This window comes from Pseudomonas ulcerans, assembly GCF_036324125.1.
Taxonomy (GTDB): Bacteria; Pseudomonadota; Gammaproteobacteria; order Pseudomonadales; family Pseudomonadaceae; genus Aquipseudomonas; species Aquipseudomonas ulcerans.
In genome coordinates this window covers 1-114315 of the sequence record NZ_JAZDQN010000016.1, presented here as the reverse complement: position 1 = coordinate 114315, position 114315 = coordinate 1, and the positions used below count along the sequence as shown (strand labels likewise).

General features: G+C 64.4%; 102 protein-coding genes (1 of these 102 only partly in view). 51 read left to right on the top strand and 51 right to left on the bottom strand.

Annotated features, from left to right (window positions below; translation table 11 throughout):
* The 7 genes from V0R59_RS16455 to V0R59_RS16425 all read right to left on the bottom strand — a co-directional run.
* Positions 1-603: the 5' portion of a response regulator transcription factor gene (locus V0R59_RS16455; RefSeq protein WP_075804443.1), read on the bottom strand. 81 nt of this gene lie to the left of the window's left edge; only the first 603 of its 684 coding nucleotides appear in the window; the start codon lies at positions 601-603; its stop codon lies beyond the left edge, outside the window.
* Positions 604-720: 117 nt separating this feature from the next.
* On the bottom strand, positions 721-1785 hold the full coding sequence (locus tag V0R59_RS16450) for a hypothetical protein (protein WP_330076108.1): 1065 nt from the start codon (positions 1783-1785) through the stop codon (positions 721-723).
* Positions 1772-1924 (bottom strand): hypothetical protein, encoded by a 153-nt coding sequence (locus V0R59_RS16445; protein WP_330076109.1) that lies wholly within the window; start codon positions 1922-1924, stop codon positions 1772-1774. Before V0R59_RS16445 ends, V0R59_RS16450 begins: the two co-directional genes overlap by 14 nt.
* Before the next feature lie 63 nt (positions 1925-1987).
* The gene (locus V0R59_RS16440; protein ID WP_330076110.1) at positions 1988-2980 is read right to left on the bottom strand and encodes an SDR family oxidoreductase; all 993 of its coding nucleotides are present in this window, start codon (positions 2978-2980) and stop codon (positions 1988-1990) included.
* Entirely contained in the window at positions 2977-3405 is a 429-nt protein-coding gene (locus V0R59_RS16435) for a hypothetical protein (RefSeq protein ID WP_330076111.1), read from the bottom strand. Before V0R59_RS16435 ends, V0R59_RS16440 begins: the two co-directional genes overlap by 4 nt.
* Before the next feature lie 24 nt (positions 3406-3429).
* On the bottom strand, positions 3430-4359 hold the full coding sequence (locus tag V0R59_RS16430; protein WP_330076112.1) for a permease: 930 nt from the start codon (positions 4357-4359) through the stop codon (positions 3430-3432).
* A gap of 40 nt (positions 4360-4399) precedes the next feature.
* Positions 4400-5248, bottom strand: coding sequence for a ferritin-like fold-containing protein (locus V0R59_RS16425; RefSeq protein ID WP_157969679.1), 849 nt, complete (start codon positions 5246-5248; stop codon positions 4400-4402).
* Between the two features lie 181 nt (positions 5249-5429).
* On the opposite strand from V0R59_RS16425, the gene V0R59_RS16420 reads away from it, so the two are divergent.
* From V0R59_RS16420 to V0R59_RS16355, 14 genes are all read left to right on the top strand, one after another.
* A complete protein-coding gene (locus V0R59_RS16420) occupies positions 5430-6290 on the top strand; it encodes a phosphate ABC transporter substrate-binding protein (protein WP_330076113.1) in 861 nt (286 codons plus the stop codon).
* Positions 6291-6319: 29 nt separating this feature from the next.
* Positions 6320-7213 carry a phosphate ABC transporter permease subunit PstC gene (gene pstC, locus V0R59_RS16415; RefSeq protein ID WP_330076114.1) on the top strand — a complete coding sequence of 298 codons (894 nt, stop codon included), beginning with the start codon at positions 6320-6322 and terminating at the stop codon, positions 7211-7213.
* Positions 7210-8079 carry a phosphate ABC transporter permease PstA gene (pstA, locus tag V0R59_RS16410; RefSeq protein WP_330076115.1) on the top strand — a complete coding sequence of 290 codons (870 nt, stop codon included), beginning with the start codon at positions 7210-7212 and terminating at the stop codon, positions 8077-8079. The genes pstC and pstA overlap by 4 nt, the downstream gene beginning before the upstream one ends.
* A 2-nt stretch (positions 8080-8081) precedes the next feature.
* The gene (locus V0R59_RS16405) at positions 8082-8933 is read left to right on the top strand and encodes a phosphate ABC transporter ATP-binding protein (RefSeq protein ID WP_330076116.1); all 852 of its coding nucleotides are present in this window, start codon (positions 8082-8084) and stop codon (positions 8931-8933) included.
* Between the two features lie 125 nt (positions 8934-9058).
* Positions 9059-10576, top strand: coding sequence for an AMP-binding protein (locus V0R59_RS16400; protein ID WP_330076117.1), 1518 nt, complete (start codon positions 9059-9061; stop codon positions 10574-10576).
* A gap of 91 nt (positions 10577-10667) precedes the next feature.
* The gene (locus V0R59_RS16395) at positions 10668-13799 is read left to right on the top strand and encodes an outer membrane lipoprotein-sorting protein (RefSeq protein WP_330076118.1); all 3132 of its coding nucleotides are present in this window, start codon (positions 10668-10670) and stop codon (positions 13797-13799) included.
* A 9-nt stretch (positions 13800-13808) separates the two neighbouring features.
* Complete coding sequence (locus tag V0R59_RS16390) at positions 13809-15053, top strand: hypothetical protein (protein ID WP_330076119.1); 1245 nt, start codon at positions 13809-13811, stop codon at positions 15051-15053.
* A gap of 108 nt (positions 15054-15161) precedes the next feature.
* Positions 15162-15518, top strand: coding sequence for a metalloregulator ArsR/SmtB family transcription factor (locus V0R59_RS16385; protein ID WP_330076120.1), 357 nt, complete (start codon positions 15162-15164; stop codon positions 15516-15518).
* 29 nt (positions 15519-15547) lie between these two features.
* Positions 15548-16831 (top strand): arsenic transporter, encoded by a 1284-nt coding sequence (locus V0R59_RS16380; RefSeq protein ID WP_175652040.1) that lies wholly within the window; start codon positions 15548-15550, stop codon positions 16829-16831.
* A 14-nt stretch (positions 16832-16845) separates the two neighbouring features.
* Positions 16846-17316, top strand: a complete 471-nt coding sequence (locus tag V0R59_RS16375; protein ID WP_330076121.1) for an arsenate reductase ArsC — start codon at positions 16846-16848, stop codon at positions 17314-17316.
* 23 nt (positions 17317-17339) lie between these two features.
* Positions 17340-18053 (top strand): arsenical resistance protein ArsH, encoded by a 714-nt coding sequence (gene arsH, locus V0R59_RS16370; RefSeq protein ID WP_330076122.1) that lies wholly within the window; start codon positions 17340-17342, stop codon positions 18051-18053.
* 4 nt (positions 18054-18057) lie between these two features.
* On the top strand, positions 18058-18561 hold the full coding sequence (locus V0R59_RS16365) for a cyclin-dependent kinase inhibitor 3 family protein (protein WP_330076123.1): 504 nt from the start codon (positions 18058-18060) through the stop codon (positions 18559-18561).
* A gap of 25 nt (positions 18562-18586) precedes the next feature.
* The gene (locus tag V0R59_RS16360) at positions 18587-19669 is read left to right on the top strand and encodes an ArsO family NAD(P)H-dependent flavin-containing monooxygenase (RefSeq protein WP_330076124.1); all 1083 of its coding nucleotides are present in this window, start codon (positions 18587-18589) and stop codon (positions 19667-19669) included.
* Complete coding sequence (locus V0R59_RS16355) at positions 19662-20210, top strand: arsinothricin resistance N-acetyltransferase ArsN1 family B (RefSeq protein WP_330076125.1); 549 nt, start codon at positions 19662-19664, stop codon at positions 20208-20210. Before V0R59_RS16360 ends, V0R59_RS16355 begins: the two co-directional genes overlap by 8 nt.
* A 30-nt stretch (positions 20211-20240) precedes the next feature.
* On the opposite strand, the gene V0R59_RS16350 is transcribed toward V0R59_RS16355, so the two are convergent.
* On the bottom strand, positions 20241-20564 hold the full coding sequence (locus V0R59_RS16350) for a hypothetical protein (protein ID WP_330076126.1): 324 nt from the start codon (positions 20562-20564) through the stop codon (positions 20241-20243).
* A gap of 196 nt (positions 20565-20760) precedes the next feature.
* Complete coding sequence (locus V0R59_RS16345) at positions 20761-21006, bottom strand: helix-turn-helix domain-containing protein (protein WP_009402735.1); 246 nt, start codon at positions 21004-21006, stop codon at positions 20761-20763.
* A 136-nt stretch (positions 21007-21142) separates the two neighbouring features.
* Between V0R59_RS16345 and V0R59_RS16340 the strand changes: the two genes are divergently transcribed.
* The gene (locus tag V0R59_RS16340; protein ID WP_330076127.1) at positions 21143-21430 is read left to right on the top strand and encodes a hypothetical protein; all 288 of its coding nucleotides are present in this window, start codon (positions 21143-21145) and stop codon (positions 21428-21430) included.
* Positions 21431-21536: 106 nt separating this feature from the next.
* Here V0R59_RS16340 and V0R59_RS16335 read toward each other — a convergent pair whose 3' ends face one another.
* The 7 genes from V0R59_RS16335 to V0R59_RS16305 all read right to left on the bottom strand — a co-directional run bounded on the left by V0R59_RS16335 (position 21537) and on the right by V0R59_RS16305 (position 27522).
* A complete protein-coding gene (locus tag V0R59_RS16335) occupies positions 21537-22343 on the bottom strand; it encodes a hypothetical protein (protein ID WP_330076128.1) in 807 nt (268 codons plus the stop codon).
* Between the two features lie 117 nt (positions 22344-22460).
* Entirely contained in the window at positions 22461-22733 is a 273-nt protein-coding gene (locus tag V0R59_RS16330; RefSeq protein WP_075806312.1) for a helix-turn-helix domain-containing protein, read from the bottom strand.
* Between the two features lie 99 nt (positions 22734-22832).
* A complete protein-coding gene (locus V0R59_RS16325) occupies positions 22833-23423 on the bottom strand; it encodes a hypothetical protein (RefSeq protein ID WP_330076129.1) in 591 nt (196 codons plus the stop codon).
* 11 nt (positions 23424-23434) lie between these two features.
* Entirely contained in the window at positions 23435-24787 is a 1353-nt protein-coding gene (locus V0R59_RS16320) for a tyrosine-type recombinase/integrase (protein ID WP_330076130.1), read from the bottom strand.
* A gap of 480 nt (positions 24788-25267) precedes the next feature.
* Complete coding sequence (locus tag V0R59_RS16315; protein WP_330076131.1) at positions 25268-26089, bottom strand: hypothetical protein; 822 nt, start codon at positions 26087-26089, stop codon at positions 25268-25270.
* 71 nt (positions 26090-26160) lie between these two features.
* The gene (locus tag V0R59_RS16310; protein ID WP_330076132.1) at positions 26161-27105 is read right to left on the bottom strand and encodes a bifunctional helix-turn-helix transcriptional regulator/GNAT family N-acetyltransferase; all 945 of its coding nucleotides are present in this window, start codon (positions 27103-27105) and stop codon (positions 26161-26163) included.
* 177 nt (positions 27106-27282) lie between these two features.
* Positions 27283-27522, bottom strand: a complete 240-nt coding sequence (locus tag V0R59_RS16305) for a helix-turn-helix domain-containing protein (RefSeq protein ID WP_330076133.1) — start codon at positions 27520-27522, stop codon at positions 27283-27285.
* A gap of 122 nt (positions 27523-27644) precedes the next feature.
* Here V0R59_RS16305 and V0R59_RS16300 point away from each other — a divergent pair, with 122 nt between their 5' ends.
* A complete protein-coding gene (locus tag V0R59_RS16300; protein WP_330076176.1) occupies positions 27645-27926 on the top strand; it encodes a DUF3077 domain-containing protein in 282 nt (93 codons plus the stop codon).
* 4 nt (positions 27927-27930) lie between these two features.
* On the opposite strand, the gene V0R59_RS16295 is transcribed toward V0R59_RS16300, so the two are convergent.
* The 4 genes from V0R59_RS16295 to V0R59_RS16280 all read right to left on the bottom strand — a co-directional run bounded on the left by V0R59_RS16295 (position 27931) and on the right by V0R59_RS16280 (position 29980).
* A complete protein-coding gene (locus tag V0R59_RS16295; RefSeq protein WP_330076134.1) occupies positions 27931-28248 on the bottom strand; it encodes a chorismate mutase in 318 nt (105 codons plus the stop codon).
* 124 nt (positions 28249-28372) lie between these two features.
* A complete protein-coding gene (locus tag V0R59_RS16290; protein ID WP_330076135.1) occupies positions 28373-28798 on the bottom strand; it encodes a DMT family transporter in 426 nt (141 codons plus the stop codon).
* Between the two features lie 4 nt (positions 28799-28802).
* Positions 28803-29315, bottom strand: a complete 513-nt coding sequence (locus V0R59_RS16285) for a GNAT family N-acetyltransferase (protein WP_330076136.1) — start codon at positions 29313-29315, stop codon at positions 28803-28805.
* A gap of 98 nt (positions 29316-29413) precedes the next feature.
* Positions 29414-29980 carry a helix-turn-helix domain-containing protein gene (locus tag V0R59_RS16280; RefSeq protein ID WP_330076137.1) on the bottom strand — a complete coding sequence of 189 codons (567 nt, stop codon included), beginning with the start codon at positions 29978-29980 and terminating at the stop codon, positions 29414-29416.
* Positions 29981-30414: 434 nt separating this feature from the next.
* On the opposite strand from V0R59_RS16280, the gene V0R59_RS16275 reads away from it, so the two are divergent.
* From V0R59_RS16275 to V0R59_RS16260, 4 genes are all read left to right on the top strand, one after another.
* A complete protein-coding gene (locus V0R59_RS16275) occupies positions 30415-35403 on the top strand; it encodes a beta strand repeat-containing protein (RefSeq protein ID WP_330076138.1) in 4989 nt (1662 codons plus the stop codon).
* Positions 35364-46751, top strand: a complete 11388-nt coding sequence (locus V0R59_RS16270) for an autotransporter-associated beta strand repeat-containing protein (RefSeq protein ID WP_330076139.1) — start codon at positions 35364-35366, stop codon at positions 46749-46751. The genes V0R59_RS16275 and V0R59_RS16270 overlap by 40 nt, the downstream gene beginning before the upstream one ends.
* Positions 46752-46856: 105 nt before the next feature.
* Positions 46857-47420, top strand: a complete 564-nt coding sequence (locus V0R59_RS16265) for a hypothetical protein (RefSeq protein WP_330076140.1) — start codon at positions 46857-46859, stop codon at positions 47418-47420.
* On the top strand, positions 47420-47980 hold the full coding sequence (locus V0R59_RS16260; protein ID WP_330076141.1) for a nucleotidyltransferase family protein: 561 nt from the start codon (positions 47420-47422) through the stop codon (positions 47978-47980). The genes V0R59_RS16265 and V0R59_RS16260 overlap by 1 nt, the downstream gene beginning before the upstream one ends.
* A gap of 135 nt (positions 47981-48115) precedes the next feature.
* Here the strand turns inward: V0R59_RS16260 and V0R59_RS16255 are convergent, their stop codons facing one another.
* The 4 genes from V0R59_RS16255 to V0R59_RS16240 form a co-directional block, all read right to left on the bottom strand.
* Entirely contained in the window at positions 48116-48457 is a 342-nt protein-coding gene (locus V0R59_RS16255) for a HopJ type III effector protein (protein WP_330076142.1), read from the bottom strand.
* On the bottom strand, positions 48450-48746 hold the full coding sequence (locus V0R59_RS16250) for a DUF1244 domain-containing protein (protein WP_330076143.1): 297 nt from the start codon (positions 48744-48746) through the stop codon (positions 48450-48452). The genes V0R59_RS16255 and V0R59_RS16250 overlap by 8 nt, the downstream gene beginning before the upstream one ends.
* A 13-nt stretch (positions 48747-48759) precedes the next feature.
* Positions 48760-49449 (bottom strand): dihydromonapterin reductase, encoded by a 690-nt coding sequence (folM, locus tag V0R59_RS16245; RefSeq protein ID WP_330076144.1) that lies wholly within the window; start codon positions 49447-49449, stop codon positions 48760-48762.
* 82 nt (positions 49450-49531) lie between these two features.
* Positions 49532-50113: an antibiotic biosynthesis monooxygenase gene (locus V0R59_RS16240; RefSeq protein WP_330076145.1), complete on the bottom strand. Its 582-nt coding sequence runs from the start codon at positions 50111-50113 to the stop codon at positions 49532-49534.
* 216 nt (positions 50114-50329) lie between these two features.
* Here V0R59_RS16240 and V0R59_RS16235 point away from each other — a divergent pair, with 216 nt between their 5' ends.
* The gene (locus V0R59_RS16235; protein WP_330076146.1) at positions 50330-51280 is read left to right on the top strand and encodes a MerR family transcriptional regulator; all 951 of its coding nucleotides are present in this window, start codon (positions 50330-50332) and stop codon (positions 51278-51280) included.
* Here the strand turns inward: V0R59_RS16235 and V0R59_RS16230 are convergent.
* Both V0R59_RS16230 and V0R59_RS16225 read right to left on the bottom strand, forming a co-directional pair.
* On the bottom strand, positions 51277-51885 hold the full coding sequence (locus V0R59_RS16230) for a hypothetical protein (RefSeq protein WP_330076147.1): 609 nt from the start codon (positions 51883-51885) through the stop codon (positions 51277-51279). The two genes, V0R59_RS16235 and V0R59_RS16230, sit on opposite strands and share 4 nt — an antisense overlap.
* A 56-nt stretch (positions 51886-51941) precedes the next feature.
* Complete coding sequence (locus V0R59_RS16225) at positions 51942-52403, bottom strand: PAS domain S-box protein (RefSeq protein ID WP_330076148.1); 462 nt, start codon at positions 52401-52403, stop codon at positions 51942-51944.
* 124 nt (positions 52404-52527) lie between these two features.
* Here V0R59_RS16225 and V0R59_RS16220 point away from each other — a divergent pair, with 124 nt between their 5' ends.
* The 4 genes from V0R59_RS16220 (at position 52528) to V0R59_RS16205 (ending at position 55495) form a co-directional block, all read left to right on the top strand.
* Positions 52528-52983, top strand: a complete 456-nt coding sequence (locus tag V0R59_RS16220; protein ID WP_330076149.1) for a flavodoxin — start codon at positions 52528-52530, stop codon at positions 52981-52983.
* A 168-nt stretch (positions 52984-53151) separates the two neighbouring features.
* Positions 53152-54057 (top strand): alpha/beta fold hydrolase, encoded by a 906-nt coding sequence (locus tag V0R59_RS16215; RefSeq protein WP_330076150.1) that lies wholly within the window; start codon positions 53152-53154, stop codon positions 54055-54057.
* Positions 54058-54166: 109 nt separating this feature from the next.
* The gene (locus tag V0R59_RS16210) at positions 54167-55081 is read left to right on the top strand and encodes an SDR family oxidoreductase (RefSeq protein ID WP_330076151.1); all 915 of its coding nucleotides are present in this window, start codon (positions 54167-54169) and stop codon (positions 55079-55081) included.
* 75 nt (positions 55082-55156) lie between these two features.
* Positions 55157-55495 carry a hypothetical protein gene (locus tag V0R59_RS16205; RefSeq protein WP_330076152.1) on the top strand — a complete coding sequence of 113 codons (339 nt, stop codon included), beginning with the start codon at positions 55157-55159 and terminating at the stop codon, positions 55493-55495.
* A gap of 290 nt (positions 55496-55785) precedes the next feature.
* On the opposite strand, the gene V0R59_RS16200 is transcribed toward V0R59_RS16205, so the two are convergent.
* Complete coding sequence (locus V0R59_RS16200) at positions 55786-56568, bottom strand: IclR family transcriptional regulator (RefSeq protein WP_330076153.1); 783 nt, start codon at positions 56566-56568, stop codon at positions 55786-55788.
* A gap of 126 nt (positions 56569-56694) precedes the next feature.
* Here V0R59_RS16200 and hmgA point away from each other — a divergent pair, with 126 nt between their 5' ends.
* From hmgA to maiA, 3 genes are read left to right on the top strand one after another with little or no spacing between them, the layout of a single operon-like run.
* A complete protein-coding gene (hmgA, locus tag V0R59_RS16195) occupies positions 56695-58002 on the top strand; it encodes a homogentisate 1,2-dioxygenase (protein WP_330076154.1) in 1308 nt (435 codons plus the stop codon).
* Positions 57999-59291: a fumarylacetoacetase gene (gene fahA / locus V0R59_RS16190; RefSeq protein ID WP_330076155.1), complete on the top strand. Its 1293-nt coding sequence runs from the start codon at positions 57999-58001 to the stop codon at positions 59289-59291. The genes hmgA and fahA overlap by 4 nt, the downstream gene beginning before the upstream one ends.
* 12 nt (positions 59292-59303) lie before the next feature.
* On the top strand, positions 59304-59939 hold the full coding sequence (gene maiA, locus V0R59_RS16185; protein ID WP_330076156.1) for a maleylacetoacetate isomerase: 636 nt from the start codon (positions 59304-59306) through the stop codon (positions 59937-59939).
* A gap of 383 nt (positions 59940-60322) precedes the next feature.
* Here the strand turns inward: maiA and V0R59_RS16180 are convergent, their stop codons facing one another.
* Positions 60323-61129 carry a SirB1 family protein gene (locus V0R59_RS16180; protein WP_330076157.1) on the bottom strand — a complete coding sequence of 269 codons (807 nt, stop codon included), beginning with the start codon at positions 61127-61129 and terminating at the stop codon, positions 60323-60325.
* 116 nt (positions 61130-61245) lie between these two features.
* Here V0R59_RS16180 and V0R59_RS16175 point away from each other — a divergent pair, with 116 nt between their 5' ends.
* Positions 61246-62268, top strand: coding sequence for a Leu/Phe/Val dehydrogenase (locus tag V0R59_RS16175; protein ID WP_330076158.1), 1023 nt, complete (start codon positions 61246-61248; stop codon positions 62266-62268).
* Between the two features lie 3 nt (positions 62269-62271).
* Here V0R59_RS16175 and V0R59_RS16170 read toward each other — a convergent pair whose 3' ends face one another.
* A complete protein-coding gene (locus tag V0R59_RS16170; RefSeq protein ID WP_330076159.1) occupies positions 62272-62538 on the bottom strand; it encodes a YebG family protein in 267 nt (88 codons plus the stop codon).
* Between the two features lie 243 nt (positions 62539-62781).
* On the opposite strand from V0R59_RS16170, the gene V0R59_RS16165 reads away from it, so the two are divergent.
* The 9 genes from V0R59_RS16165 (at position 62782) to V0R59_RS16125 (ending at position 73027) form a co-directional block, all read left to right on the top strand.
* Positions 62782-63252 (top strand): phosphate-starvation-inducible protein PsiE, encoded by a 471-nt coding sequence (locus V0R59_RS16165; RefSeq protein WP_330076160.1) that lies wholly within the window; start codon positions 62782-62784, stop codon positions 63250-63252.
* An 86-nt stretch (positions 63253-63338) separates the two neighbouring features.
* Positions 63339-64280 carry a fatty acid desaturase gene (locus V0R59_RS16160; RefSeq protein ID WP_330076161.1) on the top strand — a complete coding sequence of 314 codons (942 nt, stop codon included), beginning with the start codon at positions 63339-63341 and terminating at the stop codon, positions 64278-64280.
* Between the two features lie 13 nt (positions 64281-64293).
* Positions 64294-65073, top strand: coding sequence for a phosphate/phosphite/phosphonate ABC transporter substrate-binding protein (locus V0R59_RS16155; protein WP_330076162.1), 780 nt, complete (start codon positions 64294-64296; stop codon positions 65071-65073).
* A 108-nt stretch (positions 65074-65181) separates the two neighbouring features.
* Positions 65182-65688 (top strand): sigma-70 family RNA polymerase sigma factor, encoded by a 507-nt coding sequence (locus V0R59_RS16150; RefSeq protein ID WP_330076163.1) that lies wholly within the window; start codon positions 65182-65184, stop codon positions 65686-65688.
* Between the two features lies 1 nt (position 65689).
* Positions 65690-66631: a DUF4880 domain-containing protein gene (locus tag V0R59_RS16145; RefSeq protein WP_330076164.1), complete on the top strand. Its 942-nt coding sequence runs from the start codon at positions 65690-65692 to the stop codon at positions 66629-66631.
* A gap of 115 nt (positions 66632-66746) precedes the next feature.
* The gene (locus V0R59_RS16140; RefSeq protein WP_330076165.1) at positions 66747-69404 is read left to right on the top strand and encodes a TonB-dependent receptor; all 2658 of its coding nucleotides are present in this window, start codon (positions 66747-66749) and stop codon (positions 69402-69404) included.
* A 105-nt stretch (positions 69405-69509) separates the two neighbouring features.
* Positions 69510-70517 carry an ABC transporter substrate-binding protein gene (locus V0R59_RS16135; RefSeq protein WP_330076166.1) on the top strand — a complete coding sequence of 336 codons (1008 nt, stop codon included), beginning with the start codon at positions 69510-69512 and terminating at the stop codon, positions 70515-70517.
* A gap of 54 nt (positions 70518-70571) precedes the next feature.
* Positions 70572-71576, top strand: coding sequence for an ornithine cyclodeaminase family protein (locus V0R59_RS16130; RefSeq protein ID WP_330076167.1), 1005 nt, complete (start codon positions 70572-70574; stop codon positions 71574-71576).
* On the top strand, positions 71573-73027 hold the full coding sequence (locus V0R59_RS16125) for an HAL/PAL/TAL family ammonia-lyase (RefSeq protein ID WP_330076168.1): 1455 nt from the start codon (positions 71573-71575) through the stop codon (positions 73025-73027). The genes V0R59_RS16130 and V0R59_RS16125 overlap by 4 nt, the downstream gene beginning before the upstream one ends.
* A gap of 127 nt (positions 73028-73154) precedes the next feature.
* Here V0R59_RS16125 and V0R59_RS16120 read toward each other — a convergent pair whose 3' ends face one another.
* Together V0R59_RS16120 and V0R59_RS16115 are read right to left on the bottom strand one after the other, a co-directional pair.
* The gene (locus V0R59_RS16120) at positions 73155-73454 is read right to left on the bottom strand and encodes a DUF3509 domain-containing protein (protein ID WP_330076169.1); all 300 of its coding nucleotides are present in this window, start codon (positions 73452-73454) and stop codon (positions 73155-73157) included.
* A gap of 107 nt (positions 73455-73561) precedes the next feature.
* Positions 73562-74011 (bottom strand): universal stress protein, encoded by a 450-nt coding sequence (locus V0R59_RS16115; RefSeq protein ID WP_330076170.1) that lies wholly within the window; start codon positions 74009-74011, stop codon positions 73562-73564.
* A 153-nt stretch (positions 74012-74164) separates the two neighbouring features.
* On the opposite strand from V0R59_RS16115, the gene V0R59_RS16110 reads away from it, so the two are divergent.
* From V0R59_RS16110 to V0R59_RS16090, 5 genes are all read left to right on the top strand, one after another.
* Complete coding sequence (locus tag V0R59_RS16110; RefSeq protein WP_330076171.1) at positions 74165-75073, top strand: LysR family transcriptional regulator; 909 nt, start codon at positions 74165-74167, stop codon at positions 75071-75073.
* Between the two features lie 106 nt (positions 75074-75179).
* The gene (locus V0R59_RS16105) at positions 75180-76721 is read left to right on the top strand and encodes an MFS transporter (RefSeq protein ID WP_330076172.1); all 1542 of its coding nucleotides are present in this window, start codon (positions 75180-75182) and stop codon (positions 76719-76721) included.
* A 27-nt stretch (positions 76722-76748) separates the two neighbouring features.
* The gene (locus V0R59_RS16100) at positions 76749-77810 is read left to right on the top strand and encodes an HlyD family secretion protein (protein WP_330076173.1); all 1062 of its coding nucleotides are present in this window, start codon (positions 76749-76751) and stop codon (positions 77808-77810) included.
* Positions 77807-79270, top strand: coding sequence for an efflux transporter outer membrane subunit (locus tag V0R59_RS16095; RefSeq protein WP_330076174.1), 1464 nt, complete (start codon positions 77807-77809; stop codon positions 79268-79270). The genes V0R59_RS16100 and V0R59_RS16095 overlap by 4 nt, the downstream gene beginning before the upstream one ends.
* Before the next feature lie 58 nt (positions 79271-79328).
* On the top strand, positions 79329-80123 hold the full coding sequence (locus V0R59_RS16090) for an SDR family NAD(P)-dependent oxidoreductase (protein ID WP_330076175.1): 795 nt from the start codon (positions 79329-79331) through the stop codon (positions 80121-80123).
* A 159-nt stretch (positions 80124-80282) separates the two neighbouring features.
* Here V0R59_RS16090 and V0R59_RS16085 read toward each other — a convergent pair whose 3' ends face one another.
* Together V0R59_RS16085 and V0R59_RS16080 are read right to left on the bottom strand one after the other, a co-directional pair.
* Entirely contained in the window at positions 80283-81107 is an 825-nt protein-coding gene (locus V0R59_RS16085; RefSeq protein ID WP_330076597.1) for an SDR family oxidoreductase, read from the bottom strand.
* 54 nt (positions 81108-81161) lie between these two features.
* Positions 81162-81626, bottom strand: a complete 465-nt coding sequence (locus tag V0R59_RS16080; protein ID WP_330076598.1) for a multidrug transporter — start codon at positions 81624-81626, stop codon at positions 81162-81164.
* 132 nt (positions 81627-81758) lie between these two features.
* On the opposite strand from V0R59_RS16080, the gene V0R59_RS16075 reads away from it, so the two are divergent.
* A complete protein-coding gene (locus V0R59_RS16075; protein WP_330076599.1) occupies positions 81759-84494 on the top strand; it encodes an RHS repeat domain-containing protein in 2736 nt (911 codons plus the stop codon).
* A gap of 71 nt (positions 84495-84565) precedes the next feature.
* Here V0R59_RS16075 and V0R59_RS16070 read toward each other — a convergent pair whose 3' ends face one another.
* The 13 genes from V0R59_RS16070 to yaaA form a co-directional block, all read right to left on the bottom strand.
* Positions 84566-86017 carry a mannose-1-phosphate guanylyltransferase/mannose-6-phosphate isomerase gene (locus tag V0R59_RS16070; RefSeq protein WP_330076600.1) on the bottom strand — a complete coding sequence of 484 codons (1452 nt, stop codon included), beginning with the start codon at positions 86015-86017 and terminating at the stop codon, positions 84566-84568.
* A 33-nt stretch (positions 86018-86050) separates the two neighbouring features.
* Positions 86051-86707 (bottom strand): alginate O-acetyltransferase AlgF, encoded by a 657-nt coding sequence (locus tag V0R59_RS16065; protein ID WP_330076601.1) that lies wholly within the window; start codon positions 86705-86707, stop codon positions 86051-86053.
* A 13-nt stretch (positions 86708-86720) separates the two neighbouring features.
* Positions 86721-87878, bottom strand: coding sequence for an alginate O-acetyltransferase (locus V0R59_RS16060; protein WP_330076602.1), 1158 nt, complete (start codon positions 87876-87878; stop codon positions 86721-86723).
* 11 nt (positions 87879-87889) lie between these two features.
* Positions 87890-89347 carry an MBOAT family O-acyltransferase gene (locus V0R59_RS16055; protein ID WP_330076603.1) on the bottom strand — a complete coding sequence of 486 codons (1458 nt, stop codon included), beginning with the start codon at positions 89345-89347 and terminating at the stop codon, positions 87890-87892.
* 205 nt (positions 89348-89552) lie between these two features.
* Entirely contained in the window at positions 89553-90644 is a 1092-nt protein-coding gene (locus tag V0R59_RS16050; RefSeq protein WP_330076604.1) for a mannuronate-specific alginate lyase, read from the bottom strand.
* A gap of 7 nt (positions 90645-90651) precedes the next feature.
* Entirely contained in the window at positions 90652-92079 is a 1428-nt protein-coding gene (locus tag V0R59_RS16045; protein ID WP_330076605.1) for an alginate O-acetyltransferase, read from the bottom strand.
* A gap of 13 nt (positions 92080-92092) precedes the next feature.
* Complete coding sequence (gene algG / locus V0R59_RS16040; protein WP_330076606.1) at positions 92093-93655, bottom strand: mannuronan 5-epimerase AlgG; 1563 nt, start codon at positions 93653-93655, stop codon at positions 92093-92095.
* Between the two features lie 18 nt (positions 93656-93673).
* Positions 93674-95161, bottom strand: a complete 1488-nt coding sequence (locus V0R59_RS16035; protein WP_330076607.1) for an alginate export family protein — start codon at positions 95159-95161, stop codon at positions 93674-93676.
* Positions 95158-96546: an alginate biosynthesis TPR repeat lipoprotein AlgK gene (gene algK, locus V0R59_RS16030; protein WP_330076608.1), complete on the bottom strand. Its 1389-nt coding sequence runs from the start codon at positions 96544-96546 to the stop codon at positions 95158-95160. The genes V0R59_RS16035 and algK overlap by 4 nt, the downstream gene beginning before the upstream one ends.
* A 127-nt stretch (positions 96547-96673) precedes the next feature.
* Positions 96674-97840, bottom strand: a complete 1167-nt coding sequence (locus tag V0R59_RS16025; RefSeq protein WP_330076609.1) for an alginate biosynthesis protein Alg44 — start codon at positions 97838-97840, stop codon at positions 96674-96676.
* Positions 97841-97878: 38 nt separating this feature from the next.
* Positions 97879-99360 (bottom strand): mannuronan synthase, encoded by a 1482-nt coding sequence (gene alg8 / locus V0R59_RS16020; RefSeq protein ID WP_330076610.1) that lies wholly within the window; start codon positions 99358-99360, stop codon positions 97879-97881.
* A gap of 70 nt (positions 99361-99430) precedes the next feature.
* A complete protein-coding gene (locus V0R59_RS16015; RefSeq protein WP_330076611.1) occupies positions 99431-100747 on the bottom strand; it encodes a nucleotide sugar dehydrogenase in 1317 nt (438 codons plus the stop codon).
* Between the two features lie 888 nt (positions 100748-101635).
* Positions 101636-102415 carry a peroxide stress protein YaaA gene (gene yaaA / locus V0R59_RS16010; protein WP_330076612.1) on the bottom strand — a complete coding sequence of 260 codons (780 nt, stop codon included), beginning with the start codon at positions 102413-102415 and terminating at the stop codon, positions 101636-101638.
* Between the two features lie 121 nt (positions 102416-102536).
* Between yaaA and V0R59_RS16005 the strand changes: the two genes are divergently transcribed.
* The 6 genes from V0R59_RS16005 (at position 102537) to V0R59_RS15980 (ending at position 107619) form a co-directional block, all read left to right on the top strand.
* The gene (locus V0R59_RS16005; RefSeq protein ID WP_330076613.1) at positions 102537-103664 is read left to right on the top strand and encodes a polysaccharide deacetylase family protein; all 1128 of its coding nucleotides are present in this window, start codon (positions 102537-102539) and stop codon (positions 103662-103664) included.
* Positions 103665-103971: 307 nt separating this feature from the next.
* Positions 103972-105366 (top strand): PhoH family protein, encoded by a 1395-nt coding sequence (locus tag V0R59_RS16000; RefSeq protein ID WP_330076614.1) that lies wholly within the window; start codon positions 103972-103974, stop codon positions 105364-105366.
* A gap of 100 nt (positions 105367-105466) precedes the next feature.
* Positions 105467-105940: a cyclic pyranopterin monophosphate synthase MoaC gene (gene moaC / locus V0R59_RS15995; RefSeq protein ID WP_330076615.1), complete on the top strand. Its 474-nt coding sequence runs from the start codon at positions 105467-105469 to the stop codon at positions 105938-105940.
* Positions 105937-106182 (top strand): MoaD/ThiS family protein, encoded by a 246-nt coding sequence (locus V0R59_RS15990; protein WP_330076616.1) that lies wholly within the window; start codon positions 105937-105939, stop codon positions 106180-106182. Before moaC ends, V0R59_RS15990 begins: the two co-directional genes overlap by 4 nt.
* 1 nt (position 106183) lies before the next feature.
* Positions 106184-106630, top strand: a complete 447-nt coding sequence (gene moaE, locus V0R59_RS15985; protein ID WP_330076617.1) for a molybdopterin synthase catalytic subunit MoaE — start codon at positions 106184-106186, stop codon at positions 106628-106630.
* Between the two features lie 209 nt (positions 106631-106839).
* Entirely contained in the window at positions 106840-107619 is a 780-nt protein-coding gene (locus V0R59_RS15980; RefSeq protein WP_330076618.1) for an ABC transporter substrate-binding protein, read from the top strand.
* 96 nt (positions 107620-107715) lie between these two features.
* Here V0R59_RS15980 and V0R59_RS15975 read toward each other — a convergent pair whose 3' ends face one another.
* The 5 genes from V0R59_RS15975 to V0R59_RS15955 all read right to left on the bottom strand — a co-directional run bounded on the left by V0R59_RS15975 (position 107716) and on the right by V0R59_RS15955 (position 112856).
* On the bottom strand, positions 107716-108336 hold the full coding sequence (locus V0R59_RS15975; protein ID WP_330076619.1) for a helix-turn-helix transcriptional regulator: 621 nt from the start codon (positions 108334-108336) through the stop codon (positions 107716-107718).
* Positions 108337-108412: 76 nt separating this feature from the next.
* A complete protein-coding gene (locus V0R59_RS15970) occupies positions 108413-109543 on the bottom strand; it encodes an NAD(P)/FAD-dependent oxidoreductase (RefSeq protein ID WP_330076620.1) in 1131 nt (376 codons plus the stop codon).
* A gap of 15 nt (positions 109544-109558) precedes the next feature.
* On the bottom strand, positions 109559-110509 hold the full coding sequence (locus tag V0R59_RS15965) for an ornithine cyclodeaminase family protein (protein WP_330076621.1): 951 nt from the start codon (positions 110507-110509) through the stop codon (positions 109559-109561).
* A 157-nt stretch (positions 110510-110666) separates the two neighbouring features.
* Positions 110667-112097 (bottom strand): ATP-dependent RNA helicase RhlB, encoded by a 1431-nt coding sequence (gene rhlB / locus V0R59_RS15960; protein ID WP_330076622.1) that lies wholly within the window; start codon positions 112095-112097, stop codon positions 110667-110669.
* Between the two features lie 102 nt (positions 112098-112199).
* Positions 112200-112856: an alpha/beta hydrolase gene (locus tag V0R59_RS15955; RefSeq protein ID WP_330076623.1), complete on the bottom strand. Its 657-nt coding sequence runs from the start codon at positions 112854-112856 to the stop codon at positions 112200-112202.
* Positions 112857-113191: 335 nt separating this feature from the next.
* Between V0R59_RS15955 and V0R59_RS15950 the strand changes: the two genes are divergently transcribed.
* On the top strand, positions 113192-114220 hold the full coding sequence (locus V0R59_RS15950; RefSeq protein ID WP_330076624.1) for an amino acid ABC transporter substrate-binding protein: 1029 nt from the start codon (positions 113192-113194) through the stop codon (positions 114218-114220).
* Positions 114221-114315: the final 95 nt, after the last annotated feature.

Sequence of the window (114315 nt, the reverse complement as noted above, 5' to 3'; positions counted from 1 at the left end):
CCGCACAGTGTTAGGGCTTGAGCCCAGTTCGCGGGCGATCTGCTTGTTACTGTTCCCAGCGGCAACCAGCTTCAGGATGTCTACTTCGCGACTTGTGAACTGATACCAGTTCAGACCGGTGTCCTGCTGGGCCTCGGTCTCTTCGGCTCTCAAGTCGTTCTTGTCACTGACATGATCGGCAAGCGCCACCAGCTCCGTTATCAGGCATTTGACCGTCTCGACATCCTTCCAGCGCTTGGTCGAGCTAATGACTGCAAATAGCAGGGTACTGTCGTTTATCTCGGTAGCGTGAATGGCGAAGCGCCTGCCCAGGGTCGGCTCCTGGAGGAGCAGGCGGCGGCCGATGCAGGAGCACTGACCGAGGTCGATGAGGGAGGGGGCTTTGACCGCAGCCCAGAGTGCAACAAGCGAAGCGCAGTGGCTTTGCAGGGTTTCAGGGTCTTCGTGAATCTCTCCTTCGAGGAAGAGGATTTCCTTGAAGTGGACCGTGGGCCCTTTGACGGAGGCGATACCTACGGCCGTACAGTCGATGTCCAGATCCCGAGCCGGGGCTGTCTGGAGAAAGTCCTCAAGCCCCTGCCAGGTGTTTTCGACATGTTCCATAGTCCGCACTCCCTGCTGATTGTGACCCCGTCAGCGCTTGGTGGGTGCGTATGAGGGGGCCGGTTGGGGATTATATGGCCCATACGGCCCCTCACGACAATGGCTACTGACAGGGCGTCAGCAGCATCCAGTTGAACCCGAGCAGCAAGCTGCCGCTTGAGCCCCTTCAAACGGTGCCAGCCCCTTGGTCACCTTCGGGTCTCTCAATGCCGGCGTATTGCAGTCGAACAGCACCGCTTCGGCCAGTGGCGGCTCGTTCACGCTGCGCAGCCCGAGGAACGAACCTTCATAGGGTGCCCGCATCATGAGGTCGTAGGTCTTGGCACACACAGCAACCCGCTCCCCGCGCCGATACACGTGGCCATCGTCGTCACGGACTTCGCTCCACGGCCCCCGGTACATGACGGCCTGGCCCAGTTCCCAGCAAGGCCCTTGCTTGCCCTTGTAGGCCTGGACCGTGCACATCCGGACTTCCGCATCACCGATCCTGTCGATGGCTTCATGGGCCGTCGCCGACCAGTGCAGGGTTATCCCGTGAAAGCCTGCGCGTTCGAAGGCAGCAATGACGGCGGTCTCGGCTGGAATCCTGAGCGGTGCACCGGCCGGCGCGGAGCGGACGTTGTGCAGGGACGCCAATGGCTCGTCGCTCACCAGTACCCCGCAGACAACGGAGCCGGTCAGGCTGAGTGCGCGGAAGGCCTCGGCCAGTAGTTGCTGCTCGGCTTCGGCGCTGACCCGGTTCAGGGTGAAGTCCATGACGATCCGGCTGGCCCTGCCTGTCGCTACGGCAGGAGAACGCTCGATCCCGAAGCGCAGCTTTTCCTCCAGGGCGAGGTAGCCGTCGATGTCGCGCAGCACCGCGCCTTGGAGCAGCGTCTCGATCACGCCGGCATCGCGGGACAGGTCCGGCAGCGCCATGAGTCGAACGGCCCGGGCCTTGCTGACCAGCGCCGTGCTTTTACGCAGGGAGCGCGGTTCGTGGTCTGCGATAAGCAGTTCGCCACGGAAGGCATCGGCGCACATGGCGAGCAGGTCGGAGTACGCGCCGCCCCACCAGAGCGTGCGCGGTGAGTCGGCGCCATTTGCCTCACGGTCGAGATCGTCGCCTACCACGGAGGCAATGTGCATCAGCTCCCGCTGCCAGGGTTCCAGCCTTGTGGCTGCGGTATCAAGCATGTTCATTGGCAGCGAGGTCCAGGGTGTCCAGATGGTGGCGGAACTCGGTACGTGCCGGCAGATCCGCAGCAAAGCGTTCGAGGTAGCGCTGAATGGGTTGGGAGGAGCGAACGAACCGGTCCTGGCACACCTTCAGCGTTTCCATCGTGGTTTCGGTGAAGTGCAGTCCATGCTCACGCAAGGTTCGCAGCCATTGGCGATCGAATGCTCATGGGTAGGCACCGATCTCCAGGTTGGTCTGGGCGAAGGTCAGGTAGCCGCGCTGGCGGATGTTGATGGCCTTGAGGTCCACGTCCTGCAGGCTGTCGTAGAAGATCACCGTGTTAGGGCGGGTGACTTCGCAGAAGACTCGCCACAGGTCGCGCATGGACGGGCTGGTCTGGTCGTCCACCACCAGGTTCACGTATTCCCCTGCAGGCACCCTGCGGAAGATGCTGGCGATACTGGCCTGGAACACGTCCTGATGCAGCAGGTTGAGCGCCTGGTCAGTGGCAACGGTGTGCAGTTCGGCGTGGTGCCGGTCCGACAGCAGCCGTTCGATGCCCATCCATTGCTGATATAGGCCGTAGCGCTTGCCGCTGTAGCGTCCGTCTACCGAGCTGCCGATGACGATCGACGGGCGCACGACGAGGAAGGGAATGCCGCATTCGGCCACGACCCGCTCGGCAGCGCGCTTGGTCAGGGTGTAGTTGGTCGGGTCTTTCGGCGGCTCGCTCAGAGCGGTTTCGGGCACTGGTGCACCGGAGTAACCCGCCGAGTACGCGGTGGATACAAAAATGAAGAAGCTCACACCGGCCCGCTTGGCTGCGATGGTCAGTCTTTCGGTGAAATCGACGTTCATTGCCTGCAGGGCGTCGTTGTCGAAGTAGTCCAGGCACCCGGCGCAGTGCACGATGGTGTCCACCTTGCCCGCGCGCAAGGTGTTTTCCAGCAGCTCGACCGTGGCGGTTTCGGCGCCTTGCCAGTGAACCGTGGTGATCTGTCCGGCAACGTCGTCCGGGTTTTTGCCCAGGGCGAATAGCTCGCGCTGGACCTCCTCGGGAATGTTGCCGGTTTCGACTTCACGGCGGGATGGCAGGACCAGATGATCCGCCCATCCATCGCTGAGCATCTGGGCGGCCATCAAGGCCCCCAGGAAACCGGTACCGCCAGTGAGGAAGACACGCCCTCCATGGCGTGCGGTCAGGAGAGGCGTGTTCATCGAGCTCCTCCGCTTGCCACGTTGGGCGCCGTGGAAGCGGGCAACGCGCCCTGAATCATCGCCTGGTCAGGCACGCCGCCGTAGGACAGCAGTTTCTGATCGACGATGACGATCGGGAATGCGCTCAGGCCGTGGGCCATGAACAGCTCGGACACCTGCTGGGCCAGTGCGCCTTCGGCTGCATTCAGCTCGGAGGTGATCTTCGGCAGGATGGTTTGTGCCGTTGTCACGGTGACGGTCAGCACCGGCCATTCGAGCTTGGCCGCAGCCAGAGCCGCCTGCGCCGCTTTCTCGATCTGTTCATCGACTTCGTTGGTACCGGGCATGCAGCAACTGGCGGAGAGCACTACTACGGCATCGTTGCCCAGCGCGCGTTTGACCTGGGCGATATCTGCGTCCGAGGCCTTGTTGAAGAAACCGAACATGTCTTGTCCCTCTTGATTGAGTGGTTACAGCACGAGAGCGACGGCCAGGCCCAGCGCCAGGGCGCAGAGGACGACGGTCAGGGTGTGGGCTATCACCAACGGGAGTCTGAAAAGCCTGAACAGCAGCATCACCTCGGGCGGGCTGGTGCCGATCGCGGCCACGAGGAAGGTCACCAGCGGTCCGACCGGGAAGCCCTTCTCGATCAACGCGAAGCCGATGGGCAGTGCTGCGATGGGCGAGATATAGAGCGGCACGCCGACCAGTGCACAGGCGAGATAGAGCCAGGCGGCCGGCAGGCGATCGACGAGGCCCATGAGCATGTCCTTGGGCACGGCGCCGTAGATCAGCCCGCCGATCAGCAGGCCGACCAGCAGGTACGGTGCGACGGTGCGCAGTTCCTGTTTGGCGGCCAGCCAGGCGAAGCGGCTTGCCGGTTGCCAGCCCGGCCAGGCGGCGACTTTCTGCCCCAGGAAGGTTGCGCTGCTCTGTGGCGCCGGGGTGATGGTGACGTGCCTAGCCATGCCCAGGCGGCCTGCGATCACGCCGGCAGCCGAGGTCAGGGCAAGGCCAGCGATGATGAACACCGCCCCAGGGATGAAACCGACGGTCAGGAACAGCAGGATGAAGACGCCTTCGTTGACCACCGGGGACGCCACCAGAAAGGCGAAGCTCGGGACGAAGCCCACCCCCGCCCTGAGCATGCCGCTCAGCACGGGAATGGTTGAGCACGAGCAGAACGGGGTAATCACGCCGCCCACGCTGGCAGCAAAGGCCGAACGCCAGCCAGATGAGCCAAGCAGCGAGCCTTGGGTCGCCTGAAAGGGCATCTTCTGCTGCAGCATCACCACGGACCAGGTGACCAGCAGGAAAAGCCCAATGAGCAGGGCACCATCCATGAGCAGGAACTCGAAGAAGGCGCGAACACCCTGCGCTAAGGTCGTGTTATCGGACATACAAGCTCCGCCGTTACTGATGGGCGGGCTGGAACAACGCTCAGGCGTTGGCCAGCCCTGCGTTCAAGGACGGGGTACCGCCGTAGGTCTGCATCGACTCGATCAGGGCGGCAGTTACCACCGGGTCGAAGTCGGCCTTGTCGAGGGTCTCGACATAGGTATCCAGCGCCTCGATGCGGATTTCGTCGATGTCGGTCTTCAGGTCGCCCAGCGACAGGGAAGCGCAATCGATGTTCAGGCGGTCGCAAAGGAAGTGGCAGCCGGTGCTGACCATGCTGAACAGCTCAGGCATGACGCGGTGGTGAGCCCATTTCAGGCTCTCGTGGACGCCTTCCGGATCCTGGGCGATCAGGCTGCGGATACGCGCCAGGCCGATTTCCAGGTGCTCCAGCTCGTCGTCGAGGATCTTGTTGGCCAGTGCTGCGGTGTCCGGGTCGCCCTGACGCACCAGGGTGCGGTACAGCACGATGGCCATGGTTTCGGTCATCAGGTCCTGGATCACCAGGCAGGCGGCCAGATCCTTGTTCTGCACGGCGGTGCTGAAGTGGCGGCGGATGTTGAACCACTGCGGTTCGACGATCTCGCGCATGACGTTGTAGTCGTGGCGCTTGCCGAGGCTAGCCAGCATCTGGATGTGCTTGGACTCTTCGTGGGCCTGCTTGACGGTCTCGATCTTGCTCTCGGTGTCCGGCATCAGCGGGACCATTTCCGAGTAGTTTTCCACCGCCATGATCTCGCCTGCGATCGCATTCGAGGCGATGTAGGCCAGCAGGTTGAAGTAGCCGTCGCTCTTGTTGTGCTCGGTGCCGAGCACTTCGCGGCGGCTGACGGAGCGCAGGTCGATCGGGGCGTGTGACGTTGGCTGAGTGCCGACAGATGCTTCTTGCATTTCTTGTCCTCCCATTAGGCTTCAAGGGCATTCCCTTGCCGCGACAATTGTCGGGAGGCTGCTGGCGACGGGCCATAGTACATAGCTTCTATTCAAAGCCCAGGCCGCTACCCCCTACCATGAGTCAGATCACGACGCATCGGTCATTCGGTGCGTTTCATGGAAGAAGCTGGGGAACACGATGAAAACAAGAACCTGGGCCGCCCGGCACGTTGGTGTGCCTGCGCTGTGGATGCTGGGGGCGTTGCTCTGCCTGTCTGGCTGTAACCGCGAAGCAGAACCGAAGGCGGACACCAAGTCGATGCGCGTCAGCGTCGTCGGTGCCAGCACTATCGCGCCACTGATCAGCGAGCTGGCCAAGGCCTATGAGCAGGAGCATCCGGGGGTTCGCATCGAGGTGCAGGCGGGCGGAAGTGCACGCGGCATCATGGATGTGCGCAGTGGTACCGCCGTGCTTGGCATGGTGTCTCGCGACCTCAAGCCCGACGAGCAGGATCTTGAGCATGCACTGATCGCCAAGGACGGCATCGGCATGATCGTCAACAAAAGCAACCCGGTTACCGGGCTGAGCAAGGAGCAGGTCATCGGTATCTACACCGGCCAGATCACCAACTGGAAGGAAGTAGGCGGCGACGATGCGCAGATCACCGTGGTGAGCAAGGCCGAAGGCCGCTCCACGTTGGAGATCTTCAGCAGCTTCTTCGGCATCCCCTACAAGGACATCAAGGCCCACGTCATCATCGGCGACAACCAGCAGGGGATTCAGACCGTTGCCGGATCGCCTGCCGCTGTGGGCTACGTTTCCATCGGCTCGGCGGAATACGAAGCCGGGCAAGGCGCGGCGATTCGCCTGATCCCCATGGGCGACCAGGTGCCTTCGACCGCTTCCGTGGCCTCGGGGCAGTATGCGATCAGCCGTGACCTGAACCTGGTCTACAAGACGCCGCTGAATGAGCAGGTCCAGGACTTCGTGGCCTATGCGCAATCGAAGCAGGCCGAGGACTTCGTCACGCGGATGTACTTCATCCCGGTCGTGAAATAACGGCCGGCGTTGCTGGTCAGGGCCGCGTCATGACACTACCTATCGTTGAGTCGATCTCACCGCCGCCGTCGGCGCTGCGCGGATGGGCCTTCTGGTCGGCAATGACCATGCTGGCCTTGCTCGGGGCGGCGATCGTGTTCCTGATCGTCGCGTTTCTCCTGGGTGAGGCACTCCCGCTGATCAGCAAGGGAGGCTTCACCCGGTTCTTCACCGACGAAGGCTGGTGGCCGAGGGATGCCAGTTTCAATATGACGCCGATGGTCGTGGCCAGCCTCTACCTGACGGTCGGGGCGCTGCTGGTGGCGACGGCGTTGAGCCTGGCGATAGCGCTGGTCACCACGTTCAAGGCACCCACCGGACTGGCGCGGTTGATGCGCAATCTGGTGGAGCTCAGTGCGGCTGTGCCGACGGTGGTCTACGGCCTCTGGGGCGTGAGTGCCATCGTGCCGATCATCAACCTGTGGAGCCCTCCGGGAGCCAGCCTGCTGGCGGGTGTTCTGGTGGTGGCCCTGATGATCATCCCGACCATTACCGTCCTGACTCAGTCAGCCCTCCAGACGGTCCCGGTCGCCTATGTACAGGGCGCTGCAGCACTGGGTGTTTCCGAGAATCAGACCCTGCTGCGCATTGTCGTGCCGGCGGCGAGGCAAGGCATTTTCTCTGCCATGGTGCTCGGCGCGGCCAGGGCCATCGGGGAAACCATGGTGGTCCTGATGGTCTGCGGCAATATCGTGCAGGTCCCCGCTTCGTTGTTCGAGCCCGTTCGGGCGCTGACGGCCAACATCGCGCTGGAGATGCCCTACGCCATGGGCGATCACCGGGCCTCGTTGTTCGTGGCTGGCTTGCTGATGTTGCTGCTGGTCAGCGTGCTGGTGGCTGCTGGCGAATGGGTTGGCCGGCGTCAGCGGGAGATGGGCCTATGAAGTTGATCAGCTTGGCCCGACTCAAGGAGTTGGCCTGGACGGCATTGCTCTACGGCCTGGCCCTCGGGGCGATCGCGATGCTGTTGTGGCCGCTGCTCACGGTGTTCGGCAACGGGCTCCAGGTGTTGAGCTGGGAGTTCCTGTCGTCCAGTCCGGTCGATGCCGGTCGTGGCGGCGGCATCGCGCCGATCCTGGTTTCGACGCTGGGCATCGTGTTGGTCAGTCTGGCTGCCGCATTGCCACTGTCGTTCGGGGTGGCGGTGATGCTGACCGAAGGATTCAAACCCGGCGGCTGGCCTGCAACGGTTGTGCGCTGCAGCCTCGACATCCTGGCCGGCGTGCCGTCCGTGGTGTTCGGTCTCTTCGGTCTCAGCCTGTTCTGTCGGCAATTGGGGTTGGGTTACTCCATCCTGGCCGGTGGCCTGACTCTGGCCTGCATGATCCTTCCGACCCTGGCCCGCTCGCTGGCGTTTTCGCTGGAAGCGGCGGCCACGGCTCATCGCGCGGGTGGTGCGGCACTGGGGTTGTCGCGGCAGTCCGTGCTGTTGCGGGTGATGGTGCCGGTGGCGCTACCGGGGATTTGCGCCGGGATCGTGCTGGCGCTGACCAGGGCCCTGGCCGAAACGGCGGTGTTGCTGTTCACCAGCGGTTACTCGGACCGGATGCCGGAGTCTCTGCTCGACTCGGGGCGGAGCGTCTCGGTGCATATCTACGATCTGGCCACCAACGTACCCGGCGGCACGCCGAACGCCTATGGATCGGCCCTCGCGCTTCTTCTGCTCCTGGCACTGCTGAGTTTCGCAGTGCATGCCCTGACCCGGTGGATGCAGCGGCGCATGACTGGCACAACGACAGGGAGTTACTGACCATGACCAACAAGACCGGGGCGGCAACGCTTGAATCCTCGCTGCGAGCCGTGCCCAGCATCGCTGGCACTGTTACGCACCTGAATACCGCGGCCGAAGGGTATATCGAGATTGAGGACCTGTCGGTGAGCTACGGCAAGCGGGTGGTGGTCGAGAGGGTGAACCTGCGGGTACCTCGAAACTCGGTCACGGCCCTGATCGGTCCTTCCGGCTGCGGCAAGTCCAGCTTGCTGCACTGCCTGAACCGCCTCAACGACCTGGTTCCCGAGTGCTCGGTATCAGGTTCGATCAGCTTCAGCTGGATGGACGGCAAGCGCCTGTTGAAGGACCCGACCCAGTTGCGCCGCCAGGTCGGCATGCTGTTCCAGCGGCCCAACCCGTTTCCCTTCTCCATTCGCAAGAATCTTGAATTCGCGCTGCGGCAGCATGGGATCAAGGCGCGGGACGAAATCGATGCGCGGATCGAGGCGTCGCTCAAGGAAGTGGGCTTATGGGATGAGGTGCATGATCGGCTCGACGGCCCGGCGCTGGCGCTGTCTGGTGGGCAGCAGCAGCGCCTGTGCCTGGCCAGGGCGCTGGTGCTCGGGCCGGAGGTGCTGTTGATGGATGAACCTTGCAGTGCCCTCGATCCTATCTCGACGCAAACCATCGAGGCGCTCATCTCAAGCCTGTCGCAGCGGCGAACCATTGTCCTGGTAACCCACAGCCTGAGTCAGGCCCGCCGGGTTGCCGATCAGGTGGCGGTGTTCTGGAAGGTTGAGGGCGTGGGAAAGCTGATCGAATGCGGCAAGGCGCGGGAGGTGTTTGAGCGGCCCCGTCACGAGCTGACCCAGGCCTATCTGCAATTTGCCTGAACCGAGCAGTTGGCGTGGCAGGACGCCATGGTACATCGGTTCCATTGTGGGCAAAGCGCGGCGATTTCTACCATGGCCGCATGAACACTATCTCTGCTAAACCCGTGCAATACCCGACCGCGAGAGTGAAAACCCTCCCGCTCCATGTCCATGATGTGCTCAAGCATGCGGCAAGGGTGCACGCCGCAGTGAAAGTAACTTCCATCGCTCTCGATGGCGCCGTCCAACGCCAGAGCTACGCAGATCTGGCCGATACCGCTCGTGATTGCGCCGCGCAACTCCATGCCCTCGGGTTCCAGCCAGGCGATGCGCTCGTCAGCTTTGGCCTGAGCTCGCTCGACCAGATGGCCTGGCTTTACGGGGCACTCGACCAAGGCGTGGTCACTCACCTGCTCAACCCCCAGCATCGCCCCGAAGACCTGGGACTCTTCCTTCAACAGATCCGTCCAAAGCTGGTGCTGCATGACGCCGCTACGGCCGGCGCGGTTCAGGCGTTTCAGGGGCTGCTGCCAGGATCTGCGGTTCGCGCGATGACCCATCGAAACGCCGAGGGGGCGGTTGGATACGTAGCGGCACAGTTTCCGGAGGACAGCCTTTCCCACGTTTGTTACTCGTCCGGCACCACCGGCACTCCGAAAGTCGTCGAGTACACGCACCGTTCGACGCTGCTGCACACCTGGGCTTGCGCCTTGCCGGACGCCATGGGCCTGACCGGCGCCGACCGGGTCATGCCGCTGATGCAAAACTTCCATGCCAGCGCCTGGGGCGCTCCGTTCGTGTGCCCGATGGTGGGCGCCGAGCTGATCCTGGTTCCGCCAACCCGTGATCCGGCTCAATGGTTCCAGTGGATCGAAGAGCATCAGGTCACCGTGTTGGGTGCGGTGTCGGCTCATTGGCTGGCGCTTGCTCGCTACATGCAGGCGACCGGGCAGCGTTTCAGCACGTTGCGGCGGACTGTTGTCGGAGGAACCCGCCTGCCGTTCGAGGTGGCGTATTTCATTCAGGAGCGACTGGGCGTCGAGGTGTGTCACGCCTGGGGCATGACCGAGACCTCGCCGCTGGCCACCATTGAACGGTTCGATAGCAGCGCGACTGCGCTGGGGCATGGCCAGCCGGTATTCGGCATCGAGCTGGCAGTGCGAGGTGACGATGCGGAATGCGTGGCCGAGGGCGCAGGGGAACTCATGGTGCGGGGACACTGGGTCGCCGTCGGCGCCGAGCAGGACGATTGGCTGGCGACCGGCGACTTCGCGACCCTTCAGGCCGATGCACGGCTCGATGTCAGCGATCGGCTGAGCGACTCGCTGCTGGTCGGTGGCGCTCCCCTCAGCTCCGCCTTGGTCGAACACCGGGCCAGACAGGTGTCGGGCGTCGCGGATGCGGCGCTGGTGATCTGCGAGCCGGGCAGCGGTCGCAGCGTTCTGGCCTGGGTCGCGGCGCCCGATGCCGAGCCCGCCGCCGTTGTTGCCGAACTGCAGGCGGTGCTGGCGCAAGCCTTCGAGGGCTGGTGCCCGACCCGGTGCACCGTCCTGGATGCGTTCCCCTACACCGCCTCGGCGAAGGTCCAGAAACACCTCCTCAAAGCACAAATCGCTCCCCAGAACGAAAGCGATGTTGCCCCCAACCCTTCCTTCACGTGCTGATGCCTGACTCATGACGCAAATATCGAAAACCGCAGCGGTAGATTCTGTTCATACGAGCGGGCTGAAGAGCTCGCTGCCCCTGGAACGGTACGTGACCTGGGTAGTGGACCATCGGCGGTGGGTCATCGCCATCGTGCTGGCGCTGTCGGCATTCTTTGCGTTCTTTGCCGCCAAGCAGCAGGTCATCATCAACCCGGCTGCCGTAGTGCCGCAGAGTCACCCGTACATCAAGGCGACCAACACCATCGAGAAGATCTTCGGCTCGAAGTACCTGGTGGTGATCGGTCTGACCCCTACCCAGGGCGACGCCCTGCAGCCCCAGGTGCTGGAGGCGGTGAAGCGCATTACCGACAAGCTCTATGCGGCGCCGTCAGTCACCAAGCAGACGCTGCTCAGCCTGTCCTCGCGGCAGGCCAAGAGCATTCGCGGCAACGCCGACGGTTTCGAGGCCAGACCGCTGTTGGGTGACCAGTTGCCGTCCAGCACGGCGCAGATCGAGGAGCTGAAGGCGGCGATCAACGCCAACCCGGTGTACCGGGATACGGTGATCTCCAGTGACTGGCGCACCGCGACGATCATGCTGGAGCTCAAGGAGAACCCCAACGGCTTCGGTGCGATGCTGTCCGATGTCCACCAGATCCTGAGCCAGGAGAACACGCCGGGCATCGAGATCTCCCTGAGCGGCAACCCGGTGTTCCTGCACCAGGCTGAAGTCTTCGCCGACCGGATCAACTGGTTGTTCCCGATCGCGGTACTGGTCATTGGCCTGCTGCACTACGAAGCATTCCGGACTCGCCAGGGACTGATCCTGCCGCTGGTGACGGCGCTGCTGTCGGTAGTCTGGGGCGTGGGGATCATGGGGTTGATGAAGGTCCCGATGGACATCTTCAACTCGCCGACGCCGATCCTGATCCTCGCCGTGGCGGCGGGACATGCGGTGCAGTTGCTCAAGCGCTACTACGAACGCTTCATCGAACTGGTGAACGGTCAGCAGATGGACCCGGTGGTGGCCAACCGGCTTGCGACGATTCAGTCGCTAGCGGCGGTGGGCCCGGTACTGGTCATCGCTGGCGGTGTGGCGGCCCTCGGGTTCTTCTCGCTGGTGGTGTTCGAACTGGAAACCGTGCGGGCATTCGGCATCTTCACCGGCATCGGCATCCTGGCGGCTGTGTTGCTGGAGTTCACCTTTACCCCGGCAGTGCGGGCCGGCCTCAAGCCGCCATCGGCGGCGCAGATCGACACCGAGACCAAGCCTCGGATCTGGGATCGCCTCAGCGCACGCATCGCTCACCTGGTGGTGACCCCTCGCAGCCGGCACTGGATTCTCGGCGGTTTCGTGGTGCTGATTGGCGTGGCGGTTGCCGGCTGGCCGCTGGTGCATGTGGATAACTCCAGCAAGAGCTTCTTCTCGGATTCGCTGCCCTTGCAGCGTGATGACAACCTGCTGAACAGCCAGACCGGCGGGACCAACGTGCTCTATGTGATGGTCGATACCGGCGAAGCAGATGGGGTGAAGGACCCTCGGGTACTGGATGCAATCCGCTACCTGCAGGCGGACGCGGCGAAGCGCCCGATCGTGGGCAAGACGCTGTCCATCGACGACTTCCTCCAGCGCATGCACGAAGCGGCGTCGGGCGACACGGGAGCTGTGACGCCACTTCCCGATGACCGCGAGCTGATTGCCCAGTACCTGTTCCTCTACTCGATGTCAGGGGATCCGGAGGACTTCTCGGCCCACGTCGATTACGAGTACCGGCGGGCAAAGATCGCGATCATGTTGCGTACCAACAGCAACGCCGAGATCGATCACCTGGTGAACGAACTTCGCCAGGTCGCGAAAGAGCATTTCCCCGGCAATGTCACCGTGTCGTTCGGCGGTGAGGTCGCGCAGACCCTGGCGGTCACCGATGTGATGGTGCACAGCAAGCTGCTCAACATCGCCCAGATCCTCGGGGTGATCTTCGCGGTGTCGGTGATCGCGTTCCGCTCGGTGATCGCCGGCCTGCTGGTGCTGTCGCCGCTGCTGGTGGTGCTGTCGCTGGTGTTTGGCGTCATGGGTTACTTCGGCGTGCCGCTGAACATCCCCAACTCGCTGATTTCGGCCATGGCGGTTGGCATCGGCGCCGACTACGCGATCTACCTCATCTATCGCATCAGCGAATACACGGCCCAGGGCAAGGCGTTGCCCGAGGCCGTGGAAATGGCGATGAAAACCGCCGGCAAGGCCTGCCTGTTCGTCGCCACCGCCGTGGCCGGGGGTTATGCCGTCCTCATGTTCTCCTACGACTACAAGGTTCATATGTGGCTTTCTACCTTTATCGTGCTGGCGATGCTGGCGAGCGTTCTCGCAACCCTGACCCTGATCCCGAGCGCCATCCTGGCCTTCAAACCCGGCTTCATCTTCCAGCGCCGCTCCGGTGACCGTGGCGCCGTGCTGCTGATCATCCTGGCGGCCGTCGGCTTCCTGACGTATTCACAGGTCGGCTGGTCTGCAGAGCTGGAGGCGAAAGAGATCATGGAGCGCAACGCGGCGGTCACCCGCTTCAGCACCTCCAAGGCCGATGCCGAGTTCGTGCTGCAGACCAAGGACGGCAGCCAGCGGACCCGCAAGTCCAACATGGCCTCGAAGCTTCAGGATAACGGGCAGGACACCATGCGCCTGGTGCGCTTCGAGGCGCCTGCGGATATTCGTGGAACCACCACCTTGCTGGTCGAGCGGACTGCCCAGGACGACGAGATGTGGGTATACCTGCCGGCGATGAAGCGAGTGCGCCGTCTGGTGGCTTCGAACAAGAAGGACAGCTTCATCGGTACCGACTTCAGCTACGGCGACGTGATGGGCCACAAGGTCAGCGACTGGAAGCACACCCTGGTCAGACAGGAGACCCGTGACGGCGTCGAACACTACGTCATCGAGTCGCTGCCCGCCGAGGACAGCGTGCGCACCAACTCTGGCTACGCGAAGCGCCTGACCTGGATTCGCAAGGACAACTTCGCGACCACCTATGTGGAAGCGGCCGATGTCAGCGGGGCGCCGTACAAGCAGTTCTCCTTCAGCGATATCCAGCTGGTGGATGCCACCAATGGCAAGTGGCAGCCGATGAAGACCGAGGGCAAGAACCTGCAGAGCGGCCACACCACCATCATCACCTTCTCCAACTTCAAGGTGGGTGAGGCGCTGAGCGACAGCCTCTTCTCGGCGAACAACATGGCTTCGCGCTAAGGAGAGGACATGAGCGGGACTTTTTCCCCCGGCTGGTGGGCTGGCGCGGTCGTGCCCCTGGTTTTTTCGGTGGGCGCCGTCGCCGACGTGCCTGAAGTCACTGGCGAAGTCGCGGCAGGGGTTTGGTCATCGAACCGGATGCTGGATGACCGCCACACGATTTCCTCCAATCGCGCCAAGCTCAAACTGGACTGGCAAGCCAGCGAGAGTCTGAGCTTCAGCAGCGAGGTCTGGGCCCTGTCGTCCCCTGAACGGCTGGATGGCAGGCGGGAGGATGCCGGGGTCAACGAGTTGTATGTGAAAAGCAGCGAAACCCTGTGCGCCCCTGCACTGGGCAAGAAGCTGGTGATGTGGGGCCGGGCCGACGGGATCAATCCCACCGACCAGGTATCCCCCAGCAACTACAGGCGCCTGACCCCGGAGACCACGGATCAGCGCACCGGCAACTGGGGGCTGCACCTGGACTGCGCCGCCGGTGCCGGAAAACTGCAGGTCCATGTGCTCGACCGTTTCCGCTTCAACGAGGTGCCGCTGGAGAAAACGCCTGGCGTAACTTTCCGCGAGCAGGACCCGGATGTCCGCCCCACGGTGGCGGTGAAGTACGACGTACTGGGTTCGGATGCGGACTGGTCGATCAGCGTGATCGATGGTCACGACCTGTTCCCCACCTTCGCGGTGCGCAGTGCCACGCCTGCCGGCGTGACCCTCGGCCAGCATGCAACACGCATGCGGATGGTTGGCGGCGACTTCACGATCGTTCGCGGCGAAATGGCTTATCGGGGAGAAATTGCCTGGGTGGACTTCGAACAGTCGTCCGACCCAGCGGTGGCACGCCGGCAGCCCTACACCTCGGCGATCGGCGGCGCCGAGTGGTACATCGGAGATCGCGAGACCGTTTCCCTGCAAGGCTTCTGGCGACATCTGCGCTCGGTATCGAGCATCGCCAACGATCCCCTGATGGCCCAGGTGCAGGCGGCCCAGGCCTTGATCAGCAACGAACTGGACCGGGACCAGTACGGACTGACGCTGCGCTATGCCAGGCCACTGTTCGATTCGAAGGCCGACCTGGACCTGTTCGCCGTGTGGGCCGAACCCCGCAATGACTGGATGCTCCGGGGTCGCCTGAAGTACGCGATCACCGATTCATGGCGGGTCAGCACCGGCTTCGACATTTTCCGGGGGCCGCAGGATTCATTCCTGGGGCACCTGCGAACGAACTCGCTGACGTTCGTGGAGGCGAGCTATCTCTGGTGAAGCCCGATGGGTGCGATAGAAATATCCGGTTGTCCATATATTTGAATTGGCATATATTCGGATTTCCAGATATTTCAGCCGCCCGGTGGGCGGCCTCCAGGAGGCTACATGCCGGAAGCCCTGACTCCCCCCATCGTTTTCAAATGCCTGGCTGACGACACCCGGGCCCGGATGACCCTGCTGATCGCCCGCGAAGGCGAACTCTGTGTCTGCGAACTTACCCACGCGCTTGAACTGAGCCAGCCGAAGATCTCCCGGCACCTGGCCCAGTTGCGCGAGGCAGGAATCCTGATGGATCGGCGCAAAGGCCAGTGGGTGTACTACCGACTGCATCCCGAACTGCCGCAGTGGGTGGACGCCATGCTGAAGGGCGTGGTCGATGCGAATCAGGAATGGTTGAGCCCCGATGCGCTGCGCCTTGCCGACATGGGCGAGCGGCCGCAGAGCCCTGCGGCTTGTGCTTGATCCTTCCCTTCGCTGATTGAGTTGTAGTCATGCTGATCGCATTTCTGATTTTTCTCGTGACGATCGTTCTCGTCATCTGGCAGCCCAAAGGCCTGGGCGTGGGCTGGAGCGCTGCACTGGGGGCCGTTGTGGCGCTGCTGGCGGGCGTTGTGAGCCTGTCCGATATCCCCGTGGTCTGGCAGATCGTCTGGAACGCTACCGCCACCTTCATCGCCGTCATCATCATCAGCCTGTTGCTGGATGAGGCGGGCTTCTTCGAGTGGGCGGCATTGCACGTGGCGCGTTGGGGCAAGGGCAGCAGCCGCAAGCTGTTCGCCTTCATCATCCTGCTGGGCGCCGCCGTCTCGGCGTTGTTCGCCAACGACGGTGCGGCACTGATCCTGACTCCTATCGTCATCGCCATGCTGCTGGCCCTGCGCTTTTCCCCGGCGGCGACGCTGGCATTCGTCATGGCAGCAGGCTTTATCGCCGATACCGCGAGCCTGCCGCTGGTGGTGTCCAACCTGGTGAACATCGTCTCCGCCGACTACTTCGGCATCGGTTTCAGCGAGTACGCCTCGGTCATGGTGCCGGTGAACCTGGTCAGCATCGCCGCGACTCTGGGCATGCTGCTGTGGTTCTTCCGTAAGGACCTGCCGCGTACCTACGAACTCGACCAGTTGAAGGCTCCCGAAGCCGCTATCCGCGACAAGGCGACGTTCGTTGCCGGCTGGTGGGTGTTGGCGCTGCTGCTGGTCGGCTTCTTCGCCATTGAGCCGCTGGGCGTTCCAATCAGTGCCATCGCTGCTGCCTGTGCGCTGATCCTCTATCTGATCGCCGCGCGCGGGCACGTGATTTCTACCCGTAAGGTGCTCAAGGAAGCGCCTTGGCAGGTCGTGGTGTTCTCGCTGGGCATGTACCTCGTGGTCTATGGGCTGCGTAACGCTGGCCTCACCGACTACCTGACGCAGATTCTCAATGTCTTCGCCGGCTACGGGATCTGGGGCGCGTCGCTCGGGACGGGGCTGCTCGCCGCTGGCCTGTCGTCGGTCATGAACAACATGCCCACCGTGCTGGTAGGCGCGCTGTCGATCCACTCCGCCGAGGCCACCGGCATCGTGCGCGAGGCCATGATCTACGCCAACGTCATCGGTTGCGACCTCGGCCCGAAAATCACCCCCATCGGCAGCCTGGCCACCTTGCTGTGGCTGCACGTACTGGCCCGCAAGAACATCGTCATCACCTGGGGCTACTACTTCCGCACCGGCATCGTCCTGACGCTGCCGATCCTGCTTGCCACCCTGGCCGCATTGGCCATCCGCCTGAGCTTTTGAACCGGAGATACCTGATGAAAGTCTTGTTCATGTGCACCCACAACAGCTGCCGCAGCATCCTGTCCGAGGCGCTGTTCAATCACCTGGCCCCCGAGGGCATGGAAGCTGTGAGCTCGGGCAGCTTCCCCAGCGGCAAGGTCAATGAGCGGGCACTGAAGACCCTGGAAGCCGCCGGTATCTCCACCGCCGGCCTTTCGAGCAAGGCCTCGGACGCCTTCGAGAGCTCTCCTCCCGACATCGTCGTCACCGTGTGCGACCGCGCTGCCGGCGAAGCCTGCCCGATCTTCTTCGGCCCATCGATCAAAGCCCACTGGGGCCTGGCCGACCCTTCGGCGGTCAGCGGGAGTGAGGCGGAAATCGAAGAAGCCTTCCAGAGCACGCTGGCGAAGATCGATGAGCGCGTGCGCGCTTTCATTGCGCTGCCTTTCCCGCAACTGAGCCAGGACGAGCTGAAAGCCGAGCTTGCCCGCATCGGCGCGCTGTAGGACCTGGATCAATGGAGACCGAAATGAACGACCATCTGCCCAATGTCCAGCCAGAACTGCTTGATCTGCCGTCGCTGGAGCGGCTGGAACCGAAGGATCCTTCCACGCATAAACCGCGCATCCTGCTGTTGTACGGATCGACCCGCGAGCGCTCGTTCAGCCGCTTGATGGTCCAGGAGGCTGCGCGCCTGCTGGAAGAGTTCGGTGCCGAAACCCGTATCTTCGATCCTTCCGGTCTGCCGCTGCCGGATGACGCTCCGGACTCCCACGAGAAGGTGCTGGAGCTGCGCGAGCTGATGCAATGGTCCGAAGGCCAGGTGTGGTGCTCGCCCGAGCGTCACGGTTCGATGAGCGCCGTGTTCAAGGCCCAAATTGATTGGGTGCCGCTGGCCATGGGCGCCGTTCGCCCAACCCAGGGCAAGACCCTTGCTGTGCTGCAGGTCTGCGGTGGTTCGCAGTCGTTCAACGTGGTGAACCAATTGCGCGTACTGGGCCGCTGGATGCGGATGTTCACCATCCCCAACCAGTCCTCGGTACCCAAGGCGTTCCTGGAGTTCGACGATGCCGGGCGGATGAAACCGTCCTCCTACTACGATCGTCTGGTCGATGTGATGGAAGAGCTGACCAAGTTCACCTTGCTGCTGCGCGATCGCCAGGATTACCTGGTGGACCGCTACTCCGAGCGCAAGGAGTCGGCGGAAGAGCTGTCCAAGCGAGTCAATCTGCGGTCCATTTGAGGTCATGAGCATGTCGCATCCCTACTCGATGAAATCGCTGCCCCATGCCCCGGGAGCGCTGATTTTCACACCCTGCCCGGGTACCCAGGCCAGCGATCTCGCTGAAAGCCTGGAGACGCTGAAGCAGGCTGGCGCCGTGGCGCTGGTGACACTGATGTCGGATACAGAGCTTCAGGAAAACGGCGTTGCCGAGCTTGGCGTTGCGGCCAGGCAGCATGGTTTGGAGTGGTACCAGCTGCCGATCGAGGATGATCAGGCTCCTGATCAAAACTTCGAGGCTCGGTTAGGAGAGATTCGCCACCAGTTGGACGCTTTGCTCGCGTCCAACAAGGCCCTGGCCATCCACTGCAAGGGCGGCTCCGGCCGCACCGGGCTGTTCGCTGCCCGTCTGCTGATCGAATCCGGAATGCCGCGCCGCGAGGCGATCGCATGGGTGCAGGGGCTTCGCCCACGGGCGATTCAGAAGCCTGCGCACATCAACTACATCAACCAGTTCGGCGAAGACTGAGCGCTCCAGCCAGACAGGAGAAACCATGGCCACCGAAGGCGAACTACTCGATGTCATCGTGATTGGCGGCGGGCAGTCCGCGCTGACGGTGGCCTATTTTCTCAAGCGGGCCAAGCTGTCGTTCCTGCTGCTCGACGCCGAAGAGGCTGCGGGCGGGGCGTGGCGCCATGGCTGGGACTCGCTGACGCTGTTCTCGCCCTCCGCATGGAGCTCGATCGCGGGCTGGCCGATGCCGCCAGTCACGGAAGGTAATCCCGATAGGGATCACGTGGTCAGCTATCTGGAGCAGTACGAGACACGCTACGGGTTTCCAATCGTTCGCCCCGTCAGCGTCACTGCGGTGGAGCGAACCGGGCGTGGCCTTCGTGTGCGCTCGAAGGACCGCGACTGGGAAGCCCGTGCCGTCATCAGTGCGACGGGGACCTGGAGCAAGCCCTATGTTCCGGCCTATCCGGGGATAGAAGTGTTCCAGGGGCAGCAGACTCACTCCGCCCATTACCAGTCGCCAGAGGCTTTCCGAGGAAAGCGGGTGCTCGTCGTTGGTGGTGGCAACTCGGGGGCGCAAATCTATGCGGAGTTGTCCGAGGTCGCCGACGCAACGTGGGTAACCACCGAGGAGCCGGCGTTTCTGTCTGATGATGTTGATGGGCGGGTGCTGTTCGAACGCGCGACCGAGCGCCTCAAGGCCCAACAGGAAGGCCGTGTTATCGACGCACCAGTCGGTGGGCTTGGCGATATCGTCATGGTGCCCTCGGTGGTTCGAGCCCGTGAGCGAGGAGCTCTTCGAGCCGTAAGGCCCTTTGTCTCATTCACTCCTGACGGGGTCGCTTGGCCCAACGGTGAGAAAGCCCAGGTCGATGCCGTGATCTGGTGTACCGGCTTCCGGCCGGCGCTGGATCACTTGCAGGCGCTGGGCGTGCTGGATGACGACGGCAGGGTCGAGGTGGACGGGGCGCGCTCTACTCGCGAGCCGCGCCTCTGGCTGGTCGGATATGGCGACTGGACCGGCCTGGCCTCGGCGACGCTGATCGGCGTCACCCGTACCGCGCGCAGCACAGTCAACGAAGTAGTCGAATACCTGAACAGCTTGGAGCAGCCGGATGCGTAGCGGAATTGAGATTCGTGTGGCCAGACCAGAGGATGCAGAAGAGATCCAGGCCATCTACGCGCCCATCGTGCTCAACACGGCCATCTCATTCGAAGAGGCAGTGCCGAGCGTGGAGCAAATGCGGGAGAGGATCGCCACGACGCTGCAAATCTACCCGTATCTGGTGGCGGTGCAGGAGGGACGGGTAGTCGGCTATGCCTACGCCAGTCAGCATCGGGCGCGTGCGGCTTATCGCTGGGCGGTGGATGTGACGGTGTATGTCGCCGAGGGCCAGCGCCGCAGCGGAGTTGGTCGGCAGCTCTATGACGTGCTGTTGCCGGTTCTGAAGCGTCTGGGCTATCGCTCGGCGTATGCCGGAATTGCCTTGCCGAATGAAGGCAGTGTCGGGCTGCACGAGCGACTCGGTTTCCAGCACATCGGGACGTTTCCCCAGGTCGGGTTCAAGCTCGATGCTTGGCATGACGTGGGGTATTGGAGGTTTGATCTGGGTGGTGACAACCTTCGTCCTGATGATCCCGCGTGTTTTCAAGCAATCTGCTGAAGCGCGGGGTCATGCTTGCGGCGGGCGAATTCAGGGCGCTTCAGATGTCACGTGCTGTTGGGCCATTTCCGCAATGGCCTGGTGGACACGGTTCTCGATGATCTCTATCAGTTCGAGGTGCTTGGGAAATTCCTGCTTGAGCCAGGTGCTGCAGACGAAGTAATGATCGAGGTGTATCGCAAGAGGTTGCCGGTCACCCTGAGCGCATAGCATCACATTGAATTCTGTCTCGTCTCCTGCCATGGCGGCGGGCACGAAAATTGTCCCCTTGTCGCTGAAACCGCATGAGCGGCGCCATTCAGGGATGCGTTTCTTCTCGGGGTTATCTGCGGCAAACCAGGTGATTCTTTCCATTTAATCGACCTCATAGATGAGCAATGCGCAATGTGCGTCGTGTCTGATGCGGGTGTTTGGTTCAGCCCGAATGGAGACCCGCTAGAAGCGTTGGATCGTTACCTGGCTCGGGCGTTGGTAGGGCAGGCAACTGGTTTGTTATCAGCCGCAGGATGACTCACCGGCCACCGGCGCACTTGGCAGCCACCAGGTGACGCTAGAGGCTTGCATCGACCAACAGCTCGGACGGTTTGCATTCCACTGCAACGGCGATGCGCAAGATATTCAGGAAGGTGACATTCCTTTCCCCCCTCTCGATCTTCCCCATGTGAGAACGATCCACGCCTGCCGCATCGGCTAGTGCTTCCTGAGAAAGCGCGAGCGCCAGGCGGCGGGCCCGAATTGCTGCACCGAGCTTTTTCAGACTGCCGTCGTTGTCGAGGGTTGCGGAGATTCTTGCCATGGAAAGAATCGTCCCGTTATGATGCCTATACGGCCACGGTATTTACGACCCATTTTGAGTTTGACTTGTTGGGCCCAGTTCGCGGTTAACCGTCATTCGACAAGAGAGAGCATCCATGGATGGGGCGCGGAGAGGCGTGCTGCTTGAGCATGAGGGCAGGCCGGCTGGTGAGAAGAAGCATTTCCAATCCAGGTTTGGCATCAGACGTTTCTGGTTCGGTTGGCTCAGCGTGAGATTTGATGGCGGCCCGGTCTATTTCGACATGGTTGAGTCACTTCAACAGGCAATTGCTGATTTCGGATATCTCGTGAGGCGTGGTGAACGGTTGAGTTCTGAAGAGTGGCTCCACCGAATCAACACTCTCGATCTCCGTATTACCCCAGCGCAATTGACGGCGATCGAAACGCTCATGCGGAATTACTAAAGCTGCAAGTGTTGCGCTTCAATAGGGGGGGGGAGGGTGAACCTGTCGTCTTTGAATGACAGGCTCACCACAGCTATGCGGTATCACAAATCTGGCAGCAATTGGTCTAGGTTTTGCCGAAGCAGCGTTCTAGCCATTCTTCGTTTTCTTGAAACTTGGGAGGCGTTTCCTGCGTCGGAAAATGGTGTACCACACCCCTGCTCCTGTTTACCGCTTTACCGTGCGGCGAGCTGCACGTGTTTAATCTTGCCTGTGAGCCTTGTTTCCCGTGGCCTGGAGCGAATTCCTTGTCTGGCAGGTTTGTCCGGAAACTGTCTGCCTTTTGGCTGGACATTGTCAGGCTGTTGTCTGCTAGCAAGGCCCTCTCTATCTCCTCAGCAGTTACCGAGAGGGGGCGCAATGTCTTTTTATCGAGGCGTTCGGAGCCACTGTCGCTACCGTCGGCGATGAACAGAATTCCCTTCAGGTTGCCCATGTAGTCGTGGAATGAGGATAAGCGCGGGGGGAACTTCAGACCGGAGCGCTCCCAGAATTTGTGAAAGCCCCACCGCTGATTTTTAATTCGAAACTGCCCAGGAGGTAATCTCCCACCCTTTTGTCCTGTCACCGTATTTCTAGACCGAGATAGATCAGCGTTGTAGATCACATAGGCGTGGGTCCGTTTCACCACGGAGCGAAAATGGAGGGTCACGCCGGGTGAACGTTTCGGTCCGTAATAATCTGCTCCATAGTCATAATACTGGTATGCGTCTATTTCTAAGACAGAAAGAATATCTTTTATAATCTCTTCTGAATGTTCATCCAGCCATTCTTTAGGTACTACCTTCTTACTTTTCGGGCGGATAGCTAGTCGTCCAACATCAATACTAACCTCGTCGCCTTTGTTAAGTAGTCGAATGAGCATGCTTGCCATTGAGCTTATGTACTTGTCGGTGAGATGCAGTAAAAGTCGATTCGTGCAGCGCTTATGCGCACCTCGGAGAGGTGCACAAGCGGTACGGTGAAAGCGCGCCGAGAAAGCCGGCTGCGCTCAGAGGGACTTTCCGGTGTGGTCGGCAGTGCGGCGGGCCAGGAATTCGGCCAGGCCGCTCACTCGATAGCGCACCAGACGACCGACTTTGAGGAAGGGGAGGTTATAGCGACCGGTAGAGCGCCAGACGGAGAGAGTGCTGACCTTCACGCCCAGGATCTGGGCTGCTTGCTTGTCGTCTACATGGACGGGAGGGGTTTTGGGGTCGTAGCCAAGTTGCGCGGCAATTTCGGTCTTGATTGCCTCGATTTGATTGGTGGTCGTGCCTTGCATGGAGAAACCCTTTACGGAATTAAGCTAGGCAGGACTACATGGTGTCCTGCAGGTTTTGACCGGTCAGGGATAGTCTCTGGTAAACGAATCTGGATGTCGTTACACCGAAGGCGCTTGGTGTCCTAGAATTTTTTTTACCCATTTGACGACAGTTGGTGGACGATTTAGCTCCTTATAAAAAGTACACATCTCCTCCGCAAATTTCCCGGGAGCCCTTTTGTCATTGATATCAAACTCTCCACTTTTTATCCGCTCTATCAGCAGTCGCTCCACTGCTTCACGCTTGGCATGGTTTTGGGTAGGACGAGGTCCCTTGCTGGCTGCGCTAGCTTGCCTGGATTGCATTTCTCGATAGGCGTGCGTGCGAACCGCATGCGCGTTTTCGACAAATCTTGACGGCAGAAGCTCCCCCAAGTCCTCGGGGCGGGTTGTTTCGGCAAGCGCTGTAGGTTTTCGTATCTCATGAAAAGATTTTTGTTCAAGGCGTTCGAAGAGTTGCATAACGAGGATCGGCGACAACCCTTCTGATAAACCTAATTCAGAAAAAAGCCGTTCGAATCGCTCCAGGAGCTGGTCGGGAGTTGCGGGGACATCTGCCCAAAGGAAACCGAGGAATTCTTTTTCCAGCAATTCGACCGCCGCAAGCTGTCGTTTGAGTTGGTTTTGATGATCAGCGATTTCGACAGTCATTGCGTCTCCATTCATTTGCGATGGTTCTGGTGTAGATCAAGCACCTTGGCGGGCTCCTTCAAACCCGCAGCCTCAAGCATCGCTTGTGTTGCGGTGTTGACCGATTGGCGAACTGGGTCCAGGTCTAGGCGAGCATAAATCTGCGTCGCCTGATGGGTCTTGTGGTTGAGGCTTTTGCCAATGATCGCCAGCGAGGCGCCGGTTTTCGCTTGCCAACTGCCAAGCGTGCGGCGCAGATCGTGAATGCGTAGATCGGTCATGTCATACGAAGCCTTATCTATGGCGAGGCTATCTGCCAGTGCCCGGTATTTCCTTTCTGCTTTTGCCGAAGCAGTCAGAAGTTCGAAGTCGGCGGTCTGGCGTTCTTCGGTGTTCAGCTTCTCCTCTTTCTCCAGCAGATCCAGCAAGCGTCTCATGCTGGCACGGCGTAGCACGGTTGCCCACGCCTTCTTTGGCTCGACCAGGTGTCCAGTTTTCCCCGTTCCTGGAAAAACAAAACTGGAGCCCTTCTTTTTCGGTTGCCGGTTCTTCAGTGTGGCTACGGCTTCCGGGGAGAGGGTGACGTTTTGCGGGGTTCCGTTTTTGGTCATGCCAACACGCCAGATGCCCGCGTCGAGGTCGAGATCGCGCCATGCCATCTCCTGCACGTTAGAGCGGCGTGCGCCGGTCAACAGTGACAACAAAAAGAAGTCGCAAAGATCTGACTCTGCGATGGCCTCCATCAGATAAGGAAGCTCGGGGGCCAAGGCGAATCGATCCCGTGATGGAGCGGGGTTCTTTTGGATGCGGCTTGCAGGGTTGGCGCCGGTAAACAGTTCGAGATCAGCAGCGAAGTTGTAGACCGACGACACGACGATGATTGCGCGATCAGCTTGAGCGGGGCTTTTCTTCGTCGTCCTGGAGTGAATCGTCTTGATCTCGGACCGTGTTATCTGCGACAGCTTGCTGCTATGGATTGGGGCCAGATACATGTTCACCACATCCGTATAGTCGCGCTTGGTGCGTTCGCTAAGTGGGGAGCCGTCGCGCTTTTTCTTTTCAGACAGGTACTGCTGGAACACGTCGAGGAAAGTGGGCTCTTCTCGGATCGCTCGACGGACGGCTGCTGGATTGGCCCCGGTGGCGAATTCGCTGAGCACCTTCTGTGCATTGGTGCGAGCCTGCTCGACCGTCATCTCGGGGAAGGATCCGAGTTTGATCCACTCCATGGCGCCAGCAACCCGCTTGATCACATAAAAGGTACGGCTGCCTGCTGCGGTAATGCGAAGTACCAGCTTGGGGATCTCGGTATCGTAGACATTCAAGCGGTTAATGGCCGGCGGCTCGATGGCCATCAGGGCGGTCTTGGTGAACTTCAGCTTCATCGTGGCTTCAACCTGAATCGCTTGGCTAGCACTGGGCTAGCACGGGCTATCAAAAATGGTCCATCTGGGTGATGGTTCGTTAAGCCAAGACTAAGCTGAAAGGCCCATTCTGAATAGGTCTGTAGGGGGTTGTGAAGATTGGTAAAACATAAGAGCATCTAACTCGTAACGCGAAGGTCGCAGGTTCGATTCCTGTCTCCGGCACCAGTTCAGGTTCCAGCGAAGGCTACCAAAATCTCTGGAACCCCCGTAAAACCCGCCTTCTGGCGGGTTTTTTCGTTATGGCTTTGGCATTTGTGGGAAGCGCATCTTATCCAATTGAGATTGCTGAAAATCCAACAGCGGACAGATTGATTTTTCTGTCGTTAACTCGCTAGAAAATATGCCTTTCCCTTTTTCGCATACAAAAACGAAAAGGCCCGCACCGATGTGCGAGCCTTTTTTGTCACTGATGCGCGCAGGTCCGTATCCCCTCAAGCCCTATTCCTGCAAACCCGAGTTCGCCATCAACGTGAACATTCTCAGATTCCTGGCCATGGGATTCTCGATCGTTGCCGGGAACATCTGCAGCAGCATCCCGTTGTTGAACCGGTCCAGGCTGGTGGTCGGCATGAATTTCCCCGGCTCTGGACGGTCGTTCGTGCTGAATCGCAGAGGCTCGTGGTTGCTGGTCATGGTGTAGGTCAGCCGCTTGTTCGTTCCGGGTTGGTCCATGACCAGCGTCCTGCTCTGTGGGTCATAGCTGGAGTGGTCAGCCTCCTGCACGAGCAAGACCTTATTGGTTTCTGGGCTGTACCAAAGGATGTGTACCTGTCCCCCGTGCAGGTAAACGAACTGGAGGGCATTCATCTGCCGGTCCACGACGCCACGGCTCAAATAAAGCCCGTCAACGGGAGTGAAAAGCTCCAGTTCAAGAAAGTCCGTCGCGGCCCCAGGTTCCTGGCCGAATTTTGCGTACAGGTCCGACATGATTCCTTTGAGTGGCACCCAGAGAGAGTTCTCCAGTATGTCGCCATCAAATTTGACAATGCCGTCATGGGCTGTAGCCAGGTCGATCGAATACGTCAGGCTTTCTCGTGGCGGAATCGACGAGCAACTGTCACGGTGCTCGACTACGAAGTCATCTGCTGCTGCGTAGCCACCTCGCGCCCACGCTTGGGCGAGCTGTTTGGCAGACGCTTCGTTAGTGCAGTTCATGATTCCTTCTACTTGTTCGATATCTTCGACCGTCCCTATCTTCGCTGCCAGGGAGTTCGTAGATAGCGCGGCAAGCAGGCTCAGAAGCATAAAACGGCGTTTCATCGAGGTCGTCCTTAGTTGTTGATAGCCTGGTATCGGCGAGCGGCCGAACGGCTTTAATGGAGGGTCAGGTTTCAGCGCCTACGCGTGAATTGCTGTTCTATGACAGTCGACCCCCATTGGCTTCCTTGCTCCTCATGAGCCAGTTCGAAACCCAACGATTCATAGAGGTGCCGGGCAGCATCCAGTCCCTTGAAAGTGTGAAGCTGGATCGCCGAGAAGTTTTGCCGGTCACAGAAAGCAACGGCCTCGGTCAGCAGGCGACGACCTACGCCACCACCACGGCAGCCATCGTCAAGAATGAACCAGCGCAGATGGGCTTCATTGTTCCCGAGATCCTCCCCATCGATAGCCACCGACCCCAAGATCCGGCCAGCGCTTTCAGCGACCCAGATGCCGTTGCGCGAATTGCCCAGGCGTCCCGCGAACTCAGCAATGCCAGTTGCAACCCTGCTCTCGAAGAACTGGCCAAAACCGGAGTGGCGCGAGTAGTAGCTTGCGTGCATTTCCGCTACGCGCCCGATCAAACCCGGGCGGTATCCGAAGCTGATCTGAATCCTGGAGGCCGCAGTTCCAGCGGGTTCTTGACGATAGGCCTTCAATGCCTGGGCATAGGCGTTCAGCCCCAGAGCGATGGCCTGCTGCTCCTGAGTGGGGAGCGAAGCCAATGTCGAGCTGACCTGCATTTGTCCGTAAGCATGGATTCCTTCAAGGGTGCGCTTCCCTTGCTCAGTCAGGCGCAGTTGCTTCGTGCGGGCATCCTGCTCGCCTTCGCTTTCTTCCAGCTCACCCAACTGCACCAGCTTGGCAACCATACGACTGACACTGGACTTCTCAAGCCCGAGGGTTTGCACAAGCTGAGCCGCCGTCAATGCGCCGTGCTCTCCTAGTTCAAGCAGCGTGTGGACGGCAGAGGGGGAGTACTCCGTGCCTGCCAGCGTGGTGCGCATGAAGCCCAGCTCACGAACCATCGTGCGTGACGCGGAGCGGACTGTTTCCACGACTGAAGGGTCGATCATTTTTTGAAGTCTCATGTGCAATGGTTGCACAATACAACCATTATTGGTTGTGCTGTGCAACCATTCGCTCCGCCACCCATCGATCTGGCTATTGGACGACGGTGACGTCTAGCTTCCAGAGTGTGTTGTTGTGGTCGTCGTCTGGACTTAGAGGGACGTGGAGGCTGGGGTATTCGATCAGCCCAGTACCGAATAAACCTCCCCAATCACCCCATGCGGATCTATCTCCAAGCTCCTGGCAATCACCAGAAACTCAACTACATCCAGCCGCCGCTCCCCCCGCTCAAATTTCGACACATACGACTGCGGCCGTCCCAGGCGCTCTGAGAGCTCCTGTTGGGTGAGCCCGGAAGCCTTGCGTGCCTCGACCAGCAAGACAAGGAGATGTTGGTACGCTGCGGTGTGAATCGTCTTCATGAAGGTGTGCCGGGTTGAAAGCCGACCTACCTAATAAACCTGAAACAGGTTTATCCCAAAATGGGTTTTTGATAGGCTCGGCTGACCTTCATGAAGATGTCGAGGCTTCCATGACTTCCCAGATGAGTTTCAGCCCGGTAATCACCACCGCTGGTACCGCTACATTCAGCAAGTGCACTGCCGTGAGTGCACCTCTGTTTCGCGTGAATCCGGGCGTTCCTTGCGCGGATGCTCTGGCCCAGGCCTCGGTCCTCATGGACTGCATCAATCGCCTGACCTTGCTCGGAGGCGCAGACACCGCAGACGGCGCTCCTGTCTGGGCCGCCCATTATCTTGGCGAACAGGTCAAGGCGATCATCGACGATGTGGCAGTGGGAATATGTGGTGGGAGAGGGCAGGGATGATGAACTAGCTGACGCCGTGCTCCCTGGCCCGCGCAATATCCCGATGGTTGTCCCGGACCAGCCCGATAACCGTCTCGAAAATCGCGCGGGTCGTCGCATCAGGCAAACCATATTGCCGCGACAGCTCAGTGAGCCGCTCCAGTTGTGCCGCCTCCCGCGCGTTGTCGACGGGCTCGACGGCATGCATGGCATTCAGCTCACCGACTTTCTGGGTCACGGCAAAGCGTTTCGCAAGCAAGGCCACTATCTGCTCGTCGAGCACATCCAGCTCCTGGCGATAAGCACCAAGGGTTTCCTGGAAGGACGGGGGAGGACTGCTCATATGTTCGCACCTGATGTTCGAAAACCCGAAGATACCGCAGCAATACATACGCAATAAGAATTTTGATTTCTATCAATATGCGCTATGTGCATTTCGATTGCCCGTATTTGTCCAGCAACTCCAATCAACGACTAGCCACCAGCCACGCCCCGCCCACCAGCAATATCACCCCCAGGAGCGGCGAAAGTCCGCTCCATCCGGACCTGAACATGTCCACGCCCAATCCCACCACCAACTGACTGGCGATCAGCACCGAAATTGCCGCTGCCGCGCCCAGCCGCTGGTAGCCCGAGATGCTTGCAAAGACGATGAACGACCCGAGCACACCGGGCAGCACGCTCCAGTAACGCAGTGTGGCAAACATTTCGCCCAGCCCGGCCATCCCCGAGCGTGCCAGCAGCAGCGTGAGCAGGACGACGAGCCCGACCGCCGAGTTGAGCAGCAGGGCGACGAGTACCGTCGAGACGCCACTGCTGATGTGCACCATCAACAGGTTCTGCACTACCAGCGCGGCACCGGCAGCGATGAGCAGGGCTACGACCCAGGCCATTTCCTTACTCCGGCGCAGTGCGTGGATCGAGAGTGAGCTGGAGAAACACCAGATCGAGCCAGTTACCGAACTTGGCGCCGACTTCACGCAGGTGACCGACCTGTTCGAAACCGAGCTTTTCATGCAGGCGGATGGAGCCAAGGTTGCCCGCTTCGATGCCGGCGACCATGACGTGTTTGCCAATGGCACGGGCCCGTTCGATCAGGGCTTGCATCAAGGCTTCGCCCAGCCCTTTGCCACGCTGGTTGGCACGGATGTACACGGAGTGCTCGACGGTGTGGCGATAGCCGTCCCAGGCCCGCCAGTCGCCGAACGAGGCATAGCCGAGGACGCTGTCGGCGTCATCGACCACCACCAGCACGGGATAGGCGGCGCGCTGGCGCTCGGCGAGCCAGGCGAGGCGGTTGGCGCTGTCGACCAGGGTTTCGTTCCAGATGGCGGTGGAGTGGGCCACGGCGTCGTTGTAGATGGCAGTGATGCCGTCGATGTCGTGCGGGCGTGCATCGCGGATGGTCATGGGTTCTCCGGACATGTCTTGCAACTATGATGGATGGATAATCCAATATAGTGGACTGTCGTGGCAAGCCCGTCTGCTGTCGCGGGCGACGACCGTGCTCAGCGCTGCTTCAGCAGCGCGATGGCGTAGATGCAGTCGTTGTCGCTGTCGTTGCGGAACACGCAGTCCACCGGCGGGCCCAGTTCCAGGCAGTCGCCGGGCCCCATGTGGTGGTGCACGCCGCCTTCGTCGAACACCAGCGCGCCTTGCAGCACCCAGATCAGCTGGCGCTGGAAAGCGTAGGCAGCAGCAGGCATGGGCACGTGCTTGCCGGCGGGGAGGGTGATCTGCAGCAGGTCGACGGGCAGGTCCGATTGTGGCGATACATGTCGGCGCAGGTAGCCGGTCTCGGGATCGGTCCAGGCCGGTTGGTCCTGGGCCCGCAGCAGGCGGCCCTGCCGGGTTTCCGCACGGGCTATCAGGCTGGAGATGCTCAGGCCGAAGGCACCGGAGAGCTTGCCCAGCAGGTTGGCGGTAGGGCTGCTTTCGCCGCGTTCGACCTTGTGGATCATCGCCCGGGAAACTGCAGCGCGCTGCGACAGTTCAGTGAGGGACCAGCCTCGGCTTTCCCGCTCGGTGCGGATGCGGGCGCCAATACGGGCATCGAGATCGTTTTCGGTAGTCATGCCGCCACTATAGTGGACGCTCTGGGACGGGCTCAACCCGCATGACCCACGCCGCCCCTACCACCTTTCCGGATTTTCAAACACTCGAAAACATCTGTTCGGTCAGGTTTGTAACATTTAGAAATAATTTAGATTTTCCGATCTTTCTGAAAAAAATTTCATTTCACTCCGACCGTTCGTCAGCTCAAGCCCGCGTGCCGTATCGGTTCCGCCCCGCGTTTCCGGGGATTATCACTAAAGGATTAATACTAAGCGCGTGTACGAATTGTCCGGCGTGGATCCAAATTTTTGGCTACAAATCACCCCCATCAAGGAACCTGTATTCGCCAGGGTCAGGCAGTTCGACATGCAGTGTGTGTAGTTCCTGAGGGGGATGGCGCGAGCGCCAGCACGCATTCAAAAACGGATTCGCCTGATCCACGAAGGAGACGCTCGTGGACAGAAGAACCGCCAAGAAGACCTTTACCGCCCGTTTCGCTCCCTTACCGCTGGCCATCAGCCTGGCGGCAGGCGGGATGCTTTCCAGTCTCTTCAGTCCAGAAGTCCAGGCCGCGTGCGTTCTCAACTTCCCGACCGTTAGCTGCAGCGCCGCGACCATCGGCAACCAGTCCTACGCCAACAGCAACCTGACCTTCAACGTGGGGACTGGCGCGACCATCACGCCGACGATTCCGGGCTCTCCGGTGGTCAACCTCACGGGCACCGGGATCACCGTGAACAATAACGGGCGGATCGACCCGGCCTTGCTCGCCAACCTTTCCATCGTGACCACCGGCCTCAGGATTTCCAACGCCGCCGGCAGTACGGTAACGGTCAGGAACAACCTGTCCGGCGTACTGATGGGCTCGACCCTGACGCTGCCCCTCGGCCTTCTGGGCAGCCTCGATGGCAATGCGCTGGTCCTCGAAAACGGTGCCGGCGGCACTTCCACACTGCTCAACGATGGCACCATCGGCGGCAACGTCCTGCTGGCACTCCCTGTGCAACTCGAGGATGTCCCGGTCATCGCAATGCGCGGCGGCGCGCGGAACATCATCACCAACACCGGCACCATTACTGGCCGGGTGGCGATGCAGGCGGTTTCCATCGGCGCCACCGGCAACACCTTCACCAACAGCGGCACCATCAACGGCAGCGTCAACCTGGGCGCCGGCGGCTACTCCAACAGTTTCTACGCCAGCACCGGGTCGTCGGTGAACAAGGGCAGCGGCGTCGCCCTGGACCTGGCGGGCATCATCAGCCTGGGCATCACCTATGCCGCCACCGGCTTTGTCGACGGCGGTACCCTGAACAACAGCACCGGCGGCAACACGCTGTACCTGCAACTGAACCCGGACGGTACCAAGCCCACCACCGGCACCATCAACGGCAGCAACTACCTCAACTTCAACAACCTGGTGGTCACCGGCGGCACCTGGTCGCTGACCAACCAGTTGTTCAGCGGCAGTGCCACCAACACCACCGTGCTGCTTAGCGGCGGCCTGCTCAATGTCGACTCCGCCGCACTCACCGGCGCCAACATCACGGCAAACGGTGGTGCCCTGGGCGCAGCGACCGCCGGGACAGTGGTGGCCAGTGGTATTACACTCGGCACCAACGGCCTGACGGTCAACAACAGCATCAATGCCCTGACCCTGAACGGCGTGCTCACCGGCAGCGGTGCCTTGACCAAGACCGGCACCGGCACCCTCACCCTCGGCGCAGCCAACAACTTCTCCAGTACCACCACGCTGGCCGGCGGCACCATCAACCTTGCCAACGCTGCGGGCCTGAGCAACCAGTCACTCAACGTCACCGGCGCCAGCACCCTGGCGACCACGGGGGCGATGACGGTGGCAAATGCCATTGGCCTCAACGGCGCCAGTCTCAGCGTGAACAACACCGGGGCGGTGACCCTTGGCGGCGTTATCAGCGGCACCGGCTCGCTGACCAAGGCCGCAGGCAGCGGCGACCTGACCCTGAACAACACCAACACGTTCGACGGTGGTCTGTTCATCAACGGCGGCAAGCTGACCCTTGGCAGTCTCGGTTCCATCGCTTCCGGCAACACCATCACCGCCGGTGTCGGCGGCACGGCGGCGCTTGATACCAGCACCGCCCAGACCCTGACCAACCTGGTCCAGCTCAACGGCAACCTGACCCTGACCGGCGGCAGCAACCTCACCCTGGCAGGCAAGATCTCCGGCACCGGCGGCCTGAACAAGACCGGCGCCAACACCCTGACCCTCAGCGGCGCCAACGACTTTACCGGCAACTCGACCCTCGGCGGCGGCACCCTGGTGCTGACCAACAACACCGCCCTGGGCACCGGCCAGCTGACCCTGACCTCCAGCTCCACCCTGCTGGCCGATGGCCTCACCGTCGGCAACGCGATCAACGTGGGCACCCGCGTCCTGACGCTCACCAATACCGCGGCCAGCACCCTCAGCGGCGTGCTCAGCGGTAGCGGCGCGATCATCAAGAACGGCGCCGGCGACCTGACCCTGACGGGTGCCAACACCTTTTCCGGAGTCCTGTCACTGGCGACCGGCAAGCTGATCGTCGGCCACAATAGTGCGTTGGGGGTCGGCAGCCTGCAGGCTGGCGCCAACACCACACTGGACGCCGACGCTGCGCGCAGTGTCAGCACCAATGTGGTCCTGCTCGGCAACCTGACTATCGCCGGTAGCAATGACCTGGCCCTGAACGGCCAAATTACCGGCATCAACGGCAGCCTGACCAAGAATGGCTCGGCCACCCTGACCCTCGGCGGCGACAACCTGTTCCAGAATGGTGTAGCGCTCAACGCCGGTACCCTGGTCCTGGGCAGCGTCCGTGCAATGGGCACCGGAACGCTTTCCACCGCCACCAACACCACTCTGGATGCCAATACCGCCGTCAGCGTGAACAACGCGGTCAACCTTGGCGACAACCTGATCATCGGTGGCACTTCGGCCCTGGGCCTGAACGGTGTCATCAGCGGCGTCGCCGGCGCCGGCCTGATCAAGAACGGCACTGCCGACCTGATCCTCAACGGCAACAACACCTACACCGGCGATACCCAGCTCAATGCTGGCCGCCTGGTGGTCGGCAACGCCAACGCGCTGGGGCAGGGCAACCTGATTGTCTCCGCTGGCGCGACCCTGGACTCGAACACCTCGCTGAGCCTGGGCAACGGCATCACCCTCAACGGCGCAGTGAACGTCGGCGGCACCGGCAACCTGACCCTGAGCGGCCTGATCAGCGGTACCGGCTCCCTGGTCAAGGTCGGCGCGAGCAACCTGACCCTGTCCGGGGTCAACACCTACGCCAGCACCACGCTGCTCGGCGGCGTGCTGGCCCTGACCAATGCCGGCGCCATCGGCGACGGCGCTATCACCGTTGGTGGCGCATCGACCCTGGCGGGTACCGTGCCGCTGGCGCTGGCCAACAATATCCATCTGAACTCCGTCCTGACCCTGCCGGTTGGCGGCAATGCCCTGACCCTCGGTGGCGTGATCGATGGCGCCGGCAGCCTGGAAAAGACCGGCAGCGGCACCCTGACCCTCAACGGAGTCAATACCTACGGCGGCGGTACCACGCTCAGCGCGGGCACCCTGCTGCTGGGCAACGCCAGCGCCCTCGGCACCGGTACCCTGAGCACTGCGGCGGGCGCAACCCTCGACACTGCCAGCGCCATGACGCTCGGCAATGCCGTGAGCGTGATCGGCCAACTGAACGTGGCCGGCAACAACGCCCTGAGCCTGACCGGCAACATCAGCGGCGCCGGCGGCCTGAACAAGAACGGCACCAGCGCCCTGACCCTGAGCGGCACCGGCAGCAGCTACTCCGGGCTGACCAACCTCAACGCCGGCACCCTGGTCCTGGGCAGCAACGTCGCCCTCGGCACCAGCGTGCTGAATGCTGCCGACGGCACCGTGCTGGATGCCAGCACCGCCGTCTCCGTGGCCAACCAGGTCAACCTGGCCGGCAATCTCGGCATCGGCGGCACTGCCGACCTCGGCCTCAGCGGCCTGGTCACCGGCACCGGCCGCCTGACCAAGAATGGCACCGGCGCCCTGGGCCTGAGTGGCGCCAACACCTTCCAGGGCGGCGTCGTGCTCAATGCCGGCAGCCTGGTGGTGGGCAGCAACACCGCCCTGGGCATCGGTACCCTGACCGTTGCTGGCGTTTCGGTCCTCGACAGCAGCGCCTCGGCCATCCTCGCCAACCAGATTGCCCTCAACAGCGACCTGACCATCGGCGGCAGCAACAACCTGGGCCTGAGCGGCGCCATCACCGGCAGCGGCAAACTGACCAAGGAAGGCGCGGGCAACCTGCTGCTCAACGGCACCAACACCGGTTTCTCCGGCAATATCGCGCTGAACGCCGGCCGCATCGTGGTGGGTAACTCCAGTGCAGTGGGTTCGGGCACTGTGACTGCCGCAGACGGCACCGCGCTCGATGCCGCCAGTGCAGTCACCCTTGCCAACGCGATTATCGCCAATGGCGCGCTGTCCCTCGGTGGTACCGGGAATCTCAGCCTGACCGGGGCGATCACCAACGGTCAGAGCACCGGCAGCCTGGTCAAGACCGGCAACGCCACCCTGACCCTGTCCGGCGTCAACACCTACACCGGCGGCACCACGCTCAATGCCGGCACCCTGAACATCGGCAGCGGCACCGCCATCGGCACAGGCGACCTGACCGTCGGCGGTGCCGCCAACCTGAGCACCACGGGCGCGCAGATCCTCGCCAACGCCGTGCACCTGAATGCCGGCCTGACCCTGCCGGGCAGTGCCAACCTGACCCTCAATGGTGTAATCGACGGTGTCGGCGGCCTGACCAAGGCCGGTACCGGCACCGTCACCCTGAACGGCGCCAACACCTACAGCGGTGGCACCCTCCTGTCCGCGGGCACCCTCGTGGCAGGTTCCAACACTGCCTTTGGCAGCGGCACCCTGACTGCGGGCGCTGGCGCCGCACTGGACGCCAACAAGGCGGTGAGCCTGGCCAACGCCGTGACCCTCACCGGCAATGTCAACGTGCTCGGCAGCAGCGACCTGGCCCTGACCGGCGACATCGCCGGCGCCGGTGGCCTGACCAAGACCGGCAGCGCCAAGCTGACCCTGTCCGGCAACAACACCTTCGCCGGCCCGGTCAACCTCAGCGGCGGCACCCTGAGCGTGGGCAGCAACAACGCCCTCGGCCTCGGCGCGCTGAATGCCAGTGGCAACGCGATTCTCCAGGCGGCCACCGCCGCCAGCCTCAACAACCTGATCAACCTGAACGGCGGCCTGGTCCTGGGCGGCAGCGCCGACCTGTCCCTCAACGGCCTGATCACCGGTACTGGCGGCCTGACCAAACAAGGCACTTCGACCGTAACACCTACACCGGCGGCACCACCCTGGCCAGCGGCACCCTGGTGCTCGGCAACAGCCTGGCCCTGGGCAGCGGCGTCGTGACCGTGACCGGCCCTGGCACTCTCGACAGCAACACCACGATCAACCTGGGCAACAACATCATCCTGAACGGTGCACTGAGCACGGGCGGCACGGCCGACCAGACCCTCAGCGGCGTGATCAGCGGTGCCGGCAGCCTTACCTCCAATGGCCTGGGCAACCTGACTCTCACCGGAGTCAACACCTACACCGGCGGTACCACGCTCAGCGCGGGTACCCTGACCCTCGGCAATGCCGGCGCCATCAGCAGCGGTCGCCTGACCGTCACCGGCGCCTCGAACCTGAACACCAACTCGCCGTTCGCCCTGGGCAACGCCATCACCCTCGGCGCCAACCTGAACCTCACCGGCCATAGCGACCTGACCCTCAACGGCGTCATCGATGGCGCAGCCGGCCTGGTCAAGAGCGGTGCGGGCAACCTGACCCTGAACGGCGTCAACACCTATGCCGGCGGCACCACGCTGGCGGCTGGCACCCTGACCGTCGGCAATGGCAGCGCCCTGGGCAACGGCGCCCTGAGCGTCACCGGCGCGGCGACCCTGGACAACAGCGCGGCCTTGGCCTTGGGCAATGCCATCGCCCTCGGCGCCGACCTGACGGTGGCCGGCAACAACGCGCTCAACCTGGGTGGCGTGCTCAGCGGTACCGGTGGCCTGGTCAAGATCGGCGCGGCCGACCTGATCCTCTCCGGCGCCAACACCTTCACCGGTGCGGTGAACATTCTTTCCGGCAGCCTGACCACCTTGAACACCGGCTCCCTGGGCAGCACCTCGGGCGTCAACGTCGCCACCGGCGCGCTGCTCAACCTCGGCGCCAGTTCCGCCATCGGCGGCCTGAGTGGCGGCGGTTCGGTCGCTCTGGGCAACAACACCAGCCTGAGCATCGGTGGCAGCAACCTCGGCAGCCTGTTCAGCGGCGTGATCTCCGGCAACGGCGGCCTGGTCAAGACCGGCAGCGGCAGCCTGGAACTGGGCGGCACCAATACCTACACCGGCAACACCCAGGTCAACGGCGGCACGCTGAATGTCAGCGGCGCCCTGGCCGGCGGCCAGGTGCAGGTGAATACCGGCGCGACCCTGACCGGCAGCGGCACCATCGCCGGCCCGGTGAACATTGCCGACGGCGGCCACCTGGCGCTGAACAGCGGCACGAAGCTCAGCACCGGCGCGCTGACCCTCAACGGCAACTCGAACCTCGACGTCGGCCTCGGCTCGCCGTCCACCGGCGGCAACGCGCTGCTCGCCGTGGGCGGCAACCTGACCCTCGACGGCAATCTGAACGTCAGCGATATCGGCGGCTTCGGCGCCGGTATCTACCGGCTGATCGACTACACCGGCACGCTCACCGACAACGGCCTGGTGATCGGCAGCGTACCGGGCAGCGTCCTGCCAGGCGACCTGCAGGTGCAGACCGCGATCGGCGCGCAGGTCAACCTGCTGGTCGGCGGCGCCAACGGCAGCGTGCTGTTCTGGGATGGCAGCAGTACCGTCAGCGACGGCGTGATCCAGGGCGGCAGCGGCACCTGGGATGCCACCACCACCAACTGGACCACGGTCAACGGCACCGGCAACCGCGACTGGAGCAGCAACTTCGCCGTGTTCCAGACCCCGGCAGGCACCGTTACCGTCAATGGCACCCAGGTCATCACCGGCCTGCAGTTCACCGTCGACGGCTACGTGCTCAACGGCCCTGGCGCACTGCAACTGGTCAACAACGGCAACGGCACCGCGACCTTCCGCGTCGACCCGAATGCCACCGCGACCCTCAATGTCGGCCTGACCGGCAGTGGTGTGCTGAACAAGGTGGACGCCGGCACCCTGGTACTCAACGGCGCCAACAGCTACACCGGCGGTACCTTGCTCAATGGCGGCACCCTGGTACTCGGCAACGACTCGGCGCTGGGCAACGGCACCCTGGTGACTGCGGCCAACACCACCCTGGACAGCAACACCGCCGTCACCCTGGCCAACAACATCGGCACCTTCGGCGCCCTCAACCTGACCGGCAGCAATGCCCTGACCCTGAATGGCCTGGTCACCGGCGGCGGCAGCCTGGTCAAGAACGGCGCCAGCACCCTGACCCTGAACGGCGCCAATGCCTACACCGGCGGCACCACCATCAATGCGGGCGCGCTGGTACTGGGCAACAACACCGCCCTGGGTAGCGGCACCCTGCATGTGGCGGGCGCCGGCATCACCCTCGACAACACGCCGGCACTGTCGCTGGCCAACGCCGTCGACCTGGCCAACAGCCTGACCCTGCTGGGAACCAGCGACCTGGCCCTGGGCGGCGTGATCAGCGGTGCTGGCGGCCTGGTCAAGAACGGCGCGGGCAACCTGACCCTGAGCGGCCTCAACACCTACGCCGGCGGCACCACCCTGGCTGCCGGCAGCCTGACCGTCGCCAGCGGCGCGGCGCTGGGCAGCGGCGCGCTGAACGTCACCGGCGCTTCCAGCCTGAACAACAGCGGCGCCGTCGCCCTCGGCAATGCCGTCAATCTCGGCGCCGACCTGACCCTGCCAGGCAACGCCAGCCTGACCTTGAACGGTCTGGTTGCCGGTACCGGCGGCCTGAACAAGGTCGGCAACGGCACGCTCACCCTCAACGCTGCCAACACCTACCAGGGCGCGACCAGCCTTGCCGGCGGCACCCTGGTGGTCGGCAACAATGCGGCACTGGGCACCAGTCACCTGACCGCTGCCGACGCCACCGCGCTCGACAGCAGTGCAGCACTCAACCTGGCCAACGGCATTACCCTGCTCGGCGGCCTGAGCATCGTCGGCAGCAACAACCTGACCCTGAGCGGCAACCTCGATGGCGCTGGCGGTCTGATCAAGAACGGCGCCGGTGTCCTGACCCTGACCGGCAACAACGGCAACACCGGCGATACCACCCTGAACGGCGGTACCCTGGTGGTCGGCAGCAACACGGCGCTGGGCGCGGGCGCCCTGAATACCTTGGATGGCGTGACCCTCGGCACCCTCGGCACCACTTCGCTGGGCAACGCGTTCAACCTGGGCGGCAACCTGAACCTGATCGGCAACTCCGACCTGACCCTGTTCGGCCTGGTTGCTGGTGCGGGTGGCCTGACCAAGAACGGGACGGGCAACCTGACCCTGCTCGGCGTCAACACCTACACCGGGCCGACCAACCTGAACGGCGGCACCCTGACCGTCGGCAACGATGCCGCCATCGGCACCGGCGCCCTGAATGTCGGCGCCGCCTCGACCCTGGCCGGCACCAGCACCTTCAGCCTGGCCAACGCCATCAACCTCGGTGCGCTGCTGACCCTCGACGGCAGCAACGACATCACCCTCAATGGCAGCCTGGCCGGTACCGGCGCACTGCTGAAAACCGGCGCGGGGACCCTGACCCTCAATGGCTCCAACAGCCACGGCGGCGGCACCACCCTGGCCGACGGCACCTTGCTGCTAGGCAACAACAACGCGCTGGGCAGCGGCGCCCTGAACATCACCGGGGCGGCGACCTTCCTCGACGCGGCCAACAACAGCGGCATCGCCATTGCCAACGCCATCGCCCTGGGTGCGAACACCCTGACCTTCAGCGGCAGCAACCAACTGGCCGTGAACGGCAACATCAGCGGCACCGGCAGCCTGCTCAAGAGCGGCCTGGCCGAGTTGACCCTGGGTGGCAACAACACCTTCAGCGGCGGCGTGCGCCTGAATGCCGGCACCCTGGTCCTGGCTTCTGCCACCGGCCTGGGCAGCGGCGCCCTGACCGCAGCGGGCGGTATCTTCAACAACACCGTCGCCGCCAACCTGAACAACGCCGTGCACCTGCTCGGCAGCCTGACCCTGAACGGCGCCCAGAGCCTGGCGCTCAATGGCGTGATCGACGGCACCGGCAACCTGGCCAAGACCGGCACCGGCAGCCTGTTGCTGACCGGCAACAATACCTACACCGGCAATACCTTCCTGCTCGGCGGCACCACCACCGTGGGCAGCAATACCGCCTTCGGTACCGGCAACATCACCACCGGTGTCGCAGGTCTGGACAGCTCCACCGCTGTGACCCTGGCCAACAACTTCAGCGTGCTGGCTGCGCTGACCATCGCCGGCACTAACGACCTGACCCTGAACGGCACGCTGAACGGCGCGGGCGGCAGCCTGGTCAAGAACGGCGCGGGCACCCTGACCCTGAACGGCAGCAACAACTACAGCGGTGGCACCGTGCTCAATGCCGGCACCCTGGCCGTCGGCCAGAACGGCTCGCTGGGCAGCGGCAACCTGACCGTCTCCGGCTCGGCCAGCCTGGTGGCGGCAAACAACGGCGTGGCCTTGAGCAACGGCATCCAGACCGACAGCAGCCTGACGATCGGCGGGGCCAACAACCTGACCCTGAACAGTGTCGTCAGCGGCAACGGCAGCCTGGTCAAGACCGGCACCGGCACACTGACCCTGACTGGCGCCAACACCTACAGCGGGGACACCACGCTCAACGGTGGTGTCGTGGTGGCCGGCAACGACAGCGCCTTCGGGACCGGTGCGGTGGTTGCCAACGCCGGTAACACCGCAACCATCGTGCGCAATACCCAGTCGCGTACCCTCTACAACACCTTCGTGGTCGACGGCAACATGACCCTGGATACCCCTGCCGAGCTCATGTTCATGGGTGCGCTCAATGGCAGCGGGACGCTGACCAAGACCGGCAGCGACGAAGTGCTGCTTTTGACCACCGGCAACTTCAGTGGCGACATCGATGTGCTGGCCGGTTACGTCACCGGGGCCTTCCCCAATGCCCTGGGCGACCTGAGGTCCGCCAGCCTGGCCGCAGGCGCCGGGCTGACTATCGACGGCAACATCAATATCGGCAGCCTTACCGGCCAGGGCGTCATGCGCATCACCAACGGTGATGTGAGCGTCGGCGGCAACAACCTCGACAGCGTGTTCGCGGGTACGGTGACCCAGAGCGGCGGCTTGAACAAAGTCGGTACCGGCGTGCTGGAATTGGCCGGCACCAGCGACAACACCGGGCTCAACACCGTCAGCGCGGGTACCCTGAAAGTCACCGGCGCCCTCAATGGCAGCGGTGGCCTGAATGTCGATGGCGGTGCGACCCTGACCGGTAGCGGCAGCATCAACGGCACCACCACGATCGCCGATGGCGCCACCCTGGCGGGCTACAGCGGCCAGACCCTGAGCTTCAACAACCTGGTGCTCTCGCAGAACAGCGCCGTCGACTTCAACCTGGGCTCGCCGCTCACCGGGGGGACTGAACTGTTCCACGTGGCCAGCGCCCTGACCATGGCCGGTACCTTCAACATTGCCGACTTCGGCGGCCTGGGCAACGGTGTCTACAAGCTGTTCAGCTACGGCGGCAGCCTGACCGACAACGGTGTCACCTTCGGCGACCTGCCGACCGGTGTCGATCTCAGCGAGCTGACCCTGCTCACCGGCACCGCCAACGAGGTAGGCCTGCTGGTAGGCTCCCAGAACCTGGTCATACAGTTCTGGGACGGTGTCGACACCACCAGCAACGGCCTGATCGAAGGCGGCAGTGGCGTGTGGGACGCCACCACCGCCAACTGGGCCTACTACGACGGTTTCACCAACCTCGACTGGCAGGGCCAGTTCGCGGTATTCCAGGGCGCCACCGGCACCGTCACCGTGGATGGCCAGCAGAACGTCAACGGCATGCAATTCATGACCGATGGCTACCAACTGGTCGCGGGTACCAACGGCTCGCTGAACATCAGCAACCGTAACGGCACCTACTTCGGCGTACGGGTCGACAATGGCGTCACCGCCACCCTGGACCTGCCGCTCGAAGGCACCGGCACCCTGACCAAACTGGATGTCGGCACCCTGGTGCTCAACGGCGTCAACACCTACTCCGGCGGCACAGCGCTGAACGGCGGCACCCTGGTGCTCGGCAACGACAGCGCCCTGGGCTCCGGAGCCCTGACCACCGCAGCCGGCACCACCCTGGACAGCAACCAGGCGGTGATGATCGGCAATACCGTCGACGTGACCGGCGCGCTCACCCTGGCCGGCACCAACGACCTGACCCTCAACGGCGTGGTCAGCGGCAACGGCAGCCTGGTCAAGAACGGCAACGGCTTCCTGACCCTGGGTAACAACAACACCTTCCTGGGCGGCCTCAGGCTCAATGCCGGCCGCCTGATCCTGGGTACCGATGCGTCCCTGGGCGCTGGCGCCCTGACTGCCGCCAATGGCACCTCGCTGGATACGCAGGGCGCAGTGACCCTGGGCAACACCCTCAACCTGGCGGGCAACCTGCTGCTGGTCGGCACCAACGACCTGACGCTGAACGGCCCGGTCAACGGTGTCGGCAGCCTGACCAAGCAAGGCATCAGCACCCTGACCCTGAACGCCGTCAATGCCTTCACCGGCGGCGTGAACCTGGCGGCCGGCCAGCTGCGCCTGGGCAACAGCGCAGCGCTGGGCAGCGGCACCCTGTCGGTGACCGGTGCGTCCCAGCTGGATACCAGCAGCGCGATGGCCCTGGCCAACAACGTGCAACTGGGCTCCGACCTGACCCTCGATGGCACCTACGACCTGGCCCTCAATGGCGTCGTGGGCGGCAACGGTCGCCTGCTGAAGAACGGCCTCGGCAACCTGACCCTGAACGGGATCAACAACTTCGCGGGCGGCCTGACCCTGAACAGCGGCAACCTGACCCTGGGCAATGGCTCGGCACTCGGTACTGGCCAGTTGCGGGTCACCAGCAACTCGCTGCTGAACAACACCAGCGCCATGGTCCTGGGCAACGATGTCGATATCAGCGGCACCCTGTCGGTCGCCGGCATCAACGACCTGACCCTGAATGGCGTACTCAGCGGCGTCGGCACCCTGGACAAGAACGGCCTGGCGACCCTGACCCTGGGTGGCAACAACACCTTCACCGGTATCTTCAACGTCCTGGCCGGTACCCTGAGAACCACCAGCAGTGGTGCCCTGGGCAACCCGGCCCAACTCAACGTCAGCAGCGGCGCCAACCTCGACCTGGGCGGCAACCTGAGCCTGACCAGCCTGCAAGGCAGTGGCGGCGTGGAAGTCGATAGCGGCGTCACCCTGGCGGTGGGCGGTGGCACCTTCGCCGGTGCCCTGAGTGGAACCGGTAGCCTGAACAAGGTCGGCACCGACACCCTGACCCTCACCGGCACTAACAGCATCACCGGTACCACCACCGTCAGCGGCGGCAACCTGGTGGTCGATGGCAGCCTGGCCAGCAATACCGTCAGCGTCGGTGCCAACACCGGCCTGGGCGGTACCGGCGACCTCGCCGGCGCAGTCACCGTGGCTACCGACGGCAACCTGAACCTGCAGAGCGGCAATACCCTCAACGTCGGTTCGCTGGTGCTGGACAGTGGCTCGAACGTCAACGCATCGCTGGGCGCCCCCCTGGTCGGCAGTTCGTCGTTGCTGAGCGTGGCCGGCGACCTGACCCTGGACGGCAACCTCAATATCACCGACGGTGGCGGTTTCAGCCGCGGTGTCTATCGCCTGGCCTACTACGCCGGCAACCTGGTCAACAATGGCCTGGCCATCAACACCCTGCCTGGCACCGTTGATCCCGCCAACGTAGTGCTGCAGACCTCGGTCAGCAACCAGATCAACCTGGTGGTCGGTGGTTCGGACACCACCTTGTTCTGGGACGGCAACCAGACCTCGGGCAACGGTTCCGTGGACGGTGGCTTCGGTGTCTGGGACAACACCAACACCAACTGGACCAATACCGACGGCAGCATCAACCAGGCCTGGAACGGCACCTTCGCGGTGTTCCAGGGCACTGGCGGCACCATCACCGTCAACGGCTCGCACGCCATCACCGGCCTGCAGTTCATGGATAACGGCTACACCCTCAACGGTGGCATCGGCGGTGAGTTGGTACTGAGCGCCGGCAGCAACATCCTGCGGGTCGATCCCGGTGTCACCGGGACCCTGGGCGTAGCGATCAACGGTGCCGGAACCCTGGTCAAGGAGGACGGCGGCACCCTGGTACTCAACGGCGCCAACGGCTACACCGGCGGCACCGCCCTCAACCGCGGCACGCTTGTGGTGGGCAACAACGGTGCCCTGGGCACGGGCGACCTGACCGCTGCAGCCGGCACCACCCTGGACAGCAACACCGCCGTTACCCTGGCCAACAACACCGTGCTCAACGGTGGCCTGAGCATCGGCGGCAGCAACGCCCTGACCCTCGATGGCGTGGTCAGCGGCGCTGGCAGCCTGACCAAGAACGGCAGCGCCAACCTGACCCTGAACGGCGTCAATACCTACACCGGCGGCACCGTGCTCAACGGCGGTAGCGTGACCCTGGGCAACAACGCCGCCCTGAGCAGCGGCACCGTCAGCGTGACTGGCGCTTCGCTGCTGGACAGCACCGGCGCCCTGCAACTGGCCAACGCGCTCAACCTGACCTCGCAACTGACCCTGGCCGGCAGCCAGGACACCACCTTGAGTGGTGTCATCAGCGGCACCGGCAGCCTGGTCAAGAACGGCAACGGCTCGCTGCTGCTCAGTGGCGCCAACACCTACGGCGGCGGTACCACCATCAACGCGGGCAGCGTGACCGGTGATACCACCAGCCTGCAGGGCGCCATCACCAACAACGGCGCGCTGACGTTCGCGCAGAACGCCGACGGTACCTACAGCGGCAACCTGAGCGGCGCGGGCACCCTGACCAAATCCGGTACCGGGCAACTGCTGCTCACCGGCACCAGCGGCTTCACCGGCAACACCCTGGTCAGCGCCGGCAGCCTGGTGAACAACGGCACCCTGGCCAGCGCCAACGTACAGGTCGCCAGCGGCGCCAGCCTCGGCGGCAGCGGCACCTACAGCGGCACCGTGACCATCGCCGATGGCGCCAGCCTGAACGCCGGCACCGCAACCGCACCGCTGAGCGTGGGCAACCTCAACCTGTCCTCGGGCAGCAACCTGAACTTCGCCCTCGGCGCGCCAGGCGGCTCCACCACCGTGGTTGCGGTCGCGGGCAACCTGGTACTGGACGGTACGCTGAACATCAGCAATGCCGGCGGCTTCGGCCAAGGTGTGTACCAGCTGTTCACTTACGGCGGCAGCGTCACCGACAACGGCCTGGCCTACGGCACCCTGCCAGCCGGCACCACGCTGGCGGACCTGACCCTGCAGACTGCCATCGCCAACCAGATCAACCTGGTAGTGGGCAGCAACCTGCTGTTCTGGAACGGCAGCAAGACCACCGGCGACGGCACCGTCAGCGGCGGTACCGGCACCTGGGCCAGCGGCACCACCAACTGGACCAACACCGCCGGCACCAGCAGCAATGCCTGGAACGACACCTTTGCCGTGTTCGGCGGTGACGCGGGCACTGTCACCGTGGCCGGCCAGCAGTCCTTCACCGGTCTGCAGTTCCTCACCGATGGCTATACCGTGCAGGCCGGCACCGGCGGTGCCCTGCAGGCGGTCAACTCGGCCGGCGGCGACCTCGCGGCAGTCCGCGTCGGCACCGGTACGGCGGTCATCTCGGCGCCACTGGTGGGCACAGGCGGCATCGAGAAACTGGATGCGGGCACCCTGTACCTCGCCGGCGCCAACACCTACACCGGCGGCACCACCGTCAGTGGCGGTACGCTGATGGGCAACACCACCAGCCTGCAAGGCAACATCACCAACAACGCCAATCTGGTCTTCGCCCAGGGCAGCAGCGGGCAGTTCAGCGGCATCCTCAGCGGTAACGGCAGCATCAGCAAGCAAGGCACCGGCGACCTGCTGATCGTCGGCAGCCAGCCGTTCAACGGCGCCTTCAGCGTCGACCAGGGCAGCGTGATCGTTGGCAACGCGGCCAACCCGGGTACCGTGTTCGGCGCCCAGGTCACCGTCGGCACCAATGGCACGCTCGCCGGTACCGGCAGCGTCGGTTCGCTGGTCAACAACGGCAGCGTGGTTACCGGCCTGGATGGCGGCAACCTCTCGGTGGCGGGCAACTTCAGCAACGCCGGTACCCTGACCATCGCACTGACGCCAAGCCTGACCAACTACCTCAACGTAGGCGGCACGGCGAACCTGGGCGGCACGCTGAACGTGGCCAACCTCGGCTCGTACAGCGGTGACACCCAGTACACCCTGGTCTCGGCCACCGGAGGCGTCAGCGGTACCTTTGCCAGCAACAACCTGACCCAGCTGGCGTTCCTCGACACCACGCTGAACTACGGCGCCAATGCCGTGACCCTGGACGTGGCGCGCAACGGCACGGCCTTCGCCAGCGTGGCGCAGACCGACAACCAGCGTGAAGTCGCGGCAGCCCTGGAAAGCGCCGCGGCGCCGGCCTCCCTGCGCAACGCGGTGATCAGCTCCACCGCCAGCAGCGCCGTGGCGACGTTCGAAAGCCTGTCCGGCGAGATCTACGCCAGCACCGCCACCGTGCTGATCGAGGACTCGCGCTACATCCGCGACGCAGTCAACGACCGTATGCGCCAGGCCGGTTGCAGCGATGAACAGGATCCGCGCAACACCCTGGCACCGACCAGCAACCAGCAGACCACCGGTCGTGGCTGCAGCGGCGAGGGCGTGGGCTGGATCCGTGCCGTGGGCGGCTGGGGTGATTTCGATGGCGGCCACAACGCGGCCAACGTCGACCGCGACCTGTCCGGTTTCCTGATCGGCTTCGACAACAACCTCAACGACCAATGGCGCGCCGGTATCGCCGCCGGTTACACCAACAGCAGCATCAACGCCAAGGGCAAGGGTCAGGATGCGTCGGTGGACAGCTACCACCTGGCGACCTACCTGAGCTACCAGATGGACGCTTTCGCCGCCCGTCTCGGCGCCGGCTACACCTGGCACGACATCGACAGCAAGCGCTACGTGCAGGCTGGCGACTACAACGATCGCCTGAAGTCCAGCTACAAGGCGCGCACTGCACAGGTGTTCGGCGAAGTGGGCTACGCCATCGATGCCAACGGCGTGGCGCTGGAGCCGTTCGCCGGCCTGGCCTACGTCAACCACGACAGCGACAAGGCGCGTGAAAAAGGCGGGGTAGGGCGCCTGGAAGCCAACACCGATCAGGACGTGGTGTTCTCCACCGTGGGCCTGCGGGTCGGCAAGTCGTTCACCCTGGACAACGGTGCCACCCTCACTCCGCGCGGCAGCATCGGCTGGCGGCATGCCTTCGGTGATACCAAGCCGGATGCCGACCTGCGCTTCGTCGAGGGCGGTGCCGGGTTCAGCAACTCGGGCGTACCGATCGCCCGGGATGCCGCGGTGGTCGAGGCGGGCGTGGACCTGAGCGTCGGTGCGAAGGGCAAACTGGGCCTGGGTTATTCCGGTCAGTTGGCCAGCGAGAGCCGCGACAACGCGGTGACCGTGAGCTTCAGCCTGGAGTTCTGATCCGGGGTTGATGGCCCCATCGCTGGCTTGCCAGCGATGAGGCCATCAGCATCTCCACAAACTGTTGTATTGTCCGGGCTCATCTCCTGTACCCAAGGTCGCCGCATGGCGCGTCTCTACGTCACCCTCAGCCTTCTTTTCTATCTCCTGGCCCTGTGCCTGGATGCCGTGAATCTCGGCGGCGGCAACGTCGTCACTGCGCTGCAGGCCCTGTTCCAGGGACCCTGGGGTGTGGTCTTCGGACTGTTCGGCTGGTTCGCCAATCCCTTGTACGGCATGGCCCTGCTACTGCGTCGGCGGCTGCGCTGGCTGTCGCTGTTCCTCGGCATCTGGGCGCTGTACCTGGCTGCAGTCAGTCATGCCATCCAGCGTCTGCCGGACAACATCAACTACAGCTTCCACGATGTCACCGGTTTTGCGCCCGGCTATTACCTCTGGGTCGTCGCCATCGGCGCATTCTGCGTCGGCCAGGCCTGGTGGTGCAGCCGCGGGCGCAACGCCGAGGTCCCGCGCTGGGGCGTGCCGGAGGGCGGACTGGCGTTGTTGCTGCTGTTGGTGATGGTGCTGGGGCTGCGGGACGAAAACCTGCGTTTCGACCTGGACAAGCTGTTCGACATGCCGCCGTCGGTGTGGGAACTGCCGCCGCCGGCCCGGGACGAGTCGATCTGATGAGCCAGCTGACGGCACAGACATTGGTCGCCATGGCCATGAAGAACCCGGTCAATGCGCGGCTGATGGACCTGCTCGTCGGCCTCGACCTGCCGCATTGCATGCTCACCGCCGGCTGCCTGTTCCAGGCCCTGTGGAACCTGAAGGTCGGCCGCGAGCCGGGCTGGGGCGTGAAGGACTACGACGTCATCTACTTCGACCCGGACCTTTCTTGGGAAGCCGAGGACCGGGTGATCCAGCGGGTTCGCGCGGCCTGCGGGGATTTCGCCGACCAGGTCGAGGTGCGCAACCAGGCGCGGGTACATCTCTGGTACGAAGAGAAATTCGGCGTGCCCTATGCGCCGCTGCTCAAGGTCACCGACGGTATCGACCGCTACCTGGTGCGCTCGACATGCGTCGGTCTCGATGTGCGCAGCGGCGAGTTGTACAGCACCTGGGGGCTGGAGGATCTGCAGCAGGGCGTGCTGCGCAGCAATCCGCTGAATGAGCAGCCGGCGATGTTCCGGCGCAAGGCCGAGAGTTATCGCGAGCGCTGGGAGTGGTTGCGGATCGAGACGTGAAAGTGTTTTCTCTGGCCTCATCGCTGGCAAGCCAGCTCCCACAAGGTTCCTGGCTGTCTTCAATCTCAAGGACAGGCACAAGACCCTGTGGGAGCTGGCTTGCCAGCGATAAGGCCATTCGCTACATCACAAGACTCAAGCCTTGCGCTTGAGCGGCTCGCCTTCGAACTTCACCCCGGCCAGGCCATGGGCGATCAGGGCGCGGATATTGCCGTGGTCGCTGCCTTCCGGCGTTGCCACCACCGAGCGGTAGTGCTCGCCGAAGGCCAGCAGGGCTTCCTCGTCGCTCAGGCCTTCCAGCAGGGCCAGGCCAAGGGTCTTGCAGGACCCTTCGTTCTGCCCGGCGGCGCTTTTCACGCCGCCGTTGTCGAAGGCGGTCTGGGTGTAGTCGTAGTGCTCGGCGACGAACGCCAGGGTATCGGCGAAGGCGTGCTCGCCGCTGGCGAGGCTGCGGCGCAGGGTGTTCAGGTCAGTCATGCGGTTTTCCTTTGGCGAACGCGGCTTGCTGCTCGGCGCTGGCTTCTTTCTGGTATTGGCTTTTCCACTGCTCGTAAGGCATGCCGTAGACCACCTCGCGGGCGTCATCCAGGCTTACCTCGATCTGGCGTTCGTCCGCGGCGGCCTTGTACCACTTGGACAGGCAGTTGCGGCAGAAGCCGGACAGGTTCATCAGGTCGATGTTCTGCACGTCGGTGCGGTTGCGCAGGTGATCGACCAGGCGACGGAAGGCCGCCGCTTCGAGTTCGAGTTGTTCTTGCGGAGTCATGGCGTTCTCGTTATCAGGCGATTCGGTTCTTCAGGTGGCGGCCACCGTTGATGACCACGTTGCTGCCGGTGCTGTACTGGCTTTCAAGGAGGAAGCACACCGCATCGATCAGCGGCTGGGCGCCCGGCTCGAACTCCAGCAGGGCCTTCTTCAGGGTCTGCTGGCGGTACTGCTCGTCACCGCCTTCCTTGAGGATCAGCAGCCCCGGCAGGACGCCGTTCACGCGCACCGTCGGCGCGTACTTCTCGGCGAACGACAGCACCATGTTCTGCAGCGCGGCCTTGGTCGCGGCATAGCCGATATGGCTCTTGCTGCCGCGGGACGAGGTTTCGTCGCAGATATGGATGATATCCGCCTTGTCCAGCTTCAGCAGTTGCTCGCCCAGGGCCAGGTTGAGGTGATAAGGCGCCTCGACGTGCAGCTTGAACATGGTGTCGAGGTTGTCGAGGTCGTCGTCGAGCCACAGCGAGGCGTTGTGGATGATCGCCCGCAGGCCGTCGTAGCCGCGCAGGTGGTCGATCAGCGCTTCGCGATCGTCGGCGCGGCACAGGTCGGCCTGGAACGGGATGATGTTCGGGTGCGCCGGGTGGGTGATTTTGCTACGGCTGGCGCTGACCACCGTGTGGCCGGCCTGCGCCAGTTGCGTGGCCAGCGCCAGCCCGACTCGCTGGCTGCCACCGGTAACTAGGATTGGGCTGTTCATATGCGGGGACGATCAACTTTTTCAGGTTCGCGGTCAGCCGCCAGCATACCCGAACTCACCTGGAATGACCGCCCCCGGCGGGTCAGCGGCCTTCCAGCGATTCGCCGCCGTTGGTCGGCTGCTTCGGCACGGGCGGACGGGCATTCAGCCAGCCGGCCAGGCAGCGGGTCGACAGCGGGATGAAGAAGTACACCATGAGCGGCGTCAGGCCCAGGGTGCTGAGCAGGATCCGCGGCAGCAGGCTCAGCTCCGCCAGCCAGTGGCCGAACAGCAGGTTGAACGCCAGCGACACCGGGAAGAACGCCAGCCAGATCGCCACGGCCTGCTTCCAGCGCGGCGGGCGCTGCGCGGCGTCGTTGCCGAACCAACCCTCGATACCGCTGACGCGCCGTTCCGTGGGTTGCTGGAACAGGCCATTGCCGCGGGCCAGCCAGGCGCTGCGCGAGGCGGAGAACTCCCAGGCATGCAGGGTCTTTTCATCGACGAAGCGGAAGATGATCTGGAATTCGTCGCCCTGGGGCGGCGGGGCGAGCACCCCGGAGCCGAGGTAGCCGGGAAAGTCGGTGGCGAGCTGCTCGCCTTCGTGCAACCAGGCGATCATGTCCTGATAACGGCCTTCGGCAACGCGCCGCGCGACCATCAAGGTAACGGGTGGGGTAGACATCGTGTATCTCCTGGCAAACGGTCGCGGCGGGTAGCCCTGACCTTGAACGCCGCCCGGGGTGCTGGGCGACGTCTGAAAACAAGCAAGGATTATTCCGTAAATAGTGTGACCCGTCAGTGTCAGCTTTGACGGCGTTCACGCCGATGTTTGATCCGACCGCTGGGGTCCGGGCTAGAATGGTCATCCGTTTCCTACAAATCTGCGGCGTGTCAGGCGATGATCGAGCTTTCCCCGGCGTCACTCAGTGAACGCGGTCTGGACCATGAGGAACTGTTTCCCATCCGTGAGGTGTCGCGGCTGACGGGCATCAATCCGGTCACCTTGCGTGCCTGGGAGCGCCGTTATGGGCTGATCCAGCCGACGCGCACCGAAAGTGGGCATCGCCTGTACTCCCGCGCCGATATCGACGAAGTCCGCCATATCCTCGGCTGGATCGAGCGCGGCGTGGCGGTGAGCAAGGTCGGCAAGATCCTCGCTCGCGACCGCGCGCCGGACAGTCTGCCGCCTGAACCCGCGAGTGCATCCGGCTCCAAGGATCACGACCACTGGCGCAACCAGGTGCGCCAGGCCGTGCAGATGTTCGACGACCTGCGCCTGGAGCGGCTCTACGGCCAGGTGTTCGCCAGTTATCCACTGGCCGTGGTGTTCCAGGACATCCTCATGCCGCTGTGGCTGGAACTGCGCATGGCCCACGACGGTTTCGGCCGCGCCAGCGAATGGCTGTTCCTCGATGCCTTCCTGCGTTCCCGCGCCTGGCAGCGCCTGCAACTGGCTCGGGAAGAGCAGTCCAGCCGCGTGCTGCTGGCGGGGCTGCCGGAGCAATGCCGCGAACTGGAGTTGCTGGTGTGCGCGCTGTTGCTGGGCAGCAGCGATGTCGAGGTCGCGGTGCTTGCCCCCGGGCAGCCGCTGGAGGAGCTGACCCTGGTCTGCGAGCGCAGGGCGCCGGATGCGCTGGTGCTGTTCTCCAATCACGCGCCGGCTGGCGACCTGCCCAAGCGCCTGGCGCGCCTGGCGCTGGCACTGGACTGCCCGCTGCTGTTCGCCGGCGAGGCGTCGGAGATGGCCCAGGACAGCCTGGTCGGGTCGCAGATCACCTGTCTTGGCGGGGAAGGGCGGTTGATGCGGCGGCGGTTGCAGCAGTGCCTGGACGGCCACCTGGACAGTTAGGTGAAATGCACTTCCGGATGGGCGCGGCGGTGCTGTTGCAGCATGTACTGGCGTAACCGCTCGATCTCTTCCGGCTGGCGCTGGCTCAGCTTGTAGGCGGCCAGGCCTTCGACGGTAAGCCGTTGCAGGGTGCCACGCAGGGCGATGGGGGCGATGCCGTCGGGGGCGAACCAGAGGCTGAAGGTCTTCGGCGCCTTGCGGCCTTCCGGCAGTTCCAGCAGCACGCCCTTGAAGGAAATCTCCCGGACCTTCAGTCCGCTGCTCAGGCCCAGTCGATCTTCCAGCATGACCGGCTGCTCCAGGGCCATGCGCCAGGGCCGGACCACTTCGCCTTCCTCATAGATGCTCGGCGCGCCCAGTTGCAGGTGCAGGGCATGGAATTCGTCCTCCACCAGTTGCAGCGGGAAACTCATCTGCTGGTTGTCCAGCCGCGCATGCACCGTGACCTGCTCGTTGGCCACCAGGCGAGTGAGCAACTGTTGCACGTCGCGGCGGCCATTGAGGCGCAGCGTGGCGTTGGGGTCCACGCGGTTGAGCTGGGGCGAGCGGTGCACGCTCTGGATGAAATCCAGCTCGTCCTGGGTCAGAAGGGCATCGGCTTGCATGGGAATGACTGCTGCGATTTTCCGGGTGATCGATGGACCGCGAAACGGTGCCTTTGTTACGACCGTTGGTCGTTTTCCAGGCGCTGGATATGCGCCCGTGCCTCGGCCAGTTGCCGTTCCAGTTCGATCACCCGCTGCTCGGCCTCGACCTGGCGGGTGACATCCTTCTGGATGCCGATGAAATAGGTGAGCTGGTCGGCCTCGTTGAACACCGGGGTGATCGACAGCTCGTTCCAGAATGCACTGCCGTCCTTGCGGTAGTTGCGCAGGATCTCGCGGCAGGGCTGGCGGCTGTCCAGGGCCTGGCGGATCAGTGCGCGGGCCGGCTGGTCGCGGTCCTCGCCCTGGAGGAAGCGGCAGTCGCGGTAGAGGATGTCGTTGGCCTCGTAGCCGCTCAGGCGCTCGAACGCCGGGTTCACGTAGATCAGGATGGTGTCTTCGTCGCCTTCCTGTTCGGCGACCACGATGCCGTCGTTGGAGGCATCGATCATGCGTTGCAGCAGTGTGGCGTTGATCATCGGCGGATCCGGCGCTAGGGCGAGGAGGATGGGCGATTCTAGTGCATGTAGGCCCAAGGGATAAGGCCTTTTGCCAGCCATCGGTGCTAGTATCCTACGCTTTTGCTCAGATACGGAATCCGTCATGAAAGTGGTCATCCTGTCCGGTTCGGTCTACGGCACCGCCGAAGAAGTCGCCCGTCACGCCCAGTCCCTGCTCAAGGCCGCCGGTTTCGATGCCTGGCACGCTGCCCGCGCCACCCTCGCCGATGTCCAGGCCTTCGCCCCCGAGGCGTTTCTCGCCGTGACCTCCACCACCGGCATGGGCGAGCTGCCGGATAGCCTGGTGCCGCTGTTCAGCGAGATCCGCGACAGCCTGCCCGCCGCCTGGCGCGGCCTGCCGGGTGCGGTGCTGGGACTGGGTGATTCCAGCTACGGCGACACCTTCTGCGGCGGTGGCGAGCAACTGCGCGAGCTGTTCGCCGAGCTGGGCATCGAGGAAGTCCAGCCGATGCTGCGTCTCGATGCCAGCGAAACCGTCACCCCCGAAGTCGATGCCGAACCCTGGCTGGCCGAGTTTGCCGCCAAGCTGCGGGGCTGATTCCTCCCTCTCGGGCGCCGAACCATTCGGCGCCTGTCCTGCAAGGTCATCAAGCTGGCTGCCAAGGAAACTTCCGCTTCGCCAGTGGCTGTCTATGCTCTCCGGCAGAGCACAGAAAATGTGCCGCCACCCCGACACTCACCACAATCACCAGCCGAGAAAGCCGCAATGCCACTGGCAGAGATTCCTCTGTGCGTCTGGCGGACACGGAGCCTGGGATTCACGTTCCGCGGCCAGAGCATTCGCTACTGGACGGCAGGGCAGGGAGAGCCACTGCTACTTATTCACGGATTTCCAACCGCCAGCTGGGACTGGCATTACCTCTGGCAGCCGCTGGCCCAGCGCTTTCGCGTGATCGCCTGCGACATGCTCGGCTTCGGCGATTCCGCCAAGCCACCGGGGCACCGTTACAGCCTGCTGGAGCAGGCCGACCTGCAACAGGCCCTGCTGGCGCACCTGCATATCCAGGAGCCGCTGCATATTCTCGCCCACGACTACGGCGGCAGCGTCGCCCAGGAACTGCTGGCGCGACACAACGAAGGCCGCATCGACATCGCCAGTTGCGTCTTTCTCAATGCCGGCCTGTTTCCGGAATGCCACCGTCCGCTGCTGCTCCAGCGCCTGCTGCTCAGCCGCCTCGGCTGGCTGGTGGCGCGCACCTTCGACCGCGACGACCTGGTGCGCAACGTCGGGCAGATCTACGGTCCCGGCACCCAGCCCAGCGAAAGCGCGCTGGACGATTGCTGGAGCCTGATCGTGTCGAACCGCGGCAACCGCATCCTGCACCGCCTGTCGGCGTACCTCACCGAGCGCCAGGCGCACCGCCAGCGTTGGGTTGGCGCCCTCCAGGCAGCGCGCTTGCCCCTGCGCTTCATCAATGGTGCGGCGGATCCGCTGTCCGGCGCGCACATGGTCGAGCGCTATGAGGAGCTGGTGCCGGAGCCCGATACCGTGCTGCTGCACGGCATCGGTCACTACCCCCATACCGAGTCGCCGTGCCAGGTGCTCAGCCACTACCTGGACTTTCGCCACCAGCCACTGGCCTGGAGCCCGCAGAAGGTCGCCTGGTCCTGACCCAAGCGTCACTTATCACCCGCCATTCAGCGCCCCCCCGGTTCGTTGTCCGGGGCAGGGCACTGGTCGACACTGGCCCTTCCGTTCCCTGTTCAGTTGGAGTTGAGCCATGACCGATTCGGTGCGCCTGGAAGATAGAGTGGTGATCGTCACGGGGGCCGGCGGCGGCCTCGGCCGGGCCCATGCCCTGTTGTTCGCCCGTCATGGGGCGAAGGTGGTGGTCAACGACCTGGGCGGCTCGACCCACGGCGAAGGCGCCAACGCCTCGGCGGCCGATCGCGTGGTCGCGGAAATCCGCGAGGCCGGCGGCCAGGCGGTGGCCAACCATGACTCGGTCACCGACGGCCAGCGCATCGTCGAGCAGGCCCTGGACAGCTTCGGCCGGGTCGACGTGGTGGTGAACAACGCCGGCATCCTGCGCGACAAGACCTTCCACAAGATGGACGACCCGGACTGGGACCTGGTCTACAAGGTCCACGTCGAGGGCGCCTACAAGGTGACCCGCGCCGCCTGGCCGCACCTGCGCGAGCAGAATTGGGGGCGGGTGATCTTCACCTCGTCGACCTCGGGCATCTACGGCAACTTCGGCCAGGCCAACTACGGCATGGCCAAGCTCGGCCTCTACGGCCTGACCCGCACCCTGGCCCTGGAAGGGCGCAAGAGCGGCGTGCTGGTCAACGCCATCGCCCCGACCGGCGGTACGCGGATGACCGAAGGACTGATTCCGCCGCAGGTCTTCGAGCAGCTCAAGCCCGAACTGATCAGCCCGCTGGTGGTGTACCTGGGCAGCGACCGGTGCCAGGACAGCGGCAACCTCTACGAGGTTGGCGGTGGCTGGATCGGCCAGGTGCGCTGGGAACGCAGCCTGGGGGCCGGGTTCGATCCTCGGGAGGGCTTCAGCGTCGAGGATGTCGTGGCCAATTGGGGGCGCATCGGCGACTTCGAGAACGCCGTGCACCCCAAGGACAGCCTGGAAGCCTTGCAGCAGATGATGAGCAATTTGCAACGATTCGCCCTTCGTTGATTGAGGGCATTTCCTGTCGCGATCCGCAGATCTTTCCTAAGCTGCCAAGCCGTGATCGCGACAAGGAGTGCACCCGTGTACGAATCGAAGAACGAAGACGTCATTTCCACCGAACAATTCCGCAGCCGGCTCATGCTTCACGCCTTGGGGGCGGCATTGCTGCTGCTGGGCTCGATCCTGATCGGGGTAACCGGGCATCTGTATTTCGAAGAAAACGTGAAATGGTATGACGCGGCTTTCAACGCCACCCTGCTGCTGGGGGGCATGGGGCCAGTGGATCTGCCGGAAACCCCGGGCGGCAAGCTGTTCTTTGCCGTGTACGGGCTGTATGTGGGGCTGGTGTTCGTCGCCAGTATCGGCTTGCTCCTGGCGCCGGTGGCGCACCGCCTGCTGCATCGCTTTCACTGCGATTGAGGCACAAATAAAAAAGGCCGCTGCAAAGGCAGCGGCCAAACAAGACGCAGATCAAGGAGCTTCAAAATCAACGTCGGTGATGCTGAAGGGTGACACTTCACAACAACGAACGTGGAGCACTCTAGGGGGAGAGCATTAACCGTTCGTTAAGGGGTGCGAAGTGTCAACTTCGCGCCTTGGCGAACACCGGGTCGTCAAGGCAGGAGAAGGATAGTCAGGCGTAACCCGCGGAAAAATAGCGCTTTCTGACATTCACTGTTGCATCGACGGCAACAGTGCACCAAATCAGGTCACTGCGTCCCTTCATAGCCCATGCGCCAGCTGATGGCTTTGGTCGCCGCGAGCAGTTGGCGCGCCGCCGGGCCTTCTTCGTCGGCGTGGAAGATCGAGGTCGGGCCGACAACGGTGATCACCGCGACGATCTGGCCCATGGCATTGAACACCGGCGCCGACAGGGCATCGACCCCCGGCATCAGCAAGCCATGCACATGGTGCAGGCCACGTTCGCGAATGCTGGCGAACAGGTTGGCGTAGTGCTGGGCGTCGTGCCCCGAGTGCGCCAGTTCCTGGTCGCGCAGCTCGACGGTTTCCCGTTCCGGCAGGTAGGCGCCGAACACCAGGCCGGTGGACGAACTGAGCAGCGGCAGCACCGAGCCGATCTGGGTGACCACCGTCACCGCGCGCACCGCCGGCTCGATATTCACCACGGTGGCGCCCTGGTTGCCCCAGACCGCGATGAAGCAGCTTTCGTTGAGCTGGTCGCGCAATTCCGAGAGCGGCACCGCCGCGACCTTCAGCACATCCATCCCGCCCAGGGCCGCCAGGCCCACCCGCAGCGCCTCGCGGCCCAGGCCGTAGTGGTTGGTGGCCGGGTCCTGTTCGGCGAAGCCGCTGGCGATCAACGCCTGCAGGTAGCGGTGCACCTTGCTCGCCGGCATCTCCACGTGCTCGGCAAGGCGCGACAGCGAGGTGGCCGGTGACAGCTGTGCCAGGGCCTTGAGGATATCGGTGCCGACCTCCGCCGAGCGGACCTTCTGTTTGCCGTTGTCGGCGGGGGGCGTGGCTTTGCTCATGGTCGGTTTCACTGTGCGGAGCGGGGGGAGGGCGTCTTTATAGCTTGACGCCCTGCGGTGATCAAATTACGTTATGCGTAATCTAATTACGAATAACAATAACCGGCCTGTCGGCCAGGAGGCTCGATGAACTCCGATTACCCTTCCGCCCTCGCCTACCAGAGCGGCTTCGGCAACGAATTCGCCAGCGAGGCACTGCCCGGCGCCCTGCCGGTCGGCCAGAACTCCCCGCAGAAAGCCCCCTACGGGCTCTATGCCGAACTGCTCTCGGGCACGGCGTTCACCATGAGCCGCAGCGAGCAGCGCCGGACCTGGCTGTACCGCATCCGCCCGTCGGCGCTGCACCCGGCGTTCGTGCGCCTGGAGCGTCAGCTGGCCGGCGGCGGGCTGGGTGAGGTGACGCCCAACCGCCTGCGCTGGAGCCCGCTGGAGATGCCGGCGGAACCCACCGACTTCATCGATGGCTGGGTGACCATGGCGGCCAACTCGGCAGGGGAAAAACCGGCGGGCATCAGCATCCATTGCTACTGCGCCAACCGTTCCATGGAGCGGGTGTTCTTCAACGCCGACGGCGAGCTGCTGCTGGTGCCGCAATCGGGCCGCCTGCGCCTGGCCACCGAGCTGGGCGTGCTGGAAGTCGAGCCGCTGGAAATCGCGGTGATCCCTCGCGGCATGAAGTTCCGCGTCGAACTGCCGGACGGCGAGGCCCGCGGCTATGTCGCCGAGAACCATGGCGCGCCACTGCGCATCCCGGACCTGGGCCCGATCGGCAGCAACGGCCTGGCCAACCCGCGCGACTTCCTCGCCCCGGTGGCGCACTACGAAGAGCAGCAAGGGCCGGTGCGCCTGGTGCAGAAATTCTGTGGCGAACTGTGGGGCTGCGAACTGCAACACTCGCCACTGGACGTGGTCGCCTGGCACGGCAACAACGTGCCGTACAAGTACGACCTGCGCCGTTTCAACACCATCGGCACGGTCAGCTACGACCATCCCGACCCGTCGATCTTCACCGTGCTGACCTCGCCCACCAGCGTGCCGGGTATGGCCAACATCGACTTCGTGATCTTCCCGCCGCGCTGGATGGTGGCCGAGAAGACCTTCCGTCCACCATGGTTCCACCGCAACCTGATGAACGAGTTCATGGGCCTGATCAAGGGCGAGTACGACGCCAAGGCCGAAGGCTTCCTGCCCGGCGGCGCCTCGCTGCACGGCTGCATGAGCGCCCACGGTCCGGACGCCGAGACCTGCGCCAAGGCCATCGCAGTGGACCTTGCGCCGAACAAGATCGATAACACCATGGCCTTCATGTTCGAGACCAGCCAGGTGCTGCGTCCGAGTCGCCATGCCCTGGACTGCCCGCAATTGCAGAACGACTACGATAGTTGCTGGGCCACGCTGCCGAGCACCTTCAATCCGAACTGGAGACAAGCATGAACCAGACCGCCATTGCCCGCAGTTGGGTGGAAACCGCCAACGGGCATAGCGACTTCCCGCTGCAGAACCTGCCGCTGGGGATCTTCAGCCGCGCCGGTGGCGAACGCCGCTGCGGCGTGGCCATCGGCGATGCCATCCTCGATCTGGAGGCGGTATTGGCCGCCGGCCTGTTCGAAGGTGAAGCCCGGGCCGCTGTCGAAGCCACCCGTGGCGGTGCGCTGAACGCCTTCTTCGCCCTGGGGCGCGGTCCGCGCGTGGCCCTGCGCGAGCGTCTGCTGGCGCTGCTCGGCGACGGCAGCGAGCACCAGGCCGCGCTGCAGGCCGCCCTGTATCCGGCCGACGCCTGCGAACTGCACCTGCCGGCCCGGATCGGCGACTACACCGACTTCTACGTCGGCATCGAGCACGCGAAGAACGTCGGCAAGCTGTTCCGCCCGGACAACCCGCTGCTGCCCAACTACAAGCATGTGCCGATCGGCTACCACGGCCGTGCCTCGACCATCCGTGCGTCCGGTACCGAGGTGCGCCGGCCCAAGGGCCAGACCCTGCCGGCCGGGCAGACCGAGCCGAGCTTCGGTCCCTGCGCACGCCTGGACTATGAGCTGGAACTGGGGATCTGGATCGGCCAGGGCAACGAACTGGGCCAGCCGATCCCGGTGGGCGACGCCGCCGAGCATATCGCCGGCTTCTGCCTGCTGAACGACTGGTCGGCGCGGGACATCCAGTCCTGGGAATACCAGCCGCTGGGCCCGTTCCTGTCGAAGAGTTTCATCTCCACGGTTTCGCCCTGGGTGGTCACCGCCGAGGCCCTGGCACCGTTCCGCTGCGCCCAGCCCGCCCGTCCGAACGGTGATCCGCAGCCGCTGTCCTACCTGCTGGACACCCGCGACCAGGCTGGCGGTGCCTTCGATATCGAGCTGGAAGTGCTGCTGCTTACCGAGCGCATGCGCGAGCAGGAGCTGCCGGCCCATCGCCTGACCCTGAGCAACACCCTGAGCATGTACTGGACCGTGGCGCAGATGGTCGCGCACCACAGCGTCAATGGTTGCCAGCTGCAGCCGGGCGACCTGTTCGGTTCCGGCACCCTGTCCGGTGCCGAGCCGGGTCAGTTCGGCAGCCTGCTGGAGATCACCGAGGGCGGCAAGCACCCGGTGGAACTGGCGTCGGGCGAGGTGCGCAAGTTCCTCGAAGACGGCGACGAAATCATCCTGCGCGCCCGCGCCAAGCGTGACGGCGTGGCCAGCATCGGCTTCGGCGAATGTCGCGGCAAGGTCGTTGCGGCGCACTGAGAGGCCTGAGCCATGGAACTGTTCACCTACTACCGCTCCACTTCGTCGTACCGGGTACGTATCGCCCTGGCGCTGAAGCAGCTGGAATTCCAGTCGCTGCCGGTCAACCTGCTCAAGGGCGAGCAGCGCGAGGAACATTTCCTCGCGCTCAATCCCCAGGGGCGGGTGCCGGCGCTGAAGGCCGATTCCGGTGAACTGCTGGTGCAGTCGCCGGCGATCATCGAGTACCTGGAAGAGGTGTATCCACAGCCGGCGCTGCTGCCCCATGACCCGGTGCAGCGCGCCCGGGTCCGGGGCGTGGCGGCGCTGATCGGTTGCGATATCCACCCGCTGCACAATGTCAGCGTGCTCAATCGCCTGCGCGAACTGGGGCAGGACGAGGCGGCGGTGAACCAGTGGATCGGCCACTGGATCAGCCAGGGGCTGGCGGCGGTGGAGCAGCTGATTGGCGATGAGGGCTTCTGCTTCGGTGACGAGCCGGGACTGGCGGATGTGTACCTGATTCCGCAGGTGTATGCGGCCAGGCGCTTCAATATCGACCTGGGCGGTTATCCGCGGATCCTGCGGGTGGTGGGGCTGGCGGAGGAGCATCCGGCGTTCATGCTGGCGCATCCTTCGCGTCAGCCGGATACCCCGGCAGCCGGGTGATCCTGTAGTGCTCTTTCGGGCCTCATCGCTGGCAAGCCAGCTCCCACAGGGTCCGCGCTTTACTTGACCGAGATGTGTAGATACCCATGCTCATCGCTGGCTTGCCAGCTCCCACAAGGTTCTCTGCCAGCCAGATTATTTGTGTTCGACGCGGACCCTGTGGGAGCGGGTTCACCCGCGATTACTGTAGTGAATTCGCCATGGCAATCGCGGGTAAACCCGCTCCCACAGGGTCCGCGCTTTGCTTTACCGAGATGTGTAGATACCCATGCTCATCGCTGGCAAGCCAGCTCCCACAAGGTTCTCTGCCAGCCAGATTATTTGTGCTCGGCGCGGACCCTGTGGGAGCTGGCTTGCCAGCGATAGGGCCCGGAAGAACACCTCTAATGCACTGATTTCTTGCCAGCCGGCAGATGACTCAAACGCTCGGTCAGCCGCAGCCGCTGGATCGGATCGTCGGTCAGCAACAACGCATGCTCCAGGTCGAACCGCTCCGCCTGCGGGCATTCCAGATGCTGGTACAAGGTAGCCCGCGCCAGGTAGTCACTGGCCAGCGCCGGCCCCAGCAGCAGCACGCGTTCGGCGTCCTTCAGCGCCGCCAGGTCATCGTCATGGGTCGAGTGCAGTTGCCGCAGGTTGCGCGACAGGCGCTGGAGCATCTGCATCGGCGTGGCGCTCTGCACATGTTCCTTGCTCAACACCATCTGCGGTCCGAACTGCCGACCGAGCAGTTCCCGGCAATCCGCCGGATACAAGCGCCGCCCGCCACAGGGATCGAGCAGATGATCCGCCCCGGGCACGCGCAACAGGAAGTGCCCGGGAAAATTCACGCCCTCCAGGGGAATCGACAGGCCCCGGGCCAGCTCCAGGCTGAGCAGCGCCAGGGTCAGTGGCTGCCCGCGCCGACGCACCAGCAACTGGTCGAGCAAGGCCGCCTGCGGTCGCAGCGGATGGTATTCGTCTTCCTGGAAACCCAGTGCGCACAGCTTGCGCAGCAGCGGCTGGGCCAGCTCGTGCAGTGGCAGCAGCGGCAGGTCGTTGCTGATCTCGTGCTGCAGGTCTCTCACCGTGCGCATCACCTGTGCCGGGTCCACCGCGCCATCGTGCTCGGCAGCAATCCACAACCCGGCCTCGAACAAGGCCGGGGGCGTGCGTTCCAGACAGGCCAGGCATGCTTGGCGTGGGTTCATGGCGGTCTCCGCTGAGAGCTACTGTTTTAGCCCCGGAGAATCGTTTCGTCCAGTGTCCGGGCGCGCGCCGAAGTGCCACCTATACTGGTGGGAGCACTGTCAACGAGGGCCCGTAGATGTTCGCTCTCATGCAAAGCACCCGTACCCAGTCCCTGCACCTGTGCGTCGACCCGGCCACCGGCCTCAAGGCGGTGATCGCGATCCACAACGAGCAGCTGGGGCCCGCGCTGGGCGGCTGTCGCTACCTCGCCTACCCGGACGACGACAGCGCCATGACCGACGCCATCCGCCTGGCCCAGGGCATGACCTACAAGGCCGCCCTGGCCGGCTTGCCGCTGGGCGGCGGCAAGGCGGTGATCATCCGCAATCCCCATGTGGAAAACCGCGCGGCGCTGTTCGAGGCGTTCGGGCGTTTCGTCGAATCCCTCGAAGGCCGCTACATCACCGCCATCGACAGCGGGACCTCGACCCTGGACATGGATTGCATTGCCCAGTCCACCCGCCACGTCACCAGCACCACCCGCGCCGGCGATCCTTCGCCGCATTCGGCCATGGGCGTGTTCGCCGGCATCCGCGCCACCTCGATGGCACGCCTGGGCAGCGACAACCTGGAAGGCTTGCGCGTGGCGGTGCAGGGCTTGGGCAATGTCGGCTATGCGCTGGCCGAGCAGCTGCATGCGGCGGGTGCCGAGCTGCTGGTCAGCGATCATGATCGGGGGCGGGTACAACTGGCGATGGAGCAGTTCGGCGCGCAACCGGTGGCTGCGGAGGCATTGGTGGGCACGCCCTGCGATATCTTCGCCCCGTGCGGGCTGGGTTCGATCCTCACCGGGCAGAGCGTGATGCAACTGCGCTGCGCGGCGGTGGCCGGCTCGGCCAACAACCAGCTGACCAGCCTGCAGGTGGCCGACCAACTGGAAAACCGCGGGATTCTCTATGCCCCGGACTACATCATCAATTCCGGCGGGCTGATCTACGTTGCGCTGACCCATCAGGGCGTGGCACCGCCCGACATCACCGCGCACCTGTCGCGGATTCCCACCCGGCTGACCGAGGTGTTCGCCCACGCCCAGGCGGAAAAACGCTCGCCGGCGCGGGTCGCCGAACAACTTGCCGAGCGTCTGGTGTACGGCGGCTGAGGCTTATTCCTCGGCCGCGGCACCGTCCAGCAACTCCGACAGCGCATCCGGCTGGCTCTTGAACGCCTTGGCGAACACGTCGCGGTTCTTCGCCATGTAGATGCCGATGTCGTCGACCTGCTGTTCATCCAGCGACGGCACGGCCTTCTTCAGGACTTCAGCCAGCATTTCCGCCAGCTCCAGCATCTTGTCGTGACGATCTGCCTCGGCTTTATCCATGAACAAACGCTCCAGGTCGCGGCTGCTGCGGTACACCACTTCGACGGCCATTCATCACCTCACGCCTTTCTCGAAAATTGGGGGAATACGAATACTGGGTATTTATACAGTAATGATCCGGCATTGGATAGTGGCCTTTTTATAGCCCAGATTTTGCAGCCTGATCGTGTCGCGGCGTGCCTTGCGGCAATCGGTCGCCTTCTCAAGCGAGGCCGCTGGCCTTTTTACTGCATGCAGGCAAGGTGTCATGTGCCTGCCGCATCCTCTTCCAGGCCGTATCAGGGAAACTGCATCGTGAACATCAAATGGGCTGAAAAACTGCGCAAGGGCCTGCACGGCACCGCCGACTCGCTGGGCAACCTGTGCGTCGAGTCGTTCCACTACCTGGCCCTGTTCGGCATCGGCGGGATCACCGCCTATGCCGCGGTGATGACCTTCCTCGACATGCTCGGCAAGGGCGGGGTGAGCGTCGATGACATCCTCCTGCTGTTCATCTACCTCGAACTGGGCGCGATGGTGGGGATCTACTTCAAGACCAACCACATGCCGATCCGCTTCCTGCTGTACGTGGCGATCACCGCGCTGACCCGCCTGCTGATCGGCGATGTGTCGCACCACAAGGCGCCGGACGAGGGCTTGCTGTACCTGTGTGGCGGGATCCTGTTGCTGTCGTTCTCGATCCTGGTGGTCCGGTATGCGTCCTCGCGCTATCCGTCGAGCCGGGTGATCGATGCCAATGGCAAGGATGTGGAAGAGGGACGGTAGAAGGCATGACCTTATAGCCAAACGATCTGCAAGATTTTCCCGCCTCATTGCACAGGGGGTCATAGCCATGACTAAGGACCCCCTCCATGCCCAACTACCTCGACGACGCCCAGCGCGATGAAGTGCTGCGCCTGCAGTCAAGCTTTCTTGGCCGCAGCGAGTGGCCGACCTGGCTGCTGCTGGTCGGGGTATACGCCGGCTGGTTCGGCCTGATGCTGGCCAGCCCGCTGCTCGGCGCCTGGCCGACCACGTTGTTGCTGATCCCGCTGCTGGTGCTGTGGCTGTCGCTCCAGCACGAATTGCTTCACGGCCATCCGACCCGTTTCCCCTGGCTCAACAAGTTGCTCGGCTACGCACCGTTCGCCGTCTGGTACCCCTACACCCTGTACCGCGACAGCCACCTGCTGCATCACCGCGATGAAGACCTGACCCTGCCCGGCATCGATCCGGAAAGCCGCTACCTCAGCCGCCGGCACTGGCCCCGCGCCGGATGGCTGGCGCGGGCCCTGCGCTGGCTGGACAAGACCGTGCCCGGACGCCTGCTGACCGGCGCTCCGCAGGCGCTGGTCGGTCTCGCTCGCGAAGAATTCATCCGCCTGAAGAAGGGCGAGCGCCAGGCCTGGCGGATGTGGCTGAGCCACGGCGCCTGCACCCTGCTGATGTTCGTCTTCATCAGCGAGTACAGTGCCCTGTCGGTCAGCCAGTACCTGTTCTTCGCCAGCGTGCCGGCGTTGTCCCTGGCCATGCTGCGTTCCTTCTACGAACATCGACCCGCCACCCGCCCGGAGCAGCGCAGCGTACTCAACGAGGCCGGCTGGCCGTTGAGCTGGCTGTTCCTGCACCTCAACCTGCACCTGGTCCATCACGACCTGCCGGGCCTGCCGTGGTACTTCCTGCCGCGGGTCTACCGCCAGCGCCGCGAACAGTGGCTGGCGCGCAGCGGTGGTTTCCTGGTGCGCGGCTATGGCGAACTGTTGCGCCAGCATGCCCTGCGTCCCATCGACAGCCCCGAACACCCCTTCGCCTGAACCGGAGTCACCCATGGCCTACGCCGAACTGTTGATGTACGTGGCACCGCCCCGGGTCTGCGAGGCCAGCGAGGCCTGGTTGCAACGCACCCTGGCCTTGCTCGGGGCCCGCCGCGATGATGCCGGCCACCTCGACCTGCCGGCGCTGTGGCTGTCGCCGGACCTGCTGTTCACCCAGACCTGCGGCTACCCGCTGATGACGCTGCTGCGGGACAAGGTCAAGGTCATCGGGCGTCCCGTCTACGAGCTGCCCCATGCCAGCGCCGGCAATCATCACAGCCTGCTGCTGGCCCGTGCCGACGATCCGCGCAGCGCGCTGGAAGACTTCTTCGGCAGCCGCGGCCTGGTCAACAGTGCCGATTCCAACTCCGGCATGAACCTGCTGCGCCATCGCCTCGCACCCTTGCAGCGCAATGGCCGTTTCTTCTCCTCGATCCGCTACACCGGCGGCCACCGCGACAGCCTGCGCGCCCTGCGCGAAGGCCGCGGCGACCTGGCCGCCATCGACAGCGTCACCCATGGCTACCTCGCCCGGGATCACAGCGAGGAAGTCGCCGGGCTCAAGCTCGTCGCCCTCAGCGCGCCCAGCCCGAGCCTGCCCTTCATCGGTCCGGCCCATCTTGATGACGCCGCGGTGCAGCGCATCCGCGAGGCCCTCAACCAGACGCTGCCGGAGTTCGCCGAGACCCTGGCGATCCGCGAGATCCTTCCCGCCAGCGCAGCCGACTACCAGATTCTCCTGGATTATCGCGACACCGCCGCTCGCCAGGGCCTGCCCGAGCTAATTCCCTGATCGAATAAATGAATGCAATTTAAATATTTTTAAAGAATAAGCAGTCCCTCTAGCATGGCGTCACCGGACCACCGGACATTTCAGGCAATCCTCCTTCTGGAGTCGTTCATGTCCGGTTTCGACACGTCCCACCGCGATTACGTTGGCGGTCTTTTCCGCAGCCATTATTCCTGGCTGTGCTCGCGCCTGCGCCGGCACCTGGGCGATGGCGGCGCGGAAGACATCGCCGCCGACACCTTCGTGCAGTTGCTCAGCGCCCCGGTCGCCGAGCCGATCCGCCAGCCCAGGGCGCTGCTCACCACCATCGCCCAGCGCCTGATGTACCAGCTCTGGCGCCGCCGCGACCTGGAGCGCGCCTACCTCGATGCCCTGCAGCACGACGACGAAGCCCAGGCGCCGTCGCCGGAAGCACTGGCGCAGATGCTCGAAGCGCTGCAGATCATCGACAACCTGCTCGACGGCCTGCCGGCCAAGGTCAAGGCGACCTTCCTGCTGTCCCAGGTCAACGGCCTGACCTACCCCGAGATCGCCGCGCAACTGGGCATCTCCCAGCGCTCGGTGAGCGACTACATGGCCAAGGCCATCCACCGTTGTCTCAAGGCCAGCCTGGAGTGACATGAGCAGCGAACAGGAGCACCTGATCGAACAGGCCACGCGCTGGATCGTCCTGCTGCGTTCCGGCCACGCCAGCGAGGCGGAGCGCCAGGCTTTCCTGGCCTGGCGCGCCCGTGACCCACGGCACGAGCAACTGTGCCTGCGCCTGGAGCGCACCCTCGGCGTGTTCCAGGTGCCCATCGCCCAGGGCGTGGACGGCGGCGTGCTGCAACGGGCACTGAGCGCGCCGTCGAGCCGGCGCAAGGTGTTGCAGCGAGCCTTGCTCGGCGCCGGCCTGATGATCGGCGGCGGCTGGACCCTGAGCCCCTCGCTGGAATCCTTGCAGGTCGATTTCGCCACCGGCATCGGCCAGCGCCAGACCGTGCAACTGGACGACGGCAGTGAATTGCTGCTCAACGCCCAGAGCGCGGTGGACGTGCGTTTCGACGCCCAGCGCCGGCTGCTCGAATGGCGTGGCGGGGAAGGGCTGCTGCAGGTGGCCGGCGACCGCCGCCCGTTCGTCCTGCGCACCAGCGGCGGCGAGGTGTATGCCCGCGAGGCCCGGGTGCTGCTGCGCGATCGTGGCGAGGAATGCCGGGTCGGCGCACTGGAGGCGCCGTTGCAGATCGTCACCCGTGGTGGCGACCGCCTGCAGTTGCAGGCCGGCCAGGAGGTCAGCTACGACCGCTACCGCTTCGGCCTGGTACGCGCCGTGCGCAGCGGCGACAGCGCCTGGGTCAATGGCCTGCTGGAAGTGCGCGACAGCCCGTTGAGCGAAGTGATCGAGGCGCTGCGTCCCTATCGCCATGGCGTCCTGCGCCTCGACCCGGCCATCGCCGGGCTGCGGGTCAGCGGCCTGTACCGCCTCGACCAGAGCGACCTGGTGCTGGAAGCCCTGGGCCGCACCTTGCCGATCCGCATCACGCGCCGCAGTGATTACTGGGTCACCCTGGTCCCGGCCTGACCCGGTTCTAAGGCCATAACCAAACGATCTGCAAGTTTTCCCCGGCCCGCGCCACAACCCTCCCGTAAGCGCTGCCGAGGGAGTAGCGTCGTTTGATTCCGTGGGGGGAATCGCAGTGCACAAGAATCGACACAACACCATTCGCAAGACCCTGGCCATCGGCCCGCTGCTGGGCCTGCTGGTCAGCGCCGCGGCCCTGGGCGAAGAGGCGCGGCAGACCTATCACATCAACCCGGGTCCGCTGGACGAAGTGCTGCTGAGCATCAGCCGGCAGAGCGGCCAGGTGATTTCCTTCACCCCGGACGTTGGCCGGTATTCCTCGGCACGGGTCGACGGCAGCCTGTCCGCCGAGCAGGCGATCGATGCCGCCCTGCGCGGTACCGGCCTGGCCCTCGAAGTCAGCCCGAGCGGGGCCTTCATCATCAAGGACCGCGGCAACGAGCCGTCGGCCAGCAGCGCCGCTGCGGCGAGCAGCGTGGCCCGGCAGGAGGCCGCCGCCAGCGTGCCGACCCTGGACCGGGTGGTCGCCCTGGGTACGCGGCGCAGCGACGCCACGGCCCTGACCAGCGCCGCGCCGGTGGACGTGATCAACAACGAGGAATTGGTGCAGACCGGTGCCACCACCCTGAACCAGGCGCTGTTCCAGTTGCTGCCGTCGTTCAACTTCCCGCAGAACCAGAGCGCGACCCGTGGGCAGAATCCTAAGGGCGCCTCGCTGCGCGGCCTGGCCCCGGACCAGACCCTGGTGCTGGTCAACGGCAAGCGCCGGCATGCCTCGGCAGTGGTGAACATTTCCGGCGGCGTGCCGTTCATTGGCTCGCAGCCGGTGGACCTGGACATGATCCCGATCAGCGCCATCGACCACGTCGAGGTGCTGCGCGATGGCGCCTCGGCGCAGTACGGCTCCGACGCGGTGGCCGGGGTGGTCAACATCGTCCTCAAGGAGCGCGACAGCGGCGGCCAGCTCAACACCCAGGTGGGCAAGTACGGCCAGGGCGATGGCTTCAGCAAGAGTGCCGATGGCTGGTACGGCCTCGGTCTGCCGGGGGATGGCTTCCTGACTCTGAGCTTCAATGGGGTGAACACCAAGCCCACCGACATCGGCGACCAGTACCAGGCCGGCGGCGCCTGGCAGGACCCGCGCTGGGGTGGTGCCTCCCGCGACAAGTACAACCTCGCGGCCAATGCCGAGGTCGGCCTGAACGACCAGTGGCGCCTGTACAGCTTCGCCACCGTCGGCCAGGACAAGTCGGTGAACAACACGCCGCCGCTGCTGGCCTCCAACCCCAACAACGTCGCGGCGATCTACCCCAACGGCACCATTCCCAAGTATCGCTACCGCTACGAGGACGCCTCGTTCACTGTTGGCTCGCGCTTCGAGGACGCGACCCTCGGGCGCCTGGACATCAGCGCCACCTACGGCCGCGACAAGCATGACGAACTGGCCTTCGACACGGTCAACCCTAGCTACGGCGCCAACAGCCCGACCAGGTTCGATGTCGCCACCCTGGTCAACGAGCAGACCAACCTCGGTATCGACTACGCCAAGGACCTGGCCGTGGGCTGGTCGGACAATCCGCTGACAGTGTCTGCCGGCCTGGCCTACCGCCACGAGCAGTACCGCCTCGAAGAGGGCGACTACGATTCCTATTCCTTCGGCGGCATCGGTGGCGTGCAGGTCGGCGCGGTGCAGGCGTCGGGCCTGATGCCGGACGATGCCGGGACCTACAAGCGCGATGTCGGCGGGGTGTACTTCGGCCTGGAGAACCAGGTCACCGACAGGTTCCAGGTGGGTATCGCCGGGCGCAGCGAGCACTACTCGGACTTCGGTTCGGCGACCACCGGCAAGATCTCCGCACGCTACGAGCTGACCCCGCAGGTCGGCGTACGCGCCACCATCAACAGCGCCTACCGCGCGCCGACCCTGGGCCAGATCGGCACCTCGTGGACCACGACCACCAACGTCGACGTCAACGGCAACCCGGTGCTGACCCGCATCCTCCCGGTCGACCACCCGGCGGCCCAGGCCCTGGGTGCCGAAGCGCTGAAACCGGAGAAGTCCACCAACTACTCGCTGGGCCTGGTGCTGCGCCCGAGCGAGCAGGCCTCGCTGACCATCGATGCCTACCAGATCACCATCCGCGACCGCCTGCTCTACAGCGGCGGCATTTCCGGGCCGGACGCCGAGCGCATCCTCGCCGCGGCCGGCTACGGGCAGTACAGCTGGGCGCAGTTCATGACCAACGCGGCCAATACCCGTACCCGGGGCATCGACATCGTCGGCAAGTACAACCTCGACCTGGAGCGCTTCGGCAACCTGGCGTTGTCGGCGGGCTACACCAAGGCGCGCACCACCATCGAATCGGTGAACGCCAACCCCTATGGCTTCGATGTACTGACCCGGGAAGCGCGGGGCTACCTGGAGCACGGCTACCCCGAGGACAAGCTGGTGCTCGGCGCGGTGCACCGCCACGGGCCGTGGACCGTCGCCCTGTCGCAGACCCGCTATGGCGAGTACCGCAAGTACGCGGCGTCGGCGGCCAACGCGCAGTATGACCAGACCTTCTCGGCGCAGTGGAACACCGACCTCGACGTGAACTACGCGTTCAGCAAGCAACTGAAGCTGTCGGTGGGAGCCAACAACCTGTTCGACAGCAAGCCGGATGATTTCAACCTGCGCCTGCGGCAGACGCCGGGGCAGCAGTACAGCTACCTCGCGCCGTCGGCGCCTGAGGGGGCTTTCTACTACACCAAGCTGACTTACGACTTCTGACCCGCCAATCGCTGGCAAGCCAGCTCCTACAAGGATCGGTGTGCACCGGACCCTGTAGGAGCTGGCTTGCCAGCGATGACGGCCTCAAGAACACCGAGGTAACCGATGAAAACACTCAAGTCCCTGCTGGCCACTTCACTCCTGGCCCTTTCCCTGACCACCCACGCCAGCGACAAACCCCAGACCATCCACTTCGGCGACATCACCTGGGAAAGCGGCAGCCTGATCACCGAGCTGCTGCGCAGCATCGTCGAGAAGGGCTACGGCTATCCCACCGACACCCTGCCGGGCAGCACCGTCAGCCTCGAAGCCGCCCTGGCGAAGAACGATATCCAGGTCATCGGCGAAGAATGGGCCGGGCGCAGTCCGGCCTGGGTCAAGGCCGAAGCCGAGGGCAAGGTGTTCGGCCTCGGCGACACGGTGAAAGGCGCCACCGAAGGCTGGTGGGTGCCGGAATTCGTCATCAAGGGCGACCCCGCGCGGGGCATCCCGCCCCTGGCGCCCGAGCTGAAATCGGTGGCCGACCTGCCGCGCTACGCCAAGGTCTTTCAGGACCCGGAGTCACCGGACAAGGGCCGCTTCCTCAACAGCCCCACCGGCTGGACCTCGGAAATCGTCAACAGCCAGAAACTCAAGGCCTACGGTCTGAACGACAGCTTCGTCAACTTCCGCACCGGCTCGGGTGCGGCGCTGGATGCCGAGGTGTCGACCTCGATTCGGCGCGGCAAGCCGGTGCTGTTCTACTACTGGTCGCCGACCCCGCTGCTGGGGCGCTACAAGCTGGTGAAGCTGGAAGAGCCGCCGTTCGATGCCGAGGCCTGGAAGACCCTGTCCAATCCCAAGGAGCCCAATCCACGGGGCAGCCGCTCGATGCCGGCGCGCCTGGCGATCGGCGTGTCGGCGCCGTTCCATGCGCAGTACCCGGAGCTGGTGGCGTTCTTCAGCAAGGTCGACCTGCCCATCGACCTGCTCAACCAGACCCTCGGCCAGATGAGCGAGAAGCGCCTGCAGCCGCGCGCCGTGGCCCAGGCCTTCCTGCGTGATCATCCGCAGGTCTGGCAGGCCTGGGTACCGGCGGAGATCGCGGCGAAAGTCAGCGGGAGCCTGCAATAATCCGGCGGGCGGTGCGCGTCGAAGACATCGTTTTCCAGCCGTGAGGTAACCGTCATGCAACCGATCTACATCGACTTTCTCAACGGCCTGGACGTTGCCGAACTGAAGCTGGACAACGACGAGGTCCTCGCCGCCGTCGAAGCCGGCCTGGCCTTGCAGGGGCAGGGGGCGGCAGTGATCGAGCCGCGCACCCACCTGGTGCCCGGCGGCGCGGTCAACGGCCACTTCAATGTGCTGCGCGGCGTGCTTGGTGGCGATATCGGCCGCGCCGGGGTCAAGGTGGTCGGCGACTTCGTCGACAACTACCGCCAGGGCCTGCCGTCGGAACTGGCCATCCTCAACCTGATGGACCCGGCTACCGGCGTGCCCCAGGCGATCCTCGACGCCTCGGCGATCACCGACATGCGCACCGGCGCGCTCACCGCCCTCGGTGCCCGTCACCTGGCAAATCCGCGCAGCAAGGTGCTGGGGCATATCGGTGCACGGGGCACGGCTTACTGGAACGTGCGCCTGCTCGACCACCTGTTCGACTTCGACGAGATCCGCGTGCATTCGCGCCGGCCGCAAAGCCGTGAAGCCTTCGCCGAGCGCCTGCGCCGCGACCTGGGCAAGCCGGTGCTGGTCACCGAGGACTGGGAAAGCACGGTGCGCGACGCCGATATCGTCGTCGAGGCGTCGCGCCTGGAACGTCCCGAGCCGCTGCTGCGCACGCAATGGATCAAGCCCGGCGCCTTCGTCGTGCCCTACGGCACCATGAGCGCGGTGGAACTGTCGCTCACCGACATCATGGACAAGCTGGTGGTGGACGACTGGGGCCAGTGCAAGGGTGGCCAGTTCGGTGCGCTGCGGGCCCATGTCGAGGCCGGCAAGCTCAGCGAGCAGACCCTGCACGCCGAACTGGGGCAGATCGTCGCCGGGTTGAAGCCGGGGCGCGAGCATCCGGGGGAAACCATCCTGTTCTGGCATCGCGGCCTGAGCCTCAGCGACATCGCCCTGGGCCATGCGCTGCTGGCCAAGGCCCGGCGCCTGGGGATCGGCCAGCGGTTGCGGTTTGCATGAGCAGTATTGAACTGGGGCCCGACGGTTTCGGACTGGAGCGATTGCTGGCGGTGGTGGATGACGCCGCGCCGCTGCGCTTCGGCCGTGCGGCGCAGGAGGCCATTGCCGGTGGGCATCGCCTGCTGCTCGACCTGGTCGCCGCTGGCGCACCCATCTATGGCGTGACTACCGGGCTCGGCGCAGCGGTGGAGCAGGAACTGGATGATCCCGCGTTCCAGCAGCGCATCGCCGCCGGGCGTGCGGTGGGGATCGGGCGCCTGGCCTCGCGGCGCGAAGTGCGCGCGATCCTCTGCGCGCGCCTGGCCGGGTTGGCCCAGGGGCGCTCGGGGATTTCCCCGGGCAGCGCCGAGGCGTTGCTGGCGTTGCTCGATCACGGCATCCATCCCGAGGTGCCCTTGCTCGGCTCGCTGGGGCAAAGCGACCTGGCGCCGCTGGCCCATGTGACCCTGGCGGTGCAGGGGCAGGGCTGGGTCGAGTACCGCGGCGAGCGCCTGGCGGCGGCCGAAGCGCTGCGGCGTGCCGGCCTGCAGCCCCGGGTCCTGCGGAACAAGGACGGGCTGGCGCTGGTCTCGGCCAACTCGGCGAGCATCGGCCTGGGGGCCCTGTTGATCGCCGAGGTGGAGCGCCTGCTGGAACGCCAGCTGGCGGTGCTGGCGCTGTCTTGCGAGGGCTATCGCGCCGGTCTCGCGCCGTTCCAGCCGTGGGCCGCGCGCCTGCGCCCGGTGCCGGGGCAGGCCGAGGCGTCGGCGGATCTGCTGGTGCTGTTGGCCGGCAGCGACCTGCTCGATCCGCAACAGGCCCGACGCCTGCAGGACCCCTTGAGCTTTCGCTGCGCCACGGTGGTGCTGGGCGCGGCGCGACAGGCATGGCGGCAGGCCCGCGAGGTGCTGGAGATCGAGCTGGGCAGCGGTGCGGACAATCCGGCGTTGATCGCAGAAAGTCGCCAGGTGCTGGTTACCGCCAACTTCGACAGCACGCATTTGGCGCTGGCGTTCGAAGGCTTGGGGCTGGCCTTGAGCCGGCTGGCGGTGGCCAGTGCCGAGCGCATGGCCAAGCTGTTGTCGCCGGCTTCCAGCGAACTGCCGCGCGGGTTGACGATGCGGCCGGGGCGGGTCGGACTGCTCGCGTTGCAGCGCACTGCGGCGGCGCTGGTAGCGGAAATCGTGCACCTGGCCAATCCCTTGCCGGCGCTCAGCGTGCCGGTGGCGGACCGGATCGAGGACTACGCCGGGCAGGCACTGGCGGTGGTGGAGAAGACCGCGACGCTGGTGCAGCGGCTGGAGTGGCTGGTCCGCATCGAGGCGGTGATCGCGGCGCAGGCGGTGGATCTGCGCGGGGGATTGCGGCTGGGGCAGGGTGCGGTCGGGGTGTACCGACAAGTGCGGCGGCGGGTGGGGTTTGTCGATGAGGATCGGGGGATCGATGTCAGCGGGGATTTCTGGGAGCAATGAGCGGACCCTGTGGGAGCGGGTTCACCGGAGCGCCGGACCGCCGCGATGGCGCCGGTGAATTCACTATCGTAATCGCGGGTGAACCCGCTCCCACAGGTCTGCGTTGCCTTGTGTTTATGGCTGGCACTCAGTGATGAGCGCTACTACCCCAGCGACTGGCCCTTTTCCCCTGTTCCGTCATCGCCGCCAGCACTTCCATCGCGCTGTGCCCCTGCTCGATGGCGATGCCGAACCTGACGCTGTCGATCAGGCGCTCCAGGCGTTTCGGGTCGTTGCGCTGGGCCGGGCTGATCAGGCGCTTGGCGATGATGGCGCCGTCGTCGTCGGACAGGGTCAGCATGATGCTGCCGTCGAGGCGCTCGATGCTCAGGTTGACCCGGTACTGCGCCGAGAACGCGGCGCTGATCTGCTGAAAGGGATTGTGCATGACGCGTACACCTTGCAATGACAGTCATCGATTGACTGGGTGAAAAAGGGGGAGTTCAGATCCTTAGCAAGGTGTGGGCCGGATCATCGACGGATGGTCGCTTGCGCTCATGCCGGAGCGACCAGTACCGGACACCCCACCTGATTGATCACCCTGCCGCTGATCGAAGGATCCAGCATCCGCCCGAACCGCGACAGGTGCCGATGCCCCATCACCAGCAACTCGCACTCCAGCTCCCGCGCCTTGTCGACGATGGCTTGCACCGGCTCGTTGGCCACCATGCAGCCGATGCAGTCTTCGAAACCGCTGTCGCGCAGCGCCCAGACCGCCTCCGCCACCGCACGCTCGGCCTGTTGCTGCTCGTCGCAGGCCGCCGGGTATTCCGCCAGCTCGCCACGGGTATAAGGCGCCGCGTGGTCATGCACGGCGAAGCTGCTGTCGATCGCCAGCAGCACGTGCAAGCGGTGCTCCCGCGGCCGGCAGTACTGCCGCACCAGATCGAGCAGGGCAGCGCAGGACGGGGAGGCATCGATGGCGATGAGGACCGGGCGGGACATGGGCAACTCCTGGGCAGACGACGAAAACAGGGCATTCTCGCCCCATCGCCGTGCCCCGATAAATGGCCCGGCATGCACTGGAATGTTGCGCCAGACGCAATCCGCCAAGCTGTTAAGATCGCGTTCCCATCATTCGCCAACTGGAACCCGGCCATGCCACTCCCGGACATGAACCTGCTGGTCGCCCTCGATGCCCTGCTCGACGAAGGCAGCGTGGTCGGTGCGGCCCAGCGCATGAACCTCAGCCCGGCGGCCATGAGCCGGACCCTGAGCCGCATCCGCGAGGCCCTCGGCGACCCGATCCTGGTCCGCGCCGGTCGCGGCCTGGTGCCCACGCCCCGCGCCCTGGCCCTGCAGGAGCAGGTGCGGACCCTGGTGGAGCAGGCCGGCCAAGTGTTTCGCGGCGGCGACGAAGTGGACCTGAGCAGCCTCGACCGTGCCTTCAACATCCGCACCAACGATCTGTTCATCGCCCTCTATGGCGCCCGCCTGCTCAGCCTGCTGCACGAGCAGGCGCCGCGCATCGTGCTGCGTTTCGTGCCGGAAAGCGGGGGCGGTGATGACGACACGGTGCTGCGCGACGGGCGTACCGACCTGGTCCTAAGTTCGAGCATCGACCTCGGTCCGGAGATCAAGGTGCAGAGCCTGTTCAACACGGTGTTCATCGGCCTGGCGCGGCAGGACCATCCGATCTTCGACGGCGAGATCACCCCCGAGACCTTCGCTGCCTATCCGCAGATCAGCGTGTCGCGGCGCGGCCGCGCCAATGGCCCGATCGATGTCGAGCTGGCCAACTACAAGGTGCAGCGGCGGGTGGCGCTGGTGACGCCGAGCTTCTACTCGGCGATGTTCTCGCTGCCGGCCTCGGACCTGATCCTGCCGATGCCGGCGAACATCCTCAACAGCGTGCGCCGCCTCGGCCTGCCCCTGCGTTCCTTCGAGATTCCGCTGCCGATGGAGCGGGTCACGGTGATGCAGGCGTGGCACCCGCGGTTCGACAACGACCCCTCCCATCGCTGGCTGCGCCAGACCGTGAAAACCTGCTGCGAAGTCGATCCATGATCGACCGATTGCGTCTGGTGCAACTGTAAGCTGCCAATAAGTCAGTTTTCGTCAGCATTCAGGCTTTTTAGACTTCTCCAGGTCAATTTGTTGCTGGAGATTTCTAATGACATCCCTGTCCGCGCCCCTTGCCGCGCCTGCTGCCGCTCCCGTGGCAGCCGTCCCCGCGCAGCCGGCGTTCGGCCTGCGGGTGGTGCTCGGGTTGTTCGGTGTGCTGCTGGCGGTGCTGTGTGCCGGTCTCAACGAGATGGTGACCAAGGTGTCGCTGGCCGATATCCGCGGTGCCATGGGCATCGGCGCCGACGAAGGCGCCTGGCTGGTGGCGGTGTATGCCGCCGCCTCGGTATCGGCCATGGCCTTCTCGCCGTGGCTGGCGACCACCTTTTCCCTGCGTCGCTTCACCCTGTCGGCCATCGGCCTGTTCGCCCTGCTCGGGCTGGTCCAGCCGTACGCCCCGGACCTGCATAGCCTGATGCTGCTGCGCATCCTGCAAGGCCTGGCCTCCGGCGCGCTGCCGCCGATGCTGATGAGCGTGGCCCTGCGTTTCCTGCCGCCGGGGATCAAGGTCTACGGCCTGGCCTGCTACGCGTTGACCGCCACCTTCGGCCCCAACCTCGGCACGCCGTTGGCCGGCCTGTGGACCGAGTATGTCGGCTGGCAGTGGTCGTTCTGGCAGATCATCCTGCCGTCACTGCTGGCGATGTTCTGCGTTGGCTGGGGCCTGCCCCAGGACCCGCTGCGCCTGGAGCGCTTCCGCCAGCTGGACTGGCGCGGCGTGCTGCTCGGCCTGCCGGCGATCAGCTCGCTGGTGCTCGGCCTGACCCTGGGCGATCGCTGGGGCTGGTTCGACTCACCGCTGATCTGCTGGCTGCTCGGCGGTGGCCTGGTGTTGCTGGTGCTGTTCATGTTCAACGAATGGTCCGAGCCGCTGCCGTTTTTCCAACTGCGCATGCTGGGCCGGCGCAACCTGAGCTTCGCCCTGGTGACCCTGGCCGGGGTGCTCATCGTGCTCTCGGCGGCGATCAGCATTCCGTCCGCGTACCTTGCGCAGATCCAGGGCTATCGCCCGGTGCAGACCAGCCCGCTGATGCTCCTGGTGGCGATGCCGCAACTGGTCTCGCTGCCGCTGGTGGCGGCGCTGTGCAACATCCGCGCGGTGGACTGTCGCTGGGTCCTGGCCTGTGGACTGGGCATGCTGGCGCTGGCCTGCATCGGCGGCACCCAGCTCACCTCCGAGTGGATCCGCGACAACTTCTACGTCCTGCAACTGCTACATGTGTTCGGCCAGCCGATGGCGGTGCTGCCGTTGCTGATGCTCTCGACCAACGGCATGACCCCGCAGGAAGGTCCGTTCGCCTCGGCCTGGTTCAACACGGTCAAGGGCCTCGCCGCCGTGATCGCCAGCGGCCTGCTGGATGCCCTCGGCACCCTGCGCCGGCATTTCCATTCCACTCACCTGGCCGACAGCCTGGGCAACGCGCCGTTGATCGACGACAGCGCCGCGGGCCTGGCCAGGCGCATCCATGAACAGGCCCTGGTGCTGACCTCGGCCGACCTCTACCTGGTGGTGGGCTGCATCGCCGTGGCCCTGATCTGCCTGATTCCCTTCGTGCCTACCCGGGTCTACCCACCGCGCGCGGTGGCCTGAGCCCGGAAGAATTCGAGACTTGCCAAGATGACCAACACCCGCAAGAACATCCTGATCGGCTCGGCCCTCGCCCTTGCCGTCCTCGCTGCCATCGGCGGCCCGCACCTGCTCGGCAACGACCACCGGCAGAGCACCAACGACGCCTACGTCAGCGCCGACTACACCGTGGTCGCGCCGAAGGTAGCCGGCTTCATCAAGGACGTGCTGGTGGACGACAACCAGCGGGTCCAGGCCGGGCAACTGCTGGCCACCATCGACGACCGCGACTACCAGGCCGCGCTGGATGCGGCCCAGGCCCAGTTGCTGGTGGCCCGTGCGCAGAGCGCCGATGCCCGCGCCACCCTGGAGCGCCAGGCCGCACTGATCGCCCAGGCCGATGCGGCGGTGAAGGCGGCGCAGGCCGAGGCGGCCTTCGCCGACCATGAAGTGACCCGCTACAGCCGCCTCGCCGAACAGGGCGCCGGCACCGTGCAGAACGCCCAGCAGGCGCGCAGCGGGGTCGACCAGGCCCGCGCGCGGCTGGCCAACGCCCAGGCCGCCCTGCTTGCGACCCGCAAGCAGGTGGACATCCTCGAAGCCCAGGTCGCCAGCGCCGACGGCCAGCTCAAGCGCGCCGAAGCCGGGCTGGAGAAGGCCAACCTGGATCTGTCCTACACCCGCATCGTCGCCCCGATGGACGGCATGGTCGGCGAGCGTGCGCTGCGGGTCGGTGCCTACGTCAACCCGGGCGCGCGCCTGCTTTCGGTGGTGCCGCTGAACCGCGCCTACGTACTGGGCAACTTCCAGGAAACCCAGCTCACCCACGTGCAGCCCGGGCAGCCGGTGAACATCAGCGTCGACACCTTCTCCGGCGAGACCCTGCGCGGCCATGTCGAAAGCATCGCCCCGGCCACCGGGGTGACCTTCGCTGCGGTCAAGCCGGACAACGCCACCGGCAACTTCACCAAGGTGGTCCAGCGCATCCCGGTGAAGATCGTCTTCGATGCCGACCAGCCACTGCTTGAACGCCTGCGCGTCGGCATGTCGGTGGAAGCGACCATCGACACCCGTGGCGATGTCCTCGCCGGCAAGGAGGTCACCGCACGATGAACAGCCTGTTTCGTCTGAGCCCGCTGCTGCTTGGCCTGGTCCTGGCCGGCTGCACCCTGGGTCCGGATTTCCGGCGGCCCGACAGCCAGGCCCCGCAACACTGGGCCGCGCTGCAGGGCGAGGCTGCACCGAGCCAGCCCCGGGCCGAGCCGCTGGAGCTGCGCTGGTGGGAAAGTTTTCACGACGCTCGCCTCAGCGCATTGATCCAGCGGGTCGCCGACAACAACCTCGACCTGCGCATGGCCACTGCCCGCCTGGCGCAAAGTCGCGCCTTGCGCAGCAGCATCGCTGCCGAGCAAGCGCCGTCGGTCGATGTGAATGCCGGCTACAGCCGCGCCCGCAACAGCGCCGAAGGCCTTAGCGACCCGTCGGGCAACAGCGGCAAGGCGGCGTACAACCTGTGGCAGGGCGACCTGGTCGCCGGCTGGGAACTGGATCTCTGGGGCCGGGTGCGGCGCCAGGTGGAAGCCGCCGATGCCAGCGTCGAAGTGGCCGAGAACGACCGTCGCGGTGTGGTGCTCGCCTTGCTCGCGGAAACCGCCGGCGACTATATCCAGCTGCGTGCGGTGCAGCACACCCTGGCGGTGACCCGCGACAACCTCAAGGTGGCCCGGCACAGCCTGAAGCTGTCCAACGACCGCCAGGCCCAGGGTGTCGCCACCCGTCTCGACGTGGCCCAGGCCAGCGCCCAGGTGGCGTCGATCGAGGCGCGCCTGCCGACCCTGGAGGCGCGGGAAGCCGACCTGGTCAACGCCCTGAGCCTGCTCGCCGCCGAGCCGCCGCGCAGCCTCCAGAACGAGCTGCTGGCGCCTGGCGAACTGCCCGCGCCGCAACAGCGCTTCGCCATCGGCTTGCCGTCGGAACTGGCCGAGCGACGTCCGGATATCCGCCAGGCCGAGGCACGCCTGCATGCCGCCACGGCCAGCATTGGCGTGGCCAAGGCCGACTTCTACCCGAGCATCCGCCTGTCCGGGAATTTCGGTTTCCAGGCCATGCAGCTCAGTGACTTCGGTGCCTGGGATTCCCGTCGTTTTGCCATTGGCCCGCAGGTGTCCCTGCCAATCTTCGAGGGTGGGCGCCTGAGTGGCGTGCTCGAACTGCGCGAGGCGCAGCAACAGGAGGCGGCGTTGAATTATCGCCAGGTGGTGCTGCGTGCCTGGCATGAAATCGATGATGTGCTACGCCTGTACAACGCCAGTCAGTTGCGTCGCGATCACCTGGCCGAGGCCGTGCAGCAGAACCGCATCGCCCTGGAAACCGCGCAGCGCCAGTACGTCGAGGGCGCGGTGGACTTCCTCAACGTGCTCAGCGTGCAGGGTGCGCTGCTGGCCAGCGAGGAACAGTGGATCGACAGCTCGGCGGCGGTGTCCCAGGCGTTGGTGGGCTTGTACAAGGCGCTGGGCGGGGGCTGGCAGGCCTTCGATCTTGCTGAGACAGCGCAACTGGCCAGGCAGCGCTGAACCCGTCCCCACAAGGTTCGCGTCGCTCTTCGAATCGAATTCATTCCCGGAGGCTTTCATGCACATTTCCCTGAACGGCAAACGCGCCATCGTCAGTGGTTCCACCGCCGGTATCGGCCTGGCCATCGCCATCGGCCTGGCCGAGGCGGGGGCCGAGGTGGTGCTCAACGGGCGCACCCAGGCGCGGGTCGACCAGGCCTTCAAGCAGGTTCGCGAGCGCGTGCCGGCGGCGCGGCTCATCGGTGTCGCCGCCGACCTCGGCAGCGCCGAAGGCGCCCGCCAGCTGTTCGAGCAGGTGCCGCAGACCGACATCCTGATCAACAACCTGGGGATCTTCGAGCCCAAGGGCTTCTTCGAGATCAGCGACGAGGAGTGGCAGCGCTTCTTCGATGTCAACGTGCTGAGCGCGGTGCGCCTGTCGCGCTACTACGCCCAGGGCATGAAGGCGCGCGACTGGGGCAGGGTGCTGTTCCTTTCCAGCGAGTCGGCGTTGCAGATCCCCACCGAGATGATCCACTACGGCACCACCAAGACCGCGCTGCTGGCGGTTTCCCGCGGCCTGGCGGAAACCCTGGCCGGCACCGGGGTGACGGTGAACGCGGTGCTGCCGGGACCGACCCGCTCGGAAGGGGTGGGGGATTTCTTCGGCGAGATGGCCAAGGCCCAGGGCGTGTCGACGGCAGAACTGGAAGCCAGCTTCATTGCCGAGCATCGGCCCAGCTCGATCATCCAGCGCCTGGCGACGGTGGAGGAAGTGGCCAACCTGGTGGTGTACCTGGCATCGCGCCAGGCCAGTGCGACCACCGGGGCGGCGATGCGGGTGGATGGCGGGGTGGTGCGGTCGATCGCTTGAGCCCTTCAGAGTCGGTTCGCCTCCCGATCTGAATACCAGCGCGTACCCTGTGGGAGCGGGTTCACCCGCGATTGCGGTAGTGAATTCACCAACGTAATCGCGGGTGAACCCGCTCCCACAGGGCCCGCGTCGCTCTCTCGGCCTATGTTGTGAAGCTCGCTACAACTGCCGATCCAGCCCGAATTTCTTCTTCAACACCTTCTGCAGCAACCCGCTCGGCAGCCAGCGCGCCAGCAACGGCAGCGCCCGGCTGCCATTGCCCAGCCTGACAAGGCCCGGCACCGGCGACTTGCCTACCGCCTGCAACACCCCTCGGGCAAACTCGCTGGCCGGCGTTGGCTTGTCCTGGGAGGCGCGGGCCCGTGCCCGGATGTTCTCGCGCAGCGGCCACCACGGTGAATCCGGCCGCAACAGCTGCTCCGCCTGGTGCCCTGCATTGCTGGCGAAACTCGACTGGATCGCCCCCGGCTGCACTTCCATCACCCGCACGCCGAACGGCGCCAGCTCCAGGCGCAGCGCGTCGCTCAGGGCATGTACCGCCGCCTTCGACGCGCAATAGGCCCCGGCGAACGGCGTCACCAACACCCCGGACACACTGCCGATGTTCACCACCAGCCCGCGGCTGCGGCGCAGCGCAGGGAACAGCGCCCGGGTCACCCCGACCACGGCGAAGACATTGGTCTCGAACTGCTGGCGCAACGCCTCGACCCCGCCATCCAGCAGCGGTCCCATGGCGCCGTAGCCGGCGTTGTTGATCAGCACATCGAGGCCGCCATGCTCGTGCCCGATGGCATCGGCCAGGTGCTGCAGGGCCTGGCCATCGTTGACGTCCAGCTTCCAGGTACGAAACCCCGCGGCCTCCAGCTGTACCACGTCCTCGGCGCGGCGTGCCGTGGCCCATACCGTGTAGCCGGCATCGCGGAAGGTATCGGCCAGGGCGCGGCCAATGCCGCTGGAACATCCGGTGATCAGGGCAATGGGCATGGAGCGGTCCTTCGTGTTGAGGAGGAGGGAGGAGCGATCATACTGCCGGCCTGGTCAGTCAGCGAAGCTGCCCTGCAGGTGTTCGGCACGGAATTCCAGGGTTTGCGGGCGGTAGCCGGAACGCAGCGGCGGCAGGGGCAGGCAGTCGCTCCAGTCGGCGCCGGCCTGGAGTTCGCCGGGGCCGCGGTAACGCGGTGCGGCGTAGGTGTTCTCGGCCAGGTTGACGCTATCGCCGGGGGCGTAGGCGGCGACGCGCCAGCGCAGTTCGGTCAGCGGCACATCGTTGCCGTTGTTCATCCGCACCCGCAGCGGGCGTCCGGCGGGGCATTCCTGAGGCACGTAGTCCAGGCGCAGTTCCAGGCGGGCCAGCTGGCGTGCCTCGCGGTTGTCCAGCCAGACCACCCAGAGCCCGACCATCACCAGCCCGAGCAGCGCCGCCAGCGATACCGGCAGTGCCTTGGCCGGATAACGCAGGAGCAGGACCAGCCAGGTCAGGATAAGCAGGATGCCGACGATCATGATGGATGCCCCGGGAAAGACGATTCCACGATCCTAGCGGCAAGGGCCTGACCTGTCATTTCTGCCAGCTGTGCCAGTGGGGCGTTGCGGTTATGTTGGCCGGATTCCCGATACGAGAAAGGCCTTGCTGCCATGCCTGCTGCCCTTCATGCCTTGACGCCGGTGCTTGCCGTCCAGGACCCCCGGGGGCTGGCCTTGCGCAAGGTGGATTATTGTCGGGTAGTCGCGAACGAGGTGGCCGAGCGCCGGGTCCAGTGGGCGCGGCATGATGCCTTGGGGCATCGGCTGGAGAGCCGGGACCCCCGGCTCTGGGCCTTGCACGGGCGGGATGGTACGACGCCGGCCAATCTGCGCCAGGTGCATTCCCTTTCGGGCCGTGAGTTGAGCCGCGACAGTGTCGACGCCGGATTTGCCTGTGTCCTGTTCGGTGAGGCCGGGCAGACGGTCTGCTTCGAAGACGGCAAAGGCACTCGCCGCGAACTGGAGTACGACGCGCTGCTGCGTCCATTGGCACTGCATGAGCAGGGGCAGTGCAGCGAGCGCTATCTCTACGCCGACGCCAGCGCCGAGCATGCCCTGAGCAATGCCTGCGGCCGTCTGCTGCGGCATGACGATACGGCGGGCAGCCTGGCGTTCGGCGGGTATTCGCTGGGCGGTGGCGTCAGGCGCGAGACGCGGCGTTTCTGCCTTGCCACGGACTGGCCGGACTGGCCTGTGCCGATCGAGCAACGCGATGCCTTGCTGGAACCCGAGGTCGCGTGCAGTAGCTGGAGCCATGGGCCGCTGGGCGACCTGCTGGCGCAGGTCGATGCCGCCGGCAATCGCCAGCGCTTCGGCCTGACCGTGGCCGGGGAACTGCGTGATGTTCACGTGCAGCCTGGCTCGGGAGCGGAGCAGCCCGTACTGAGTGAAACCCGCTACAACGCCTTCGGACTGATGCAAGACGAACGCTTGGGCAACGGCGTGATCATCCACCGCTGGTACCGCGAGGAAGATGGCCGGCTGCTGCGTTTGCTCAGCCGGCGGGTCAATGGCGAGGCCTTGCAGGACCTGCACTACAGCTACGATCCGGTGGGCAATATCGTTGCCATCGAAGACCGTGCCCAACCGCTGCGTCATTTCGCCAACCGGCGCATCCCGCCACGCTGCGAGTATGTCCACGACAGTCTCTATCAACTGTGCGAGGCGACGGGTTGGGAAGCCGGGGCGGTCAGCCGCGGGCCCGGCTCCCTGCTCGATCCCGGCGCGGTGAGCAACTACCGACAGCGCTACCGCTACGATGCCGGGGGCAACCTGCTGGAGCTGACCCATATCGGCGCCCAGGCCCATGGCCGCACGCTGGTAGCGGAGCGGCATTCCAATCGCTGCCTCGCCGAAGGCGGGGACTTTGCCGGCAGCTTCGATGCCAACGGCAATCTGCTGCGCCTGCAACCCGGCCAGGATCTGCTGTGGAACCTGCGCAACGAGTTGCGGGAGGTCCGGCCCGTGGTGCGAGATGGCGCAGCCGACGATTGGGAGCTCTATCTCTACGATGGTGCCGGCCAGCGTGTGCGCAAGTGGGCATCGAGGCAGGCGGCGAATCGCACTCACAATCGCGAAACCCGCTATCTGCCGGGGCTGGAGCAGCACAGCGATAGCGCCTCCGGCGAGCGATTCGAGGTGATCGTCCTGCAAACCGGCACCTGTGGTGTGAGAATCCTCCACTGGCTGGATGGACGTCCTGATGAAGTGCCGCAGGATCAGGCACGCTACGCCCTTGGCGATCATCTCGGCTCCAGTTGCCTGGAGCTGGACAGTGAAGCGGCGCTGATCAGCCACGAGGTGTTTCATCCCTTCGGCAGCACGGCCTGGTGGGTCGCTCGCAGCGAGATCGAGGCGGGCTACAAGACCCTGCGCTACTCCGGCAAGGAGCGCGATGCGACCGGGCTTTTTTACTACGGTGCACGTTATTACCGCACGGACTGGCAGCGCTGGCTGAGCCCGGATCCGGCGGGCGTGGCAGATGGTTTGAACCTGTACGGTTTCGTGCACAACGCCCCGATGGGGTTCGTTGATATCCACGGGCACAACGCTTTTCCATTTGCGGCTATCGAATCCAGTGAAGTCAGGGCGAAGGCCAGCGCAGGTCGGTTCATGGAAGCCCAGGCACAGGCCCGGCGGGAGGCTTCCAAGGATATTGCGGTCATCAACGACTGGATCGTTTCGCTGGTTCCGACTGTCGACTTTCAATCCATGACGCTCTTCGACAATCGCCTGAACAACAGCCTCTACACGTCACGGTCGATGGTTGCCGGCATCGACTTCATCGTCAAGAAAATGCACTCCCCGGAGCGCGCCCTGCGCGAGGAACTGGCCTACCGGGTCAGCGAAGCCCTGGGCTTTCATGTGGTACCCCCGGCCAAGGCGCGGGCCAAGTCACTGGTTCAGCAGAGGGTGCCGAATATCAAGGATGCCCGGGGCAGCGAGCGCAAGCTCTCGGACCGCGAAAAGCTGTTCTATTTCCTGATCAACGAGTTTGACGACAACTCGGGAAACCAGTTGTGGGACGAGGAGGGTGGCGTGCAGTTGATCGATCACGAGGCCGCTTTCACTACCCGGGACAATGCGGTCTACAACCTGTCCACCATCGACCTGACCAGCGCCCTGGATAAAACGGCCTGGGAGCGTTTCAAGGGGATCGGCGCCGCTGAGTGGAAAAAGGTCCTGGGTGGCGATAGGCCGAAGCTTCCAAAGGCAGAAGCGAAAGCCTTCATGACGCGCGTCGATGCCACCAGGAAGGCGATGCAGAAGCATATCGACCGGGGAGCGGTTGGCTTTGGCCAGAGGCGTGGTTTGCTGCAGAAGGCGCTGGGGCGAAAGGTCGCATGAGGCCTGTGAGGTTCGCCGGGTGAAACGACTTCACCAGCCCGTGCCGGCACTGGTGAAGTCGGTCCGGTCTGTTATTGCGCGATGGTCTTGATCGAAACCCCACGCTCCATCGGCGTCGAGCGTCCGTAGATATCCTCGAAGCGCTCGATATCGTCCTCGCCCAGGTAGCTGCCGGACTGCACCTCGATGATCTCCAGCGGGATCTTGCCCGGGTTGCGCAGGCGGTGGACCGAGGCGATCGGGATGTAGGTGGACTGGTTCTCGGTGAGCAGGAACACGTTCTCGTCACAGGTCACTTCGGCGGTGCCGGACACCACGATCCAGTGCTCGGCGCGGTGGTGGTGCATCTGCAGCGACAGGCTGGCACCGGGCTTGACCGTGATGTGCTTGACCTGGAAGCGGCCGCCCATGTCCACCGAGTCGTAGGAGCCCCACGGTCGATACACCTCGCAGTGGGTCTGGGTCTCGCTGCGGCCCTGGGCGTCGAGGGTGTTGACCAGTTGCTTGACCCCCTGAACCTTGTCCTTGTGGGCGATCATCATGGCGTCCTTGGTCTCGACCACGACGATGTTCTCCAGGCCGATCACCGAGACCAGCTTGCCGTTGCCATGGATCATGCAGTTGCGGCTGTCCTGCACCACCACGTCGCCCTTGGTGACGTTGCCGTGGTCGTCCTTGGGGTGCACGTCCCACAGCGACGACCAGCAGCCGACATCGCTCCAGCCGGCGGACAGCGGCACCACGCAGGCGCGTTGGGTCTTCTCCATCACCGCGTAGTCGATGGAGTTGTCCGGGCAGCAGGCGAAGGTGGCTTCGTCGATGGCGGTGCTGTCGCCGTCTTCCTGGCTGCGTTCGAGGGTCAGCAGGCAGGTGTCGTAGATGTCCGGGTCGTGCTTCTTCAGCTCTTCGAGGAAGCGGCTGGCGCGGAACAGGAACATGCCGCTGTTCCAGAAGTAGCCGCCGGCCTGGACGAACTCGCGGGCGCGTTTTTCATCCGGCTTCTCGACGAACTGGGCGACCCGGCTGATGCCTTCGGGCAGCAGCGCGTCCTGGCTGGAACGGATGTAGCCGTAGCCGGTTTCCGGCTTGGTCGCGGGGATGCCGAACAGCACCATCTCGCCGCGCTCGGCGGCGACGGTGGCCAGGGCCAGGGCACGCTGCAGGGCCTTCTGGTCGTCGATCACATGGTCGGCCGGCAGCACCAGCATCAGTTCGTCACGGCCTTCGTTGACCAGCTTCATGGCGCTGAGGGCCACTGCCGGCGCCGTGTTGCGGCCAAAGGGCTCCATGAGGATCGCCTGGGTCTCCAGCTTCAGGTTGCCCAGCTGTTCGTTGACGATGAAGCGATGGTCCTTGTTGCACACCACGATGGGCGCGTCCATGCCTTCGAAGACCAGGCGCGACAGGGTCTGCTGGAACAGCGTGTGCTCACCGGTGAGGGCGAGGAACTGCTTGGGGAATTGCTTGCGCGACAGTGGCCACAGACGGGAACCGTTACCACCGGACAGGATGACTGGAATCATGGGTGTTCTCCAAATAGCTGCAAGTGAGGTGGATCAACGGGTCGCTACCGGGCGCTTGACCCAGACTGGCGAGAGGTTGCTGCCGGAGCCGGTGACGTAGAGCACCGCCGCTTCGCCGCGTTCGAGGGCGACGGGCTTGACGTCGCTGACCTTCTTGTCGCCTTCGTACAGGGCCAGGCTGACTTTCACCGGGTTGATCTCGCGTTCGCCACGGCTGCTGGCGGCCACCGGCTTGACCACTTCGGTCTTGCCGTCGGCGGTCTTCAGGGTCAGGGCCTGGTCGCTGAGGTTCTGTACCCGCACCAGCGATTTCTGCTTGTTGCGGAACGGCGGTTCTTCCACCAGCTGGGCCTTGCCGTCGGCATGGTTGACCAGGGTGTAGTAGTGGTCGGCGGCAAGCTTCACCGGCAGGTTCTGGTTGCCCACCTTGGCGCTGTAGTCGCCTTGCGGCATGAAGCTGAAGTCGCTGCTGGACTGGGCGCCGACCTGGTTGATCGGGGTGTTGCCGACGCTGGCGGCGACCGGCGCGCTGGAGGCGTTGTACAGGCGCACGAAGGTCGAGCCCTTCGGTGCGCTCGGGCCGTAGAGCGCGGCGTCGGCGCCGGCCCAGGCCTGCAGCGAGGCGAGGGTGAGGCCGGCGGCCAGGGCGCAGGCTTTGGCGATGCGGTGCTTGGAAGTGTGCAAGGTCATGTGCGTTTCCTCTTCAGTGTTCCGTCCGATGGGACGACAGGGCCAGCTCTTGATTGGCAGTACGGGTTTGTTTCAGCTGTGCGATCCAGTGCGGATCGAAGCCGCTGAGATCGTTCTTGATTGGCAGATAACGCTCGGGGAATTCCCACACCAGCAACTGGGGCGGGTTGTTCTTGAACTCGTCGCTTTGCAGGTACTTGAGCATCGGCAGGATCGGCCCGTGGCCGTCCTCGGCGTAGTTGGCGACGTCGCTGTGCAGGGCCTGCTGCAGGGCGCCAAGGAAGTTCCAGTTGGGGTTGGCGCTGTAGCTGGTGCCGACCAGGGCCACGGGAATCTGCTTGTCGCCGAACAGCGCGGCGTCGCCTTCGCCAGCGTCCTGGGCCGGGCGGGTGCTGCGCTGTTGCAGCCGGTCCGGGGCTGGCATGAGGTTGCTGAACAGCGGGTCCAGCGGCAGGAAGTTGGTCAGGTCGCCCTTGTGTTCCTTCTCGCCGTTCTTCTCGGTGATGAAGGTCTGCGGCTCGCCGCTGAGCAGGGTCTGCCGGGCCACGGCGTCGGCCAGTTGCCGGGCTGCGACTTCGGCGCCCAGCGGCGTCCAGTGGCTGTCGGTACGCAGGAACACCTGGCCGCGAGACTTGGCGGCCTGCAGCGGACCGAACAGGTCGGGGGCGAAGATGTTGGCCTGGCGGGCCTGGGCGTGGAAGGCGTTGTACAGGTCATCGTGGAGGCTGGCCGGGGCCTGCTCGCCGATGAACTCGGGATACACCCGGGCCTTGGCCGGGACGATGGCCAGCAGCAGTTCCACGCCATGCTCGCGCAGGGTGTCGCGCACGCCGCGCAGCAGGGCGAGGTTTTCCGCCTCGCTGGCCTCGGCATGGACCGCGGGCTTGAACTCCTCGTCGCTGAACAACCATTGGTCACGGCCGAGGACGACGCCCGGACGACCTTCGTTGAACAGCTTGAAGTCCAGCGCCGCCCACAGGTTGGTGCCGATGCGCTTGAGCGGGAACTGCTCGTCGTAGTGGGTCTCGGTGGCCTTGGCCAGCTTGCCGTCGAGCAGGCTCATCTGCGCCGTGCGCTGGAACCCGGCGAAGCCGCCGAGGGACCACAGGCCCAGCGCCGTGAGCAGGGCGAGGAACAGCAGCGAATAGAAGATACGTAGTGATCGGGTCATGGTCGGCTCGCTCAGAACTGGAAGTAGAGGAAGGGCGAGTAACTCTGCGCCGAGAGCTTGAGGATCGAGGCGACGAACAGCAGCAGCACCAGCACGCGGGTGGCGTACAGGCTCCAGTCCAGGCCGACGCTGCCGTCGTGGTGCACAACCACCGGGCTGGCCTTGGCCGTCGGCTTGGCATTGCGGTAGAAGTCGCGCAGGCCGAACCACGCCAGGGTGATGTAGGCCAGGATCAGGGTCGCCACTTGCAGGCCGGTGAGGCTGGCGCGGTTGAGCTCGGACAGGTTCCAGTCACCGAGGCTGAACATGGCGGCGTACATGCGCCCGGCCACGTGCAGGTTTTCGGCGCGGAAGATCACCCAGCCGATCACCACGAGCAGGAAGGTGAAGGCCCACTTGACCGGGTTGAAGCGCTGCGGATTGGTGTCGAGGCCCAGCGCCCGCTCGATCGCCAGCCACATGCCGTGCCAGGCGCCCCAGATGATGTAGGTGAAGTTGGCGCCGTGCCACAGGCCGCCCAGGAGCATGGTCAGGAACAGGTTGCGGTAGGTGGCGAAGGTGCCGCCGCGGTTGCCGCCGAGGGTGATGTACAGGTAGTCGCGCAGCCAGGTCGACAGGCTGATGTGCCAGCGCCGCCAGAACTCGGTGATCGACTGGCTGATGTACGGCTGCTTGAAGTTCTCCATGAAGCGGAAGCCCATCATCAGACCCAGGCCGATGGCCATGTCGCTGTAGCCGGAGAAGTCGAAGTACAGCTGCGCGGTGTAGGCCAGGGCGCCGAGCCAGGCATCGCCCGTGGTGGGGTTTTCCAGGGCGAAGCAGTGGTCGGCGACCACCGCCAGGGTGTCGGCGATGAACACCTTCTTGATGAAGCCCTGCATGAAGCGGGTGCAGCCCTCGGCGAACTTGTCGACGGTGTGGGTGCGGTGGTTGAACTGGTCGGCCAGGTCCTTGAAGCGCAGCACGGGGCCGGCGATCAGGTGCGGGAAGATCGCGACGAAGGCGGCGAAGTCGATCAGGTTGCGGGTGGCCGGGGTGTCGCCGCGGTACACGTCGATGATGTAGCTGATGGACTCGAAGATGTAGAACGAGATGCCGATCGGCAGCAGGACGTGGGTGAGGATGAAGGGTTCGAGACCGAAGGAGGTCATGATCGCGTTGATGCTGTCGACGCCGAAGTTGGCGTACTTGAAGTAGCCGAGGATGCACAGGTCGACGGCCACGCCAAGCAGCAGCCAGCGTTGCGCGGATTTCGTGCGTACGCCGGCGGCGCCGACTTTCAGGCCGATCCAGTAGTTCCACAGGGTGACGCCGGCGAACAGGGCGAGGAAGTCCACCCGCCACCAGGCGTAGAACAGGTAGCTGGCCAGCAGTAGCAGCAGGTTGCGATAGCGTTGCCCGCTCAGGTAGTACAGGCCGAGGAAGGTCGGCAGGAACAGGAACAGGAACACGTTGGACGAGAAGACCATCCCGGTTCTCCTTGGTGGTCAGCTACGGGGCAACAGCGCCCCCCAAACCCCCCAGCCATCTGGCTGAGGGAAACCGATAAATCAGTGTCGCTACGGTCCCTGTGGGAGCTGGCTTGCCAGCGATAGGGCCAGCAGGTTCAGCGGAGGTGCCCAGGCGGGCCTCATCGCTGGCAAGCCAGCTCCCACAGGGGGTGTGCAACGGCCGCTACTTGCGCTCCGCCGCCGGGTCGTACACCCGGGTCACATCCCCGCCGAGGCGGAAACTGTTGAACGGCTGCATGCCATGCCGGCGCTGCTGCACGTCGCCAGTGCACTGGTAGAGGCTGCACCACGGCTCCAGCCAGGCGTACTTGCTGTCGACCTTGAGGTCGTCCATGTCCTGCTTCTCGCCGTTGCGGTTCTTGAACTGCGCCGGATCCTTCGACCCGCTGAGCACCCGATCCCCCAGGCGCTTCAGCGCACCATGGTTCTCGTCCCGCAGGTCGACGCCATTGACCTGGGCGAAGCTGGCGATCATCGCCAGCGGCGGCAGGGCGTAGTTGTGGTAGGCGAGGGCGCGCTGCTTGCGCTTGAGCTCGTTGGGCAGGAAGCCCTGTTCGTCCACCTGGTTGGCGGCGACGCGGTATTCCTTGACGGACCAGTCGAACAGGTCGCGGCGGTCGGTGACCACGGCCGTGGCCATCACTGACCAGGCCGCCCAGTAACTGTGGTTGTTGATCTTCTCCAGGGGCAGGTCGCTCCAGTCGCGAACCACCTGCTCGGCGAGACGGCCGAACCATTTCTCGATTTCCTCGGCCTGGGCCTGGTGCGCCGCCAGCGGCCGCGCATTGGAGAACTTCAGGCGCAGCCACGAGCCGCTGAGGCTGCCCAGCGCCCATTTGCGCATGGACTTGCCGGTGTGGTTGAAGTCCGTCGACAGCAACGCGTCGGCCCGCGCCCAGGTGTCCAGCCAGGTCAGCGCACAGTCGAGCTGCGCCGGGCGGCCATCGCGCATGTAGCGGGTGACCTGCTGGGCGACACCGCGCTCCAGGGTGGTGATGTCCTTGGTGGAGTCGCGGAAGGCTTGCTCCGAGGCGCGGTTGAGGGTGGCGCGGGCCTTGTCCGAGCCTTCGTACTTGCTGCGGAACTGCAGGCTGCCGGTGTAGGGCTTCGGCACGGCTTCGCATTTGAAGTCGCCGTCGCCGGTCTTCTGTTTCTCGATGCCGGCGTAATAGCCCGGCGGCGGGACCAGCGCGGCCATGGCTTGCCCGGAGAGGGCAAGCAGCACGGCGCTGGCAAGCATGCTGAATCTGTTCATGGTGTCCTCACAATCCGGCCTGGGCATTGCCCGGGGCGCCGCGTTTGCACAGGGTGGCCTGGACCTTCTGGCTGCCGTTTTCCGGTCCTTGCAGTTCGACGGCGAGCAGGGTCTGCCCGGCCCAGTCCTCGTCCTCTCGCAGCTGGAAGGCGAAGCGGCCGTCGGTGTCGGAAGTGGTCGGCTTCTCGATCTTGATGTCCTCGTGGCGGCCGTTGAGGTACCAGAGGGTGGCCTGCAGGACCTTCACCGAGGTGTCTTCGAAGCGCACGTCGAGCTGGTGGTTGCGGTTGGTCAGGTCCTTGATCACGCCGTTGCGGCCGTTGACCATCAGTTCGTTCTTGCCCGGCTTGAGCGCGGTGCTGGCGCTCATCTGCGCCGGCTTGCCCTCGCAGCCGTTGTCGAGCAGGGCGAGCATCTGCCGCCAGATGGTTTCCTGGTTCAGCGGGTACAGCGGGGAGAATTCCCAGACCAGGATCTTCGGCGGGTTCTTCTTGAACTCCTCGCTGCCCAGGTACTGGATCATCGAGCCTTCCAGGCCGCCGCCGGGGAAGGCGACGTTGAGCACGTCGGCGCCGATGTACTGTTCGAGGAAGCCGGCGAAGTTGTAGTTCTTGCCGCTGTGGCTGGTGCCCACCAGGGTGATCTGCGCGTTGCCGCTGTCACCGAAGAGATCGTCGCCGCCGCTTTCGCCCTTCGGCTCGGTGGCGAACTGATCCATGTACTGCACCGCGTAGCTGGTGCCGCAGAGCTGCCCGGCGACGTTGTGCAGGGTGCCGGTCTTGCCCATGCGCCCGGATTTCTTCGTCTCGAACTCCTTGCGCGGAATGCCCTCGAAGGCCGGCATGCCGTGCACGGTGTCGGCGACGATCTTCGCCGCGCGCTCGGCGCCGTACGGGGTCCAGTGCTGGTCGCCGCGGAAGTAGAAGTCCTTGCCCTGGTCAGCGGCCGCCAGTTGCTCGTTGGTCAGCGGCGACAGGTCGGGAACGTTGTAGCCCATCTTGCGGAAGCGCCCGAGCATGGCCTGGTAGTTGCCCAGGGCCTTCTGGTAGTCGAACCTGGCCTTGTCCTCGGGGTTGAGCATGTTGCGGTTCACCAGGCCGCGGGTCGGCTGGTAGACCACCACCAGCTCGATGCCGCGGGCCTTGAAGGCATCGTGCAACTGCTGCAGGCGCTTGTAGCCGGCCGGCGTGGTGTCGAACTCGGTGCGCAGGTCTTCGCGGGTACGGAACAGCCAGTCGCCCTTGGCCTGCACCAGGGTGGTGAAGTTCTGCTGGTAGCGGGTGGTGTAGCGGCTGGCGTCGTGGGCTTGCGGGCAGAGCTGGCAGCACGGCTCGGCATGGAAGGCCGGGGCCTGCACGTCGGCGGCGCTGGCGCGATCGGCCAGCGCCATCAGGGCGGCGCTCAGGCCAAGCAGTTTGATCAGGTGTGGCGTCATGGTCTGGGCTTCCTCAGTCGAGCATTTCGGTCTGGCGTTCGACCGGGTCGATCAGCACGGCTTTCTGCTGGCGCACCATCAGGTCGAGGATCTCGTCCTGGCGCTCGCCGAGCACACCGGAAAAACTGATGCCGCTGGCCTTGCTCGGGGCCAGCATCGATACGCGGTACAGCTCCACGCTCAGCGGCGAGTCGATGGACAGCGGGCCACTGCCGTTTGCCGCCAGCTCGCCACCCACCACGATCAGCGAGACCTTGGTGTCGAAGGGGTCGAGGGCGATGTCGCGGTCGGTGTCGGAGAGGTCCTTGATGTGGCCGTAGACGCCGACCAGGCCGTTGGCCATGGCGAGGTTTTCGTAGAGGCGGATATTCACGCTGTTGCGCACGCGGATGCCGTGGCGGCGGTTGCTGATCAGCTTGTTGCCCCAGATCAGGTTGTCGCCGCTCTCGTACAGGGTGATGCCGTCGGTGTGGTTGCGGTAGATCTCGTTGTAGGCGATCAGGTTGTTGACGCTGTTGCGGTCGATCACCACGCCGGAGAGTTTGTTGTCGTAGCTCTTGTTGTTGATGATCCAGCTGTCGTTGACCTCGCGGGAGATGATGATCCCGTGCTTCTTCCTGGTCCCGTAGACGGTGTTGCCGGCGATGACCAGGCGGTGCGAGCGGTCGTGGGGGTCGATGCCATAGACGATGTTGTCGTGGTAGGTGCTGTCCTTGACCACGAAGTCGCTGGTCTCGTAGCAGTAGAAGCCGTACCACATGTCGCTGAAGGTCGAGCCGATGATCCAGCCGGTGGGTTCGGCGCGGCCCATCTGCTTGGCCATGTTCGGCGTGTACTGCGAGATGCTCACGCCGTAGGACTTGCTCTTGGCATAGCCGAAGCTGGCCATGGTGCTGTTGACGATGTAGGTCTCGGTGCCGCCCCAGGACAGCAGGAAAGGACGGAATTCATCGGGCTTGCGGAAGCTTGCCGGGCCGTTGTCCTGTTCGCGCCAGCCGATCACCCGGGTGTCGCTGACGAACAGCTTGCCGTCGTTGACCAGGAACGAGCCGCCTTCCTGGGACAGGCGCAGCTCCTTGACCTTGCCATCGATTTCCAGGGTCGCGCCGTGGCCGACCACGATCGGCAGGCGGGCCAGGTACACCCCTGGCGAGGTCTCGCGCAGGTAGCGCTCGGGGACTTTCTTCGCCAGCGTGGTGAAGTCGACATGACCGCCGTCGATGAAGATCGCCTGGGGAATGCCGTGCTGGCGCACCACCCATTCGGCGCCCTTGTTGTCGCCGCCGATGAACTCCTTGAGGCTGTTTTCCTGGAGCATGCGGCGCACCGAGACCTTGCCCGGTTTCGAGCGGTCGATCTTCTTCTGCACGGCCTCGGCGGTGTAGCCCGACAGGTCCGGCAGCTTCGGCGGGTCCATGTGCAGCGGCTCCACCGGCGCGCTGCTGACGGTGTAGGTCTTGGCGTGCTGCAGCTCCTTGGCAACCGGTGCCGCCTGGCCATTGGCCTGGGCGATGCCGGCGGCCAGCAGCAGAGTGCCGGCCAGCAGGGCGTGAAGCGGGTTCGCGTGAAGGTTCATGTCAGTGCTCTCCGCCCATCAGAAGCGCCAGACCACGTCGATGAAGGCGCGGTGCATGTACGAGTCGGCCTCTTTGCCGTAGGCGTCGCCCGGCTTGAACACGCCGCCGCGAAAGCGCACCAGCGCCGAGGGTTCGTCGATGGATTTGCTCAGCGCCGCCGGCAGCAGGCCTTGCTTGAAGTACTTGGTGACGACCAGGTCCATTTCCTGGCCGACGTCCTTCTCGCCCTGGACCATCGGACGGTTGATGCCGCCATCGTCGACCACCGCGTTGATGCCGCTGCTGCCGATGTTCTGGTCGCCGTCGACGCGCCAGAACTTGTGGTAGATCAGGCTGGCGTCGTAGTCGTCGCGCAGTTGCCAGGAGGTGAACAGGGTCGCTGCCTGGAGGTTGCCCAGCTCGCCGCGGAAGGCTTCGCCGAAGCGGTGTACGCGCGAGCGGGTGCCGGTCCAGTTGGAGCGGTTGGACTCCAGGCCGGTCTGCTCGTAGTTGTTCGAACCATCGTCGCCGCCACCGCCGCTGCCACGGGCATAGGCCGCGCCCACTTGCCAGTTGGGGTCGAGGCGCAGGCGGATGCCGAGGTCGGTGGCCCAGGCGTTGACGTCGCCGCTCTGCTTGCCGGTGGCAACCTGCTCGCCATTGACCGTGGTGGTGCCGAGCGTGTCGCGGTCGCCGGTCAGCCAGGTCACGCTGCCCCAGTAGTTGACGGTGTTCTGGTTGCGCCAGTTGTAGGCGTCGCTGTTGGCTTCCAGGCCGAGCCAGGTGAGGTCGCCGGTGCGGGTCTTGTCCAAGGCGTCCACGGTCTCGCCGGGGTTCTTCAGCTTGCCGTCGTCGTGGCTGTGGTGGGCGCGCAGGCCGACCCAGTGGCCCGGGGTCCACTGCGCGGCGACGTCGCCGTAGACGTGCAGGCGGTCCTTGTCCTCGGCAGCCAGCTCGGTGAGGTCGGTGCGGTATTCGCTGAAGCGCTCGGCGACGCCGAGGTTGGCCCGCAGCAGGGTGGTGTCGAAGGTCCAGTTCAGCGCTTCGATATTGGTGTCGCGCCACATGCCGTCGTCGTTGCGCAGGCGCTGGCGGCCGAAGCGCAGTTCTTCGCCGGGGTAGGCGGTGAGGCCCTTGTAGCCGACCCAGAACTCGCGCATGGCCAGGTAGCTTTTGTCAGCCTTGCGGCTGTCGTCGCTGTTGTTGCTGTCCTGCACTTCGCTGCCGTCGGCGGACTGGCGGCTGGTGTCGGTCTCGATGATGTCGGTGGCCGCCACGGCCTGGCCCATGGCGTAGGCGCTCCAGTTGCCGCGCTCGAAGAACACCCAGGGGCGCAGGTCAAGGCCGAGGCCGTTGACGTCGCCGCCATCGCGGGTGCCGAGGTCGCGGTCGTCCTCGGACTGGCCGGTGACCTTCACTTCCAGGCCGAAGTTCTTTTCAGCGGTTTCGGCGGCCAGGGTCGGGCAGGCCCAGAACAGGGCGAAACCCAGGCCGAGACCGGCTTTCATCCACGGATTGAGCATCATAGCGACGAGTCCTCAGCTTCTTCTTCGGGGCTTTGCACGGCTTGCAGGGCCAGGGCGCCGGGCCCCGGTCCCATGGCGCCGCGGGCGGCGCGTTCCTGCTCCAGCAGGCGCTGCGCGCTGGCTTTCTGTTGCGGGTTCAGTTGCGCATCCAGCTCGCCGGCGAGGGCGGTGGATTGTTCGCTGGGGTTGGCCTGCGCGAGCTGGGCGAAGACCCAGGCGTTGACCGGGTCCTGGCGAATGCCGTGGCCTTCGCTGAACAGCTGGGCCAGGGCGTAGTCGGCGCTGAGCTGGCCGCCGCGGGCGGCCTGCAGCAGGTGGTCGACGGCCTTCTGCGGCTCGACGGTGCCGAGGTAGCCGCGACGGTAGAGCTGGCCCAGGTAGTAATGGGCGCTGATCTCGCCGGCTTTGCCTGCGGCCAGCAGGTGGGTTTCGGCCTGCTGCGCATCGGCGGGCAGGGTCTTGCCTTCGTAGTAGAGGCGGCCCAGCAGCAGTTCGGCGCGGGGCTGTTCGGCGGCGCGGCCTTTTTCGATGTAGCCGAGCAACTGGTCGCTGTCGCCCAGTTCGGGGAAGTCGTAGAGCAGTTGTGCCAGGCTGACCCAGGACGCGGGGTTCTGCGGGGCGATGTCTTCCAGCAGGGCCTGGGCGGTCTTTTCGTCGGTCTGGCCGAGGCTGCGGTCGGCGAGCACGCGGGCCACGCTGTCGACCCGGCTGGCCGGGATCTGGCCGCGCTGGTAGGCGCTTTTCATCTGTTCCAGCAGCGCCGCTTGCTGTTCGGGCTGGGCGCGTTTCTGGTAGACGGTGGCCAGTTCGACGTAGCAGATGTCGGTGCTGGCGAGCGCCGCCTTGCAGATGCGCTCGACCTCGGCCAGGTGCTGGTCGTAGGTGCCCTGGGTGCGGTACAGCAGGACCTGGGCCAGACCGGCCTCCGGGTAGCCGGCGGCGCGCCATTGGTCGACCTGCTGCTGCGCGTTGACCTTGGGGAAGCTCTGCGGGTATTGCAGGTAGAGCATCGCCAGGGGGATCAGGGTGTTGCCTTCGCCGCTGGCGAAGGCCTGCTTGAGCAGGGCTTCGGCTTCGTGGCGTTCTTCGTCGCTGGCGTCTGGCCTTGCGGCGAGCAGGCGGCCGAGGCGGGCCTGGGCGCGGGACGAGGTTTTCGCCGCTTCGCGGTAGGTGGCCTCGGCCTGCTTGAGCTTGGCCGGGTCACCGGTTTCCACCTGGATATCGGCGAGGCCGACCTGGGCTTCGCTGTAGCCGAGGTCGGCGAGCTGCCGGTAGTTGCGCTCGGCGGTAGCGGTGTCGCCGTTCTTCAGGGCCTCGTTGGCCAGGCGCTGGTCGGGGAGGCCGGCGCAGCCGGTGAGGCTGATGGCCAGGGCCAGGGCACACATCAGTGAGGGCTTAGCTCCCACAGGTCCAGTGTCGAACCCGATAGTGTGGCCAGCCTTGAACCCTGTGGGAGCTGGCTTGCCAGCGATCGAAGGCACCGCGAAATGACTGTTCATCGAAGAACCCTCTTCAGAGCCCATGCGCCATGGCGCTGTCGATCAGCCAGTCCAGCGACGGACCACGCTTGGCATTCACGCTGGCCGGACGCCCGACCAGTCCTGCCGGCATCGGTGCATCCGGCTTGATCTGCACGCGGATGTCCGAGGACAGGTCTTCGCTGTTCAGGCTGGTGCTGCTGACGATGATGCCGCTGCGCGCTTCATCGTCGCCGGCCACCTGGAAGTTCACCCGGGTACCTGGCTTGACGTCGTCGAACTGGCGATAGGTGAAACGCGCATCCACGGTGGGGTTGCTGGTCCGCGGGATCAGCTGGAAGATCGGGGCGCCCTTGGCCGCGTACTGGCCGTCGTCCACCAGTTGGCGGGCCACGGTGCAGTCACAGGGGCTGGTGAGGGTGCCGCTCATCTGCTTGCCGAACAGTTCCTCGACCTTGGCCGGCTCCAGTTGTTCGTCGTCCAGGTGGCCCTTGAGCAGATCGAGCATGCTGGTGCTGAACGAGGCCAGCGGCGCGCCCTTGACCACGTCGGCGCCGTTCTCCACCAGGGCCTGCACGGTACCGTCGCGGGGCATGGTGACCTGGGTGGTGGGCACGCTGACCACGCCGGCTTCGGCATGGCTGACGAAGTACACGCCGTACACCGACTTGGCGATGAAGCCGAAGGCCGCCACGCCGACCACGAACACGCCGAGGCTGAAGGTCACTGCCCGCAGCCGGCCCAGCGGGCTGAGGCCGCCGCCCTCGTGCTTCTGCTTGCGCGCCTTGGTGAAGTTGTCGCGCTGCAGGGTGCTGAGCACGTCGCCGATGCCGATCAGCTCGCCCGACAGGTGCGAGGTGATGATGTGGCGCAGGGTGGCGATGTCGCGCGGTTCGAGGTTCTGGAACTCGACGCCGGTACGTCCGGTGTTGGCGTTGTACATGCGCACCAGGAACTCGACGTCCATCGACAGGCCGAGGTTGTCGACGGTGAACTGCAGGCGCCCGCGAATCACCTCGCCGATGGTAAGCGGCTGCTTGGCGTGGAAGCTCATGCCGCCGGCGGAGAGATCGTCGATCTTCACTTCCAGGGCTTCGCGGTTCTCGCCCAGGTAGCGCAGTCTGGCGGGGATTTTTACCCGGGCATGCTGGCGCTGGGTCTCGGATTCATGCACGACATTGACGTTCACGGCGGTATTCATGGTGATGTTTTCCTGTTGGATCCGTAGGGGGCTGCGACTCACACGACCACGAACAGCACAGCAACGAAGATGCTGGCCGCCGAGAAGGTCATGGTCCGTGAGGACCAGGTGTTGAACCATTGCTGGAAGCTGGCGAGGTCGCGTTTGAGGGCGGTGGGCTGGCGGGTCCAGGACTGGCGGTCGAGACGGAAGAACACGTAGATCTTCATCAGCGCGCCGACGATCTGGTTGTAATAGAGGATCAGCGGGTAGGCCGGGCCGATCTTGTGCCCGGAGCACAGCAGCATGATCGTCAGGATCAGGCGGGTGATGCCGATCCACAGCAGGTAGGCGAGGAGGAACTTGGCGCCGAACTTGAAGCTAGCGATCATCGCCACGGTCAGGCCGAGCAGGCTGGTCCACATCGACACGCGCTGGTCGAACAGGACGATGCTGGTGAACAGGCCGAGGCGGCGCATGCCCAGCCCGAGGGCGCGGGAGTTCTGCCGCAGGTTGTTGCCGTACCAGCGGTACATGAGCTTGCGGCTGGCCTTGAAGAAGCTCTTCTCCGGCGGGTGCTCGACGGTGTTGATGTCGGCATCGGGCACGTAGAAGGTGTCGTAGCCCAGGCGCATCAGGCTGAACCAGCTGGACTTGTCGTCGCCGGTGAGGAAGCGGAAGCGGCCGAGACGCCAGTGGTACAGCGAGTCGCTTTCCACGTCGGCGATGAATTCGGGGTTGGTCACTACGGTGGCGCGGAACATCGACATGCGCCCGGTCATGGTCAGCACGCGCTTGGACAGGGCCATCGAGCACATGTTGATGTGGCGCTGGGCGAAGCGCAGCTTGTGCCATTCGCTCATGACGTAACCGCCGCGCACTTCGCAGAATTCGTTGGTGGTCAGGCCGCCGACGTTGCCGAACAGCTTGAACCAGGGCACGGTCTTGCGGACCACTCCTTCGCCGAGCACGGTGTCGCCGTCGATCACCGCGACCACGGCGTTCTCGTCCGGCAGGTGGCGGGAGATGGCGCGGAAGCCGAAGGCCAGGCCATCGCGCTTGCCGGTTCCGGCGATGCGCACGAAGTCGAGGCTGACACGCTCCGGCGGGTTGTACTTGGCCCACAGGCTCTTGATCAGCAGCTCATCGGACATTTCCACCAGCGAGCAGACCACGGTGGTCGGGTAGCCGCAGTCGATCGCTTCGCGGATCACCGAGCTGTAGACCTGGGCGGTGGTCAGGGCGTCGATGCGGAAACTGGTGACCATCAGGTACACGTGGGACGGGTCGGCCGCGGCGCCGAGCTTGCGCACCTTGCGCCGCAGTCGCGGGTAGACCACGTAGAGGAACAGCATGCCGCGCACGAAGTGTGTCGCGCCCATGGAGTAGCGCCAGATGCCGACCGCGCCGATCAGGAACAGAAAGTCCTTGGAGTCGGGGTCGAACAAGGTGTTGGGCAGGGCCAGGGCGATCAGCATGAGCAAGCTCACGTAGAACAGCCAACCGGCGGCCTGCAGCAGGCCGTGCTTGAGGCTTTGCATGTTCAGCATCCGTATCGGTGACGGGACGGTGGTTGGAACGCGCGGGACCTGGCGGCCCCGCGCGGCCTGCTTACCAGCAGATGCCTTCGGTACGGCTGACCGGGCAGGTGGCCTTGCTCATGAAGCCCACCAGGTCGATGACCTGCTTGCCGGCCGGGGCCTGCTGGGCGAGGGCGCGGAACTGCTCGTCGCGGTTGCCGAGGACGATGATCTCGGCGTCTTCGATGACCTTCTGGAAATCGGCGTTGAGCAGGGAGGAGACGTGGGGGATCTTCGACTCGATGTAGTCCTTGTTGGCGCCGTGTACGCGGGCGTACTCGACGTTCTGGTCGTAGATGTTCAGCTCGTAGCCCTTGCCGATCAGGCGCTCGGCCAGTTCCACCAGCGGGCTTTCGCGCAGGTCGTCGGTGCCGGCCTTGAAGCTCAGGCCGAGCAGGGCGACCTTGCGTTTGTCATGGCTTTCGATGATGTCGAAGGCGTTCTGCACCTGGGATTCGTTGCTGCGCATCAGCGAGTCGAGCAGGGGGGCCTTCACGTCGAGGCTGCTGGCGCGGTAGGTGAGGGCGCGCACGTCCTTGGGCAGGCACGAGCCGCCGAAGGCGAAGCCCGGGCGCATGTAGTACTGGGACAGGTTGAGGGCCTTGTCCTGGCAGACCACGTCCATCACCTCGCGGCCATCGACGCCCACTGCCTTGGCGATGTTGCCGATCTCGTTGGCGAAGGTGACCTTGGTCGCGTGCCAGACGTTGCAGGTGTACTTGATCATCTCGGCGACTTCGATGTCCTTGCGGATGATCGGTGCGTCGAGTTCTTCGTAGAGGGCCTGGAGCACGTCGCCGCTGGCTTTGTCCAGTTCACCGATGACGGTCATCGGTGGCTGGTCGTAGTCCTTGATGGCGGTGCTTTCGCGCAGGAACTCCGGGTTGACGGCGACGCCGAAGTCGACGCCGGCCTTCTTGCCCGAACAGTCTTCGAGGATCGGGATCACCACGTTCTTCACCGTGCCCGGCAGCACCGTGCTGCGCACCACGATGGTGTGGCGGCTGGCTTTTTCGCGCAGGACGAAACCGATCTCGCGGCAGACCGACTCGATGTATTCGAGGCCCAGGTCGCCGTTCTTCTTGCTCGGGGTGCCGACGCAGATCATCGACACATCGGTGTCGCGGATGGCCTGGGAGAAATCGGTGGTACCGCTCAGGCGGCGGTTGGCGATGCCTTGTTGCAGCAGGGTTTCCAGGCCGGGTTCGACGATGGGCGACTTGCCCTGGTTGATCAGGTCGATCTTGGTTGCCGAGACATCCACGCCGACCACCTCATGGCCCCGGGCAGACAGGCAACCGGCACAGACTGCACCCACATAACCCAAACCAAAGATGCTGATACGCATCGCAATCACCTCATGTAGTTAGCTACGCCGATTCCATTCACAGAACCGGACCGGATTGAATTACCAGCCGTTTTCCGGGCGCACGAAGCCGCTCCGTTAGTTCGCGGTTTCGAACGCAGGCATAAGTAATGTGTGAGTGCGAAAACATTGCACTCATTAAGGCAGGCAAAGGCCATAAAACGGGGCATGCCCCAAAACGCTAGCCGTCTTTATTGCAGTACCGAACTTTCAATACTGCTGTGCTTGTTTTTTCAAGTGGATAAAATCCTTTGAAATCAACCACTAGGACGAATTTTGAGTGCGTCTTCTCCTGGGCGAGAGCGGCGCTCCGGACGGGTTCCGGGCGGGGGCTCTACTGATCCTTGAAACTTTCGATATGCATGTTTGTTATGTAAGTCATTTCTCACATGACGCAGGAAAATCGTTACGGGTGGTATGAGCGGGGGAGTGGGGGAGAAGTTCCGGGGGTGGCAAAGTGCTGGTGAAAGAATTTTTAATATTTTTTCCGATATGGATGCTTTCAATCTGATAGCACGCGGCAGTTTCACCCCGATATATAAAGGGCGAACTTGAGGTGAGATGGTTTTGTGCCAGTACGTGAAATTTTTTCAGGATTTTTCGTCAAAAAACTACGAACGGTCTTATGGCGTTTTGCGATAACGGTGGGGTGGTGGTTTTATGGCGCCGCAATATTGGCGGCTTTGCTCGGTTTGCAGCTTGGTGCTGATGATCTCACCGCGGCCCCTGTGGGAGCGGGTTCACCCGCGATTACGGTATTGAATTCACCGACGTAATCGCGGGTAAACCCGCTCCCACAGGGTCTGTGCTGGACTCGAGAGAGATGTGTAGATACACATGCAGCGATAAGGCCCTCGGCATCACAGCAAATCAGTCGTCAGGATGATCGCGCAGGAACACCAGGTTATCCGGCTTCGACAGCTCGGCACTGTAGTAGTAGCCCTGCACATCGAACTGCTTGAGCTTCTCCGGGTCCTGGATGCGTTCCTGGATGACGAAGCGACTCATCAGGCCACGGGCCTTCTTCGCGTAGAAGCTGATGATCTTGTACTGGCCGTTCTTCTGATCACGGAACTCGGTGTTGATCACCCGCGCCTTCAGGGCACTGCGTTTCACCGCGCTGAAGTACTCGTTGCTGGCCAGGTTGAGCAGCAGGTCGTCACCCTGCTCGGCCAGGGCCTGGTTCAGCCATTCGCTGATCCGCGTGCCCCAGAAGGCATACAGGTCCTTGCCGCGGGCATTGGCCAGCTTGGTGCCCATTTCCAGGCGGTAGGGTTGCATCAGGTCCAGCGGGCGCAGCAGGCCATAGAGGCCGGAGAGCATGCGCAGATGGTCCTGGGCATGGCTGAAGTCGTCCTCGCTCAGGCTCTCGGCGTCCAGTCCGGTATAGACGTCACCCTTGAACGCCAGCAGCGCCTGCTTGGCGTTGGCCGGGGTGAAGTCCGGGGTCCAGCTGCCGAAACGCGCGGCGTTCAGGCCGGCGAGCTTGTCGGACAGGTGCATCAGCTCGCTGATCTGCGCCGGCGACAGTTCGCGCAGTTGCAGGATCAGTTCCTGGGAGTCGTCCAGGTATTGCGGCAGGGTGTGCCGCGTGGTCACCGGCGGGGTGTCGTAGTCGAGGGTCTTGGCGGGGGAAATCACCGTCAGCATGAGGTCGGCTCCTTGAATCGTCGGGGGATTCTACGGGGCAGGGCCGATGTTCTCCAGCTATCGCGGCGATAGGCGGACGCGCTGCTATAGTGGCCGGCGGATCAACCGAAGAGTTTCTACCGTGCGCCTAGTCCTCGTCGCCCTGACCGCCTTGCTCGCCTTCGGCGTCCAGGCCGCCCCGCAGCAGATCGCCATTTTCGACCGCAGCCACTGGCCGGAAACCCTCGACACGCCGGTGCTGTTCGATGTCGCCTCGCGCGCCGAGATCCTGTCCTTCGCCCGCGTGCTGGCGGAAACCGAGTCCCTCGACGACACGACCCTGACCGCCCGCCTGCAATTGCGCCAGGCCAACCTGCCCATGGTCCGCGAAGTGCGCGAACGCCTGTGGCGGGACCTGTGGCGCAATTACGACATGGCCCAGCAGAGCTGCGAGCAGGACGCCTCGTTCTGCTATGCGGTGGAAAACCTGGGGGACCTGCGCCGGACCGCCGCCACGTTCGCCGTCGCTGCCGATTCCTTCTATGCCGGCTGGGCCGAACCGAGCCGGCAGTTCCATATCGCCTACCTCAACGAGCTGCTGCGCAAGGCCGCCCTGTTTCCCCAGACCGCCAGCGAGGTGGCGTTCTTCTCGCCGCAGGAGGTTACAGGCGATCGCCTCAATGACCGCCTGTTCCTGCTCAGCTTCGACGGCGGCCCGAGCCTGCTTCCCGGTAGCACCGAGGCCCTGGCTACCTTCCTGCGCAAGCAGAAGATGGAGGGGCTGTTCTTCGTCCTCGGGCAGAACCTGCAGAACCGCCGCGACAAGCAGTCGATGCAGGCGCTGCGCGACATCTATCGCGGCCAGTGCGTCGGCACCCAGGGCTGGCAGCATCGCTCCCACGCGCAATGGCAGGACTGGGAAGACTCGGTGATCCGTGGCGTGGCGCGGGCGCAGAGCGACCTGCCGGAGCAGTACGTGCCGTTGTTCCGTCCGCCCTGGGGCCAGCGCCGCGCCGACAGTCCGGCCTTCTTCGCCAGCCAGAACCTGCGCGTCACCCTGTGGGACATCGACGCCCAGGACCTCAGTCCACTCACCGCAGAGCAGTCGGCGCAGCGCACCCTGACCCTGATGCTGTTGTGGCGTCGTGGCCTGATCCAGCTGCATGACAGCCAGCCGAAGGCGCAGGAAGTGGTGACCTGGTTGCTGAGCAACACGGCGCAGAGCGGGATCGGTTGGGAAGGGTGCAGGGACTTCGCCGAGGGGCGATGAGAGGCAATCGGGCGAAACGTTTCAACGGGGTCCACTCCTGACTGTAGTCGCGCTTTTCCCACCCGCCAAGGGCTATTCGTCAAACCGAAAAATAAACTTCACTTACAGGTAAAAACGCTTTTTCCGGTAATGGTTTTTGCGGTATGTAGGAATCAGACGGCCGAATCCTGCAGCCAGGTGGCGTCTTAGGACTCTCCTTATTGCAGGTGCGCTTCCCGCCCGTAACAACGCGGATACGGGAAGAACGGCGGTCACTCTGCGGTGCGGCAGTAGCGCACCGTGTAGCTCCCACATAAGGTGACCGAGTATGGATGACCAAGGACGCACTTCTTCCTCCAACCAGCCAATCCTGTATGTGTTGGACACCAACGTCCTGATTCACGACCCCAACGCCCTGCTCAATTTCGAAGAACACCACGTCGCCATTCCGATGACGGTGCTGGAAGAACTCGACAAGCTCAAGACCGGCAAACACACGGTCGCCGCCGAATGTCGCCAGGCCATCCGCCTGATCGACCAGACCCTCGGTGATGCGACGCCTTCCGATGTCGAACTGGGTGTGCCCATCCAGCGCGGCAAGAGCGGTCCGAAGGGCTCGCTGTCGATCCTGATGAACCAGCGCAGCGAACCCAATCGCCTGCTGCCGGAGCACCTCAACGACAACATCATCATCAACCAGGTCCTGGACTTGCGCGCCAAGTACAAGGATCGCGACGTGGTGCTGGTGACCAAAGACATCAACATGCGCCTCAAGGCCCGCGCTTGTGGGATCGCGGCAGAGGACTACAGCACCGACCAGCTGGTTGACGACGTCAGCCTGCTTTCCAAGGGCTATCACTCGGTCACCGGTTCGTTCTGGGACCGTGTCGCCAAGGTCGAGACCCGTCAGGAGCGGGGCCGTACCTGGCATCGGGTGCAACTGATCGACAACCTGCCGGCAGTGCACGTCAACGAGTTCATCATCGATGAGCAGGGCTTCGTCGGCTGGATCAAGGGCATCAAGGACAGCGAGCTGCTGCTCCTCGACCTGCACCAGGAGCCGTTGCTGCACCAGGAAGCCTGGGGCCTGAAACCGCGGGATATCCACCAGGGCCTGGCGCTGTTCGCCTTGCTCGACCCGGACATCCACCTGGTCAACCTGACCGGCGCCGCCGGCTCCGGCAAGACCATCCTGGCCCTGGCCGCGGCGATCGAGCAGACCATGGTCAGCAAGCGCTACCGGCGCATCATCGCCACCCGCAGCGTGCAGGGCCTGGACCAGGAGATCGGTTTCCTGCCCGGCACCGAGGCGGAGAAGATGGAGCCCTGGCTCGGCGCCATCACCGACAACCTCGAAGCCCTGCACATGGACGACGAGAGTACCCACGGCAGTGTCGAATACATTCTCGAAAGGGTGCCGCTGCAGTTCAAATCCCTGAACTACATCCGCGGGCGCAGCTTCCAGCAGAGCCTGATCCTGATCGACGAATGCCAGAACCTCACCCCGCACCAGATGAAGACCATCATCACCCGTGCCGGCGCCGGTTCGAAGGTGATCTGCCTGGGCAACCTGGCGCAGATCGACACCCCCTACCTGTCGGCCACCAGCTCCGGGCTGACCTACCTCACCGAGCGCTTCAAGGACTTCCCCAACGGCGTGCACATCACCCTGCAAGGGGTGCCGCGGTCGATTCTCGCCGAGTACGCGGAATCCCATCTGTAACACCCACCGCCGGGCGGCCCAGCGCCGCCCGGCTTTTTTTCGCTGCCAGATCCTGACTCGCGGGTTTACAATCATCGCCCCCGATCAGGAGTTCCCCCTCGTGTTGACTCATCTCGATTCCCAAGGTCGCGCCGCCATGGTCGACGTCACTGACAAGGCCGTGACCCACCGCGAAGCCGTGGCCGAAGCGCGGGTGCGCATGCTGCCGCAGACGCTGAGCATGATCGTCGACGGCGCCCACCCCAAGGGCGACGTGTTCGCCGTGGCGCGCATCGCCGGCATCCAGGCGGCGAAGAAGACCAGCGACCTGATTCCGCTGTGCCATCCGCTGATGCTGACCAGCGTCAAGGTCGAGCTGAGCGCCGAAGGCAGCGACTGCGTGCATATCGTCGCGCGCTGCAAGCTGTCCGGGCAGACCGGGGTGGAGATGGAGGCGCTGACCGCCGCCAGCGTTGCCGCGCTGACCATCTATGACATGTGCAAGGCGGTGGACCGCGGCATGACCATCGAGAACGTGCGTTTGCTGGAGAAGCTCGGCGGCAAGAGCGGCCACTACCAGGCGGAAGCGCAATGAAGATCAAGGTGGTGTATTTCGCCCGTTACCGTGAGCTGCTGGGGCGCGATGGCGAGACCCTCGACGGCGCTTTCGCGCGCATCGAGGATGTACGCCAGGCCTTGCTCGGCAAGGGCGAGGCGTACGCGGTACTGGCCGAGCAGAACCTGATGTGCGCGCGCAACCAGGACCTGTGCAAGCCTGAAGAAGTCCTGGAAGACGGCGACGAAGTGGCCTTCTTCCCGCCGGTCACCGGAGGTTGAGATGAGTGTCCGGGTCCAGAGTGCGCCCTTCGATCCGGGGGCAGAGACCAATGCGATGCATGCGGCCAATGTCGGCGTCGGCGCGGTGGTGGCGTTCGTCGGCTATGTGCGCGATTTCAACGATGGCCTGGAAGTGGCGGGGATGTTCCTCGAACACTATCCGGGGATGACCGAGAAGGCCCTGGGCAAGATTGTCGTCGAGGCCGAGCAGCGCTGGCCGCTGCTCAAGGTCGAGGTGCTGCACCGCATCGGCGCGCTCGAACCGGGCGAGCCGATCGTCTTCGTCGGGGTCGCCAGTGCCCATCGCCAGGCGGCGTTCGACGCCTGTAACTTCATCATGGACTACCTCAAGACCCGCGCACCGTTCTGGAAGAAAGAGCAGACCAGCGAAGGGGAGCGTTGGGTGGAAGGCAAGCAGAGCGATGCCGATGCGGCGGGGCGCTGGTAGGCATCTTTCCTGAAGTTTGCGTAAACCCTGTGGGAGCGGGTTTACCGGGACGCCGCTCCCACAGGGTTTTGTGTTGTTTGCTCTGGTTGTGTTTTTGTACGATAAAGTCCAGTATGGATTCATAAGTACAAAATAATTCCGGGCCCAGCGTCCGACTCCTTTCCTCTGTCTTGTCACCCCAACACAACAATGAGCGAGAGAGCCCCATCATGAAGACCTCCCACCTGATTGCCGGTCTGGCCCTGGGCCTGCTGGCCAGCAGCCCTCTGTTCGCGGCAGACAAGCCTCTGCGCATCGGCATCGAGGCCGCCTACCCACCCTTCGCCTACAAGACTCCGGAAGGCAAGATCGCCGGCTTCGACTACGACATCGGCAACGCGCTGTGCGCCGAGATGAAGGTCGAGTGCCAGTGGACCGAGCAGGAATACGACGGCCTGATCCCGTCGCTGAAAGTGAAGAAGATCGACGCCGCGCTGTCCTCGATCACCATCACCGAGGACCGCAAGAACTCCGTGGACTTCTCCCACAAGTACTACTTCACCGGGGCCCGCCTGGCGATGAAGGAAGGCGCCCAGGTCGACGACCAGTACGAGGCACTGAAGGGCAAGCGCATCGGCGTGCAGCGTGCCACCACCACCGACCGCTACGTGCGCGCGGTGCTGGAGCCGAAGGGCGTGATCGTGGTGCCGTACACCACCAACGAAGAAATCTACATGGACCTGGTCGCCGGCCGCCTGGATGGCGTGTTCGCCGATACCATCCCCCTGCAACTCGGCTTCCTGGACACGCCGAAAGGCCAGGGCTTCGCCTTCGCCGGGCCGGAGCTGAAGGATCCGAAGTTCGTCGGTGAAGGCGCCGGTATTGCCGTGCGCAAGGGCAACACCGAACTGGTCACCAAGCTGAATGCCGCCATCGACGCGATCCGCGCCAACGGCGAGTACCAGAAGATCCAGTCGAAGTACTTCAAGAACGATATCTACGGCGATTGATCTTCAAGCCATCGGGGCTGCTTCGCAGCCCTTCGCGACGGTTCGGCGCCCCGACAAGCTCGCTCCCACTGGGCCGCAAGGCGGCCCCGGTTGGAATCAGGCCTTCAGTTCCTTCAGGTGCTTGTACACCGTCGCCCGCCCCATGTTCAGCACGTTGGCCACGTAGTTGGCCGCACTCTTGCCCTTGAACGCGCCCTCGGCATGCAGGGCCAGGACCAGTTCGCGCTTGTGGTCGCGGTTGAGCAGGTTGAGGCTGAGCTGGCGCTGGCGCAGCCAGCCGTTGAGGAAGGTGTTGATGCGCTCCTGCCAGTCGTCGCGGAACAGCGCATCCGGCTGCGGGATCAGCTTGCTCGGCGAGAGGAACAGGTCCAGCGCCGCCTTGACGTTCTCGAACAGGGAAATGTTCAGGTTGATGCACAGCACCGCCAGCGGTTGTCCGTCCGGGTCGCGCAGCACCGTGCTCAGTGAGCGGATCTTCTGCCCGTCCCAGTTGAGCTTTTCGTAGGGGCCGATATTGGTCTCGTCGGTGCCTTCCTCGAACATGTCTTCCAGCGCCGCATCGTCGCCCACCTCCCGCTTGGACAGGTTGTTGGCGATGTAGTCGATCGTCTGCGTACGCAGGTCGTGCAGCACCACTTCGGCGTGGGGGAAGAACAGGGTGGCGATGGCGTCGGCGATCGCCCGGTAGTTCTGCAGGAATGGATCGGGGTTGGACATTCGGGCGGGCTCCGCGAAGGGGGTCAGCGCCCTTGGAGCAAGGGCGCTGGGAGTGTGCCGCAAACGCGCGGGGGCGTCACCCGTCCAGGCGTGCGGGTGACAGTTGCGCGGCGCTCAGGCCGAAGGCGGCGAGGGCGTCCGGCAGGGGTTCGCCACGCACCAGGGCGGCACTGGCCTGGCCCATGGCCGGCGAGGTCTGGATGCCGTAGCCACCTTGCGCGGCAACCCAGAACAAGCCCTCCACCCGAGGATCGAAACCAGCCACCAGGTCGCCATCGGCGACGAAGCTGCGCAGCCCGGCCCAGGTGCGGAATGGCCGGCGGATGCTCAGGGTGGTGGCTTCCTCGATCAGGTAGATGCCGGTGGCGATGTCCAGTTCTTCCGGCTGCACGTCGTGGGGCTCGACCGGGTCGGCGTTGCACGGCGAGCCGAGGAGCATGCCGGCGTCGGGCTTCATGTAGAACGACTCGTCGAGGCTGACCAGCATCGGCCAGCCATGGCTGTCGATCTGTGCCGGGGCTTCGAAGATGAAGGCGGCACGGCGCTTGGGTTGCAGGCCAAGGGGGGCGGCACCGGCCAGTTGGCCGATCTGGTCGGCCCAGGCGCCGGCGGCGTTGATCAGCACCGGGGCACGGAACTGGCCGCGACCGGTTTCAACCAGCCATTGGCCTTCGGCATCCCGTTGCAGGCCGAGCACTTCGCAGTCGCCGTGGATCTCGCCCTGCTGGCGGCGGATGCCGCGCAGGTAGCCCTGGTGCAGGGCGTCGGTGTCGATATCGCTGGCGCTGGGGTCGAACAGCGCGCCATGGACTTTCTCGCGGCGCAGCACCGGCAGGCGCGCGCAGGCTTCGTCGGCACTGAGCAACTGCATTTCCGGCACGCAGGCGCGGGCGCTTTCGTACTGGCGCTGGAGCTCTTCGGCGTCGCCTTCGAAATCCACGGTCATCTCGCCGCGGGGCATCAGCAACGGATGCTCGGCGAAGCCGGCCGGTGGCTGGTCGAAGAAGGCGCGGCTGGCCAGGGTCAGCGCGCGTACCTGCGGGGTGCCGTAAGCGGCGGTGTACAGCGCTGCGGAGCGTCCGGTGGAGTGATAGCCGGGCAAGGTTTCCCGCTCCAGCAGCACGACCTTGCCGTGCGCTGCCAGCCAGTAGCCGGTGGAGGCGCCGGCGATGCCGGCACCGATGATGAGGTAGTCAGCCTGTTGCATGGCGATCTCCACGACTCACTGGCCGCGTTGCAGGTGATACAGGGCGTTGGCCAGGGCGACGTCTTCCAGGCCCAGGCCGATGGAGCGGAAGAACACGTGGCGCTGGTAGTCCGGGCGCGGGGCCTGGCCGCTGACCAGTTCCGGCAGATCGCCGCGGATGGCGTCCGGGGTCCAGCCGTGCTGTTCGGCGGCAAGGCGCATTTCGCCTGCGCTGCCCGGCGTTGTCTTGCGGTAGTCGCAGTAGACGTCCATGGCCGTCAGGCTGGCCGGGGGCACTTCGTGGGCTCGCACGGCATTGGTGCTGATGGAGGTGATCAGCGCGGGCTTGCTCAGCTTCGCCGGGTCGATGACCGGCTTGGCCGAAGAGGTGCAGAGCAGGATCACGTCGGCGTCGGCCAGGGCGGCATCGGCGTCGTCGTGCAGGCTCAGGCGCGGATCGGCCGAGGCCAGTGCGTCACGGTCGCTGGGGCTCAGGTCTTTCAGGCTTGGCGCGTAGAGGCGGATGTCCTGCCAGGGGCGCAGGGTGCGCGCGTAATGCAGGTGGGCGCGGGCCACCGGGCCGGCGCCGATGATGGTCAGGCGCCGTGCGGATTCCGGGGCGAGGGCATCCACGGCCACGGCGGTGGCGGCGGCGGTGCGCGCGGTGGTCAGCTCACCGGCGTCGCACAGCAGCAGGGGCTGGCCACTATCCATGGACATCAGCAGGGTCCAGGCGGTGACCAACGGGCCTTGCTCGCGAACGATGTACGGCGAGGTCTTCAGGCCGTAGACGCGGTCTTCGGCGAGCACGCCGCCGTAGTTGATGAAATCGCCCTGGCCGGCGGGGAATTCCACCATTTGCTGCGGCGGCTGCACCGCCTGGCCGGCGGCGAGGTCGCGGAACAGGTCGCGCATCACCCGGGGCACATCCACCTGGGCGAGCAGTTGACGGGCTTGCTGCTGATCGAGAACGAGGGGGGCGGACATCGGTGGACTCCGGGGCTGGGGTTTAAACTAATTTTTCCATTATGGACTTTTAGTTTATGTTTTTTCCATCCCGAGTTTGAAAATTGTTGAGCGCCTTGCGCCTCGGCAAAAAATCCAGGCATAAAAAAACGCAGTCCGAAGACTGCGTTCCTGGTGATCACCCGTGCTTCTTCGGCACTGGCTTGAGCAACTCCGTCGGCGGCATCTCGCAACTGATCTTGCGCCCCAGCAGTTCCTCGATCGCCGGCAACTGGTAGGAGTCGTCTTCACCGGCAAAGCTGATCGACACACCGCTGGTGCCGGCCCGACCGGTACGGCCGATACGGTGCACGTAGTCGTCCGGATCTTCCGGCAGGGTGAAGTTGATCACGTGGCTGATGCCATCGATGTGGATCCCGCGCCCCGCCACGTCGGTGGCCACCAGCACGGTGATACGGCCTTCGCGGAAGTTTTCCAGGGTGCGGATGCGCTTGTGCTGCGGCACGTCGCCGGACAGCTGCGCGGCATTCACGCCGTCGCGCACCAGGCGTTCCTCGATGCGTCGCACTTCGTCCTTGCGGTTGGCGAAGACGATGACCCGCTCCCACTTGTTCTCGGTGACCAGGTTGTACAGCAGCTTGTACTTGTCGCTGCCGGCCACGGCGTAGACGTGCTGCTCCACGGTTTCGCTGGCGACGTTCTCCGGCTCGATCTCGACGATGGCCGGGTTGGTGGTCCACTGCTTCGCCAGGTTCATCACGTCTTCGGTGAAGGTGGCGGAGAACAGCAGGGTCTGGCGCTCGGCCTTCGGCGGGGTCTGGCGAATGATCTGGCGCACCTGCGGGATGAAGCCCATGTCCAGCATGCGGTCGGCTTCGTCCAGGACCATCACCTCGACCATGTCCAGGTGCACTTCGCCGCGCTGGTTGAAGTCCAGCAGGCGGCCCGGGGTGGCGACCAGGATGTCGCAGTGGCGGGCTTCGAGAGCCTTGAGTTGCTTGTCGTAGTCCATGCCGCCGACGAAGGTCATGACGTTGAGGCCGGTGTACTTGGTCAGCGCCGCAGCGTCCTTGGCGATCTGCACCACCAGTTCGCGGGTCGGGGCGATGATCAGCGCCCGTGGCTCGCCCATGTAGCGCTCTTTCGGCGGTGGGGTCTGCTGCAGCTGGGTGATGATCGAGATCAGGAAGGCCGCGGTCTTGCCGGTGCCGGTCTGGGCCCGGCCGATGGCGTCCTGGCCACGCAGGGTGAAGCCCAGGACCTGGGCCTGGATCGGCGTGCAGTACGGGAAGCCGAGGTCGTGGATGGCGTGCATCAGCTCGCTGGAGAGCTTGAAGTCATGGAAACGGGTCTTGCCTTCCTGTGGCTCGACGACGAAGTCTTCCAGTTTCCAGGTCGAGGCCTGGGGTTTCGGCTTGCGCTCTCGGCGGGGCTTGGCGGCTGCCGGTTCGGTCTGTGCCGGCCGGGCCGTTTCGGTCTTGACCGGGGCCGCAGGGGCGGGGACGGGAGCGGGTGTCGGTGCGGGCGGCTGCATCACGGGGGCAGCGCTTTCGACGGCGAGTTGCTCAACCTCGCTCTTGCCGAACATCTTCTTGAGTGCTTTGAGCACGATCTTCTCGTCAATTGGTTAAGGAATGTACGCCGGGCAGTGTAATGCAAGATCCGGGCTCGGCGTAGTGGAATGAACCGACAACTACAGGGAATGCGACTTTCAGCGCAAGCGCTGCGCCAGCCAGGTGCCGATATCGCGGATTTCCTCGGGCAACACCTCGTGTTCCATCGGGTATTCCTGCCAGTTGACGCTGACGCCCCACTTCTTGAGGTGCTCGTAGGCGGTGCGGCCCATGACTGGCAGCACCACCGGGTCGTGCTGGCCATGCAGGCACAGCGCCGGGATGCGCTGCTGGCTGGCGGTGACCTGGGTGTCGTCCTTGAAGGTCGGGGCGTAGGTGGACAGGGCCAATACCCCACCCAGTGCGCCTTGCCACTTTATATAGGCAGTGTGCAGCACCACTGCGCCACCCTGGGAGAAGCCGGCGAGGACGATGCGGTTGGGGTCGATGCCGAGTGCGCGCTGTTCTTCGATCAGGGCGATGACCTGGGCGGCGGACTCTTCCAACTGCGCTTCATCGATGGCCCGGGCCGGGCTCATGGCCTTGATGTCGTACCAACTGGGCATTTCATAACCACCGTTGATCGTCACCGCGCGCGTCGGTGCCTGGGGCATTACGAAACGGGTGGAGAGCAAGTGTTCCTGCAGCGCCTCGGCCACCGGCATGAAGTCATAGCGGTCTGCGCCCAGGCCGTGCAACCAGATGACACAGGCGTCGGCGTTCTTTTGTGGTTCGAGAATCAAGGGTTTGGTCATGACTGCTCCGAATTGGTGCATGCGTTTTCACTGGGGTGCATGAAAAAAAGGCATGAAGTGATCACAGGTAAAAAAGATGTCGCATTGCTATAACTTTGCCAGCTGTAACGCACTGAAACGCTTTAGCGAAACGATCTGGTACGCGCTTTGCAATTCCACTGGGTACGTGAGGGAAGTAGCAATCAGCGGTAACACCCCTCATGGGAAACCCAAGGCTGTCACAGAACAGCGAATTGCGCCAATTGACCCAATAACAAGCCGAAAAGGGTCGGATGCGCCTCATAAGGGTGCGGTGCAAGCCGGCTCAACACAATAAGAGCGAACTGGAGGTTTTAATGAAGATGTTGAAGACCACCCTGGCAGTCATGACGGCTGCCGCAGCACTGGGCGTGAGCGCCATGGCCCAGGCGGGTGCGACCCTGGATGCAGTGCAGAAGAAGGGTTTCGTACAGTGCGGCGTCAGTGACGGTCTGCCGGGCTTCTCGGTACCGGACGCCAAGGGCACCATCGTCGGTATCGACGCCGACGTCTGCCGCGCTGTCGCGGCCGCCGTGTTCGGCGACGCCACCAAGGTCAAGTTCAGCCAGCTGAACGCCAAGGAGCGCTTCACCGCGCTGCAGTCCGGCGAAGTCGACGTGCTGTCGCGCAACACCACCTGGACCAGCTCGCGCGACGCCGGCATGGGCCTGGTGTTCGCCGGTGTCACCTACTACGACGGCATCGGCTTCCTGGTTAACAAGAAGCTCGGCGTTTCCAGCGCCAAGGAACTGGACGGTGCAACCATCTGCATCCAGGCCGGTACAACCACCGAGCTGAACGTTTCCGACTACTTCCGCGCCAACGGCCTGAAGTACACCCCGATCACCTTCGACACCTCCGACGAGAGCGCCAAGTCGCTGGAATCCGGTCGTTGCGACGTACTGACCTCGGACAAGTCGCAGCTCTACGCACAACGCTCCAAGCTGGCCGCGCCGACCGACTACGTCGTGCTGCCGGAAACCATCTCCAAGGAGCCGCTGGGCCCGGTGGTGCGTAAAGGCGACGAAGAGTGGTTCTCCATCGTGCGCTGGACCCTGTTCGCCATGCTCAACGCCGAAGAGGCTGGCGTCACCTCGAAGAACGTCGAGGCCGAAGCCAAGTCGACCAAGAACCCTGACGTCGCCCGTATGCTCGGTGCCGACGGCGAGTACGGCAAGGACCTGAAACTGCCGAAGGACTGGGTAGTACAGATCGTCAAGCAGGTGGGCAACTACGGCGAAGTGTTCGAGAAGAACCTTGGCAAGAGCACCCCGCTGCAGATCGACCGCGGTCTGAACGCCCTGTGGAACAACGGCGGCATCCAGTACGCGCCTCCGGTGCGCTGATTGGGCCGGCCCCCCGGGTGCTGTCCGGGACCCCCGGGGGGGGGGGTGGGGGGTTTTGGGGGGGGTGATGGGCAATCCACCCCCGGGGGGGGGCG

Bases quoted from the DNA above. Each gene is read 5' to 3' on its own strand.
- V0R59_RS16450 (WP_330076108.1), bottom strand. From the start codon at position 1,785: ATGAACATGCTTGATACCGCAGCCACAAGGCTGGAACCCTGGCAGCGG.
- V0R59_RS16445 (WP_330076109.1), bottom strand. From the start codon at position 1,924: ATGGAAACGCTGAAGGTGTGCCAGGACCGGTTCGTTCGCTCCTCCCAA.
- V0R59_RS16440 (WP_330076110.1), bottom strand. From the start codon at position 2,980: ATGAACACGCCTCTCCTGACCGCACGCCATGGAGGGCGTGTCTTCCTC.
- V0R59_RS16435 (WP_330076111.1), bottom strand. From the start codon at position 3,405: ATGTTCGGTTTCTTCAACAAGGCCTCGGACGCAGATATCGCCCAGGTC.
- V0R59_RS16430 (WP_330076112.1), bottom strand. From the start codon at position 4,359: ATGTCCGATAACACGACCTTAGCGCAGGGTGTTCGCGCCTTCTTCGAG.
- V0R59_RS16425 (WP_157969679.1), bottom strand. From the start codon at position 5,248: ATGCAAGAAGCATCTGTCGGCACTCAGCCAACGTCACACGCCCCGATC.
- V0R59_RS16420 (WP_330076113.1), top strand. From the start codon at position 5,430: ATGAAAACAAGAACCTGGGCCGCCCGGCACGTTGGTGTGCCTGCGCTG.
- pstC (WP_330076114.1), top strand. From the start codon at position 6,320: ATGACACTACCTATCGTTGAGTCGATCTCACCGCCGCCGTCGGCGCTG.
- pstA (WP_330076115.1), top strand. From the start codon at position 7,210: ATGAAGTTGATCAGCTTGGCCCGACTCAAGGAGTTGGCCTGGACGGCA.
- V0R59_RS16405 (WP_330076116.1), top strand. From the start codon at position 8,082: ATGACCAACAAGACCGGGGCGGCAACGCTTGAATCCTCGCTGCGAGCC.
- V0R59_RS16390 (WP_330076119.1), top strand. From the start codon at position 13,809: ATGAGCGGGACTTTTTCCCCCGGCTGGTGGGCTGGCGCGGTCGTGCCC.
- V0R59_RS16385 (WP_330076120.1), top strand. From the start codon at position 15,162: ATGCCGGAAGCCCTGACTCCCCCCATCGTTTTCAAATGCCTGGCTGAC.
- V0R59_RS16380 (WP_175652040.1), top strand. From the start codon at position 15,548: ATGCTGATCGCATTTCTGATTTTTCTCGTGACGATCGTTCTCGTCATC.
- V0R59_RS16375 (WP_330076121.1), top strand. From the start codon at position 16,846: ATGAAAGTCTTGTTCATGTGCACCCACAACAGCTGCCGCAGCATCCTG.
- arsH (WP_330076122.1), top strand. From the start codon at position 17,340: ATGAACGACCATCTGCCCAATGTCCAGCCAGAACTGCTTGATCTGCCG.
- V0R59_RS16365 (WP_330076123.1), top strand. From the start codon at position 18,058: ATGAGCATGTCGCATCCCTACTCGATGAAATCGCTGCCCCATGCCCCG.
- V0R59_RS16360 (WP_330076124.1), top strand. From the start codon at position 18,587: ATGGCCACCGAAGGCGAACTACTCGATGTCATCGTGATTGGCGGCGGG.
- V0R59_RS16355 (WP_330076125.1), top strand. From the start codon at position 19,662: ATGCGTAGCGGAATTGAGATTCGTGTGGCCAGACCAGAGGATGCAGAA.
- V0R59_RS16350 (WP_330076126.1), bottom strand. From the start codon at position 20,564: ATGGAAAGAATCACCTGGTTTGCCGCAGATAACCCCGAGAAGAAACGC.
- V0R59_RS16345 (WP_009402735.1), bottom strand. From the start codon at position 21,006: ATGGCAAGAATCTCCGCAACCCTCGACAACGACGGCAGTCTGAAAAAG.
- V0R59_RS16335 (WP_330076128.1), bottom strand. From the start codon at position 22,343: ATGGCAAGCATGCTCATTCGACTACTTAACAAAGGCGACGAGGTTAGT.
- V0R59_RS16330 (WP_075806312.1), bottom strand. From the start codon at position 22,733: ATGCAAGGCACGACCACCAATCAAATCGAGGCAATCAAGACCGAAATT.
- V0R59_RS16325 (WP_330076129.1), bottom strand. From the start codon at position 23,423: ATGACTGTCGAAATCGCTGATCATCAAAACCAACTCAAACGACAGCTT.
- V0R59_RS16320 (WP_330076130.1), bottom strand. From the start codon at position 24,787: ATGAAGCTGAAGTTCACCAAGACCGCCCTGATGGCCATCGAGCCGCCG.
- V0R59_RS16315 (WP_330076131.1), bottom strand. From the start codon at position 26,089: ATGAAACGCCGTTTTATGCTTCTGAGCCTGCTTGCCGCGCTATCTACG.
- V0R59_RS16310 (WP_330076132.1), bottom strand. From the start codon at position 27,105: ATGATCGACCCTTCAGTCGTGGAAACAGTCCGCTCCGCGTCACGCACG.
- V0R59_RS16305 (WP_330076133.1), bottom strand. From the start codon at position 27,522: ATGAAGACGATTCACACCGCAGCGTACCAACATCTCCTTGTCTTGCTG.
- V0R59_RS16300 (WP_330076176.1), top strand. From the start codon at position 27,645: ATGAGTTTCAGCCCGGTAATCACCACCGCTGGTACCGCTACATTCAGC.
- V0R59_RS16295 (WP_330076134.1), bottom strand. From the start codon at position 28,248: ATGAGCAGTCCTCCCCCGTCCTTCCAGGAAACCCTTGGTGCTTATCGC.
- V0R59_RS16290 (WP_330076135.1), bottom strand. From the start codon at position 28,798: ATGGCCTGGGTCGTAGCCCTGCTCATCGCTGCCGGTGCCGCGCTGGTA.
- V0R59_RS16285 (WP_330076136.1), bottom strand. From the start codon at position 29,315: ATGACCATCCGCGATGCACGCCCGCACGACATCGACGGCATCACTGCC.
- V0R59_RS16280 (WP_330076137.1), bottom strand. From the start codon at position 29,980: ATGACTACCGAAAACGATCTCGATGCCCGTATTGGCGCCCGCATCCGC.
- V0R59_RS16265 (WP_330076140.1), top strand. From the start codon at position 46,857: ATGGCGCGTCTCTACGTCACCCTCAGCCTTCTTTTCTATCTCCTGGCC.
- V0R59_RS16260 (WP_330076141.1), top strand. From the start codon at position 47,420: ATGAGCCAGCTGACGGCACAGACATTGGTCGCCATGGCCATGAAGAAC.
- V0R59_RS16255 (WP_330076142.1), bottom strand. From the start codon at position 48,457: ATGACTGACCTGAACACCCTGCGCCGCAGCCTCGCCAGCGGCGAGCAC.
- V0R59_RS16250 (WP_330076143.1), bottom strand. From the start codon at position 48,746: ATGACTCCGCAAGAACAACTCGAACTCGAAGCGGCGGCCTTCCGTCGC.
- folM (WP_330076144.1), bottom strand. From the start codon at position 49,449: ATGAACAGCCCAATCCTAGTTACCGGTGGCAGCCAGCGAGTCGGGCTG.
- V0R59_RS16240 (WP_330076145.1), bottom strand. From the start codon at position 50,113: ATGTCTACCCCACCCGTTACCTTGATGGTCGCGCGGCGCGTTGCCGAA.
- V0R59_RS16235 (WP_330076146.1), top strand. From the start codon at position 50,330: ATGATCGAGCTTTCCCCGGCGTCACTCAGTGAACGCGGTCTGGACCAT.
- V0R59_RS16230 (WP_330076147.1), bottom strand. From the start codon at position 51,885: ATGCAAGCCGATGCCCTTCTGACCCAGGACGAGCTGGATTTCATCCAG.
- V0R59_RS16225 (WP_330076148.1), bottom strand. From the start codon at position 52,403: ATGATCAACGCCACACTGCTGCAACGCATGATCGATGCCTCCAACGAC.
- V0R59_RS16220 (WP_330076149.1), top strand. From the start codon at position 52,528: ATGAAAGTGGTCATCCTGTCCGGTTCGGTCTACGGCACCGCCGAAGAA.
- V0R59_RS16215 (WP_330076150.1), top strand. From the start codon at position 53,152: ATGCCACTGGCAGAGATTCCTCTGTGCGTCTGGCGGACACGGAGCCTG.
- V0R59_RS16210 (WP_330076151.1), top strand. From the start codon at position 54,167: ATGACCGATTCGGTGCGCCTGGAAGATAGAGTGGTGATCGTCACGGGG.
- V0R59_RS16200 (WP_330076153.1), bottom strand. From the start codon at position 56,568: ATGAGCAAAGCCACGCCCCCCGCCGACAACGGCAAACAGAAGGTCCGC.
- hmgA (WP_330076154.1), top strand. From the start codon at position 56,695: ATGAACTCCGATTACCCTTCCGCCCTCGCCTACCAGAGCGGCTTCGGC.
- fahA (WP_330076155.1), top strand. From the start codon at position 57,999: ATGAACCAGACCGCCATTGCCCGCAGTTGGGTGGAAACCGCCAACGGG.
- maiA (WP_330076156.1), top strand. From the start codon at position 59,304: ATGGAACTGTTCACCTACTACCGCTCCACTTCGTCGTACCGGGTACGT.
- V0R59_RS16180 (WP_330076157.1), bottom strand. From the start codon at position 61,129: ATGAACCCACGCCAAGCATGCCTGGCCTGTCTGGAACGCACGCCCCCG.
- V0R59_RS16175 (WP_330076158.1), top strand. From the start codon at position 61,246: ATGTTCGCTCTCATGCAAAGCACCCGTACCCAGTCCCTGCACCTGTGC.
- V0R59_RS16170 (WP_330076159.1), bottom strand. From the start codon at position 62,538: ATGGCCGTCGAAGTGGTGTACCGCAGCAGCCGCGACCTGGAGCGTTTG.
- V0R59_RS16160 (WP_330076161.1), top strand. From the start codon at position 63,339: ATGCCCAACTACCTCGACGACGCCCAGCGCGATGAAGTGCTGCGCCTG.
- V0R59_RS16155 (WP_330076162.1), top strand. From the start codon at position 64,294: ATGGCCTACGCCGAACTGTTGATGTACGTGGCACCGCCCCGGGTCTGC.
- V0R59_RS16150 (WP_330076163.1), top strand. From the start codon at position 65,182: ATGTCCGGTTTCGACACGTCCCACCGCGATTACGTTGGCGGTCTTTTC.
- V0R59_RS16145 (WP_330076164.1), top strand. From the start codon at position 65,690: ATGAGCAGCGAACAGGAGCACCTGATCGAACAGGCCACGCGCTGGATC.
- V0R59_RS16135 (WP_330076166.1), top strand. From the start codon at position 69,510: ATGAAAACACTCAAGTCCCTGCTGGCCACTTCACTCCTGGCCCTTTCC.
- V0R59_RS16130 (WP_330076167.1), top strand. From the start codon at position 70,572: ATGCAACCGATCTACATCGACTTTCTCAACGGCCTGGACGTTGCCGAA.
- V0R59_RS16125 (WP_330076168.1), top strand. From the start codon at position 71,573: ATGAGCAGTATTGAACTGGGGCCCGACGGTTTCGGACTGGAGCGATTG.
- V0R59_RS16120 (WP_330076169.1), bottom strand. From the start codon at position 73,454: ATGCACAATCCCTTTCAGCAGATCAGCGCCGCGTTCTCGGCGCAGTAC.
- V0R59_RS16115 (WP_330076170.1), bottom strand. From the start codon at position 74,011: ATGTCCCGCCCGGTCCTCATCGCCATCGATGCCTCCCCGTCCTGCGCT.
- V0R59_RS16110 (WP_330076171.1), top strand. From the start codon at position 74,165: ATGCCACTCCCGGACATGAACCTGCTGGTCGCCCTCGATGCCCTGCTC.
- V0R59_RS16105 (WP_330076172.1), top strand. From the start codon at position 75,180: ATGACATCCCTGTCCGCGCCCCTTGCCGCGCCTGCTGCCGCTCCCGTG.
- V0R59_RS16100 (WP_330076173.1), top strand. From the start codon at position 76,749: ATGACCAACACCCGCAAGAACATCCTGATCGGCTCGGCCCTCGCCCTT.
- V0R59_RS16095 (WP_330076174.1), top strand. From the start codon at position 77,807: ATGAACAGCCTGTTTCGTCTGAGCCCGCTGCTGCTTGGCCTGGTCCTG.
- V0R59_RS16090 (WP_330076175.1), top strand. From the start codon at position 79,329: ATGCACATTTCCCTGAACGGCAAACGCGCCATCGTCAGTGGTTCCACC.
- V0R59_RS16085 (WP_330076597.1), bottom strand. From the start codon at position 81,107: ATGCCCATTGCCCTGATCACCGGATGTTCCAGCGGCATTGGCCGCGCC.
- V0R59_RS16080 (WP_330076598.1), bottom strand. From the start codon at position 81,626: ATGATCGTCGGCATCCTGCTTATCCTGACCTGGCTGGTCCTGCTCCTG.
- V0R59_RS16075 (WP_330076599.1), top strand. From the start codon at position 81,759: ATGCCTGCTGCCCTTCATGCCTTGACGCCGGTGCTTGCCGTCCAGGAC.
- V0R59_RS16070 (WP_330076600.1), bottom strand. From the start codon at position 86,017: ATGATTCCAGTCATCCTGTCCGGTGGTAACGGTTCCCGTCTGTGGCCA.
- V0R59_RS16065 (WP_330076601.1), bottom strand. From the start codon at position 86,707: ATGACCTTGCACACTTCCAAGCACCGCATCGCCAAAGCCTGCGCCCTG.
- V0R59_RS16060 (WP_330076602.1), bottom strand. From the start codon at position 87,878: ATGACCCGATCACTACGTATCTTCTATTCGCTGCTGTTCCTCGCCCTG.
- V0R59_RS16055 (WP_330076603.1), bottom strand. From the start codon at position 89,347: ATGGTCTTCTCGTCCAACGTGTTCCTGTTCCTGTTCCTGCCGACCTTC.
- V0R59_RS16050 (WP_330076604.1), bottom strand. From the start codon at position 90,644: ATGAACAGATTCAGCATGCTTGCCAGCGCCGTGCTGCTTGCCCTCTCC.
- V0R59_RS16045 (WP_330076605.1), bottom strand. From the start codon at position 92,079: ATGACGCCACACCTGATCAAACTGCTTGGCCTGAGCGCCGCCCTGATG.
- algG (WP_330076606.1), bottom strand. From the start codon at position 93,655: ATGAACCTTCACGCGAACCCGCTTCACGCCCTGCTGGCCGGCACTCTG.
- V0R59_RS16035 (WP_330076607.1), bottom strand. From the start codon at position 95,161: ATGATGCTCAATCCGTGGATGAAAGCCGGTCTCGGCCTGGGTTTCGCC.
- algK (WP_330076608.1), bottom strand. From the start codon at position 96,546: ATGTGTGCCCTGGCCCTGGCCATCAGCCTCACCGGCTGCGCCGGCCTC.
- V0R59_RS16025 (WP_330076609.1), bottom strand. From the start codon at position 97,840: ATGAATACCGCCGTGAACGTCAATGTCGTGCATGAATCCGAGACCCAG.
- alg8 (WP_330076610.1), bottom strand. From the start codon at position 99,360: ATGCAAAGCCTCAAGCACGGCCTGCTGCAGGCCGCCGGTTGGCTGTTC.
- V0R59_RS16015 (WP_330076611.1), bottom strand. From the start codon at position 100,747: ATGCGTATCAGCATCTTTGGTTTGGGTTATGTGGGTGCAGTCTGTGCC.
- yaaA (WP_330076612.1), bottom strand. From the start codon at position 102,415: ATGCTGACGGTGATTTCCCCCGCCAAGACCCTCGACTACGACACCCCG.
- V0R59_RS16000 (WP_330076614.1), top strand. From the start codon at position 103,972: ATGGATGACCAAGGACGCACTTCTTCCTCCAACCAGCCAATCCTGTAT.
- V0R59_RS15990 (WP_330076616.1), top strand. From the start codon at position 105,937: ATGAAGATCAAGGTGGTGTATTTCGCCCGTTACCGTGAGCTGCTGGGG.
- moaE (WP_330076617.1), top strand. From the start codon at position 106,184: ATGAGTGTCCGGGTCCAGAGTGCGCCCTTCGATCCGGGGGCAGAGACC.
- V0R59_RS15980 (WP_330076618.1), top strand. From the start codon at position 106,840: ATGAAGACCTCCCACCTGATTGCCGGTCTGGCCCTGGGCCTGCTGGCC.
- V0R59_RS15975 (WP_330076619.1), bottom strand. From the start codon at position 108,336: ATGTCCAACCCCGATCCATTCCTGCAGAACTACCGGGCGATCGCCGAC.
- V0R59_RS15970 (WP_330076620.1), bottom strand. From the start codon at position 109,543: ATGCAACAGGCTGACTACCTCATCATCGGTGCCGGCATCGCCGGCGCC.
- V0R59_RS15965 (WP_330076621.1), bottom strand. From the start codon at position 110,509: ATGTCCGCCCCCCTCGTTCTCGATCAGCAGCAAGCCCGTCAACTGCTC.
- V0R59_RS15955 (WP_330076623.1), bottom strand. From the start codon at position 112,856: ATGACCAAACCCTTGATTCTCGAACCACAAAAGAACGCCGACGCCTGT.
- V0R59_RS15950 (WP_330076624.1), top strand. From the start codon at position 113,192: ATGAAGATGTTGAAGACCACCCTGGCAGTCATGACGGCTGCCGCAGCA.